The sequence below is a fragment of the Rhodothermales bacterium genome (assembly GCA_039944855.1).
GTDB lineage: Bacteria > Bacteroidota > Rhodothermia > Rhodothermales > JANQRZ01 > JBBSMX01.
This window is the reverse complement of sequence record JBDUXZ010000005.1, coordinates 57,383-170,285: the sequence shown is the minus strand read 5'-3', so window position 1 is coordinate 170,285 and position 112,903 is coordinate 57,383. Positions and strand designations below refer to the sequence as shown.

Annotated in this window: 107 protein-coding genes, 2 tRNA genes and 1 other RNA gene (2 of these 110 cut by a window edge); 58 read left to right on the top strand and 52 right to left on the bottom strand. The window is 68.7% G+C overall.

The window, feature by feature from the left end; translation table 11 throughout:
* From ABJF88_03310 to pyrF, 3 genes are all read right to left on the bottom strand, one after another.
* A protein-coding gene (locus ABJF88_03310) for an antibiotic biosynthesis monooxygenase family protein (GenBank protein MEP0545933.1) crosses the window boundary here: on the bottom strand, nt 1-282 show its 5' portion. 15 nt of this gene lie to the left of the window's left edge; the window shows 282 of its 297 coding nt (coding positions 1-282); it begins with the start codon at nt 280-282; the stop codon falls past the left edge of the window.
* 59 nt (nt 283-341) lie between these two features.
* On the bottom strand, nt 342-1,790 hold the full coding sequence (locus ABJF88_03305) for a DUF2851 family protein (protein ID MEP0545932.1): 1,449 nt from the start codon (nt 1,788-1,790) through the stop codon (nt 342-344).
* Between the two features lie 69 nt (nt 1,791-1,859).
* Nucleotides 1,860-2,672: an orotidine-5'-phosphate decarboxylase gene (gene pyrF, locus ABJF88_03300; protein ID MEP0545931.1), complete on the bottom strand. Its 813-nt coding sequence runs from the start codon at nt 2,670-2,672 to the stop codon at nt 1,860-1,862.
* 357 nt (nt 2,673-3,029) lie between these two features.
* Between pyrF and ABJF88_03295 the strand changes: the two genes are divergently transcribed.
* Entirely contained in the window at nt 3,030-5,093 is a 2,064-nt protein-coding gene (locus ABJF88_03295) for an acyl-CoA dehydrogenase family protein (protein MEP0545930.1), read from the top strand.
* A gap of 68 nt (nt 5,094-5,161) precedes the next feature.
* On the opposite strand, the gene ABJF88_03290 is transcribed toward ABJF88_03295, so the two are convergent.
* The 7 genes from ABJF88_03290 to ABJF88_03260 form a co-directional block, all read right to left on the bottom strand.
* Entirely contained in the window at nt 5,162-5,524 is a 363-nt protein-coding gene (locus tag ABJF88_03290) for a hypothetical protein (protein ID MEP0545929.1), read from the bottom strand.
* A gap of 8 nt (nt 5,525-5,532) precedes the next feature.
* Nucleotides 5,533-7,146, bottom strand: a complete 1,614-nt coding sequence (locus ABJF88_03285) for a DUF1501 domain-containing protein (protein MEP0545928.1) — start codon at nt 7,144-7,146, stop codon at nt 5,533-5,535.
* 24 nt (nt 7,147-7,170) lie between these two features.
* Complete coding sequence (locus tag ABJF88_03280; protein ID MEP0545927.1) at nt 7,171-8,805, bottom strand: DUF1800 domain-containing protein; 1,635 nt, start codon at nt 8,803-8,805, stop codon at nt 7,171-7,173.
* 233 nt (nt 8,806-9,038) lie between these two features.
* Complete coding sequence (locus ABJF88_03275; GenBank protein MEP0545926.1) at nt 9,039-10,100, bottom strand: WG repeat-containing protein; 1,062 nt, start codon at nt 10,098-10,100, stop codon at nt 9,039-9,041.
* Between the two features lie 40 nt (nt 10,101-10,140).
* Complete coding sequence (locus ABJF88_03270) at nt 10,141-11,136, bottom strand: WG repeat-containing protein (protein MEP0545925.1); 996 nt, start codon at nt 11,134-11,136, stop codon at nt 10,141-10,143.
* 38 nt (nt 11,137-11,174) lie between these two features.
* Nucleotides 11,175-12,830 carry a DUF1501 domain-containing protein gene (locus ABJF88_03265; GenBank protein ID MEP0545924.1) on the bottom strand — a complete coding sequence of 552 codons (1,656 nt, stop codon included), beginning with the start codon at nt 12,828-12,830 and terminating at the stop codon, nt 11,175-11,177.
* A gap of 50 nt (nt 12,831-12,880) precedes the next feature.
* Entirely contained in the window at nt 12,881-14,368 is a 1,488-nt protein-coding gene (locus ABJF88_03260) for a DUF1800 domain-containing protein (GenBank protein MEP0545923.1), read from the bottom strand.
* A 318-nt stretch (nt 14,369-14,686) separates the two neighbouring features.
* Here ABJF88_03260 and mscL point away from each other — a divergent pair, with 318 nt between their 5' ends.
* The 3 genes from mscL to ABJF88_03245 all read left to right on the top strand — a co-directional run bounded on the left by mscL (nt 14,687) and on the right by ABJF88_03245 (nt 17,290).
* A complete protein-coding gene (gene mscL / locus ABJF88_03255; protein MEP0545922.1) occupies nt 14,687-15,133 on the top strand; it encodes a large-conductance mechanosensitive channel protein MscL in 447 nt (148 codons plus the stop codon).
* Nucleotides 15,134-15,214: 81 nt separating this feature from the next.
* Nucleotides 15,215-16,303, top strand: coding sequence for a lysylphosphatidylglycerol synthase transmembrane domain-containing protein (locus tag ABJF88_03250; GenBank protein ID MEP0545921.1), 1,089 nt, complete (start codon nt 15,215-15,217; stop codon nt 16,301-16,303).
* Nucleotides 16,304-16,336: 33 nt separating this feature from the next.
* Nucleotides 16,337-17,290, top strand: a complete 954-nt coding sequence (locus ABJF88_03245) for a CDP-alcohol phosphatidyltransferase family protein (protein MEP0545920.1) — start codon at nt 16,337-16,339, stop codon at nt 17,288-17,290.
* Here the strand turns inward: ABJF88_03245 and serS are convergent.
* A complete protein-coding gene (gene serS, locus ABJF88_03240; protein ID MEP0545919.1) occupies nt 17,263-18,540 on the bottom strand; it encodes a serine--tRNA ligase in 1,278 nt (425 codons plus the stop codon). The two genes, ABJF88_03245 and serS, sit on opposite strands and share 28 nt — an antisense overlap.
* A gap of 304 nt (nt 18,541-18,844) precedes the next feature.
* On the opposite strand from serS, the gene ABJF88_03235 reads away from it, so the two are divergent.
* Nucleotides 18,845-19,279 carry an META domain-containing protein gene (locus ABJF88_03235; GenBank protein MEP0545918.1) on the top strand — a complete coding sequence of 145 codons (435 nt, stop codon included), beginning with the start codon at nt 18,845-18,847 and terminating at the stop codon, nt 19,277-19,279.
* Nucleotides 19,280-19,343: 64 nt separating this feature from the next.
* Here ABJF88_03235 and ABJF88_03230 read toward each other — a convergent pair whose 3' ends face one another.
* From ABJF88_03230 to ABJF88_03220, 3 genes are read right to left on the bottom strand one after another with little or no spacing between them, the layout of a single operon-like run.
* The gene (locus ABJF88_03230; GenBank protein ID MEP0545917.1) at nt 19,344-20,276 is read right to left on the bottom strand and encodes an NAD(P)-dependent oxidoreductase; all 933 of its coding nucleotides are present in this window, start codon (nt 20,274-20,276) and stop codon (nt 19,344-19,346) included.
* Between the two features lie 7 nt (nt 20,277-20,283).
* The gene (locus ABJF88_03225) at nt 20,284-20,691 is read right to left on the bottom strand and encodes a cobalamin B12-binding domain-containing protein (protein MEP0545916.1); all 408 of its coding nucleotides are present in this window, start codon (nt 20,689-20,691) and stop codon (nt 20,284-20,286) included.
* Nucleotides 20,692-20,704: 13 nt separating this feature from the next.
* Nucleotides 20,705-21,160 (bottom strand): outer membrane beta-barrel protein, encoded by a 456-nt coding sequence (locus ABJF88_03220; protein ID MEP0545915.1) that lies wholly within the window; start codon nt 21,158-21,160, stop codon nt 20,705-20,707.
* Between the two features lie 346 nt (nt 21,161-21,506).
* Between ABJF88_03220 and ABJF88_03215 the strand changes: the two genes are divergently transcribed.
* Nucleotides 21,507-22,001: a hypothetical protein gene (locus tag ABJF88_03215; protein ID MEP0545914.1), complete on the top strand. Its 495-nt coding sequence runs from the start codon at nt 21,507-21,509 to the stop codon at nt 21,999-22,001.
* Between the two features lie 28 nt (nt 22,002-22,029).
* Here ABJF88_03215 and ABJF88_03210 read toward each other — a convergent pair whose 3' ends face one another.
* Entirely contained in the window at nt 22,030-23,289 is a 1,260-nt protein-coding gene (locus tag ABJF88_03210) for an asparagine synthetase B (protein MEP0545913.1), read from the bottom strand.
* Between the two features lie 45 nt (nt 23,290-23,334).
* Entirely contained in the window at nt 23,335-25,218 is a 1,884-nt protein-coding gene (locus ABJF88_03205) for a tetratricopeptide repeat protein (protein ID MEP0545912.1), read from the bottom strand.
* 130 nt (nt 25,219-25,348) lie between these two features.
* Here ABJF88_03205 and ABJF88_03200 point away from each other — a divergent pair, with 130 nt between their 5' ends.
* Nucleotides 25,349-26,554: a 1-deoxy-D-xylulose-5-phosphate reductoisomerase gene (locus ABJF88_03200; GenBank protein ID MEP0545911.1), complete on the top strand. Its 1,206-nt coding sequence runs from the start codon at nt 25,349-25,351 to the stop codon at nt 26,552-26,554.
* 106 nt (nt 26,555-26,660) lie between these two features.
* Entirely contained in the window at nt 26,661-28,082 is a 1,422-nt protein-coding gene (gene rseP / locus ABJF88_03195; GenBank protein ID MEP0545910.1) for an RIP metalloprotease RseP, read from the top strand.
* A gap of 56 nt (nt 28,083-28,138) precedes the next feature.
* On the opposite strand, the gene ABJF88_03190 is transcribed toward rseP, so the two are convergent.
* Nucleotides 28,139-28,618, bottom strand: coding sequence for a hypothetical protein (locus ABJF88_03190; GenBank protein ID MEP0545909.1), 480 nt, complete (start codon nt 28,616-28,618; stop codon nt 28,139-28,141).
* A gap of 256 nt (nt 28,619-28,874) precedes the next feature.
* Between ABJF88_03190 and ABJF88_03185 the strand changes: the two genes are divergently transcribed.
* The 11 genes from ABJF88_03185 to ABJF88_03135 all read left to right on the top strand — a co-directional run bounded on the left by ABJF88_03185 (nt 28,875) and on the right by ABJF88_03135 (nt 40,649).
* Nucleotides 28,875-29,690, top strand: a complete 816-nt coding sequence (locus tag ABJF88_03185; protein ID MEP0545908.1) for an isoprenyl transferase — start codon at nt 28,875-28,877, stop codon at nt 29,688-29,690.
* Between the two features lie 131 nt (nt 29,691-29,821).
* The gene (bamA, locus tag ABJF88_03180; protein ID MEP0545907.1) at nt 29,822-32,344 is read left to right on the top strand and encodes an outer membrane protein assembly factor BamA; all 2,523 of its coding nucleotides are present in this window, start codon (nt 29,822-29,824) and stop codon (nt 32,342-32,344) included.
* A 47-nt stretch (nt 32,345-32,391) separates the two neighbouring features.
* On the top strand, nt 32,392-32,922 hold the full coding sequence (locus ABJF88_03175) for an OmpH family outer membrane protein (protein ID MEP0545906.1): 531 nt from the start codon (nt 32,392-32,394) through the stop codon (nt 32,920-32,922).
* An 82-nt stretch (nt 32,923-33,004) separates the two neighbouring features.
* On the top strand, nt 33,005-33,589 hold the full coding sequence (locus ABJF88_03170; GenBank protein MEP0545905.1) for an OmpH family outer membrane protein: 585 nt from the start codon (nt 33,005-33,007) through the stop codon (nt 33,587-33,589).
* A gap of 138 nt (nt 33,590-33,727) precedes the next feature.
* A complete protein-coding gene (gene panB, locus ABJF88_03165; protein ID MEP0545904.1) occupies nt 33,728-34,567 on the top strand; it encodes a 3-methyl-2-oxobutanoate hydroxymethyltransferase in 840 nt (279 codons plus the stop codon).
* Between the two features lie 90 nt (nt 34,568-34,657).
* Entirely contained in the window at nt 34,658-35,488 is an 831-nt protein-coding gene (gene surE, locus ABJF88_03160) for a 5'/3'-nucleotidase SurE (GenBank protein ID MEP0545903.1), read from the top strand.
* A 76-nt stretch (nt 35,489-35,564) separates the two neighbouring features.
* Entirely contained in the window at nt 35,565-36,383 is an 819-nt protein-coding gene (locus ABJF88_03155) for a DUF547 domain-containing protein (protein MEP0545902.1), read from the top strand.
* On the top strand, nt 36,380-36,865 hold the full coding sequence (gene bcp, locus ABJF88_03150; protein ID MEP0545901.1) for a thioredoxin-dependent thiol peroxidase: 486 nt from the start codon (nt 36,380-36,382) through the stop codon (nt 36,863-36,865). The genes ABJF88_03155 and bcp overlap by 4 nt, the downstream gene beginning before the upstream one ends.
* Before the next feature lie 84 nt (nt 36,866-36,949).
* Complete coding sequence (gatB, locus tag ABJF88_03145) at nt 36,950-38,419, top strand: Asp-tRNA(Asn)/Glu-tRNA(Gln) amidotransferase subunit GatB (GenBank protein ID MEP0545900.1); 1,470 nt, start codon at nt 36,950-36,952, stop codon at nt 38,417-38,419.
* A gap of 50 nt (nt 38,420-38,469) precedes the next feature.
* Nucleotides 38,470-39,225, top strand: coding sequence for a triose-phosphate isomerase (gene tpiA, locus ABJF88_03140; GenBank protein ID MEP0545899.1), 756 nt, complete (start codon nt 38,470-38,472; stop codon nt 39,223-39,225).
* Nucleotides 39,226-39,287: 62 nt separating this feature from the next.
* A complete protein-coding gene (locus ABJF88_03135) occupies nt 39,288-40,649 on the top strand; it encodes a GWxTD domain-containing protein (protein ID MEP0545898.1) in 1,362 nt (453 codons plus the stop codon).
* Nucleotides 40,650-40,710: 61 nt separating this feature from the next.
* On the opposite strand, the gene ABJF88_03130 is transcribed toward ABJF88_03135, so the two are convergent.
* The 11 genes from ABJF88_03130 to ABJF88_03080 form a co-directional block, all read right to left on the bottom strand.
* On the bottom strand, nt 40,711-41,058 hold the full coding sequence (locus ABJF88_03130; protein ID MEP0545897.1) for a zinc ribbon domain-containing protein: 348 nt from the start codon (nt 41,056-41,058) through the stop codon (nt 40,711-40,713).
* A gap of 186 nt (nt 41,059-41,244) precedes the next feature.
* Nucleotides 41,245-41,640, bottom strand: a complete 396-nt coding sequence (locus ABJF88_03125; GenBank protein ID MEP0545896.1) for a hypothetical protein — start codon at nt 41,638-41,640, stop codon at nt 41,245-41,247.
* Between the two features lie 80 nt (nt 41,641-41,720).
* Entirely contained in the window at nt 41,721-43,382 is a 1,662-nt protein-coding gene (locus tag ABJF88_03120) for an ATP-binding protein (GenBank protein MEP0545895.1), read from the bottom strand.
* Between the two features lie 64 nt (nt 43,383-43,446).
* Entirely contained in the window at nt 43,447-43,716 is a 270-nt protein-coding gene (locus tag ABJF88_03115; protein MEP0545894.1) for a hypothetical protein, read from the bottom strand.
* 130 nt (nt 43,717-43,846) lie between these two features.
* Nucleotides 43,847-44,923: a 23S rRNA (adenine(2503)-C(2))-methyltransferase RlmN gene (gene rlmN / locus ABJF88_03110; protein MEP0545893.1), complete on the bottom strand. Its 1,077-nt coding sequence runs from the start codon at nt 44,921-44,923 to the stop codon at nt 43,847-43,849.
* Nucleotides 44,924-45,021: 98 nt separating this feature from the next.
* Nucleotides 45,022-45,447: a YqaA family protein gene (locus ABJF88_03105; GenBank protein ID MEP0545892.1), complete on the bottom strand. Its 426-nt coding sequence runs from the start codon at nt 45,445-45,447 to the stop codon at nt 45,022-45,024.
* A gap of 10 nt (nt 45,448-45,457) precedes the next feature.
* Entirely contained in the window at nt 45,458-46,501 is a 1,044-nt protein-coding gene (locus tag ABJF88_03100; protein ID MEP0545891.1) for an AI-2E family transporter, read from the bottom strand.
* Between the two features lie 55 nt (nt 46,502-46,556).
* Nucleotides 46,557-47,069 carry a hypothetical protein gene (locus ABJF88_03095; protein MEP0545890.1) on the bottom strand — a complete coding sequence of 171 codons (513 nt, stop codon included), beginning with the start codon at nt 47,067-47,069 and terminating at the stop codon, nt 46,557-46,559.
* Between the two features lie 6 nt (nt 47,070-47,075).
* Nucleotides 47,076-47,687, bottom strand: a complete 612-nt coding sequence (locus tag ABJF88_03090; GenBank protein ID MEP0545889.1) for a hypothetical protein — start codon at nt 47,685-47,687, stop codon at nt 47,076-47,078.
* Nucleotides 47,688-47,740: 53 nt separating this feature from the next.
* Nucleotides 47,741-48,523, bottom strand: coding sequence for an ABC transporter permease (locus ABJF88_03085; protein ID MEP0545888.1), 783 nt, complete (start codon nt 48,521-48,523; stop codon nt 47,741-47,743).
* Nucleotides 48,520-49,515 carry an ABC transporter ATP-binding protein gene (locus tag ABJF88_03080; GenBank protein MEP0545887.1) on the bottom strand — a complete coding sequence of 332 codons (996 nt, stop codon included), beginning with the start codon at nt 49,513-49,515 and terminating at the stop codon, nt 48,520-48,522. Before ABJF88_03080 ends, ABJF88_03085 begins: the two co-directional genes overlap by 4 nt.
* Before the next feature lie 91 nt (nt 49,516-49,606).
* Between ABJF88_03080 and ABJF88_03075 the strand changes: the two genes are divergently transcribed.
* Entirely contained in the window at nt 49,607-50,203 is a 597-nt protein-coding gene (locus ABJF88_03075) for a hypothetical protein (GenBank protein ID MEP0545886.1), read from the top strand.
* A gap of 2 nt (nt 50,204-50,205) precedes the next feature.
* Here the strand turns inward: ABJF88_03075 and cyoE are convergent, their stop codons facing one another.
* On the bottom strand, nt 50,206-51,174 hold the full coding sequence (gene cyoE, locus ABJF88_03070; GenBank protein ID MEP0545885.1) for a heme o synthase: 969 nt from the start codon (nt 51,172-51,174) through the stop codon (nt 50,206-50,208).
* Nucleotides 51,175-51,383: 209 nt separating this feature from the next.
* On the opposite strand from cyoE, the gene glmM reads away from it, so the two are divergent.
* Nucleotides 51,384-52,754, top strand: coding sequence for a phosphoglucosamine mutase (glmM, locus tag ABJF88_03065; protein ID MEP0545884.1), 1,371 nt, complete (start codon nt 51,384-51,386; stop codon nt 52,752-52,754).
* Nucleotides 52,755-52,798: 44 nt separating this feature from the next.
* Here glmM and ABJF88_03060 read toward each other — a convergent pair whose 3' ends face one another.
* The 4 genes from ABJF88_03060 to groES form a co-directional block, all read right to left on the bottom strand.
* On the bottom strand, nt 52,799-54,526 hold the full coding sequence (locus ABJF88_03060) for a serine hydrolase (GenBank protein ID MEP0545883.1): 1,728 nt from the start codon (nt 54,524-54,526) through the stop codon (nt 52,799-52,801).
* Between the two features lie 122 nt (nt 54,527-54,648).
* Nucleotides 54,649-55,581 (bottom strand): COX15/CtaA family protein, encoded by a 933-nt coding sequence (locus tag ABJF88_03055; protein ID MEP0545882.1) that lies wholly within the window; start codon nt 55,579-55,581, stop codon nt 54,649-54,651.
* A 228-nt stretch (nt 55,582-55,809) separates the two neighbouring features.
* Nucleotides 55,810-57,456, bottom strand: a complete 1,647-nt coding sequence (gene groL, locus ABJF88_03050; GenBank protein MEP0545881.1) for a chaperonin GroEL — start codon at nt 57,454-57,456, stop codon at nt 55,810-55,812.
* A 55-nt stretch (nt 57,457-57,511) separates the two neighbouring features.
* Nucleotides 57,512-57,805 (bottom strand): co-chaperone GroES, encoded by a 294-nt coding sequence (gene groES / locus ABJF88_03045; protein MEP0545880.1) that lies wholly within the window; start codon nt 57,803-57,805, stop codon nt 57,512-57,514.
* A 118-nt stretch (nt 57,806-57,923) separates the two neighbouring features.
* On the opposite strand from groES, the gene ABJF88_03040 reads away from it, so the two are divergent.
* Both ABJF88_03040 and ABJF88_03035 read left to right on the top strand, forming a co-directional pair.
* Nucleotides 57,924-58,427, top strand: coding sequence for a DUF2085 domain-containing protein (locus tag ABJF88_03040; protein MEP0545879.1), 504 nt, complete (start codon nt 57,924-57,926; stop codon nt 58,425-58,427).
* A gap of 57 nt (nt 58,428-58,484) precedes the next feature.
* On the top strand, nt 58,485-58,976 hold the full coding sequence (locus ABJF88_03035) for a DUF4199 family protein (protein ID MEP0545878.1): 492 nt from the start codon (nt 58,485-58,487) through the stop codon (nt 58,974-58,976).
* A 17-nt stretch (nt 58,977-58,993) separates the two neighbouring features.
* Here the strand turns inward: ABJF88_03035 and ABJF88_03030 are convergent, their stop codons facing one another.
* The 4 genes from ABJF88_03030 to ABJF88_03015 all read right to left on the bottom strand — a co-directional run bounded on the left by ABJF88_03030 (nt 58,994) and on the right by ABJF88_03015 (nt 61,905).
* A complete protein-coding gene (locus ABJF88_03030; GenBank protein ID MEP0545877.1) occupies nt 58,994-59,566 on the bottom strand; it encodes a hypothetical protein in 573 nt (190 codons plus the stop codon).
* Between the two features lie 104 nt (nt 59,567-59,670).
* Nucleotides 59,671-60,792: an A/G-specific adenine glycosylase gene (mutY, locus tag ABJF88_03025; GenBank protein ID MEP0545876.1), complete on the bottom strand. Its 1,122-nt coding sequence runs from the start codon at nt 60,790-60,792 to the stop codon at nt 59,671-59,673.
* The gene (locus tag ABJF88_03020; protein ID MEP0545875.1) at nt 60,789-61,124 is read right to left on the bottom strand and encodes a hypothetical protein; all 336 of its coding nucleotides are present in this window, start codon (nt 61,122-61,124) and stop codon (nt 60,789-60,791) included. Before ABJF88_03020 ends, mutY begins: the two co-directional genes overlap by 4 nt.
* Nucleotides 61,125-61,182: 58 nt before the next feature.
* A complete protein-coding gene (locus ABJF88_03015; GenBank protein MEP0545874.1) occupies nt 61,183-61,905 on the bottom strand; it encodes an SIMPL domain-containing protein in 723 nt (240 codons plus the stop codon).
* A gap of 57 nt (nt 61,906-61,962) precedes the next feature.
* Here ABJF88_03015 and ABJF88_03010 point away from each other — a divergent pair, with 57 nt between their 5' ends.
* The 4 genes from ABJF88_03010 to secG all read left to right on the top strand — a co-directional run bounded on the left by ABJF88_03010 (nt 61,963) and on the right by secG (nt 65,682).
* On the top strand, nt 61,963-63,699 hold the full coding sequence (locus ABJF88_03010; protein MEP0545873.1) for a BamA/TamA family outer membrane protein: 1,737 nt from the start codon (nt 61,963-61,965) through the stop codon (nt 63,697-63,699).
* A 125-nt stretch (nt 63,700-63,824) separates the two neighbouring features.
* Complete coding sequence (locus ABJF88_03005; GenBank protein ID MEP0545872.1) at nt 63,825-64,547, top strand: RsmE family RNA methyltransferase; 723 nt, start codon at nt 63,825-63,827, stop codon at nt 64,545-64,547.
* Between the two features lie 88 nt (nt 64,548-64,635).
* Nucleotides 64,636-65,184 (top strand): NUDIX hydrolase, encoded by a 549-nt coding sequence (locus tag ABJF88_03000; protein ID MEP0545871.1) that lies wholly within the window; start codon nt 64,636-64,638, stop codon nt 65,182-65,184.
* A gap of 120 nt (nt 65,185-65,304) precedes the next feature.
* The gene (secG, locus tag ABJF88_02995; GenBank protein MEP0545870.1) at nt 65,305-65,682 is read left to right on the top strand and encodes a preprotein translocase subunit SecG; all 378 of its coding nucleotides are present in this window, start codon (nt 65,305-65,307) and stop codon (nt 65,680-65,682) included.
* A 70-nt stretch (nt 65,683-65,752) separates the two neighbouring features.
* On the opposite strand, the gene rnpB is transcribed toward secG, so the two are convergent.
* From rnpB to ABJF88_02975, 4 genes are all read right to left on the bottom strand, one after another.
* An RNA gene (rnpB, locus tag ABJF88_02990) (RNase P RNA component class A) lies at nt 65,753-66,194 on the bottom strand.
* Nucleotides 66,195-66,280: 86 nt separating this feature from the next.
* Nucleotides 66,281-67,045 carry a hypothetical protein gene (locus ABJF88_02985; GenBank protein ID MEP0545869.1) on the bottom strand — a complete coding sequence of 255 codons (765 nt, stop codon included), beginning with the start codon at nt 67,043-67,045 and terminating at the stop codon, nt 66,281-66,283.
* A gap of 131 nt (nt 67,046-67,176) precedes the next feature.
* Entirely contained in the window at nt 67,177-68,298 is a 1,122-nt protein-coding gene (locus tag ABJF88_02980; protein ID MEP0545868.1) for a Nif3-like dinuclear metal center hexameric protein, read from the bottom strand.
* A gap of 34 nt (nt 68,299-68,332) precedes the next feature.
* Nucleotides 68,333-69,640 (bottom strand): MFS transporter, encoded by a 1,308-nt coding sequence (locus ABJF88_02975; protein MEP0545867.1) that lies wholly within the window; start codon nt 69,638-69,640, stop codon nt 68,333-68,335.
* Nucleotides 69,641-69,754: 114 nt separating this feature from the next.
* Here ABJF88_02975 and ABJF88_02970 point away from each other — a divergent pair.
* Nucleotides 69,755-69,828: transfer RNA gene (locus ABJF88_02970), tRNA-Arg, on the top strand.
* A 22-nt stretch (nt 69,829-69,850) separates the two neighbouring features.
* Here the strand turns inward: ABJF88_02970 and ABJF88_02965 are convergent.
* Both ABJF88_02965 and ABJF88_02960 read right to left on the bottom strand, forming a co-directional pair.
* Nucleotides 69,851-70,504 carry a tetratricopeptide repeat protein gene (locus ABJF88_02965; protein ID MEP0545866.1) on the bottom strand — a complete coding sequence of 218 codons (654 nt, stop codon included), beginning with the start codon at nt 70,502-70,504 and terminating at the stop codon, nt 69,851-69,853.
* A 50-nt stretch (nt 70,505-70,554) separates the two neighbouring features.
* Nucleotides 70,555-70,956, bottom strand: coding sequence for a hypothetical protein (locus ABJF88_02960; protein ID MEP0545865.1), 402 nt, complete (start codon nt 70,954-70,956; stop codon nt 70,555-70,557).
* Between the two features lie 322 nt (nt 70,957-71,278).
* Between ABJF88_02960 and ABJF88_02955 the strand changes: the two genes are divergently transcribed.
* A complete protein-coding gene (locus tag ABJF88_02955; GenBank protein ID MEP0545864.1) occupies nt 71,279-71,698 on the top strand; it encodes a response regulator in 420 nt (139 codons plus the stop codon).
* Here ABJF88_02955 and ABJF88_02950 read toward each other — a convergent pair.
* The 3 genes from ABJF88_02950 to lnt all read right to left on the bottom strand — a co-directional run bounded on the left by ABJF88_02950 (nt 71,695) and on the right by lnt (nt 74,821).
* Nucleotides 71,695-72,438 (bottom strand): type 1 glutamine amidotransferase, encoded by a 744-nt coding sequence (locus tag ABJF88_02950; protein MEP0545863.1) that lies wholly within the window; start codon nt 72,436-72,438, stop codon nt 71,695-71,697. The two genes, ABJF88_02955 and ABJF88_02950, sit on opposite strands and share 4 nt — an antisense overlap.
* Nucleotides 72,439-72,443: 5 nt before the next feature.
* Complete coding sequence (locus ABJF88_02945) at nt 72,444-73,058, bottom strand: Maf family protein (protein ID MEP0545862.1); 615 nt, start codon at nt 73,056-73,058, stop codon at nt 72,444-72,446.
* A 95-nt stretch (nt 73,059-73,153) separates the two neighbouring features.
* A complete protein-coding gene (gene lnt, locus ABJF88_02940; GenBank protein MEP0545861.1) occupies nt 73,154-74,821 on the bottom strand; it encodes an apolipoprotein N-acyltransferase in 1,668 nt (555 codons plus the stop codon).
* Between the two features lie 259 nt (nt 74,822-75,080).
* Here lnt and ABJF88_02935 point away from each other — a divergent pair, with 259 nt between their 5' ends.
* Nucleotides 75,081-75,914, top strand: a complete 834-nt coding sequence (locus tag ABJF88_02935; protein ID MEP0545860.1) for a ParA family protein — start codon at nt 75,081-75,083, stop codon at nt 75,912-75,914.
* A gap of 120 nt (nt 75,915-76,034) precedes the next feature.
* Nucleotides 76,035-77,525 (top strand): sodium-dependent transporter, encoded by a 1,491-nt coding sequence (locus ABJF88_02930; protein MEP0545859.1) that lies wholly within the window; start codon nt 76,035-76,037, stop codon nt 77,523-77,525.
* Here the strand turns inward: ABJF88_02930 and ABJF88_02925 are convergent.
* Nucleotides 77,522-78,085, bottom strand: a complete 564-nt coding sequence (locus tag ABJF88_02925) for an isoprenylcysteine carboxylmethyltransferase family protein (GenBank protein ID MEP0545858.1) — start codon at nt 78,083-78,085, stop codon at nt 77,522-77,524. The two genes, ABJF88_02930 and ABJF88_02925, sit on opposite strands and share 4 nt — an antisense overlap.
* A 5-nt stretch (nt 78,086-78,090) precedes the next feature.
* On the bottom strand, nt 78,091-79,161 hold the full coding sequence (locus ABJF88_02920; GenBank protein MEP0545857.1) for a 3-oxoacyl-[acyl-carrier-protein] synthase III C-terminal domain-containing protein: 1,071 nt from the start codon (nt 79,159-79,161) through the stop codon (nt 78,091-78,093).
* Nucleotides 79,162-79,285: 124 nt separating this feature from the next.
* Here ABJF88_02920 and ABJF88_02915 point away from each other — a divergent pair, with 124 nt between their 5' ends.
* From ABJF88_02915 to ABJF88_02895, 5 genes are all read left to right on the top strand, one after another.
* Nucleotides 79,286-80,887, top strand: coding sequence for a M14 family metallopeptidase (locus ABJF88_02915; protein MEP0545856.1), 1,602 nt, complete (start codon nt 79,286-79,288; stop codon nt 80,885-80,887).
* 52 nt (nt 80,888-80,939) lie between these two features.
* Entirely contained in the window at nt 80,940-81,452 is a 513-nt protein-coding gene (locus tag ABJF88_02910; GenBank protein ID MEP0545855.1) for a TlpA disulfide reductase family protein, read from the top strand.
* A gap of 29 nt (nt 81,453-81,481) precedes the next feature.
* On the top strand, nt 81,482-82,105 hold the full coding sequence (locus ABJF88_02905; protein ID MEP0545854.1) for a thioredoxin family protein: 624 nt from the start codon (nt 81,482-81,484) through the stop codon (nt 82,103-82,105).
* A gap of 116 nt (nt 82,106-82,221) precedes the next feature.
* Nucleotides 82,222-83,409 (top strand): ribonuclease D, encoded by a 1,188-nt coding sequence (gene rnd / locus ABJF88_02900; protein ID MEP0545853.1) that lies wholly within the window; start codon nt 82,222-82,224, stop codon nt 83,407-83,409.
* Complete coding sequence (locus ABJF88_02895) at nt 83,406-84,455, top strand: hypothetical protein (protein MEP0545852.1); 1,050 nt, start codon at nt 83,406-83,408, stop codon at nt 84,453-84,455. The genes rnd and ABJF88_02895 overlap by 4 nt, the downstream gene beginning before the upstream one ends.
* A gap of 2 nt (nt 84,456-84,457) precedes the next feature.
* On the opposite strand, the gene ABJF88_02890 is transcribed toward ABJF88_02895, so the two are convergent.
* Nucleotides 84,458-84,730 (bottom strand): NifU N-terminal domain-containing protein, encoded by a 273-nt coding sequence (locus ABJF88_02890; GenBank protein ID MEP0545851.1) that lies wholly within the window; start codon nt 84,728-84,730, stop codon nt 84,458-84,460.
* 155 nt (nt 84,731-84,885) lie between these two features.
* Here ABJF88_02890 and ABJF88_02885 point away from each other — a divergent pair, with 155 nt between their 5' ends.
* The 8 genes from ABJF88_02885 (at nt 84,886) to ABJF88_02850 (ending at nt 91,654) form a co-directional block, all read left to right on the top strand.
* A complete protein-coding gene (locus ABJF88_02885) occupies nt 84,886-85,458 on the top strand; it encodes a phage holin family protein (GenBank protein MEP0545850.1) in 573 nt (190 codons plus the stop codon).
* 13 nt (nt 85,459-85,471) lie between these two features.
* Nucleotides 85,472-86,059 carry a hypothetical protein gene (locus ABJF88_02880; GenBank protein MEP0545849.1) on the top strand — a complete coding sequence of 196 codons (588 nt, stop codon included), beginning with the start codon at nt 85,472-85,474 and terminating at the stop codon, nt 86,057-86,059.
* Nucleotides 86,060-86,091: 32 nt separating this feature from the next.
* The gene (locus ABJF88_02875; GenBank protein MEP0545848.1) at nt 86,092-86,532 is read left to right on the top strand and encodes a hypothetical protein; all 441 of its coding nucleotides are present in this window, start codon (nt 86,092-86,094) and stop codon (nt 86,530-86,532) included.
* A gap of 114 nt (nt 86,533-86,646) precedes the next feature.
* A complete protein-coding gene (locus ABJF88_02870) occupies nt 86,647-87,294 on the top strand; it encodes an adenylate kinase (GenBank protein ID MEP0545847.1) in 648 nt (215 codons plus the stop codon).
* A gap of 45 nt (nt 87,295-87,339) precedes the next feature.
* Nucleotides 87,340-88,350: a polyprenyl synthetase family protein gene (locus ABJF88_02865; protein ID MEP0545846.1), complete on the top strand. Its 1,011-nt coding sequence runs from the start codon at nt 87,340-87,342 to the stop codon at nt 88,348-88,350.
* Nucleotides 88,351-88,395: 45 nt separating this feature from the next.
* Nucleotides 88,396-88,665, top strand: coding sequence for an HPr family phosphocarrier protein (locus tag ABJF88_02860; protein MEP0545845.1), 270 nt, complete (start codon nt 88,396-88,398; stop codon nt 88,663-88,665).
* Between the two features lie 43 nt (nt 88,666-88,708).
* Nucleotides 88,709-90,517 (top strand): phosphoenolpyruvate--protein phosphotransferase, encoded by a 1,809-nt coding sequence (gene ptsP, locus ABJF88_02855; protein MEP0545844.1) that lies wholly within the window; start codon nt 88,709-88,711, stop codon nt 90,515-90,517.
* Nucleotides 90,518-90,610: 93 nt separating this feature from the next.
* Nucleotides 90,611-91,654, top strand: a complete 1,044-nt coding sequence (locus ABJF88_02850; GenBank protein MEP0545843.1) for a bifunctional phosphoglucose/phosphomannose isomerase — start codon at nt 90,611-90,613, stop codon at nt 91,652-91,654.
* 4 nt (nt 91,655-91,658) lie between these two features.
* Here the strand turns inward: ABJF88_02850 and ABJF88_02845 are convergent, their stop codons facing one another.
* Nucleotides 91,659-92,405, bottom strand: coding sequence for a peptidoglycan recognition family protein (locus ABJF88_02845; GenBank protein ID MEP0545842.1), 747 nt, complete (start codon nt 92,403-92,405; stop codon nt 91,659-91,661).
* A 138-nt stretch (nt 92,406-92,543) separates the two neighbouring features.
* Between ABJF88_02845 and ABJF88_02840 the strand changes: the two genes are divergently transcribed.
* Nucleotides 92,544-93,152, top strand: a complete 609-nt coding sequence (locus ABJF88_02840; GenBank protein MEP0545841.1) for a MarC family protein — start codon at nt 92,544-92,546, stop codon at nt 93,150-93,152.
* A gap of 198 nt (nt 93,153-93,350) precedes the next feature.
* Here ABJF88_02840 and ABJF88_02835 read toward each other — a convergent pair whose 3' ends face one another.
* On the bottom strand, nt 93,351-93,932 hold the full coding sequence (locus ABJF88_02835; protein MEP0545840.1) for a sugar O-acetyltransferase: 582 nt from the start codon (nt 93,930-93,932) through the stop codon (nt 93,351-93,353).
* Between the two features lie 726 nt (nt 93,933-94,658).
* Between ABJF88_02835 and ABJF88_02830 the strand changes: the two genes are divergently transcribed.
* From ABJF88_02830 to ABJF88_02800, 7 genes are all read left to right on the top strand, one after another.
* Nucleotides 94,659-95,690 carry an integron integrase gene (locus ABJF88_02830; protein ID MEP0545839.1) on the top strand — a complete coding sequence of 344 codons (1,032 nt, stop codon included), beginning with the start codon at nt 94,659-94,661 and terminating at the stop codon, nt 95,688-95,690.
* A 129-nt stretch (nt 95,691-95,819) separates the two neighbouring features.
* Complete coding sequence (locus ABJF88_02825) at nt 95,820-98,801, top strand: BamA/TamA family outer membrane protein (protein ID MEP0545838.1); 2,982 nt, start codon at nt 95,820-95,822, stop codon at nt 98,799-98,801.
* Nucleotides 98,802-98,934: 133 nt separating this feature from the next.
* A complete protein-coding gene (locus tag ABJF88_02820) occupies nt 98,935-100,041 on the top strand; it encodes a PQQ-binding-like beta-propeller repeat protein (protein MEP0545837.1) in 1,107 nt (368 codons plus the stop codon).
* Between the two features lie 2 nt (nt 100,042-100,043).
* Entirely contained in the window at nt 100,044-100,865 is an 822-nt protein-coding gene (locus ABJF88_02815) for a PEGA domain-containing protein (GenBank protein MEP0545836.1), read from the top strand.
* Between the two features lie 75 nt (nt 100,866-100,940).
* Nucleotides 100,941-101,387, top strand: coding sequence for a GatB/YqeY domain-containing protein (locus ABJF88_02810; protein ID MEP0545835.1), 447 nt, complete (start codon nt 100,941-100,943; stop codon nt 101,385-101,387).
* 5 nt (nt 101,388-101,392) lie between these two features.
* Nucleotides 101,393-101,953, top strand: a complete 561-nt coding sequence (locus ABJF88_02805; protein MEP0545834.1) for a CvpA family protein — start codon at nt 101,393-101,395, stop codon at nt 101,951-101,953.
* Nucleotides 101,954-102,024: 71 nt separating this feature from the next.
* Nucleotides 102,025-105,084, top strand: coding sequence for an SMC family ATPase (locus ABJF88_02800; GenBank protein ID MEP0545833.1), 3,060 nt, complete (start codon nt 102,025-102,027; stop codon nt 105,082-105,084).
* Nucleotides 105,085-105,216: 132 nt separating this feature from the next.
* Here ABJF88_02800 and ABJF88_02795 read toward each other — a convergent pair whose 3' ends face one another.
* Nucleotides 105,217-106,140 carry a DMT family transporter gene (locus ABJF88_02795; GenBank protein ID MEP0545832.1) on the bottom strand — a complete coding sequence of 308 codons (924 nt, stop codon included), beginning with the start codon at nt 106,138-106,140 and terminating at the stop codon, nt 105,217-105,219.
* A gap of 94 nt (nt 106,141-106,234) precedes the next feature.
* Between ABJF88_02795 and ABJF88_02790 the strand changes: the two genes are divergently transcribed.
* From ABJF88_02790 to ABJF88_02765, 6 genes are all read left to right on the top strand, one after another.
* On the top strand, nt 106,235-106,558 hold the full coding sequence (locus ABJF88_02790) for a MerR family transcriptional regulator (GenBank protein MEP0545831.1): 324 nt from the start codon (nt 106,235-106,237) through the stop codon (nt 106,556-106,558).
* A gap of 27 nt (nt 106,559-106,585) precedes the next feature.
* Nucleotides 106,586-106,659: transfer RNA gene (locus ABJF88_02785), tRNA-Pro, on the top strand.
* Nucleotides 106,660-106,775: 116 nt separating this feature from the next.
* On the top strand, nt 106,776-107,900 hold the full coding sequence (locus tag ABJF88_02780) for a helix-turn-helix transcriptional regulator (protein MEP0545830.1): 1,125 nt from the start codon (nt 106,776-106,778) through the stop codon (nt 107,898-107,900).
* A gap of 1 nt (nt 107,901) precedes the next feature.
* Nucleotides 107,902-110,055: an NAD-dependent DNA ligase LigA gene (ligA, locus tag ABJF88_02775; protein ID MEP0545829.1), complete on the top strand. Its 2,154-nt coding sequence runs from the start codon at nt 107,902-107,904 to the stop codon at nt 110,053-110,055.
* A gap of 4 nt (nt 110,056-110,059) precedes the next feature.
* Nucleotides 110,060-110,623 carry a hypothetical protein gene (locus tag ABJF88_02770; protein ID MEP0545828.1) on the top strand — a complete coding sequence of 188 codons (564 nt, stop codon included), beginning with the start codon at nt 110,060-110,062 and terminating at the stop codon, nt 110,621-110,623.
* Nucleotides 110,624-110,819: 196 nt separating this feature from the next.
* A protein-coding gene (locus ABJF88_02765; GenBank protein ID MEP0545827.1) for an HDIG domain-containing metalloprotein crosses the window boundary here: on the top strand, nt 110,820-112,903 show its 5' portion. The gene runs 502 nt beyond the window's last position; only the first 2,084 of its 2,586 coding nucleotides appear in the window; the start codon lies at nt 110,820-110,822; its stop codon lies off the right edge, out of view.

Genomic DNA, 112,903 nt, shown 5'->3' with positions numbered 1-112,903 from the left:
GCGGACGCTCTGGCTGTGGGCGACGGTCGGGGCGGCGAACCACCGCTTCGTCTGCGCCCACGTCGTGCGGAAGAACTCGCTGTGGCGGTAGGCGTCGAGCGCGGCGTCGCTGTCCCAGTGGCTGTACGTGGTGAGGATGTTCGGGTAGCGCGCATCCTCCCACAGCTCCAGATGCCGACAGCCGTCGAAGTTGCGGATCGTGGGCGAGACGGCCTCGAACATCGCAAGGAAGTCAGCGAGGGCGTCGGGGCGGAAGGTCATGCGGACGGTGCGGATCAGCACGGCGGGGCGGAGTCGGACGGTTCGGGACAGGAACGCAGAAGGTAGCGCCTGTCCCGTCCTCACGCGACGCCGATCTCCGGCGGCCGGCGGCCGCCGAGAACGTGCTGGCCGGCGGGACACGCCAGACATCGGCCCTCGATGCACCGCGTCCGGTAGAGTTGGTGGAGGCCCTGCGCTTCGAGCCCGTTCGCAGGCACGGTGCCGTGGCGTTCGAAGCGGCGCGTAACCGTGTCGGTCGCGGCTGGTAGCTGCTCGAAGAGGTCGAGCACGCGCGTTTCTAGTGGCGTGTCGGCCGTTTGCTCTGCGTGCAGGAGGAGGCCGGGCAGCACGGCGTTGAGGAGGATGCCATCGGCGTGGCTCCGGCCGATGCGGGCCGAGCCCGGCTTGCACGGGCGGTCGAGCCGGAGGTGCGTCTCCCAGAATGGCGACGGCTCGGCTTCAGTGAACAGGGCCCGCAGCGCTGCCAACGGCTGCTCCGACATCGTCGCCTGCACGAGGGTCAACACGGCGTCGTGGTGGAGAACCCCGCCCCCAGCGACGAGTGCGGCGGCCTGCGCGATGCGGCGAACGGGTAAGCTGCTTGCGCGGAGCCGTGCCCGTTTCCACATCGTCGGACTCAGCGTGCGGATGGGCTCAATCGCGTTCAGTCGGTCGAACCGGTCGCGGAGATCGACGGCGTAGTCGGCGGTAGCGCGGTCGGCGCCGAGGAGGTCGCGTGGCGTCGCGAGGAGTCCGGCCGCGCCGAGCAACAGGGCTTCGACGTCGCGCCGGTCGGTGAGGCGCCGGAGGCGGTCGAGCCCGACGGCGCGGGCGAGGGCTTCCATCGGCTCGGCATTTTTGGCGTAGCCGAGGGCGCGGAGCACACGTTCGAAGAGCAGCGTGTCGAGGTCGGGCGCGGTGAGGAACGCGGCGGCGAGGGCGTCTCTCCGCTGACCGATCCGCTCACGCCCGAGCGATTGGATCAGGGCGCGGCGGAGGGTGTCGGGCACCTCGGCCCAGTGCGCCGCGCAGAAGAAATCCGGCTTCGGCGTCGCGTAAAACCGGTGGAGCAGCGTCCGGAGCCCATCGTGCAGGTGAGGGTAGAGCACGATCTCCGGCAGCACGGTGCCGTCGCTGCGGCGGAGTTCGCCCGTGTGGCGGTCGGCGACGAGCGTGACGTGGAGCACGACGCGGTCATAGCGCGGGTCTTCGTCGTGGCGGTGCTCGATCCACTCGCCCGAGGTCCGGTGGATCTCCACGTCGCCGGACCAGAAGAGCCCGTCGATGCAGATGCGGGCGTCGGCGAAGTCGGGGCCGGCGTCGGTGTTCAGCGCACCGGGGTGCCAGACCTCGACGGCCTCGCCGGTCGCCGTGGTGAGGGCGGCGTGGTTGAAGCGGAGGCAGCGCCAGATGTCCTGAATGACGGCCTCGGGGACGTGCTGGACGCGGGCGTCGGGTTCGTGGAGAGCGATGAGGAGGTCGTGGTCTTCGCGGACGTCGCGGTAACGCAGGGGCGGGCGAGTGGGCATACAGGAGGCGGGGTAAGTCCATGAGGCGCGACACCTATAGACACACACCCCTGCGCCGCGTAACTCCCGCTACCGATTCGGATCGCCGAGTGCCTCCCGAAGCGACTCCGTCGCGCGCCGCGCCGCCGCCGCGAAGTCGTCGCCGTCGGAAGCGTAGAGGATGCCGCGGCTGCTGTTGACGAGGAGCGGCCCGGACCCCGCCGCCGCGACGACGGCCGCCGCGTCGCCGCCCTGCGCGCCGACGCCGGGCACGAGGAAGGGCACATCGGGATGGGCTGCGCGAATCTCGGCCAGCAATTCCGGCCGCGTCGCGCCGACGACGAAGCCTGCCTCGCCCGGCCGCTCCGCTGCCGCTTCGACGGCGAGCCGCGCCGTGCGCCGATAGACCGGCTCGCCGTCAGCGACGAGGGCTTGCAGCTCCGGCCCGCTCGGGTTTGAGGTGGCAACGAGGACGAACGCGCACCGGCCTTCTGTTTCGAGGAACGGGGTGATCGCGTCCGAGCCCATATACGGTGAGACGGTGACGGCATCAGCATCCACGCCTTCGAAAAACGCCCGGGCATACATCCGCGCCGTGTTGCCGATGTCGCCCCTCTTGGCGTCGGCGATGACGAGGCGGCCGTCCGGTATCATGGCGACGGTCTCGGCGAACACGTGCCAACCGTCCGCGCCGAGGGCCTCGTAGAACGCGAGGTTCGGCTTGAACGCGCAGGCGATGTCGGCCGTCGCGTCGATGATGGCGCGGTTGAAAGCGAGGACGGCGTCGGCGGGGGGCAGATCGCGGAGCGAGCGCGGCAGCCGCGCCGGATCGGGGTCGAGGCCAACGCACACGCGGGAGCGGGTGGCGGCCTGGGCTGCGCGGAGTTTGTCGGTGAACGTCAAGGGTGAGGATGGGACGGTGGGACGAAGTCGCCGAAATTACGGTCGCCCCGATCGGGAATGGCAGGCCGACCGAGGCCGCCGTAGCGACGCAACACGTTGCGTCTCCGGGCATGGCACGTCGCCGAATCGTTGGCGGAGACGCAGCACGTTGCGTCGCTATGGTGTGGGTCGGCGGCACCCGCGGCCTTCGGGTAACATCGGGTGAAAAGGGGCGCTGCTCCCGTATATTTCTACGTTCGGATTGAACCTGACGCCCGCGTTCCCGTTCGAACGGAAGCGCTTTCGCTACCCGGCGTTGCACGTCGACGATTCGCACGCCCGACCGCTCCTCTGACTCTGCCACTTACCCAACTTGCTATGTCGATCCTCTCCAACATGAAAGGCGTCGCCGCCAAAGATCAGCAGATGATCCGCGAGGCCGAGACGATGATGGGGCCGGAGCCCGAAGAGATGGGCTTCATCAAGAACATGACGTGGGGCCGCATCCGCGAGGATCTCGTCTTCCCGTACCCCGAGGTTTCCGCCGCCGAGAAGGCCAAGGCCGACGCGCTCCTCCAGCGGCTCGACGACTACCTCAAGAACGAGCACCCCGCGATCCAGATCGACCAGGAAGAATTCATCCCCGAATGGGCCATCGACCGGCTCTTTGAGATCGGCGTGCTCGGCATGACGATCCCCGAGCAGTACGGCGGGCTCGGTCTCGGCGTGGCGAGCTACAACCGCGTCCTCGAACGGATCGGGCGGACGTGCGGCTCGACGGCCGTCGTGGTCTCGGCGCACCAGTCGATCGGCTGCAAGGCGCTGATGCTGTTCGGGACGGAGGAGCAGAAGAACGAGTACCTCCCCAAAGTCGCGCGCGAGTATCTCTCGGCGTTCTGCCTCTCCGAGCCTCAGGTCGGCTCCGACGCCGCCGGGCAGGAGACGACGTGCCGGCTCTCCGACGACGGCACGCACTACATCCTCAACGGCGAGAAGAAGTGGTCCACGTCTGGCGCGCTCGCCGGGCTCTTCACGGTGATGGCAAAGCACAAGATCACCGACCCGAAGACGGGGAAGACGAAGGAGGGCGTCACCGCGCTCATCGTCACGCCGGACATGGAAGGCGTCGACATCTTCCAGAAGAACCGCTCGAAGACGGGCATCCGCGGGACGTGGCAGGCCCGCGTCCGCTTCACCGATGTCAAGGTGCCCGCGAAGCAGCTCCTCCACAAAGAGGGGCAGGGGCTGAAGGTGGCGCTGACGTGCCTCAACTACGGTCGCTGCACGCTCTCGGCCGGCGTCACGGGCGCGGCGAAGCAGGCGCGCGACCAGGCCACGAAGTGGGTCCGCACCCGGCACCAGTTCAACCGCCCCCTCGCCGATTTCGAGCTCGTCCAGCAGCACGTTGCCCGGATGGCGGCCTACTGCTACGCGATGGACGCTATGCTCTACATGACGTGCGGCTTCCTCGACCGGCACGACAAGGACATCATGGTCGAGACCGCTGCCTGCAAGGTGTTCTGCTCCGACTACGGCTGGAAAGTCATCGACGACGGCATGCAGATCATGGGTGGCGAGGGCTACGTCACCGAAAACGAGTACGACCGGATCTGGCGCGACAACCGCATCCACCGGATCGTCGAGGGCTCGAACGAGGTGATGCAGTCGTTCGTCTTCGCCTACGGCGGGAAGCAGCTCGCCGAGTACATGCTCGGCGTGCTCAACGCCGTCGAGTGGGACGAGGAGACGGGCACGCTCGACAACCTCAAGCGGATCGCGCTCAGCGCCGTCAACCCCGAGATCGTAAAGAAGGGGACGCCGCTCGCCGCCGAGATCTTCCTCGGCAAGAAGCAGCGGAAGGCGGACGTGCAGCGGCTCCACCCCGCGCTCCAGGGCCAGGCCGACCTCCTCGCCAAGCATGTCCAGACCCACTCGCGCGAGTTTAAGCTGGCCTCGAAGCGGCTCGAAGAGACGATCGTGACGCGGCAGGTGATGCAGGCGCGGATCGCCGACAACGCGATCCTGATGTACGCGTGGTCGTGCGTCCTCTCGAAGCTCGACATGCAGCTCCGCAAGGGCGAGCGTGGCGCGGCCTTCGAGCGCGACAAGGCGGCGGCGCTCCACTTCCTCCGCCTCGCCGATCTCCAGATCCGCGAGAACAACCGCGGCCTCACACGCAACGCCGACCAGTCGATGGTCGAGGCCGCGCAGGCGCAGTACGCCCTCACCGATACGCAGGCGAACGACGAGTTCTACATCCACGAGTCCTCGCCGACGGACAAGGGCACGGGCAAGCCGATCCAGACGCAGTTCGTCAAGCAGTTCCCCGGCGACGCCTACATCCAGGAGGGTGGCAGCCTCGGCGACGGCGCTCCGGCGACGGAGCCCGCGAACGCCGGCGACGGCGCGCCCGAAGTGAAGAAGCCCGCGAAGAAGTCGTAAGCCGCAGGGTTCGATGAATGCGAGAGGGGCGACGCCATCCGGCGTCGCCCCTCTCTTCATAATACTGACTACGTTCCCACCTCGTACCGAGTCTCGCCGGCTTCGTCGAAGCGCCAGACTAGGACGGAGAGTTCGCCGACGGGATTGCCGAAGCTGTCGAACACGTCGAACGAGACCCGCCACTGCTCGGTCCATGGTGGTTTCTGAGGCGGCGGCGGGGGGGGATAGATCGGAAAACTATCCTGCCTGACAGGCAGTACTGAACCCCGGACTTGGTACGTCCCATTAATGGCCCCGGCCTCTAGTAGGTGTTCATATGCAACATTCATTACAACGTCTTCCTCTGACGTGACACCGGGAATGACTTCAACTCCGGCGCATCCCGGGGTGAACAGTAAGGTCCCAATCAAGATGAGAAAGCGCACGGTCATACGAAGGACTAACGGATGAGCGTCATCGTCCGCGAGCGGCGGCCCTCGGCGCTGTCGAGCACGCCGTGGTAACTCCCACTCGGGAGCCGCCCGGCGTCGAAGCGCACGGCATGCGATCCGGCGGGGAACGATCCCTCCGCGAGCGTGGCGACGAGGCGGCCGGCGGTGTCGTAGACGCGGAGCCGCACGTCGCCGGGGCGGCTGAGGTGGAAGGTCACGGTCGCGGCATCCCGGAAGGGATTGGGGTACGCGGCGTCGAGGCCAAACGCGAGAGGCGCCGCGCCATCGCCCGAGGCAACGGGGCTCGCTACGAACGGGACCGTCCCGAACGGGCCGCCGAGAATCCCCTCGACCGTGCCGGGCGCGAGCCCGAACCAGTCGGTGAGGAGCGTGGCGTAGACCGAGCGGAAGTCCGTCGTGTGGACGAGGTTGCCGTCGGCGTCGGTGGCGGCGAGGTCGGGGCCGTCGCCGTAGAGCCCGCCGGCGACGGGGGGGCCAAAGGTGAAGAGCGGGGCGGCGGTGCCGTGGTCCGTCCCGTTCGAGCCGTTCTGGGCGATACGACGGCCGAACTCGGAGAACGTCGTCGTGAGCACGCGGGCGTCGTCGTCGGAGGCGGCGAGGTCGTCGTAAAAAGCGCGGACGGAAGTGGCGAGCGTGCCGAGGAGGTTCGCGTGCTGGCCGGGCTGGTCGGCGTGCGTGTCGAACCCGCCGAGCGTGACGTGGTAGATCCTCGCGCCGAGACGGCCTTTGATGAGGCGGGCACAGGCGGCCAGGGACTGCGCGAGCGGGCCGCCGGGGTATTCAACTTCATTGTCGGCGGCGTCGGTGGCGGCCTGGATCGCGTCGAGGTAGCGAAACGAGTCGTTCGCGACGGTGCGGACGAAGGCGAGTTCGTCGCCATAGGGGAGGGGCGGGACGTCGGCGGGGTCGTAGGGCGTGCCGCCCTGCGCAATCTGGAGGAAGAGGTTGATGTCGACGAGCGACATTCCCAGGTTCACGCCCGATCCCTGGAACAGGAGGGGCGCCGACGTGCCGATCTGCACGGCGGGTGGAAACGTCGGCGGATCGGCTTCGAAGTCGGGGAATTTGCCGTCGAGGTAGCGCCCGCCCCAGCCCGTCAGCAGCGTCTCTTCGGAGTCGGAAGCCGTGAGCCAGATGTCGGTCGAGCGGAAGTGGGAGAGGTTCGGGTCGGGGTAGCCGACGGAGTGGACGACGGCCATCTGCCCCTCGCCCCACGTCGCTTCGAGCGGGCCGAGGGCGGGGTGGAGCCCGTAGTCGTCGCCCAGCGGCACGGTCTGAGAGCCGGGAATCGCGATCGTCGGGCGCTGCTGGTAGTAGAGGTCGTTCGTGACCGGAACGATGGTGTTGAGCCCGTCGTTGCCGCCGCCGAGTTGAAGGAGGACGAGCACGCGGTCCGTTTCGAGCCGGGCGAGGTGGTCGAGGAGGGGGGCGTGGCCGAGCGCGCGGACGGGCGTACTGCCGATGAGGACGGAGCCCCCGGCCACGGCGGCGCTGGACCGCAGGAGGAAGTCGCGGCGGGTCCAGGCGGCGTGATCGCGGTCGTGGTCCCGGCCGTGGTCGAGCGAGATCGCGCGAGGGCCGGAGTGGGCGTGGTCACACATGGGCTCAGGGGATCGGTGACGCGATCACGTCAGCTGGTACTCGGGGAGGCGGAGCAGGTGGGCGGCGAGGCCGAGCAACCGGGCCTCGGCCCCGGGGTCGTTCGGGTTCCACTCGTAGTCCGGGATCCCGTTGAGGAGGATCTCGACGTAGGATGCGAGGGTGTCGGGGCCGACGGGGACGGCGAAGAAGTGCGCCGCGAAGTCCGCCGTCAAGGCGTACGGGTCGAACGGGTTCGGGAGTTCGAGCGCGAGGGCCTGCAACGTCTGTTGCTGCGGCAGCATGGCGTCGCCGTAGAGCCACCGGAGCGGGAGCGTGTTCGCGTCGAGCCAGGCGCGATAGCCCGGCCACCCGGCGACGTTCGGCGGCTGGAACAACCGCTGGTTCGTGAGCGCCATCACGAAGCGGGTGATCTCGAAGAGTTCGATGTCCTCGGCGAGCCCGATCTCGTGATAGAGCCCGAGCGTGAGCCCCGCCGGGCTCTTAACGCGGGCACCGATCGTAGCGGCATCGAAGAAGTGCGCGCTCCGGAGGAGGGTGCGGACGGTCGGTTCAAGCTGGAAGTCGTTCGCCTCCAATTCAGCAGCGAGGTCGGCGACGACGTCGGGGTCGGGGACTTCGTAGACGAACTCGCGGTAGAGCACATCCGCGATGTGATACGCGATCTGGGGCGCGCGCTGTGCGAAGAGGAGCGGCACCACGTCGTCGTAGCCCCACGTCCCCGTCTGGCCGAAGATCGTCTTCGTCCCCGCATCGTGCCACGGCGGAATGAAGACGGACTCGAGCGTGCCATAGAGGTCGACGGTCCAGCCGGTGAGCGCGCGCGCCAACTCCTCGATGTCGTCCTGCGTGTAGTTCGGCGTGCCGTCCGGCCCGGTGATCCCCATCGTGAACAGCTCCAGGAGTTCGCGGGCGTAGTTCTCGTTCGGCTCGCCGACGCGGTTCTGGATGCCGTTGAGGTAGATCAGCATCGCCGGCGTTAACCCGATCTCGTAGACGAACTGTCGGAAGTCGCCGAGGGCGTGCGTGCGGAGGAGGGTCCAGTAGCGGTAGAGCCACGGAGCGAGGAAGTAGTCCTCGAGGCCTGTCACGAAGTGGTTGTGCCACATCAGGGCGAGCCGCTCGCGGAAGGCGGTTCCGGCGGCGCGGAGCACGAGCGCCTCGCGGTAGACCTCGTGCTCCGTGTCGTAGATCCACTGGATCGTCTGCTGGATGTAGGAGTCGAGCTCGCCGGGCGGCGCGTCGGGCGGCGGCGGCGGCTCGTCGATCCACGGCGGCACCGGCGGCAGCGAGGCCTCGAGCGTGGCGTCCACGAGGGCATCGACGGCGGCGGCGGGAGTGAGGGCGAGCACGACGTCGGCGTCCTCGGGGCGGGCGCCGAAGCCGGTGCGGCGGAGGAGGTGCAACGCCCGGCGGCGGTCCCACGGCGCGTCGGCGGAGGGGACGAAGGGTTCGAGCCCGGTCTGCGTGCGGAGCGGCTCGCCCGAGGGCGGCGCCGGTGCGGGGCGCTCGGCTTCGCTCGACGTCCAGCGGATCGGCAGGCGCGGGTCGCTGAAGCGGCCGGGCAGGTACTCGAACGGCGGGTCTGCAGGCAGGGCTGCCGTGGCGAGGGCTTCAGGCAGCAACGGCGTGGCAGAGCGGAGGAAAGAGCGACGGTCCATGAGGCGCCGGGGTCGGGAGGGGCGGGACACGAGCTACAGGATAGCGAGTCGATCGGCCGGCGCAAAGTGCAGTGCGCGCTGGCGTTGGGTCGAAGGGGGAGCCGCGAGTGCCGTGATCGAAGTCACACGCGCAGGCGCGATCCGGCACCGGAATACGACAGCGCCCCGGCTCGGCAGGCGTCGCGGGGGCGACGCTCGGACCGGGCCGGGGCGGCAAACGGGAGGCGCGGGGGTTACTGCGCGGGGATCCAGACGTACTGCCCGCCCGTGCCGATGTAGCCCATCAGCTCGCCGACCCACACGCGGGCGACGCCGCCTTCGAACGCGTCCACCTCGTCGAAGTCGGGCCCGCGGAGGACGTTGCCCGCCTCGTCGATGAAGCCCCAGCGGCCTTCGGTGCGGACGGCGGCGCGGCCCTCGCTGAACGCGCGGGCGTCGTCGAAAGCCGGGGCGATCACACGCTCGCCGCGCTCGTTCACGTACTCCCAGAGGTTCTCGGTGCGGACCGGCGCGCGGCCGTCGCCGAAGTCGCCGGCGCTGATGAAGCGGGGGTCGATGGCGAAGCGGCCGTCGGTGTCGATGTAGCCCCAGCGGTCGCCGACTTTGACGGCGGCGCGGCCGTCGGCGAACGAGCGGGCCTGATCGAACTGCGGCTCGATCGCCACCGCCCCGTCGCGGTCGAGGTAGCCGTACTTGTCGTCGTCGTCGTCGCGGAAGAGCGCGCGGCCGTCGGCGAAATTCTCGACCTCGTCGTAGTCGGGCTCGATCACGAACGCACCGCTCCGGTCGATGAAGCCGTAGTGCCCGTTCATCTGCACGCGCGCCACGCCCCCTTTGAAGTCGCCCGCCTGCCCGAAGACGGGGTTGATGACGTAGCGGCCCTCGGTGTTGACGTAGCCATACCGCCCACCGGCACGAACGCGCGCGACGCCGCCGGAGAAGGGGAAGGCTTCGTCGACGGGGAGGTCGAACGCGATCTCACCGTCGCGGGTGATGTAGCCCCAGAAGTTCTGGTTGTTGCGCCGGCCGCGCACGGGGCCGAAGTCGCCGTAGAACGGGCGGGCGCTGTAGTACTCGGGCTGGATCACGATCCCGCCGGCGTTGTCGATGTAGCCCCAGAGGTCGTTGCGCTCGACGGGGAAGAGCGTCGGGCGCTCGTCACCGGAGGAGCCGGGGCCCGTGCCGTCGTCGGAGGCCGTGTCGCACGCGGCCCAGAACGGGACGAGGAAGAGGAGGAGGAAGGCGTAGCGCATGGGTTCGATGCAGATGAAAGCGGGGTAGTAGAGACGCAGCATGCTGCGTCTGTACGAGGACGGAGGTAGCGCTCGGGTGGGATCAGTCGGTGGGGACCCAGACGTACTCGCCGGCGCGGTCGATGTAACCGACGCGGCTGTCGAGCTCGACTTTGGCGATGCCGTTGAAGGGGTAGGCGGCGGTGAAGCGCGGCGTCGTGATGACGAGGCCGTCGTCGCAGTCGATGTAGCTCCAGCGCGAGCCGAGGCGGACGGGTGCGCGGTTCTCGGAGCACGCCTTCGCCTCGTCGAACTGCGGGCGGATGACGACCTCGCCGGAGGCGTCGATGAAGCCCCAGCGGCCGTCGATCTGCACGGGCGCGGTGCCCTCGGAGAACAGCCCGGCGTTGCCGTAGCGCGGGTTCACGACGAGGCTGCCGCTCCGGTCGATGTAGCCCCAACGGTCGCCGATGCGGACGGGGGCGCGGCCGTCGTTGAACGCCTTCGCGTCGCCGTAGCTCGCCGGGATCGCGAGGGCGCCGCTGGCCTCGATGTAGCCCCAGCCCTCGACGGTCTCGACGGCGGCGAGCCCCTCGGAGAAGTCGCTGGCGAAGGCGAACTGCGGCTCGATCGCGACCGCGCCGCTGCCGTCGACGTAGCCCCAGCGAAGGCCGTCTTTCACCGCGCCCCGGTTGTCAGAGAGCGAGCGGGCGTTGTCGTAGGCGGGCGCCACGACGACCGTCCCGGCGGCGTCGATGTAGCCCCAGCCCTCGATCGTGCGGATTGGGGCGAGGCCGTCGCCGAAGCGTCCGGCGAAGTCGAACTGCGGCGCGATCACCTCGTTGCCGGCTTCGTCGACGAAGCCCCAGAACGGGCCCATCTGCACGGCGGCGCGGCCGTCGGCATAGTCATCGGCGAACGTGAAGCGGGGGGCGATGCGGAGGGAGCCGCGCGCGTCGGCGAAGCCCCACTGCTCGTCGACGACGACGGGGTAGCCGGGGGCGCTCCCGTTCGGGCCGGAGCCGGGCTCGTCGCCCGTGGCGTCGCAGCCGGTGACGGCGAGGGCGAGGAAGAAGAGGAAGAACAGCGTGGGTTTCATGGGTCGTCGGCGTGGTGGGGTGGAGCGGGGGGAGGGCGTTATCGGACGAGCGTCATCGGGCGGCTCTGGGCGCCGCGCCGCGTCTCGATCTGGTAGAGGTACGTGCCGCTCGGGAGGTCGAGCGCCTCGAACGACAGGCTGTGCGTGCCGGCGGCGAGCGGGCCGTCTACGAGCGTGCGCACCTCGCGGCCTTGCAGGTCGAACACGCGGACCTGCACCGGGCCGGCGTCGCCGAGGCGGAAGCGGATCGTGGTTCGGCTCGTGAAGGGGTTGGGGTAGTTGCCCTCGACGGCGAAATCGAGCGGGGCGGAGGGGCCGCCGTCGGCGGCGACGGGGTCGGCGATGAAGCCGAGCGGCTCGAAGCTGTCATAGAGAATGTTCTCCACGTCGGCCGTGGGCAGGCCAAACCATTGCGTGAGGACGGTGGCGTAGGCCTGCCGGAAGTCGATCGAGTGGCGGAGGTTGCCCGCGTTGTCGAGGTCGAGGAGGTCGGGCGCGTCGCCGTAAAGCCCGCCGTTGATCCCGCCGCCGAAGAGCATCATCGGCGCGGCCGTGCCGTGGTCGGTCCCGTTCGAGCCGTTTTCCTCGACGCGGCGGCCGAACTCGGAGAACGTCATCGCGAGCACGTCGTCTTGGGCGCCGCCCGCGGCGAGGTCGGCGAAGAACGCGCTCATCCCGTTCGCGAGGCGGCCGAGGATCTGCTGGTGCCGGCTCGCCTGGTTCGAGTGCGTGTCGAACCCGCCAATCTGGAGGACGTAGAGCCGGGCGCCGAGCCCGCCTTTGATCATCCGGGCGATGACGGCGAGCGTCTCGGCAAAGCCGTCAGCGGGGTACTCGACGCTGTTCTCGGCCGCAGCGGCGGCGTCGACGACGGAGTCGCGGTAGCGGAACGAGGCGTTGAAGATCGAGCGGACGAACGCGACCTCGTCGCCGTGGGCCGTCGGCGGCACGTCGGCCTCGTCGTAGATCGTCCCGTCTTCGGCGAGGTCTTGCAGCTGCCGCGGGCTGGAAAGGCTCATCCCCATCGTGAGATCGCCGCCGCGGAGCAGCGTCGACGTCGCGCCGCCGATGCGGATCGCGACGGGGAAGTCGGGCGGCGCCTGGCCGTAGTCGGGGAACTGGTTGTCGAAGTAGCGGCCGGTCCACCCGCTGCGGACGTAGTCGTCGGCCGGGCTGCCCGAGGCCCAGATGTCGGTCGAGCGGAAGTGCGAGAGGTTGTGCGACGGGTAGCCGACGGTCTGGAGCACGGCCATCTGCCCGTCGCCCCACATCGGTTCGAGCGCGTTCATCGCCGGGTGCATGCCGGTGTCGGCGTCGAGCGCGACGGCCTGGCTGCCGGGGATCGCGATCGTCGGGCGGACCTGGTAGTAGCGGTCGTTCGTGATCGGGATGATCGTGTTGAGCCCGTCGTTGCCGCCGGCCATCTGCACGATCACGAGCGAGCGGTTGCCGTCGAGCTGGGCGAGGCGCTGGAGGAGGGGCGCGTGGCCGAGCGCGCTGACCTGCCGGGTGCCGAGGAGGAACGACGCCGCGCCGGCGGCGACACTGGAGCGCGTGATGAAGTCGCGGCGGCTCCAGAGGGCGTGGTCGCGGTCGTGGTCGGCGCCGTGCTCGAGGGCGATCGCGCGGCCTTCAGCGGCGGTGACCTCGGGTTCGGCGGCGGCAGGCGCGTGGTGGTCGTGGTGATCACACATAGGGCTCGGGGGCTAGGGGGCGCAGACGGAGTGAGGGCGTCGCTATCGCATCACGTAAGCTGGAACTCGGGGAGCGTGACGAGGTGGTTCAGCAGGTTGCGAAGCCGTTCCTTCGCCGTCTCCGGGCTCGTCTGCACGAGGAGGGGCCACTCGTAGTAGGGCGCGCCGGCGAGGAGGATTTCGACGTGGAAGGCCCGCTCCTCTTCGTCGAAGGTGGCCGTGAGGAGGAAGTCGGCGAGGTCGCCGGCGACGGAGTAGACGTTCGTCGGGTCGGTGATCTGCTCGATGAGCGGGAGCGGGTCGTAAGCGTCGAACGGCCCGCCGCCGAAGAGGGCGGAGGCGGTGACGATCTGCCGCTCGGGCACGGAGCCCGTCGTGATCCACGTCCGGTAGCCGTCCCATCCCGCCACGTTCGGCGGGTTCAGCAGCTCCTGCCCGAGCGTGAAGCCGAGCTCGCGGTACGTCGACCACATCTCGGCCGAGGGCGTGAGTCCGAGCTCGCGCACGAGCCCGATGAGGAAGTCGGACGGGTCCTTGAGCTGGGCGCCGATGAACGCGTCGTCGAAGAAGTGCGCGCTCTTGAAGAGCTGGCGCAGTACGGGCGCGACGTTCCAGTCGTTCGCCACGAGGGTCGCCGCCATGCCCTGCACGACGGAGTCGTTCGGGACGCCGTAGACGAACCACTCGTAGAGCTTGCGGCAGAGGCGTTGCGCCGTGATCGCCCCGCGCTGCGCGAAGACGAGGTCGAGGACGTCGGCGTAGCCCCAGGCTCCGGTCTGGCCGAAAATCGTCTTCTGGCCGCCATCGTGGCGGGCGGGGTCGAAGGAGGACGAGAGCGTGCCGGCGTTGACGCGCCAGCCGGTGAGCGCGCGGGCTGTCTCCGAGACGTCCTCCTGCTCGTAGTTGCCGATCCCCATCGTGAACAGCTCGTACAGCTCGCGGGCGTAGTTCTCGTTCGGGTCGCCGGCCGTGTTCGAGTTGCCGTCGAGGTAGATCAGCATCGCCGGGAGCGTGCCGACGCCGCTCAGGAGGGTGCGGAAGTTGCCGAGCGCGTGCGTGCGGAGGTGCGTGAGGTACTGGTAGGCGTAGGGCGCGAGGCCGTAGACGTTTACCTCGGTGGCGAAGTGGTCGTGCCAGAAGAGCGTCATCTTCTCGCGAAGGCCGCCGGCGCGCATCTCGGCATACCAGCCTTCCTGCCAGGCATAGAGCCAGTCGATGTTCTGCTGGCCGCCGTTCGGGGTGGAGTTGTACCACGTCGGCGTATCGGGCAGCGGGCGCGCGAGGGCCTGGTCGACGAAGTAGTCGACGGCCTGCGACGGGGTGCGGAAGAGGGCCTCGGTGAGGTCCGGCACGGAGGCGCCGAAGGCGAGGCGGCGGACGAGGTGGGCCGCCCGGCGCTCGTCCCACGGCGCGCTCTCGGAGGGGGTGTACGGTTCGAGGCCGCCGCGCACCGCCGGGGGGGAGGCGATGGGTTGCGGAGGCGCGGGCGAACTCGGCGCGGCCGTGGGGCTGAGGGTGAGGAAGCGACGACGATTCATAAGCGACATGCCGTTGGAGAAACCGTGAACGTCCAGGATCGAGACCCGCTCTGAGTCCCGATGCGAAGCAAATTCCGTGCATTTGCCGCGAGGACGCTTCAGGCGACAGGAAATCCCTGGATTCGTGACGCATGGCAGGACTGAAAGGAGGCTCGGGTTACGCGATGGGTCGAGGGCCCTTCGAAACGGAAAGGGCGTGGGGAGGACCGACCCCCGGGCATGGCGCTCGCCCGGTTGGATAAGTCGGAGAGGGGTAATACTTTGGGGCGTCTCCGTGACTAGTGGTTTCCCCCATCACCCCTAAGCGCCCCTCCATCCATGTGGAATGAGTTCAAGGAGTTCGCCGTCAAAGGCAACGTGGTCGACATGGCCGTCGGCATCATCATTGGCGCGGCCTTCGGGACGATCGTCACGGCGTTCGTCAACGGCATCCTCATGCCCCCGCTCGGCCTCCTCATCGGCGATGTCGATTTCAGCGACATCTATTCGGTGCTGCAGCAGGGCGACCCCGTCGGGCCGTATGCCTCGCTCGCCGCTGCGCAGGAAGCGGGTGCCGTGGTGATGGCGTGGGGCGCATTCCTCAACACCGTCATCTCGTTCCTCATCGTCGCCTTCGCCGTGTTCATCTTCGTGAAGTGGATCAACGGGCTGAAGAAGGAAGCCGAGGCCGAGGTCGCCGAGGAGCCCTCCGCCCCCGAGCTGTCCGCCGATCAGCAGCTGCTCACCGAGATCCGCGACCTCCTGAAGCAATCGCGCGCCGTGTGATCGCTGGAGCACGGGGACGAGGCGGGCGAGCGGTATTATTCCGGCGCCCGTCCCGTCCCCACATCCTGCCGAGCGCGTCTCGTGGTTCCAGCACCTGATCCCAACGCGTCCCGTCCTGAGAGCGGGGAAGACCCCTCGGTTCCTGCCGTCGCGACCGAGTCTGCCGGGCGGGGCCGCATCAGTGCCCGCAGTATTGCGTGGCCGCTGCTCCTCAGCCTCGCCACGCTCGGCGCCGTCGGCTACTTCACGTTCGACCTCGACTCGTTCGCTGCGATCGCGCGCGGGTTCAACCCGTGGTTCCTCGCAGGGGCAGTCGGGACCGTCGTGGTGCGGGTGTATTTCGGCGGGTGGCGGCTGAGCTATTTCTCACGGGGCCGGCTGGACATGCGGGCGAGCGTGCGGAGCCAGATCGCGTGGGACTTCTTCGCCTACGTCACGCCGTCGACGGTCGGCGGCGGGCCGTTCGTGTCGGTGTTCATGGCGCGGGACCGGGGCCTCCCGCTCGGCGAGGCCACGTCGATCATCCTCTTCGCCATGCTCATCGACCAGCTCTGCCTCGCGCTGACAATCCCGGTGCTCGTCGTGTGCGCGGCGTACGTCGACGTCTTCCCGGCGTCGCTCGGGACGGTCGGGGCGTGGTCGCTGGCGCTCGTCTTCCTCGGGTACATGGCGTGGGTGCTTGTCTTCGCGTACGGCACGCTCGTGCGGCCCCAACTCCTGACGGGACTCGTCGGCGGCGTGCTGCGGATCCGGTGGCTGCGGCGGTTCCGAACGCGCGGGCTCCGCGTCCTCAGCGATCTGCAAACGCGCTCGGCCGTGTTGCGCGCGCAGCCGTTGTCCTTTTACGCCAAGGGCTTCGGGCTCACGCTCGTGCCGTGGATCAGCCGCTACCTCCTCGCGGTCTTCGTGATCCGAAGCGTATATTCGGCGACGGACGAACTGCTGATATTCCTCCGCTCGGCGGCGCTGCAACTGGGGGCGCTCGCGATGCCGACGCCGGGCGGCGCGGGCGGCGTCGAAGGGCTCTACGTGCTGTTCTTCGGCCCCGACCTCCTGCCGCCGTCGCTCGTGGCCCCGACCTTGCTGGTGTGGCGGCTGCTGAGCTACTACGTTTTTATCTTCGCCGGCCTTTTTATCACGATGCGCCACGTGCAACAGCGCGTCACGTAGCGCGTAATCGCGGCTTTCGACGCACGCACACGCTTGACGTTTTCGAACATGCTGGAACGGCCGCAGGTCAAAAGGACGAGCGAGATCGAGGAGACGACGAACGTCTACGTCGTCCACCCGATGAGCGCGGCCCTCGTGCCGCTCTTCGCCCGGTGGGGCGTGCGCCCGAACGCGGTCTCGGTGATGGGGATGGTCTTCGGCGGGCTCGCGGCCGTGGCCTACTACCAGTATTTCCTGTGGCCGTACGCCCTCGCCGGCTTCCTCTTCATGATCGGCTGGCACGTGATGGACGGCGCCGACGGCCAACTCGCGCGGCTCACGGGGCAGACGTCGGAGATCGGGAAGGTGCTCGATGGGCTGTGCGACCACGTTGCCTTTGCGCTCGTCTACGTCAGCCTCACGGTTGCGGCGGCGTCGGTGCTCGGCGCGTGGGTGTGGCTCGTCGCCGTGGCAGCAGGGCTGAGTCATCTCGTGCAGGCGAGCGCGTACGAGTTCAAGCGGCAGGCCTACGACTACTGGGTCCACGCGAAGCATTCGGCGCGGATCGAGCGGCCCGAGGCGTTCCACCGCAGCCTCGACGGCAAGCAGGGCGCGTCGCTGCTCTTCGGCAAGCTGTACCTCGCGTACCTCCGCATCCAGTACCGCCTCGCGGGGATCGACGCCGCCCTCATCGGCGAGATGGAGCACGCGCTCGGCGAGGGCGGAGAGCGAGAGGCCGAGGTCCGCGCGGCGTACCGGGCGACGAACCTCGACGCCGTCCGCCGCTGGTCGATCCTCTGCTCGAATTACCGGACGATCGCGATCTTCGTCGCGGCCCTGCTCGGCAGTCCGCTGTACTTCTTCCTCTTCGAGATCGTCGGATTGAACGCGGCGTTCGCCGGGCTCAGCGTGATGCAGGCGAGACGCAACGCGGTGTTCCGCGACTGGCTCGGTGAGTCCGAACACGCGCCCCCCCTCGCTCAGCCGATGGTGTCGAACCCGGTGTAGCGCCGGAGCGGCTCGGGAATCGAGATGCTGCCGTCGGCCTGCTGGTTGTTTTCGAGCAGGGCGGCGACGATCCGCGGGAGCGCGAGCCCGCTGCCGTTGAGGGTGTGGACGAACTGCGGCTTGCCGCCGTCGGCGGGCCGGAAGCGGATGTTCGCCCGCCGCGCCTGGTAGGCCTCGAAGTTGGAGATGGACGAGACTTCGAGCCAGCGATCCTGCCCGGCGCTCCACACTTCGAGGTCGTACTTCATGCTCTGCGTGAAGCCCATGTCGCCCGTGCACATCAGCAGGCGGCGGTACGGGAGGCCGAGGGCTTGCACGGCCCGCTCGGCGTTCTCGCGCAGCGATTCGAGCGCGTCGTAGCTCGCGTCGGGGTGGACGAACTGGACGAGCTCGACCTTGTCGAACTGGTGGAGCCGGTTGAGCCCGCGCACGTCTTTGCCGTACGAGCCGGCCTCGCGGCGGAAGCACGGCGTGTGCGCGGCGAACTTCGTCGGGAGGGCGTCGGCGGCGAGGATCTCGTCGCGGAAGAAGTTGGTGACGGGGACCTCGGCCGTGGGGATGAGGAAGAGCTCGTCGCGCTCGGCCTCGTACATCATCGCCTCCTTGTCCGGGATCTGCCCGGTCCCGATCCCCGATGCCTCGTTCACGACGAGCGGCGGTTGCATCTCGGTGTAGCCGGCCTCACCCGCGAGGTCGAGGAAGAACTGGACGAGGGCGCGTTGCAGCCGCGCGCCTTTCCCGATGTAGAACGGGAAGCCTGCGCCCGCCACCTTCGCGCCGCGCTCGAAGTCGACGAGCTCGTGCCGTTCGATGAGCTCCCAGTGCGGCAGCGGCTCGAAATCGAATGTCGGCGTGTCGCCCCACGTGAACGCGACCTCGTTGTCGGCCTCGGTGCGGCCGACGGGGACACTCGGATGAGCGAGGTTCGGGATCTCCAGTAGCAGGCGGCGCTGCTCTTCCTCAAGCCGCTTCGGCTCGTCCTCCAGCTCCTTCACGCGCTGCTTGAGGTCGGCCGTGCGCTGGATGAGCACCTGCGCCTCGTCGCGCTTGCCCTGTCCCATCAACTGCCCGATCTGCTTGGACGACGCATTCAGCTCGGTCTGTGCCTCCTGCAACTCCGAGACTGCGGCGCGCCGCTGCTCGTCGACTTCGAGCACGCGGTCGACGAGCGACGGGTCGTAATCGCCTTTGTCGCGCATGGCCTGGCGGACACGGTCGGGATCGTCGCGGAGCGTCTGGAGGTCGAGCATCGGAGTCGGGGGAGTCGAGGAGGGGAGCGTGCAAAATATCGCGGCGCGCATCGCGGCGGCAGCGAAACGGCGCGGCGGCGGCGATGTTCACGCTACCTTTGCCTCTGCTTTGTTGAGAAGCCCAACTGGATGTCATCCTGAGCGGAGGCCGCAGGCCATAGACGAAGGATCTCTCCGGGGAAGCACGCAGCGGACTGTTGAACCCGTGCCCGAAAAGATCCCTCGACTCCACGCTGTTCCGCTCGGGATGACAACGTAGAGAGCTTCCCAACAGAGCAACCCTCCCTCAGTTACCGCTCCCCCGATGATTCGTCTGTCTGGCCCCGTTCTCTTCTTCCTCCTCGCGCTCGGCCTCGGGTCGGGGTGCGACGCGAACCTCGAAAACGACCTGATCGGGACGACGTGGGTGCTCGATCACACCGCATTCCCGCCGGGCGATTCGACGGAGTCCACGCCGACGACGCTCCGATTCGCGAGCGAGACCGAGGTCGCCATCAACTCGTGCAACCAGTGCAGCGGCGGCTATCGGAGTGACGGCAACGTCCTCGCCTTCACCGGCCTCGGCTGCACCGAGATCGGCTGCGGCATCCGGCTCGACCTCGGCCCCCGCCTCGCTGACGCCGACCGCGTCGTCTACTCCCTCTCCGACGACGGGCTGATCCTCGTCGCCGAGCGCGACGGCCTGCTCAGCACGTTCACCTTCGTCGCCGAGAGCGGCGGCCCCGACGGCGACGGCTGAGGCGGACCCCCTGCCCCGACTTGTCGGGAGTGAGCGTGCGAGCGACCGCGAGCGCGGCGGGGGGTCAGCGCGTGGGGACGGGGAGGCCGAGGCGCTGGCCGAAGTGGTCGAGCGCGTCGTCGAGCGGGCGCGGCTTGTAGCCTAGCTCGGTTTCGGCCTTGAGGATGAGCAGGCCCGTGCGGAGCGGGCGCGGTGCGTCCGGGTGCAGCACGTCGGTCGTCGTCGGCGTGATGAGCGAGGCGTCGAGATCGAGGCGCTGCGCGAGGCGTCGGGCGAAGTCGTAGACCGAGAGGAGTTCGCGGCCGGCGAGGTGGTAGAGCCCGTTCTTGTTCAGCCGGACGGCGCGCGCGATGCCGTCGGCAAAATCGGGGATGTACGTCGGCGTGCGGATCTGGTCGGTGGCGACGGCCGTCGGCTCGCCGCGCTGGAGCCGCTCGACGAGCCAGAGCCCGAAGTTGGAGCGCGTGAGGGCATGGCCGGTGCCGTAGCCGAGGGCCGTGCGGACGATCGTCCACCGTCGCAGCCGGGCGGCGCGTACGGCGTTCTCGCTCGCCCACTTCGAGCGGCCGTAGAAGTTGATCGGGTCGGGCCGGTCGCGCTCGTCGTAGGGCCCGGCCGAGCCATCGAACACGAAGTCCGTCGAGAGCTGGACGAGGCGGACGCCCTGCGCCTTGCAGAGCCGGCCGAGCGCGGCGACGGCGTCGACGTTCACGGCCCAGCACGCCTCTTTGTTTTCCTCGCCCTGCTCCACCTTCGTGATCGCCGCGCAGTTGATGACCACGCTCGGCGCGAAGTCGACGAAGAGGCGGCGGACGGCTTCGGTGTCGGTGATGTCGAGCGGGGTGTAGCCGCACGAGCCCTCGGTGAAGCGGGGGCGGTCGTCGCGGCCCGTCGCGAGGAGGTCCACGCTCGCGTCGGCGCTCAGCCGCTCCACGAGCGCCTGTCCGACGAGGCCATTTGCGCCGGTGAGGAGGATGCGCTGGTAGAGGGGAGGCACGGGCGAGCTAGCTTCGGTCGAGGGCGGATACGGTCTCCCGAAGGTACGCAACGATCTCGGCCAGCGACGTGCCCGGCGTGAACACCTTGTCGACTCCGAGTTGCTCCAATGGCGCAATATCCTCGTTCGGAATCACCCCGCCGCCGAGGATGATCACGTCGTGCATGCCCTCAGCGGCGAGTCCGTCGCGGAGCTTTTTGAACACGGTGAGGTGCGCGCCGGAGAGGATCGACACGCCGATCACGTCGACATCCTCTTGCAGCGCGGCCGCGACGACCTGCTCGGCCGTCTTGCGGAGGCCGGTGTAGATCACTTCCATGCCGGCATCGCGGAGCGCGGCGGCGACGACTTTCGCGCCGCGGTCGTGCCCGTCGAGGCCGATCTTCGCCATCAGCACGCGAATGGGACGGTCCATCGGGGGAGGAGGTTTAGGGGTAAAAACGGATGCCGAGCCCGCCGCCGACGTCGAAGTCGGTATCGTCGATGAGGCGGAGGCGGGGCGTGAGCTGACCGAAGATCTCGATCTGCCCCGTATAGTACGCGAGCCCGGCGTTAAAGCTGATGCCGAAGGCCGTGCTGCCGTCGCGGTTGCCGTTGCCGTCGCGGACGCCGAGGAAGAGGCCGGGGCCATAAAAGTAACGGAAGTCGGAGGACGACCCCTGCAGACGGGCTTCGCGGAGCAGGAGGTGGCCCTGCACGAAGAGGTAGTCGTCGAGGTCCCACCCGGTGGCGAGGTCGAAGGCGTTGCGGCCGGAGTTGAACTTGAGCGCGAGGCCCGTGGGGTCGCCGATCTGGCCGCCGATGCCGAACGTGCCGCGCTGGGCGTGCGCATTGGGTGCGGCGAGTCCGACGGCGAGGAGGAGGAAGAGGAGACGGAAGGGCATGGGTGAGAGGCGTGGGTGGGAGGTGGTGGGACGGAGAACCTACGCACGGCCCCGAGGCACGGCCCGCGACGCCGTGCCAAGCGTCGGCAAAAAAGTACGCATCGTGCCACGAAGCGCTCGGGCTACGGGTCGGAACGCGCCACACGGGTCGCTTCGCAATTCGCTCCGAGGAGGGGTTCGCACGGTGTGATCGCCGACGATAACGAGCGAGACGATGGGGGCTGCACCTGTGATCGCGCCGAAGCCGGCGGCGGAAAGAGCCCGGGGCGCACGAGCACGTGCGCCCGAGGTGTGCGGGTACACATGCCCCCTGTCTCGTTCTTGTCCCAATTCAACCCGTGGACCCATGAGGCAAACCTGTCGGTGGATCGTACTCGGCGTGCTGCTCGGGGCCGTCAGCGTGGCGGCGACCGCACAGCACGCCACCCAGGGCGTCACGATCATCGTCGAGGAGGTCAACAACCTTTCCGTCGCGGCGGACGTGTCGATGGCGCTGTCTTCGGCCCCCGAGCATCCGGCTCCCGAGGCTGACGCCGTAGCGACCGCGACCTACGCCTTTAGCACGAACGGGTACGGCAAGAAGATCACCGGCCAACTCGGCGCGGGATTCACAGCCGACCTCGCCCTCGACGTCGCGCTCGCAGCGCCGACGGCGAGCGGATCGAGCACGGGCTCCCGCACCCTCGACAGCGCGAATGCTGTGGACCTCGTGACGGGCATCTCCCGCGTCACCCAGAGCGGACTCGGCGTCAATTACTCCGTCTCACCGACGGACGATGCTCGTTCGTCCTCGGAGCAGGGCGGGTCGCAAACCGTCACCTTCACCGTGACCGACCGCTGAGGGCGTCGGAACGGACCGGAGCGCTCGCTCACGTCTTCTGCTTCTGCTTCTTCGCGGCAGGGAAGAGCACGTTGTTGAGGATTAGCCGGTACCCCGGCGAGTGCTTGTGGAGCGCGAGGTCGGTCGGCGGGTCGCCGACGTAGTGCTGGTAGTCCTCGGGGTCGTGGCCGCCGTAGAAGGCGAAGAATCCCTGCCCGAGCGGGCCGTAGAGGTAGCGGACCTCGTCGCGCCCCGGCGCTTCGGCGAGGATGACGACGCCAGGTTTGACGAGGTCCTTGCGGAAGTTCGTCGTCTGCCCCATGAAGCCCTTCACCGTGGCTACGTGGTTCTGCGTCAGCATGGTCGGGACGGGGTCCCACTTCGCGGAGAAGTCGAAGAGGGTGAAGTAGTCGACGGCGGGGTTGCGGAGCTGGGGCGGCGGCGTCACGTCGATGTCGGCGTGCTCGTACTCCATCGGGTTGAAGCTCGGGCGGAAATTGTAGAAGGCGAGGGTCCGCGAGAAGTCGAGCGCGTCGATGGCGCCAGGGTCCACGGCGTCGCCGTCGAACTCGGCGGGCACGATGTCCGTCCCGGCGGCGGCGAGGGCGAGGTCGAACGTGTCGGTGCCGGAGCACATCGCGAAGAGGAAGCCGCCATTCGCGACGTAGCTGCGGATCGCCTCGGTGACGGCGAGCTTGAGGTGGCTCACTTTGGCGAAGCCGCGTCGCCGGGCCTCGGCCTCGGCCTCACGCTGCTGCTCCTGGTACCACGCGGCGGTGCGGTAGGCCGCGTAAAACTTGCCGTACTGCCCGCTGAAGTCCTCGTGGTGGAGGTGGAGCCAGTCGTACTCGCCGAGCTTGTCGTCGAGCACGTCGCCGTCGTAGACGAGGTCGTAGGGCACCTCGGCGTAGGTGAGCGCGAGCGTCACGGCGTCGTCCCACGGCAGGCTCTGCTTCGGCGCGTAGACGGCGATCTTCGGCGCTTTCTCCAGCCGGACCACGCTCGAATTCGAGCCGGGGCTCTCGACTTCGGCGATGATCTGCGCCGCGCCCCCGCCGCCGAGCGGCTCGAAGCTCACGCCGCGAATCCGCAGCTCTTGCTCCAGCTCCGGCGTCGCGGCGGCGAGGAACGACCCGCCCCGGTAATTCAGCAACCACTCGACGTCCATGCTCCGTTCGAGCGCCCAGTAGACCGCGCCGTACGCTTTGAGGTGGTCGCTCTGCCGCTCGCCCATCGGGATCAGCAGGTCCTGCGCCGACACCGGTAAGACGGTGAGTACGAATAAGAGGAGGGGAGCGAACCGATTCATGGCGCAGAGGTCGAGAGAGGCGGGTCTGTCGTGGTGCCGCGCGTGTCAGACCCCATCCCCACGCAAGCGGCGGATGCGGGCGCGGGCTTCGGGGGCTAGGAGCGAGCCGGGGTAGCGGGCGAGGAGGTCGGCGTAGGCCGCCTGGGCCGCCTGCGGGTCGGCGAGGTCGCGCTCCCACGTCTCGCCGACGGTGAACAGGCTGTAGTCGGCGAGGTGGCTGTCGGGGAACTGCTCGGGGAACGCGGCGAGGACGGCGAGGGCGTCGTCGAAGCGGCCGAGGGCGCGGAGCACGTCGGCGCGGAGGACGTGGGCGTCGTCGGCGAGGGCGTGCTGGGGGAACGCGGCGAGCAGGCTGTCGATGGACGCGAGGGCGAGGGCGGGGCGCTGCTGGCGCTGCAAGAGCTGGGCGCGGGCGAACGTCCGCAGCGCGGCATTCGTCGAGTCCGGGCCGGTGTTTTCGGAGAGGAGCAGCTTGAGGGCGATCGCGTCATTTGCGACATCGGTGGCGGTGTTCCGGTTCATCGCCTGCGCCCGCGTCTCGGCCATCTCGAACTGGCCCTCGTAAAACGCGAGCCGCGCGAGTTCGAGCCGTGCGAGTTCTGCTGCTTCGCCGATCCGCTCGCTCTCTTCAACTTGGGTGAACGCGGCGCGGGCGGCGCCGAGGTCGTCGCGGAGAAGGGCTACTTCGCCGAGGTCGAGCCGGGCGCGGGCGGCGACGGGGCCGTTTGGGAAGCGCGTCAGCACCTCGCGCAGCAGCGCCTCCGCCTGGCCGTAGTCGCGGAACACGTCTTTCTGCAGGCCGGCGAGCTGGCGGAGGGCGACGGGGTAGTTCGGGTGCGTCGGGTGCTGGCGGAGGAACGCCTCGAAGCGGTCGCGGGCGAGGTCGTAATCCGCCGCCGGAATCCGGTTGCCGTCGGCGTCGAAGGCGCGCTCGCCCCTTCGCTGGCCGCGCAGCTCGTAGAGCAGGCCCGTGCTAAGGAGCGCGAGCGGAGCCATCGGCCCGTCGGTGTGGCGGTCGAGGATGATCTCGTAGGCCTGCAGCGCCTCGTCGAAGGCGTCGGCGGTGAGGGCGGCGTCGGCGAAGGCGTAGAGGCTTTGGCCCTGCTCGTCGCGGAGCCGGTCGAGCGCGCGCGTCGCGTCGAGTGCGGCGGGGAAGTCCCCGGTCTCGGCGTAGAGCCACGCGGCGAGCTCGCGGTAGGCCATCACGAGCGGCTCGCGCCGGATGAGCCGCTCGACGGCCGTCGTAAACGCCTCAGCCGTTCCGCCGCTGTCGAGCATCCGCCCGATCCGGCTCTGCACGAGCCCGAGCTGGCCCGGCTCGTCGCTCAGCAGGGCGGCGTACTCGCCCATCGACTCTTCATGCTGCGCGGTGCGGCCGTAGAGCTCGGCGAGCTCGGCGCGGAAGAGGGCGGGCTCGCCGAGCCGCTCGCGGCCCTGCAACAGCACGGCAATGGCCTGCTCGAAAAGCCGGGCTTCGACTTCGGCGGCGTAGACGAGCCGATACGTCGAGGGGTTGTCGGGCGCGGCGTCGAGCGCTGCCTGCCACGTCTGCTCGGCCGTGTCGAGATCGCCGTTGAGGAAATGGAGCCGGCCCGCCTCGGCCAGCAGGTTCGGCGTCGCTGCCGTCTGCTCGATCCGGGCGTCGATGAGGGCGAGCGCGTCGTCGTAGCGCTTGACGGTGACGTAGGCCTCTTTCAGCTTGTCGTAGACGGCGAACGAGGTCGGGTCGGCGGCGTGGAGGTCCTCGAGGATTGCGAGCGCGCGGTCGGACTGGCCCGCGCGGAGGTAGGCGTCGGCGAGGCGGAACTTGGCCGTCTCGGGGTTGACGGGCGTGTCCGGCACGGGGCGCACGGGGCGCTGCGCCCACGCGGGGCTCGCCGCGAAGGGGAGGAGCAGGAGGACGACGGAGACGAGGCGACGGACGGGCATGAGCGGCCGGGCGAGCAGCGGCATTGTGGTATGGAACCCCAACGCGTAAGTTTCGCGGGTTGTTGTATCGGAGGCGAGGACCGAGCGCCCGATGGTACGACCGCTCCGGCCTCCCGCCTTCCCTTTTTCTATGCTCCCCCGCCTCGACCGACCGACCCGCCTCCACGCCGACGCCCCGCGCGGGCTCGCCATCCTCGGCTCGACGGGCTCGATCGGCACGCAGACGCTGGAGATCGTCCGGCTCTTTCCCGAGCGCTTCCGCATCGTCGCGCTCACGGCGCACGCGAACGCGGACCTGCTGGCCAAGCAGGCGCGGGCCTTCCGCCCCGATTTCGTCGTGATCGGGGACGAGGCACGGGCGGCGACGCTCCGCGATGCGCTCGACGGGCTCGGCGTCCTCGTGCTCGTCGGCCCCGAGGGGCTCGAAGCGGCGGCGACGGCGGAAGGCGTCGAGACCGTCGTGGCGGCCGTCGTCGGGTTCGCCGGGCTGCGGCCGACGGTCGCGGCGATCCGGGCGGGGAAGGAGATCGCGCTCGCCAACAAAGAGACGCTCGTCGTCGCAGGCGAACTCGTGCAGCGGCTCGTCGAGGCCCACGAAACGGCCGTGCTGCCCGTCGACAGCGAGCACTCGGCGCTCTTCCAGTGCCTCGTCGGCGAGCCGCCGGACAGCATCGAGTCGATCACGCTGACGGCGTCGGGCGGCCCGTTCCGCACACGGCCGGCCGCGACGTTCGGGCAGATCACGCGGGCCGAAGCCCTCGCGCATCCGAACTGGGAGATGGGCGCGAAGATCACGATCGACTCGGCGACGATGATGAACAAGGGGCTGGAGGTGATCGAGGCGCGGTGGATGTTCGACCTCGCGCCGGAGCAGATCGACGTGCTCGTCCACCCGCAGTCGGTGATCCACTCGCTCGTCCACTTCCGCGACGGCTCGGTGAAGGCGCAGCTCGGCGTGCCCGACATGCGCGTGCCGATCCAGTACGCCCTCTCATTCCCTGAGCGCTGGCCCGCCCCGCACCCCCGCCTCGACTGGTCGCAGATCGCGTGTCTCGACTTCGAGGAGCCGGACCTCGACCGCTTCCCCTGCCTCCGCCTCGCCTTCGACGCGCTGGCAGCGGGGGGGACGGCGCCGGCCGTTTTGAATGCCGCGAACGAGGCCGCCGTCGCCCTCTTTCTCGACGAGCAGATCGGGTTCGCCGACATCCCCCGCCTCGTCGAAGCCGCGCTCGAACGCGCCGACTCCGGCGTGCCGCACTCGCTCGACGCGCTCGAAGCCGTCGACGCCGAGGCGCGGGCACGCGTGCGCGAACTCCACGGAAGCCTCACCTTTTAGCCGGAGCCTCGGGCACGCTCGGGGGTTTGCCATCCGTTAGACGCCAAGCGACGGACCCCCGCTTCTGGACCTCCGCCTACGGACCACTGACCAAAGACCCCCACCGATGGACCTCGTCCTCACGATTCTCTCCTACATTTTCTGGGTCGGCCTCGCGCTCGGCATCCTCGTGTTCATCCACGAGCTCGGCCACTTCCTCGCGGCGAAGCTGTTCAAGATGCGCGTCGAGCAGTTCTCGATCGGCTTCCCGCCGCGCATCGTGAGCAAGACCGTCGGCGAGACGGAGTACCGGATCGGGGCGATCCCGCTCGGCGGCTACGTCAAAATCACGGGGATGATCGACGAGTCCCTCGACACCGAGCACCTCGACCAGGAGCCGCAGCCCTACGAGTTCCGCGCGAAGCCGGTGTGGCAGCGGATCGTCGTGATCACGGCCGGGGTGATCTTCAACTTCATCCTCGCCTTCGCCATCTTCATCGGGCTGAAGTGGGGCTACGGCGATACGTACATCCCCGCCGAGAACGTCCGCGCGGTCTACGTCGCCGACGGCTCGCTTGCCTCCGACATCGGCTTCCGCACCGGCGACCGCCTCCTCGCCGTCAACGGCGAGCCGCTCCGCGAGTTCGACCCGACCGGCGGCATCGCCGCGCTCTCGGCCGACCGCGCGACCTACACCGTCGAGCGCGGTGGGGAGGAGGTTACGCTCACCGCACCCGAGGACTTCGCCTCCCAGCTGAACCGCGCGAAAGGCGAGTTCGGCGTCGACCCCTGGCCGGCGCTCGTGGGGAACGTGATCGGCGGCGACCCCGCCGCCGAGGCAGGCATCCGTCCGGGGGACCGGATCGTCGCCGTCGACGGCGAGCCCGTCACGTTCTGGATCCAGATGTCGGAAGCGATTCAGGAGTCGGAGGGCCGGCCCATCACCGTGCGCTGGACCCGCGCCGACTCACTCCTGACCGAGGACGCGACGCTCGAACCCGTCGAGCGCACGGCCGACTACGCCGTGTTCGAAGCGGCCGTGACGCCGAAGAGCGGGACGGTCGGCGACGATGAGGAGCCGCGCTTTATGCTCGGGATCAACGCGCCGTCGGCGGAGATGCTGAAGCAGGAGTTTGGCGTCGAGCGACGGGAGTACGGGCTCGGAGAAGCCGTCGTGGCCGGGAGCGCCGAGACCGTGGGCTGGATCGGGCTCTACGGCCAGCTCATCGGCCGGCTCTTCACCGGGAAGGACGACGTGCGCGAGAGCGTCGGCGGCCCCGTGATGATCGCGCAGGCGACGAAGCAAGCGGCCGACGCCGGGATGCAGCAGTTCTGGTTCATGGTGGCGATGCTCTCGATCGCCCTCGCCGTGTTCAACATCCTCCCGATCCCGGTCCTCGACGGCGGCCACCTCGTGTTCCTGCTCTACGAGGGGATCACGCGGCGCGAGCCCTCGGTGCGGGTCCGCGTCGTCGTGCAGCAGGTCGGCTTCGTGCTGCTCCTCGCCTTCATGGCCTTCGTCATCTTCAACGACTTCACCCGGCTCTGAGATGAGTGGAAGACGGTAAAACAGTGTTCTGCCGCAAAACAGTGTTCTGCCGCGCTTCACCCCTGCACAGGGAATACCCACTCCATCCCTCGGGGGGCACGTATCGGGGCTACGTGATAAGGGTCGAAATAGAGCCGAAGGGTGTCACTCGTCCCAACAGGCGTGAGGAGGTACGAATCCACGATGACGACGCCTTCCGGCCTCGGGGGACCGTGAGGTGCAGGCTGTGCCGAGGCGGAGTCCGGGGCAACGGTGTACATCGATGTTCGCGTCACCACTTGCAGTGGCTTCCCGTCCTTCCTTAGGCGCGCGATCATCTCCGATGAGGCCTGTATTCCCTTGAAGGGGCCGTAGCGTCCGATCCGGATAGCGTCCTCGGGCGTGCGGCCGTAGGTCTCACTCTGCGCGACCTCTACCTCGGCGAAGAGTGCGTTGTACTCCGCAAGCGTAAGAGGCTCCCTCGGCCATTCGAACCCGCGATGCGGGGCTGAGCACGCCGCGAGAAGGAGGAAGACGAGGAGCAGGAGATGCTTCATGAAATTGATCGGGGCTGGAGGCGGCGGCAGAACCATTGGTTGGGTGGAAATGCCACCCTATAATTCCGACGTGGCAGCGTGGGCGGAAGGATGGAAGGTACAGTAGGTCGGCGTGCTGCCTGCCTCGACTTTGGCTGACTGGCTTCGGTCAGTACGGGACCTGGAGCACAAACATCGTAGCCCGCGTTTCGGTAGACTTTTCACGCGCGGCACACGAGGGCAGGAAGGGGCGCTCCGTACCTTTCCATGCTGAAGCATGACCCCATCCCGCCCCGTGCCCATCGTCTCCCTCACCAAAGAGCCGCAGACCGACGCCGACGCCGCCCGTCAGCGGGCGTTGCAGGCGCGCGGCGAGATCCCCGTCCACATCGCCGCCATCATGGACGGTAACGGGCGGTGGGCGAAGCAGCAGGGGCAGAGCCGCGTCGCCGGGCACCGCGAGGGCGTCGAGTCCGTCCGCGACATCACCGAGGCGTGCGCGCAGATCGGCGTGCAACACCTCACGCTCTACACGTTCTCGACCGAGAACTGGCAGCGCCCGCCGACCGAGGTCGTCGCGCTGATGGAACTCCTCGTCCGCACGATCCGCCGCGAGGTGAGCCGGCTGCAGGACAACAACATCCGCGTGCAGACCCTCGGCGAGCTCGACCGGCTGCCGAAGCGGGCCGCCGCCGAGATGCGCGAGGCCGAGGAGTTGACGAAGCACAACACGCGGATGACGCTCAACCTCGCCCTGTCGTACAGCGGGCGGTGGGAGCTCGCCCGCGCCGCCCGGCTCATCGCCGCAGAGGTGGCCGCTGGCCGGCTCGATCCCGCCGAGGTCGACGAAGAGGCCGTCGCGTCGCGCCTGACGACCGCCGGGATGCCCGACCCCGACCTCCTCATCCGCACGGGCGGCGACGTCCGCGTGTCGAACTTCCTGCTCTGGCAGCTCGCCTACACCGAGATCCACGTCACCGAGCGCTTCTGGCCGGCCTTCCGCCGCGAGCAGCTCTACACCGCCATCGAAGACTTCCAGAACCGCGAGCGCCGGTTCGGCCGCGTGCAGCCGGACGTTGCGCCGGCACACTGACAGGCACCGCAGCCGCGCAATAACCCCGCCGCAGCCAGCGTTCGTAAGCCGAACCGATGCCCTCTGCGGAGCGCCTGCCCCGCCGTTCCCCGCGTCGCCAGCGCCCGCCGACCCGCGCCCACCCTCCCGATATGACCTTCCCGCCGTTGACTCGACCGTTCCTATTTCTCTGCGCCCTCCTCGCCGTCGTCGCGGTCCCATCCGCCCACGCGCAGGGGATCGGGCAGCCGCTGGCGCAGGCCGGCCCCACCTCGTACGAGGTGCTCGGCGTGTCCGTCGAGGGCGTCACGGACGAAACGGCGCGGCAGTTCGTGCTCCAGTCCAGCGGCCTCCGCGTCGGGCAGTCGGTCACGCTCCCCGGCGACCAGGCCATCTCCGACGCCATCCGCCGGCTCTACGAACTCGGCAACTTCACCGACATCGACGTGATGGCCGACCGGTTCGTCGGCAACGGGGTGTTCCTCACCATCAAGGTGGAGGAGGTGCCCCGCCTCAGCGAGATCAAGTTCGAGGGCGTCAAAGGCGGCGACCGCGACGAGCTCCGCAAGCAGATCCCGCTCCTGCGCGGCCGGGCGCTCCGCCCCGCCGACATCGAGCGCGCCGAGCAGGTCATCCACGAGTACTTCTCCGACAAGGGCTTCCGCCTCGTCACGATCGACACGCAGCAGGAGGCGATGCCGGACGGGAATGTGACGGTGACGTTCGACGTCAGCCGTGGCCAGAAAGTGGAGATCGGCGACGTGGACTTCGAGGGCAACCAGGCGTTCAGCGACAAGAAGCTGCGGAAGCAGTTGGATAACACGCCCGAGGACCGGTGGTGGCGCTTCTGGGGTGCGTCGACCTTCGACAAGCAAGGGTTCGAAGAGGACAAGCAGAACCTCATCGCCTACTACAACGACCGCGGCTACTACAGCGCTCGCATCCTCCAGGACTCCGTCTACCTCGACACCAGCGGCGGGGAGCCGGAAGTCGTCGTCGCCATCGAGGTGGAGGAGGGGCCGCAGTACCACGTCCGCGACGTAGCGTTCGAGGGCAACGTCGAGTACACCGACGAGCAGCTCCGGCAGGCGCTCGCCCTCGCGCGCGGCGAGGTCTACAGCCGCAGCCGGCTCGAAAGCTCGCTCTACTACAACCCGCAGCACACCGACATCACCTCGCTCTACTCGGACCGCGGCTACCTCCGCTTCAACATCCAGCCGCAGATCACCGAAGTCGCCGGCGACTCGCTCGACATCACGTTCGAGATCGACGAGGGCGACGTGTACGAGTTCGGCGAGGTCACGGTGAAGGGGAATACGCGGACGAAGGAGCACGTCATTCGCCGCCAGATCCGCACGATCCCCGGCCAGACCTACAGCCGACAGGCCATCGAGCGCTCGATTCGCGAGCTGATTCAGCTCGGCTATTTCGACCAGGCCAAGCTCGCCGAGGGCCCGCGCGTGTCGATCGATGAGGAGGCGAAGGTGGTCAACCTCACGTACAACCTCGTCGAGACCGGGGGCGACCAGCTCGAGCTCTCGGGCGGCTGGGGCGGCGGCGGCTACGGGCTCATCCTCCAAGCCCGTGTCGCGTTCAACAACTTCTCGATCCAGAACCTCTTCAACGGCTCGGCCTGGCAGCCGGTGCCGTCGGGCGACGGACAGCAGCTCGCGCTCTCCGTGCAGACGAGCGGGCTCCGCTACCAGAGCTACTCCGTGACGTTCACCGAGCCGTGGTTCCGCGGGCGCAACACGCCCATCGGCGGCTCGCTCTCGTACACCTACCGCGACTTCACGAACAACACGAGTGTCATCGGGCTCGACGACCCGACGAGCAACAGCGACGACCTCAGCTTCTCGACCTTCGGCGCCCGGCTGTTCTATCGCCAGGGGCTGAAGTGGCCGGACGACTTCTTCCAGACCGGCACCGACCTCAGCTACCGGCTCTACAGCATCAACGGCGAGTCGCTGAGCCGGAGCTACCGGCTGCCCGAGGGGCGGAGCCAGGAGCTCACCGTCAAGCAGAGCCTGACGCGGAACTCGTTCGACTCGCCGCAATTCCCGACGGTCGGCTCCAGCCTCCTGCTCTCGGCCGAGGTCGCGGCGCCGCTGCCGGGCTTTATCCAGTACCACAAGGAGGAGTTCAAGACGCGGTGGGTCACGCCGATCGCCGGCCGCCTCGCGCTCGACTTCAGCGGGGACTTCGGCTACATCGGCTCGCTCAACGGCGACGACGTGGAGTTCCAACGCTACCTCGTCGGCGGCTCGCCGCTCGAGGCGCAGAGCACGTTCCAGGGCTACGGGAAGGACATCATCTTCATGCGCGGCTACCCGACGCTCGCGATCACGCCCCTGCAGAATGGGCAGCGTGTCGGCGGTCGGATCCTCAACAAGTACTCGATGGAGGCGCGCATCGTGGCGATCCAGACGCCGCAGTTCACCGCCGCGCCGTACGCGTTCATCGACGCGGCCAATACGTGGAACAGCTTCGACGACTACAACCCGTTCAAGCTCTACCGCTCGGCCGGCTTCGGCGCCAAGCTGTTCCTCCCGTTCCTCGGCCTGATCGACCTCAACTACGGCTACCAGATCGACTCGTTCTCGGACTTCCGCAACGGGGCGCCCCTCGAGGTGAAGCCGCAGTGGCGCTTCCAGTTCTCGCTCGGCGGCGGGTGAGCCGGCCCCGCGATCTACCTTCTCGCTTGTCCACCAAACAAGACGCCATGCGCCCCCTTCTGCTCTCGTTGCTGACGCTCCTCGCCGTCGCCCCGGCGGCGGCGCAGCAGCGCATCGCCTACATCGACTCGGAGGCCGTGCTCGACCAGATCACGGAATACCGCACCGTGCAGGCCAATCTGGACCGCCTCGCACAGCAGTGGCAGGCCGAGCTCAACCAGATCCAGCAGCAAGTAGACGCGCTCGTGCGTGACTTCGAGGCGCGGGAATTGCTCTTCACCGAAGCGGAGCGCGATCGCAAGCGCGCCGAGATCACGGCGAAGGAGCAAGAGCTCGACTCCAAGCGGACGCAGCGCTTCGGACCCGAGGGCGAGCTCTTCCGCGAGCAGCAGCGCCAGATGCGGCCCGTGCAGGAGCGCGTCCTCGCCGCCATCGAAGAGGTGGCCGAGGCGGAAGACTACGACTACGTCTTCGACAAGAGCGGTGACTTCCTCTTCCTCTTCGCCAAGCCCGACCTCAACATCTCCGACCTCGTGCTCGAAGAGCTCGGGATCGAAGCGGGCCGCGGCGGCAGCTGACGCCCCATTGGCAATACCTCGCACAGACGCCCCGGCGGGGCGTCTCTACCCTGAATTCGACCACCACCATCACAACGATTCCATGACCGTGTTTAACCGACTCGTTTTCACCGCGGCGCTCGCCGTGCTCTTCGCTTCCGCCTTCGCGGCTCCCGCCGCCCAGGCCCAGTCCACCCCGACGATCGGCTACACCGATTACGAGCTGATCATCGTGCAGATGCCGGAGTACCGCACGCTCCAGCAGACGCTGCAGGCGCAGGCACAGAAGGACCAGCAGGAACTCGCCGCGCAGGAGCAGGCGATCCAGCAGAAGTTCGCCGAGTACCAGGACCAGAGCGGCGTGCTCTCGCCCGAGGCCCGGCAGACGCGCGAGCAGGAGATCGTCCAGATGCAGACCGACCTCCAGCAGGACCAGCAGCGCCGCCTCCAGGGCCTCGACCGGCAGCAGAACGAACTGCTCCAGCCGCTCCTCGAGAAGCTGCAGGTCGCGATCGACGAGGTCGCCACGGCGCGCGGGCTCCAGCTCGTCCTCTCCAGCCGCGTCTCGACCGAGCCCGTGATCCTCTTCGCCGGGGCCAACACGGTCGACGTGACGGCCGAGGTGATGAGCAAGCTCGGCATCAGCATGACGCAGAGCGAGGGCGCCGCGCCCACCGGCGCCAACTAGGCCGGACCTGCTCCGCACGATTTCGAAGGCCTCCGTCGGTTCGGCGGGGGCCTTCGAGTGTTCTCCGTGCCCGGGCCGGTTGATAGCAGAGGATGCCGTCGTTAACCTTCCGACTTTCTGTCACCTTCCGCGCCGCCGATGAGCACCCAACTCGCCTCCGTCACCACGCTCGAAGACCGCACGAAGCGCGTCACCACGCAGACGCTGCAGGAGATGCGCCGCGCCGGTACGCCCATCGCTATGCTCACGGCGTACGACTTCACGAGCGCCCGCATCCTCGACGGCGCCGGGATCGACGTGCTCCTCGTCGGCGACTCCGCCTCGAACGTGATGGCGGGGAACGAGACGACGCTGCCGATCACGCTAGAGCACATGATCTACCACGCGCAGTGCGTCGTGCGCGGCGTGGCGCGGGCGCTCGTCGTCGTGGACCTCCCGTTTGGGACGTACCAGGGCAACTCGAAAGAGGCGCTTGTCTCGGCGATCCGCGTGATGAAGGAGACGGGGGCGCACGCCGTCAAGCTCGAGGGCGGCGCCGTCGCGCTCGAAGCCGTCGAGCGCATCCTCTCGGCGGGGATCCCGGTGATGGGCCACCTCGGGCTCACCCCGCAGAGCATCTACAAGTTCGGGACGTACCGCGTCCGCGCCCGCGAAGAGGACGAGGCCGAGCAGGTCCGGCAGGATGCGAAGCTGCTCGAAGAGGCCGGCTGCTTCGCGATCGTGCTCGAAAAGATTCCCGCCGCGCTCGCCGCCGACGTCACCGAGTCGATTTCGGTCCCCACGATCGGGATCGGCGCGGGGGCGGGGTGCAGCGGGCAGGTCCTCGTCACGCACGACATGCTCGGGCTGACGAAGGACTTCCACCCCCGCTTCGTCCGCCGCTACGCCGACCTCGCCGACGTCGCCCACGGGGCCGTCGAGGCGTACATCGAAGACGTGCGGAGCCGCGCCTTCCCGACGACCGACGAGAGCTACTGACCGGGATGCGGATTGCGTGATGCGTGAACTCTAGGGCGAGCGCGCGGTACCTCCCAAACTCACGCACCACGATCCACGCACCACCCGCCCATGCCCCGCTCGACCCCGCCGCTCCACACCTCGCCCGACCGCCCGCTCATCCTGCTCACGAACGACGACGGGATCGACGCGAACGGGCTCGCCGCGCTCGCCGCCGCGCTCGACGGGCTCGGCGACCTCGCCGTCGTCGCGCCCGCGCGGGAGCAGAGCGCCGTCGGCCACGCCATCACTGTCCGCGACCCCGTCCGCGCGCACGGGTGGCCGTTCGAGGTCCCGTCGGGCGAGGCGTGGGCCCGCGCCGTCACCGGTACGCCCGCCGACTGCGTCAAGCTCGCCTGCCAGAAATTGCTGCCGCGCCGCCCCGACCTCGTCGTGAGCGGGATCAACCACGGGCCGAACACGGCCGTCAACGTGATCTACTCCGGCACCGTCAGCGCCGCCACCGAGGCGACGATCCTCGGCATCCCCGCCGTCGCCGTCTCGCTCTGCTCGTGGGACCCCGAGGCCGACTTCGAGGCCGCCGGCCGTTTTGCCCGCCACCTCGCCGAGCGCGTACTCGCCGAGGGCCTCGCGCCCGGCACGCTCCTCAACGTGAACGTCCCGCCCGGCGACTACGACGCGATTCGCGGCATCGAGATCACCAGGCAGGCGCGGGCGCGGTGGGAGGAGGAGTTCCACGAACGCCGCGATCCGTTCGACCGGCCCTACTACTGGCTCGGCGGCGAGTTCATCGACCTCGACGAAGGCCACGACACGGACCTCGCTGCGATCAAAGCAGGCTACGTGTCGGTGACGCCGCTTCACCACGACATGACGGCTTACGACCAACTCGACGCGCTTGCCGGGTGGTCACGGAATGGCCGCGCGTCGGGCGAGGAGTGAGCGGAATGTGATGCCCTTGACCGGACCTGCGCGGGGGAGCAGGACGTTGGATGCCCACTCTCCATCTGAAACCCTCATGCCTGTGTTTCGCCTGCTCCTTCTCGCACCCGCTCTGCTCCTCGCAGCTTGCCTTTCGAACGCATCGGTGCAGTCCATCGAGCCGGATCGGCCCGTTTCTGCACCGACGTCCTTCGACCACAGCGCGTTCAGCGCCCTCCTCGCCGATGTTGTGGACGAGCGCGGGTTCGTCGATTACGCCGCGCTCGCGGCCGACCCCGCGCCGCTCGACGGCTACCTCGGTCGCCTCGCCGCCACCGATCCGTCGGCGCTCTCCGACGACGACCGGCTCGCGTTCTGGCTCAACGTGTACAACGCGTACACCCTCAAGCTCGTCGTCGATAACTACCCAATCGACAGCATCCACGACGTCGTCAGCGGGGCGTTCATCCCGCTCGTCAACACGCCGTTCAAGGTCGAGTTCGTCACGGTCGGCGGGGATGTGATGACGCTGGACGGCGTCGAGCACGGCACGATCCGCGAGGAGTTCGACGAGCCGCGGATCCACTTCGCGCTCGTCTGCGCAGCGATCAGCTGCCCGCCTCTCCGCGCCGAAGCCTACGTCGGCGACCGCCTCGACACGCAGCTCGAGGAACAGGGCCGCATCTTCCTATCGAACCCTGCGAAGAACCGTGTGCCGGCGGATGCGGAGACGATCCGCCTCTCCAAGATCTTCGACTGGTTCGGTGGCGACTTCGGCGATGACGACGCGGCGCTGCAAGCGTTCATCGCCCCCTACTTCGACGGCGACGTGCGCGACCGCCTCGCGCGCGGCGCCTACGACATCGAGTTCCTCAGCTACGACTGGTCCCTCAACGACACGAACGACGACCCATGAGCACCACAACGATGCCCGCCGCCGGCGATCCGGCCCCCGATTTTACCGCCACCACCGGCTCGGGCGACACCGTTCGCCTCGCCGACTACCGCGGCCGGTGGGTCCTCCTCTATTTCTATCCCAAGGACGACACGCCCGGCTGTACGAAGCAGGCCTGCAACCTCCGCGATAACATGGCCTCGCTCGAACGCGACGGCATCGCCGTCCTCGGCGTCTCCGGCGACGACGAGGCCTCGCACGAGCGGTTCGCCGAGAAGTACGACCTCCCGTTCCCGCTCCTCGCCGATCCGGAGCACGAGCTCATGGAGCGCTACGGCGTCTGGGGCGAGAAAAACTTCTACGGCAAAAAGACCATCGGGACAAAGCGCACGACGTTTCTGATCGACGGCGACGGCATCGTCCGCCACGTCTTCAAGCGGCCGAAGACGGGCGAGCACGCCGAAGAGGTGCGAGCGAAGCGCGACGAACTGATGGGCGGCTGACACCCGGCGGTGCCCGCCGTTATCTTGTCGCCGACCGCACGGTTGCCCGTTTTCTCCCGTCCCACCTCGCCGACGTTCTGCCCCGTGGTTGCCTCCGCTACCGAGTACGAGATCGTGATCGGGCTCGAAGTCCACGCCCAACTCCTGACTGCCACGAAGGCGTTCAGCCCGGAATCCGCCGCGTTCGGCGCCGAGGCGAACGACCACGTCGACCCCGTCTCGCTCGGCCATCCGGGCACGCTGCCCGTGCTCAACAGCGGCGTCGTGGCGGCGACGCTGCGGATGGGGCTCGCGACGCACGGCACGATCGCCGAGCGGTCGGTGTTCGCGCGCAAGCACTATTTCTATCCCGACCTGCCGAAGGGGTATCAGATCTCGCAGTTCGAAACACCGATCTGCGAGGGTGGTTACGTCGAGATCGAGACGGAGGACGGCGGCCACAAGCGGATCGGGCTCACGCGGATCCACATGGAAGAGGACGCCGGCAAGCTCGTCCACGACCGCGATCCATACGCTTCGCTTGTGGATCACAACCGCTGCGGCGTGCCGCTGATTGAGATTGTATCGGAGCCGGACCTCCGCAGCGCGGCCGACGCGGGGGCGTACGTCCGCGCGATTCGGCAGACCGTCCGCTACCTCGGGATCTGCGACGGGAATATGGAAGAGGGCTCGCTCCGCTGTGATGCGAACGTCTCGGTCCGCCCGCGCGGGCAGGCGGCGCTGGGGACGAAGGCCGAGATCAAAAACCTCAACTCGATCCGCAACGTCGAGCGGGCGATCGCCTTCGAAGCCGAGCGGCAGAGGCGGCTGATCGAGAGCGGGGGAGAGGTCGTGCAGGAAACGCGGCTGTGGGATGCCGATGCCCTCGTCACGCGGTCGATGCGCTCGAAGGAAGAGGCCCACGACTACCGCTACTTCCCCGACCCCGACCTCGCCCCCGTCGTCGTGTCGGAGGAAATGCTGGAGGCCGTGCGGGGCGCGATGCCGGAGCTGCCCGCCGCCCGCCGCCGCCGCTTCGCCGAAACGCTCGGCCTGCCGGAGTACGACGCCGCACTGCTCACCGAAGACCGCGCCACCGCCGACTATTTCGACGCCGCACTCGCCGCGCTTGCCGACGCGCCCTCGCACGACGAGGCCAAGGCCGTCTCCAACTTCGTCATGGGCGACGTGCTCCGCGTCGTGAACGAGCGCGGAACCGAGATCGCCGCGTTCCCCGTCGAGCCCGAACGGCTGGCCGCGCTCGTCCGCCTCCGCCTCGACGACCGGCTGAGCTCGACCTCGGCCACCGACGTGTTCGACGCGATGCTGGAAAGCCCGGACGCGCCGGACGCGATTGCCGAGGCGCGGAATCTCATGCAAGTCTCCGACGCGAGCGCGCTCGAACCCGCCGTCGACGCCGTGCTCGCCGAGCACCCGGACAATGTCGCCGCCTACCGCGCCGGCAAGCAGGCGCTGATCGGCTTCTTCATCGGTCAGGTGATGAAGTCCTTCCCCGGCTCCCCCGACCCCAAGCTCGTCCGCACCTTACTTAAAGAAAAGCTCGAAGTGGAATGATCGGCGCTCGACGCTACGCATTCCATCCTCACATTTCAACCCCTCGAACGATGCTGATCGCCGGAAATTGGAAGATGAACACCGACCTCGCCGAAGCCGTCCGGCTCGCCTCGGACGTGGCGCGCGCCGTCGACGGAGGCGGAGACGCCGTCACCGTGGCGATTTGCCCGCCCTTCGTCTCGCTCGAAGCAGCTGCCGAGATCACCCGCGATACGCCCGTCCGGCTCGGGGCACAGAACATGCACGAGGCCGAGAGCGGCGCGTTCACGGGCGAAATCTCCGCGCCGATGCTGGCGTCGGTCGGCTGCGACTACGTCATCCTCGGCCACTCCGAGCGGCGGCAGCTCTTCGGCGAGACCGACAAAGGCGTGAACCGCAAGCTGAACGCCGCGCTCCAGCACGGCCTCGTCCCGATCCTCTGCGTCGGCGAAACGCTGGAGCAGCGCGAGGCGGGGGACGAGGAGCGGGTCGTCGGCGAACAGCTTCGCGCTGCGCTCGACGGCGTGCGGATCGACGAGGCGTCGGACCTCGTCGTGGCGTACGAGCCGGTGTGGGCGATCGGGACGGGGAAGACGGCCTCGCCCGAGCAGGCGCAGGCGATGCACCGCTTCGTCCGCGAGCGCCTCGCCGACGCGCTCGGCGAGACCGGCCGCGCGGTCGAGCTCCTCTACGGCGGCAGCGTCAAGCCGGACAACGCGGCCGAGCTCTTCGCGCAGCCCGACATCGACGGCGGTCTGATCGGCGGGGCGAGCCTCGACGCGACGAGCTTTGCGGCGATTGTGAACGCCGCCCGCCAGCAAGGCTAAGGTCGACGAATTCGATGCGAGACGGAGCGAGGGGGGCGAAGGCGAGGCGCATCGGCGGCCCGGTGCTCGGGCTGCTATGCCTCGCGCTCTGGTCGGCCTGCTCCGGCCCCTCCGCGCTCGACGGCCCGAACGCTGGTCGTTCCGTCTCGTACGAGCCCGGCGTTCCGAGCTTCGACCTGGAGGCAATCCCGACCGTGCGCGACGGGCAACCGGGGGTCGACGTGTACACCAGCATTCCCCGCGCCTCGCTCGTCTTCACGACGACGGACTCGACATTCGTCGCGCGCTACGACCTCGCCCTGCGCATCCGCGACGAGCAGGGGCGCGAGACGGAGTGGTTCTCGTCGTTCCGCGACACCCTCTCTGCCCCCACGGCCGAGGCGGCGCGGTCGTTCGACCGGGTCTGGCAGGCGGAGCGCATCCCGCTCGCGCCCGGCACGTATGTCGTCGAAGGTGTGCTCGAAGACGGGGAGAGTGGCGAGGAGGCCGTGCGTCGTCAGCGCGTCGAGGTCTTTGCACGCGACGGCGTGCCCCGGCTGAGCCGCCCGCTCGTGCTCGCCGATGCGGTGTGGGGCGAGCCCGCGGCTCCGGTCGTCGCGCTGCATACGCCCGCGCGGCGCGATTCGCTACAGACGCAGGTCGAGGTCTACGACGCGCCGGCCGGGTCCGCGCTGGCGCTGCGCATCCTCCGGCTCCGGGCCGACACCACCGTCGCGCTGCCCCCATTCTGGCTCGCGCCTCCGCGCGGCTCACTCACGTATCGCGGCGTCGATGACGAGGCGGCCGACACCGTCGCGACCGAGCGCGTGCGGCTCGCTGGGATGGAGTCGGTGACGTTCGATCTCCCGGCCCTCCCGATGGGCCTCTACCGGCTCGACTTCCAACTTCTCGCGCCCGACGGGACGACGCTCGCTCGCCAACGCCGCGCGCTATCCGTGAAGGGGGCGGCCTTCCCCCAACTCGCCACGCTCGCGGAACTGGTGGACGCCCTCGACTACATCGCATACCCACGCGAGATGGAACTCATCGCCTCCGGCACCACGCCGAGCGAGCGTCGCCGCCGCTTCGATGCGTTCTGGGGCGGGCTCGTCTCCGACCGCCGCGTCGCATCGAACCTGCTCCGGCAGTATTACGAGCGCGTTGAGGAAGCGAACCTCCTGTTTACCTCGTACAAGCTGGGCTGGAAGACTGACCGTGGGATGCTCTACGTCATCTACGGCGCGCCCGACTACGTCGAGGTGACGTTCGAGGGCGAGGTGTGGCACTACGGCTACGACCCGGAAAACCCCGCGACGTCGTTCATTTTCGAGCGGGTCGACGAGGCGGGCGACGGGTTCGGTCACTACGTCCTCGTGCGCCAGCCGCTCTACGAGCAGGCGTGGACGCGGGCCATCGACCGCTGGCGGAGAGGGGAAGCACTCTGACGTAAAAAAGCGTGGGCGCACCGCTCGGCACGCCCACGCTAAAGCTCGCTGCAGCCGGCGCTCAGTCGCTTTTCGACTTCGGTGAACTCTCGGACGTTGCGCTGCTTTTCGCATCGGACTTCGGCGCGGCGGCCGTTTCAGAGGCAGACTCGGCCTTCGACTCGGACTTGGCCGACGAGCCTTCGGAGGAGCCTTCGGAGGAGCCTTCGCTGGAAGCCCCGCTCTGCCCCTTGCGCGCGTAGTCGGTCAGGTAGAAGCCGGTGCCTTTGAAGATCAGCCCGGCCCCGCCGCCGATCACGCGCTCGATGGGCTCTCCCGTCTCGGGGTCGACGGTGAGCGCGTCGTCGGAGATGCGTTGGGTCACTTCGAACGTGGTGCCGTCGGGGCGGCGATAGACGTACGTGGGCATAGTAAATCGGATCGGGGAGGATAAAACCGCGCCGGTGTACCGGAGCCCGGCTGCCAGGGTTCCAGCCTCGCGATCAGCGATGCGTTCCCTTATGGAAGATCCGACCGGCAACCGGGCGGGGCGATGGATCAAGAAAAAGGGCCCCCGCTTCGTGTGAAGCGAGGGCCCAGATGCTAATACGCAGGGCTACTGTCCGACAGAGATGGTTCGTGATCCGATGCCCAGCACGGCGTTGTTCGCGTCGAGGGCCTGCACGGTGATGCGCACGGTTCCCGAGCGGACGCCGGTCAACGCGAAGAGGCGGAGGGTCGGGTCGCTGGGCTCGCCGCTCACTTGACCCCGGTCGATGGAATCCTGGGACCAGTCGTATCGGACGACGCCCGGCACGGGCTCCGCGCGGTAATCTCCCGTCGCGCCGATAGCGAGCGCACCCGGCCCTTTGACGTAGATCGAGTTCTCCACCGGGGCCGGGGCCAGAGGCGGGACGTCCGGTTGGAATTGCTCGTCGACGAGCGCGTCGCGGCAGCCGGCGAAGGCGAACAACCCGAGGAGCAACAGCAGAGGAGCACGGCGAGCGGTCATGGCAATCTCGAAGGGTGGACGTGATTGTTAAGGATAGTAGAAGCGAAGGCCTGACGCAAGGGCCCTGCCGCATGGCGTCGTCAAAAGAGGTCGCCGAGCTGGGCTTGCATCTCCGACGCCGTGCCGGTCGGGCGGCCGTCGGCGAGGGCGGCGAAGAACGCCTCATCGTAGAGCCGGCTCTGGATCACGACCGGCATCGGGACAGCGTGGCCGAGGAGGAGGGCCTGCTGCTTCGAGTCGAGCGAGGCGAGGACCTGCCGCAGCGCGCTCGCCCCGCTCGTGCCGACGAGCGCGGCGTTGATGTCCTTCTCGTCGTTGAGCTGGGCGACGATCTTCGTCCCGATCTGGCTCAGCACCTCCTCGTCGATCCCGCTCGGGCGCTGGTCCACGATGAGGAGGCTGACGGAGAACTTCCGCATCTCGCGCGCGATCTTCCCGAACGGCGTCTCCTTCGCCGTCTGAGGACCGAGGAATTTGTGCGCCTCCTCGATCGTGATCATGAGTTGGCGCGGTTCGTCGGCGGGGTCCTGCGTGGCCTCGAACCGCTCGTACTTCTGTTCGTAGCGGGCGCGGAGCCGTCGTGTGATGACGTTCGCGACGAGGAGGTAGACGAGGAGGGAGTTGTGTTGCCCGAACTCCAGCACGACCGACTTCCCCGCTTCGATGCTTTCGAGGAGTTCGTCGAGCACGTCGCGGTGGCGCTCCGTCCGGTCGAGGTGGAAGAACGGGAGGCCGTCGAGCCGGTCGAGCTTCCGCTTGAGCGCGGAGAGCGAGCCGGGGTGCGCGCCCGTCCGCTCGGCCATCTCTTCGATCTCGGCGCCGTCGGCGCGGAGGAGGGCGGCGAGCCAGCCGTCGCCGTAGACTTTTTTCAAGCCGTACGTGCTCTCGGCGGCGGTCGGGTTGAGGTTGAGCGTGTCGCGGAGCGGGAGGATGTCCTCGGGCTCGACCTGATTCGCGTAGAGGTGGACCTCGACGTCGGGGCTCTGGCCGCGCCGCCGTGTCGAAGCGGGGTCGAGCGAGAAGACGTGGACGCGGCCGGGAAAGAGCTGCTTGAGGCCGGGGACGCGGCCCGAGCCTTCGCCGCCCGTCTCGGTCCGTGCCGTGAACCCGTACTCGTTGTGCATGTCGAAGACGAGGTTGACGGCGCGGCCGGTCTTGATCGTCCCGCAGAGGAGGAGCCGCGTGAGGAAGCTCTTGCCCGTACCCGTCTTACCGAAGACGGCGTTCGAGCGCTCGACGAGGCGCGCGAGGTCGAGGCAGACCGGCGTGTCCATGTCGAGCGGCGTGCCGACCTGGAAGTAGCGGTCGCCGCCGTCGAGGGCTTCGCTGCCGAAGACGCGGGCGACATCGTCCTCGTTCGCCTCGCCGACGATCGAGAAGTGGGCGGGGACGGTCTTGACCGGGAGCGGGGTGTCGTCGCCCAGCCCTTGCTCCATCATCAGCATCGGCTTGAGGCTAACGGTGGCGTACGTACCGGAGCCCTGCATCACGCGCCGGAGCAGTTCGTCCTCGGGGCCGGGCGGGTGGAGAAGGATGCCCTCGTTCGCCGCCTCGATGCGCACGTCCGTGATCATCGAGAAGAAGTCGTACGTCTCGCCCTCGACGACACAAAACTTCCCGGCGCGGACGGTTTCCACCGACCGGCCGGGATCGTGTTTCATCTCGACGCCGCCGTTGAGCGAGCCGTGCGTGAGCACGCCGAGGCGGCGCCGTTTTTCGTCGGGTCGGATGGGCGATTCCACAGGGGGCGAGGTAGGTGAGTGGGGGACCCCCCGAACCTACGACACCCCGCGCCCGGACGGAACCCTAGCGGTCCACGTCGGGCTTGAGCACGCCGTCCCCGCGGCGGCCTTTCTCGCCGAAGAGCTTGTCGAGCACGCCCTCCTTCGTAAGCAGCGTCGTGAGCCCGATGAGGGCCGATTCGACGAGGAGGCGGCGGACGACGCCGAGCCGGAAGACGGTCTTCACCGTGCCGATCACGATCTTGATCAAGAGGGGAAAGACGAGCAGCGCGGCGAGGAAAGCGACGACGGTTTCGAACGTAGCGTTACCGATGCCGGGTCGGGAGGAGGCCATGAGATGCGAAGCGAAGTGGGTGAGGGGAGGTGGGGGTCGTATACCGGTGAACCCGCCCGCGCGGTTCCATCGAAAGGGCGTGGGATAAAGGGAGAAAGGTGAAGGCGGAGCATCTCGTTCCCTCCGATCCTCACCCTTTGCTAGCAAGCTGTCCGCAGGCCGCGTCGATGTCCTGTCCCCGGCTGCGGCGAACGGTTACGCGCACACCTTCATCCACGAGCACGCCGATGAACCGGTTGAGCTGTGCCTCGTCGGTCGGGGCGAAGTCGGTGCCGGCGACGGGGTTGTACATGATGAGGTTGACCTTGCTCGGCGCCCACCGCGCAACCGCGGCGAGGTGGCGCGCGTCGGCCTCGCTGTCGTTGACGCCCGAGAACATACAGTACTCGTAGGTGACGCGCTTGGCGGTCCGGGTGTGGTAATGCTGGACGGCGTCTTTGAGCGCTCCGAGGTCGGTCTTCTCCGAGCGGTTGACGGGCATGATCGCGCTCCGCTGCGCGTCCGTCGGGGCGTGGAGCGAGATCGCGAGGTTGAACGGTGCGCCGTCGTCGGCGAGGGCGCGGATGCGGCGGGCGAGGCCGACGGTGGAGACGGTGACGCGCTTCGGGCTCAGGCCGAGCCCGTCGGGGTCGGAGAGGAGGGCGGCGCTCTTGAGCACGGCGGCGTAGTTCTGCAGCGGCTCGCCCATCCCCATGTAGACCACGTTCGTGATGCCGCGCCCGAAGCGCTCCTCGGCGACCTCGTTCATCCGGCGGACCTGGTCGAAGATCTCGCCCGCCGTGAGGTTCTGGTGGAAGCCCATCAGCCCCGTCGCGCAGAAGTGGCACCCCATCGCGCAGCCGACCTGGCTGGAGACGCAGACCGTCAGCCGCTTCGGCTTTCCCTCGGCGTCGAAGTCGGGGATCAGCACGCTCTCGACTTCGCGGCCGGAGGGGAGACGAAAGAGGGACTTCACGGTCTGATCCGTCGCCGTCTGCCGCTGCACCTCGTCGAGCCCGGAGATCGCGGCGACGGCTTCGAGCCGGTCGCGGAACGCCTGCGGGAGGTCCGTCATCGACGTGAAGTCGGCGGCGCCTTTGCCGTAGAGCCACTTGAAGAGCTGCCGCCCGCGGAACGCCGGCTGCCCGAGCGAGGCGGCGAACGCTTCGAGCTCGGCGCGGTCCATCGCCTTGAGGTCGGCGCGGCGGGCGGAGGGGGAGAGTTCCAAAACGGGAGCGGTTGGTCAGCCACGTACTATCCGCCGAGGCCGTGCGCGGTTCTGCGAGGATAGGCAAACGGGCGTGAATTTCCCCCGGCGGAGCCGCATCAGAACAGACCCGCAATGAGGAGGTAGCGGCCGACGCGGAGCGAGAACACGACGAGGGCGAAGAGCCCGAACGACACCCGCGCGATCCCCGCCACGACCGTCAGCGGGTCGCCGACGACGGGGGCCCACGAGAGGAGCAGGCTCGCCCAGCCGTAGCGGTCCATCCATCCCAGCGCCTTCCGCCCGCCGCGCGACGCCGTCATGCGCGCTTCGGTCTTCTCGCGGAAGAACCAGCCCAGCCCGTAGTTCACCGTGCAGGCGAGGCAGTTGCCGAGGGAGCACGCCGTCACGGCTTCGGCCGGCGGCACGCCCGCCGCGAGCCCCGCCACGAGCGCGACCTCCGACGAGAAAGGCACGAGCGTCGCCGCGAGGAAGGAGACGAGGAAGAGCCCGAGCGGCCCCGCCTCCGCCAGTGATTCGATCAAAAGGGCGTCCTCACGTCGTAAGCGAGTGTTCGTCCTCCTCGGCCCGCGTCAGCAGGCGCGCCACCCACTCGGTCTGCGGGATGTGTTTGAACACGAGGACGGCCGCCGCCGTAATGGGCACGGCGATGAACGCGCCGGGGATGCCCCACAGCCAGCCCCAGAACGTGATGGCGACGAGCACGACGAGCGCGGAGAGTTCGAGGTAGCGGCCCTGCAGCTTCGGGTCCACGTACGCGCCGAGGACGATCTCGATGAGTCCGAGCCCGGCGAGGAGCGCGGGCGCCTGCCACCCGATCCCGTATTGCAGGAGGGCGAAGAGCACCGGCGGGACGACGGCCACGAGCGAGCCGAGCGTGGGGATAAAGTTGAGCACAAACGCGAGGAGCCCCCACAGGAGGGCGAAGTCGATGCCCATCGCCCAGCACAGCAGGCCGGTCAATACGCCCGTCAAGAGGGCCGTGAACGATTGGACGAGGAGGAAGCGCTGGACCTGCGCGGCGATCTTCGCGGCCGTCCCGATGGCGTCCGCAGAGAACGGGTCGTCGAAGCGACGGCGGAGCTTCTGCTTCCAGCGGTCGACCTCGACGATGGCGAGGGTGAAGAGGGCGATGACGAGGACGAGGTAGCCGAGCACGCTCCACACGTTCGACGCGAGGCGCTCGGCGAAGCCGACGATCCGGTCCGAAGACAGGCTCGCGCTCTCGCCCGAGCCACCGTCGATCGCGCCGAAGAACGACGCGACCGAGGCCCGGAGCGAGGCGAATTCCTGCTCGTAGCGCCCAATCCCTTCGAGCACTTCGTCGACCGTGAACCAGATTGCGCCGACGAACGCGCCGAGCACGGCGAAGACGGCGAGGAGCGTGGCGACGAGGGCGACGCCCGTCGGGACGTGCTTGTCGAGCCGCTTGTAGAGCGGCCAGAACAGGATGACGGTGAAGAGTGCGAAGGCGAGCGGCATCGTCACCGGCTTCGTGGCCTTCAGCGCGGCGACGACGAAGATGACGACGAGGACGGCGACGAGCCGACGGAGCGTCCGGTTGGGGTCGGCGGGCATGGCAGAGGGGAAAGGGAGAGGAGCCTTCCCTTTACACCCCAGACCCGCCGCGGGTTCAGAAGTAGACCGTCGCCAGCACGGCCGCGCCCGTGTTGACGTTGATATTGCCCGGATTCCCGAACCGCGCCGACTCCTCGCCCGACAGCGTGAGGTTGAGTTGGCCCTCAACGCCGAGGCTGAATTTCGGCGCCAGGAACGCCTCGGCCCCGAACGCGCCGCCGACGAGAAAGTCGACCGTCGAGTCGAGGTCGGGGCCGTCCTCGGGCTGGGAGGGGGAGAAGAAGAGGACGCCGCCCCGGAGCGCGACGTACGGCGAGACCTCGGCCACGCGGCGGTAGAACCGGGCCGCGAGCCCAGCGCGGAGGTCGAGCCCGACATCCTGCCCGAAGGCGAGCCCGATGCTCGGGATGATCGCCGTGCTCGGCCCCGTCCACATCGGAATGAGGAGGTCGAACTGCCCGGCTTGCACCGAGGCGCTGAGGCCGGTGCCCGGCGCGGGTTCGGTCTGCGCGAGGGCGAGCGGGGCGAGGAGGAGCAGGAGGACGAGGAGAGGGAGCGAGCGCGTCATCGGGAGTCAGTTGTCGTAAGGGGAGTCGGGGGTGTAGAGCACATCCTGCCAGGCGATAGCGTAGGGCGTTTGGACGTAGATGCGATAGTAGCCGAAAGGAATCGCGCGACCGGTCGTCTCGGCCGGAGTCCACAAAACCTCATGCCGACCTGCCGTGCGGGGTCCGTCCGAGAGGACGACGATGGGGAGGCCGCCGGGGCGATACACCCACGCCCCCTGCTCGGAAGTGGCCAGCGGTTCCGTCGCTCCCGGTGGATTAGCGGCGACGACGAACACCGACACGTGATCCGCTCGCGGCAGATCGACCGAGAAAATGACGGTGCGCCAGAAGGGGTTCGGATAGGCGGGGCCGACCGAGAAGTCGAGCGGGAGGGCTCCGCCTTCACCGCCGCCGGTATCGCCCAACGGGGGGCGCCTCGTGCCGATCAGCCCGCTGCGGCCCGGCCCCGGACCGAGCACGCCGAGGAACGTATTGTTCTCGTCGCGGATCTCGATGGCGCCGGCAGTCGGGGTGAGGCCACCGGGGGCGCGGAGGACGGAGGTCTCGGAAGCGCTGTCGCAGCCGCCCGCAACGAGGGCGACTACGAGGGCGAGCAGCAGGAGCGGAGCAGGGCGCATCGGCAGAGGCATCGGGCGAAAGGGCGCGAAGCTAACGCATCGACCGAGGATCGTCAACGCGCCGATCCCTGAAATAAGGGGCGTCGCACCGTCCACACGGCGAGGGCGAGGACCAGGACCGCGAAGGCGAAGCTCACGCCGAGCGTCACCGTAAGCGGGAGGCCGACGCCAGGTGCCTCAGCGGGGAGATACAACCCCTGTCGGATCGCGGCGACGCCGTAGAACGCAGGGTTCGCGTACATCACCCAGCGCAGCACGGCGGGCACGCCCTCGACCGGGAAGAACGCGCCCGAGAGGAACCACATCGGGAGGAGGAACAGGTTCATCACGGCGTGGAAGCCCCGCGTCGTGTCCAGCCGCCACGCGATCGTGAAGCCGAGCGCGGTGAACGCGAGCGCCATCAGCACGACGGCGGCGACGATGACGAGCAGCCCCGCGAGCCCCGGCGTCAGCCCGACGAGCGGCGCGAGGAGGAGGAACAGCACGGCCTCGGCGACGGCGAGCGTCGTCCCGCCAGAGACGAGTCCGAGCACGATCGTCGTGCGCGGGACAGGGGCGACGAGCGCGGCTTGCAGGAACCCCTCCTGCCGCTCCTGCACGACGGAGATCGTCGAGAAAATCGCGGTGAAGAGGAGGATGAGCGCGATGATGCCGGGGTAGAGGTATTCGAGGTAGCCCACCTCGCCCGCGCCGGGCATCTGAAATGACCCGTAGAACCCGAGCCCGAGGAGGACCCAGAACCCGAGCGGCTGCACGAGCGCGCCGATGAGGCGGCTGCGGTCGCGGAGGAACTTGGTGATCTCGCGGTGCCAGAGCGCGTGGATGACGGCGATCATGTGGTCGAGGGTTGGGGTTCGAAGTCGGGGGCCTGCTCCGCGCCGGACGCTGAAGCCTCGGCCTCAAACCCTCGCCCGGTCCGCGCGGCGAACACATCGTCGAGCGTGGGACGGCGGACGGTGGCGGAGTCGATCTGTGTCGGGAACGCGGCGTAGACGCGGGCGAGCACGGCGGGCGCGTCGTCGGCCTCGACCATCACCGCAGCGCCGACGATCCGCGAGACGAGCCCGAACCGATCGCCGAGGGCATTGGCGAGGGCGTCGGCGTCTTTCGATTCCAGCCAGAGCGTCTCGTCGCCGAGTTCGGCCGTCAGCGTGTCCGGCTCGCCGAGGGCGACGAGGCGGCCCCGGTCGAGAATCGCGACGCGGTCGCAGCGGGCGGCCTCTTCCATGAGGTGCGTGGCGACGACGATCGTCGTGCCTTCGTCGCGGCGGAGGCGGGCGAGCGCGGCCCAGAGGTCGCGGCGGGCCGTCGGGTCGAGGCCCGTCGTCGGCTCGTCGAGGAGGAGGAGGGCGGGGCGGTGAAGGAGGCCGCGGGCGAGATCGGCGCGGCGCGTTAGACCGCCGGAGAGGGTCTTCACGCGGTCGCCCGCGCGGTCGGTGAGGCCGAAGACGTCGAGGAGCGCGCCGATGCGGGCGTCGAGCACGCTTCCGCCGAGGCCGACGAGGACACCGTGGAAGCGGAGGTTCTCACGGACCGTCAGCTCGGCGTCGAGCGCGGGCTGCTGGAAGACGACGCCGAGGCTGCGGCGGACGGCTTCAGGCTCGGCGGCGGTGTCGTGGCCGAGCACGGCGGCGGACCCGGCCGAGGGCGGCATGAGCGTCGTCACGATGCGGAACAGCGTCGTCTTCCCGCCGCCGTTGGGGCCGAGGAGGCCGAACAGCTCGCCGGATCCAACCTCAAACGTGAGGCCGGCCAGGGCGCGGTGCTCGCCGTAGGTGTGGGCGAGGTCGCGGACGGCGAGGGCGGGAGGAGATGATTCTGTAACCAAAGGACTTGTCGGTGGGCGAGACTTCATTATTCTTAGCAAGGTGAGGCGCTTCGTCTCCGGTACTCCCGTTCCACGAATTCCCCGCGACCCCATGGCTGACTTCCGCCCCGAACTCGACGACGTGCTCCGCGTGATGAGCGAGAAGAACCACCGAATCTACGCGCACCCCGGTGGCTTCGACCTCAACCTCGTCGGCATCCGCACCCGGTCGATGGTCCCGCACCGCTTCGACGACTGGGTGACGGTGTTCTACCGCTCGCACGGTCGCTGGATCTACATGGCCTTCCCGGCGACGACGGACCCCGGCGTCTACTGGCTCGGCAACCCGATGAACACGTTCGGGACCGCGGTGCTGAAGGAGGGGCAGTATCGGAGCGCGTACCGTATCGGCACGCACAAGGGGTACAAAGCGCTCGAACAGAACAGCCCCCTCACCGTCATCCGCGATTACAACCGCGACGGGGTGATCGACTACGCGTCGGGGCGGGAGGACACGGGCATGTTCAAACTCAACATCCACCGCGCCTCGCGCTTCAACGAAAGCGTGAACGTGGACCGGTGGTCGGCCGGGTGCCAGGTGCTGTGCGACCCGCTCCAGTTCAACTACTTCCTGAGCGTATGCGAGAAAGGCGCGGCGGCCTTCGGGAATACGTTCACCTACACGCTGCTGCACGAGCGGGACTTTTAGCGTCAGAGCAGGAAGTGGTCGGCGATGACGAGGGTGACGAAGGTCGGGACGTAGACGATCGAGGCGAGGAGGAGGCGGCGGGCCCGCTCGGGCGAGGGCTCGTTGTAGAACGAGAAGGCGGGGAGCGTGAACCACGTGCCGAGCGCGCCCATCCCGACGAGGTACAGCCAGCCCGCCGCGCCGAGCGCCGCCGGGACGACGCCGGCCACGAGGAGCGCGAGCGTCGCCCCGAGCGCAAGCAGCGCTGTCGAGCGCCCGTCAGGCTCGACGACGGGCAGCATCACGAAGCCCCCGCGCGCGTAGTCCTCGCGGTACATCCACGCGAGGGAGAAGAAGTGGGGGAGTTGCCAGAGGAAGAGGATCGCGAAGATGGCCCAGCCCGTCGCGCCGAGCGACCCCGTCGCCGCCGCGAAGCCGCCGAGGGCGGGGAGCGCGCCGGGCACCGCACCGACGAGGGTGTTGTACTTCGTGCGCCGCTTGAGCGGGGTATAGATGAGGAGGTAGCTGAACGCCGTAGCCACAGCGAGCCCCGTCGTCAGGGGGTTGACGAAGGCGAGGAGCAGGGCGAGGCCGAGCGCGATCGTAGCAAGGCCGTAGCCGAGCACGAAGCCGGGGGTGACGCGGCCGGTGGGGAGCGGTCGCTCCTGCGTCCGCTCCATCTTCGCGTCGTGCTCGCGCTCCCACCAGTGGTTGAGCGCGCCGCTGCCGCCCGCCGTCAGCGCCGTCCCAGCGAGGAGCGCCACGAGCCGGACGAGGTCGATGCCGGCCGTCGTGCCGAGGAGGTAGCCCGCCGCCGCCGTCGTGACGACGAAGAGGCTGATGCCGGGCTTGAGCAACTCCCGGAGGTCGGCAGCGCGCGTGGGCGCGGCGCGGAGCGTGACGGAACCGGTCGAGGGGGGCGGGGGCATCCGACGGACGGGGGCGGAGAGGACCCCGCGCGAGCGGGGCAGGCTGTGGGCGTCTGTGCTCATGCGCTCGCGAGGGTCGGGGAGGCGGGCCGCAGCAGCGCACGGGGCGCCGACCTGGCCGGAGCGTAATCAACCACAGGAGCGAGGGGCCGTTCCGTTAATTAATGAGGAGGATCGGGCGCATTAAACAGGCGTTAAGAGGCGTTGCGCGCGGGGATCGCCCGTAGTTTCCCGGCCGCTCCTCCGCTCCCTCTCTCCAGTCGGTCTCTCCCATGCCCCTCATCGTTTCCATCTCCGGCATTCGTGGCGTCTTCGGCGACGGCCTCAGCCCGTCCACGCTCGTCAACTACGCCTCGGCCTACGGAGCTTGGCTGCGCGACCGGACCCGCCGGCAGCCCACGGTCGTCGTCGGGCGCGATGGGCGCGTGACGGGCGAGGTGTGCAGCCGGATCGTCGCCGCCACGCTGCAGAGCGTCGGCTGCCACGTCATCGACGCGGGGCTCTCCACCACGCCGACAGTCGAGATGGGCGTGCTGAAGGAGGAGGCCGACGGCGGCATCATCCTCTCCGCCTCCCACAATCCCGCCGAGTGGAACGCGCTGAAGCTCCTCAACGAGCGCGGCGAATTCCTCTCCGCCGCCGACGGCCAGGCTGTGATCGACCGTGCCGAGAGCGGCGACGACTTCACCGTCGCTTACGACCAGATCGGCGCGTACCGCGAGGCGGACTTCCTGCCGTACCACATCGAACAGATCCTCGCCCTCCCGTACATCGACCCCGAGGCGATCGCGGCGCGCGACTTCCGCATCGTCGTCGACGGGATCAACTCGGTCGGCGGGATCGCGCTGCCGGCCCTCCTCGAAGCGCTCGGCGTGAGGCCGGAGAATATCCACGTCGTCAACGGCGAGCCGACGGGCCGCTTCGCGCACGCGGCCGAACCGCTGCCGGAACACCTCGAAGACACCACGCGGCTCGTCGCCGAGCGCGGCGCCGACCTCGGGCTCGTCGTGGACCCCGACGCCGACCGGCTCGCGCTCATCGCCGACGGCGGGACGTTCTTCGGCGAGGAGCGGACGCAGGTCGTCGCCGCCGATTTCCTGATGCGGAAGCAGCCCGGCCCGTTCGCCACGAACCTCTCGTCGTCGCGGCTGATCGAGGACGTGATGGCGCGGTTCGACCAGCCCGTGCACCGCTCGGCCGTCGGCGAAGTGAACGTCGTCGAGGCGATGCGGGCGAACGACGCCGTGCTCGGCGGCGAGGGCAACGGCGGCGTGATCCTCGCGGGGCTCCACTACGGCCGCGACGCGCTCGCCGGGTCCGCGCTCGTCCTCCAATTCCTGGCCGAGACGGGGCAGTCGCTCTCGGAGATCGGCGCGGGCTACCCGACGTACCACATCTCCAAAAACAAGCTCCCGCTCGACGGGCTCGACGCCGGCGCCCTCCTCGGCGCGCTCGCGGAGAAGTACGCCGACGAGCGGATCTCGACCGTCGACGGCGTGAAGATCGACTTCGACGAGGGCTGGGTCCACCTCCGCACGTCGAACACCGAGCCCATCGTGCGGATCTACACCGAGGCGCGGACGCGCGAGGAGGCCGAAGCCCTCGCCGAGCGGTTCAAAGGGGAACTCCAGCAGGCTGTCTGACGCGGCGCGGCAAGCCTCGAAGCCGGGCCGGTGCCGCCCGGTAGCTACTCGACCTTCGGGGCGGGCATGTGCTGGCCGTTCTGGTGCAGCGTCAGGCTCTCCACCTCGCCGTCGGCGTTCCGGTTGAACGTGATCTGCGCATCGACGACGGTGAGGTAGAACTCGTCCTCGGCCGACGGGAAGATCTCGAACCGGCCCTGCCCCGTCGCCTGCGCGTAGAGTTGGCTGCCGTTCTTCGTCACCTCGATGGCGAACGTCGGCTGTATCTCGTACCGGCCGACGTAGCGCTCAAGCACCTCGTTGGGCACGCGGACGACCTCGCGCTCGACCTCGACGCCGAGCCGCTCGAGCGCTTCGCGGGCGCTGAGCATGCCGGGGTTGAGGGCAAGGGCCTTCCGGTAGTTCTCGATAGCGAGGTCGTTCTCGCCCGCTTTCGCGTAGGCCTCGCCGAGGCTGTCGTAGGGGTTCGACGCTTCGGGATAGGCCTCGATGTTGAGCTGGAAGATGCGGATGGCCGTCTCCACCTCGTCGCGGCGGAGGTAGTCGTAGCCGAGCCGGTTGAGTTCTCCCTCCTGGAAATCGTAGTCGTCGGGCGCGTTCGCTTTGAGGTCCCGGTAGCGCGCCTCGGCCGCGTCGATCCCCTCGGCGTCGATCACGGCCGAGAGCACCGTCGAGATTGGCCATTTCGGACCCGAGGCGGGCTGATCGTAGAGGATGCGGGCGACGACGTCGGCGATGCGGCCGGAGTCGCCGTTGGTGTTGTCGAGCACGGCGATCGTGTAGTCCCCGTCGGGCATGTACCAGAGCTGGGATGAGAAGCCGTTGATCCCGCCGCTGTGGCGGATCGTGGGGACGGAGAGGTCGCCCACCGTGGCGGCCTGGATGCCCACGCCGTAGCCGTAGTCCGAGGCGTACGGCGTCGTCATCTTCGTTAGCGTCTCGGGCTTCGCGAAGACGGCGCCGCTGTGGAGTGCGCGGTTCCACGTCAGCAGGTCGCCCACCGTCGAGTACATCATCCCCGCCGCGTAGGGCAGGCTGGAGTCGAGGTAGGGCGCGTTCTCGTAGGCGCTCCCGACCCGGACGTACCCGGCTGCGCGGCGCTCGATGATCTCGCCGAAGTGGTCGTAGCCAGTGTTCGCGAGTCCGAACGGATCGAGGATGCGTGCTTGCAATACCTCGTCGTAGGACCGGCCGGTCACGACCTCGATGATCACGCCGAGCAGGAAGTAGCCCGAGTTGCTGTAGTTCCAACTCGTGCCGGGCTCGAACTCCAGGTCCAGTTCGGAGAACACCGAGAGGAAGTCGAGCGGCTCGTACGGCGTGCGACTGATCGACGCGAAGAAGTCGGGCAGGCTGGTGTAGCTCGGGATGCCGGACGTGTGCGTGAGGAGGTGGTGGATCGTGACCTTGTTGCCGGACTCGGCCGGATAGTCCGTGATGTGGTCGGAGATGTGCGCTTCGAGGTCGATCCGGCCTTCCTCGACGAGTTGGAGGATGAGCGCGGCCGTGAACTGCTTCGTCACCGAGCCGATGCGGAAGCGGGTGTCCGGCGTGTTCGGGATATCCCACTCCATGTTCGCGTCGCCGTAGCCCTTGGCGAAAACGATCTCGCCGCCCTGCGCCGCGAGCACGCTCCCGTTGAGCTGACCGAACTCGTGGTACCGCGTCAGCAGGGTATCCATCCGCTGGGCCTTCGTCTGCGCCGCTGCAGGCTGGACGAGGACGAGGACGAGAAGCAGGAGCGACAGCGGGCGGAGGCGAAAGCTCGGCATGGGACGTTCGGGTAGCGTGGGAACGGGACGGTGTCCGCTATTCGGAGAGAACGGGACGAGGTTGCACCCGTCGCGCCACACGCGAGCGGATCGGCCAAGCTAAGAACGCCGGGCGTAAGATTCTACGCCGAATGCAGCCGCCGCTCGGGCTCGCGCTCCGGCTCACCCAGCGCCGCCGCCGCGAAGAGCACGAGCCCGATCCAGATCAGGTCCGTCACGAGGAGGTGGAGGATCTGCACCTCTACCGGCGCCCGCAGCCACACGTTGACGAGCCCGATCGAGAGGTTGACGAGGTAGAGCCCGAGCACGCCGAACCCGAATACGCGGGCAAGCGGGTGCGCGCTGCGCCGCCCCATCACGGCCACGACTGCCACCCCGACGCCGACGAGGAGCGCGAGGAGCGGGTGATAGATCCGCAACCCGACGAGTGCCGCCACGATCGGGTCCGACGCCGGATCGATGCCGCCGCCGAGCGTGAGCGTGTCGCCGAGCGCGGTGACGGCCCCGCTGACGCCGAGGACGAGCACGCTGCCGAGCGTCACGCCGAGCGCAATGCCGAGCGGGCCGCTCCGCCGGAACCGGGGCAGGCTGCCGCCCGAGGCCGTCCACGCCGTCAGCGTGATCGCAGCGAGGAGCAGGAACGTGTTGAAGAGGTGCGCTGCCATCCAGTAGCCCCGCGCCACCGACACGTTGTACGCGACGTACTGCAACAGCACGAGGCCCGCGCCGATGAGCGCTTCGAGCACCATCAGCCCCATGCTGAACGCCGCCACAAGCCGGACCCGGTGCCCGCGCGGGTACAGCCGGTAAGCCCACACGATCAGCACCACGACGCTGAGGAGCGCGATCCCGCTCGTGATCCGGTGGGCGAACTCGATGATCGTCGCCGTCGCGGCCTCGCGTGGGATGACGTCGCCGTTGCACAGCGGCCAGTGGTCGCCGCATCCAGCGCCGGAGCCGGTGGCGCGGACGAACCCGCCCCACAGGATGACGAGGATATTATAAGCGAGCACGCCCCAGGCGTAGCGGCTGAAATAGCGGTGGCGGTCGTCCATCGGGCGGGTCGGTGGGTGGCAGGGGAGGTAACCCAGCGCGCGGTCTCGGTTCCGCCTCGCATCCGGTGTCACACAAAATTGCCGATCCGTCGCTCAGAGTCGACAGCCGGTAGGGGCGACCCCGTGTGGTCGACCTGGCCGGGAATGGCACCACGCCTGGTCCCCAAAAAAAGGGCGGCCTCCGCGAAGGAAGCCGCCCCGTAGGTCGTGCTGCGCGTTGGCGCGGGCTTAGAAGCCCATGCCGCCGCCCATGCCGCCCATGTCAGGCATGCCGGCACCGGCGCCGTTGCCCTCGGGCTCCGGCTTGTCCGAGATCACGGCCTCGGTCGTGAGCAGCAGGCCGGCCACCGAAGCGGCGTTCTCGAGCGCGGTGCGCGTGACCTTCGTCGGGTCGAGCACGCCCTGCTCGATGAGGTCACCGTACTCCTCGGTGCGGGCGTTGAAACCGTAGTTCCCCTTGCCCTCCTTCACCTTCTGGACGACGATGGAGCCTTCCATCCCGGCGTTGTTAGCGATCTGGCGAAGCGGCTCTTCGAGCGCACGCCGGATGATGTTCACGCCGATCTTCTGGTCCTCGTTCTCCACGTTGACGTTGTCAAGGGCGGAGAGCACGCGGATGAAGGCGACGCCGCCGCCGGGCACGATGCCCTCTTCGACGGCCGCGCGGGTCGCGTGGAGCGCGTCCTCGACGCGGGCCTTCTTCTCCTTCATCTCGATCTCGGAGGAAGCCCCGATCTTGAGGACGGCCACGCCGCCGGAGAGCTTGGCGAGCCGCTCCTGCAGCTTCTCGCGGTCGTAGTCCGACGTGGTGTTCTCGATCTGGCTGCGGATCTGGCTGATCCGGGCCTTGATTGTATCCTCGGTGCCGGCGCCGTCCACGACGGTCGTCGTGTCTTTGTCGATCACGATCCGCTTGGCGCGGCCGAGGTAGTCGAGCGTGGCGTTCTCGAGGCGGTAACCGCGCTCTTCCGAGACGACGGTACCGCCGGTGAGCGTCGCGATGTCTTCGAGCATGGCCTTGCGGCGGTCGCCGAAGCCGGGGGCCTTGACGGCGGCCACGCGGAGCGTGCCGCGGAGCTTGTTTACGACGAGCGTGGCGAGCGCCTCGCCGTCGATGTCCTCAGCGACGATGAGGAGGGGGGCTCCCATCTGCGCGACCTTCTCGAGGACGGGCAGAAGGTCCTTCATCGCGGAGATCTTCTTGTCGTGGATGAGGATCATCGCGTCCTCGAGCACGACCTCCATGTTGTCGGGGTCGGTCACGAAGTACGGCGAGAGGTAGCCGCGGTCGAACTGCATGCCCTCGACGGTGTCGAGCGAGGTCTCGGTGCCCTTGGCCTCCTCGACCGTGATCACGCCGTCCTTGCCGACCTTGTCCATCGCGTCGGCGATGAGGTCGCCGATCTCGGTGTCGTTGTTAGCCGAGATGGAGCCTACCTGGGCGATCTCGTTCTTGCCTTCGATGTCGCGGCTGAGGCCCTTGAGTTCCTCGACGACAACCTTCACGGCGGCGTCGATGCCGCGCTTGAGGTCCATCGGGTTGGCGCCGGAGGTGACGTTGCGGAGACCGGCGTTCATGATCGCCTGAGCGAGCACGGTGGCCGTCGTGGTGCCGTCGCCGGCCACGTCGGAGGTCCGGGATGCGACCTCCTTCACCATCTGCGCGCCGACGTTCTCGAGCCTGTTCTCGAGCTCGATTTCCTTGGCGACGGTGACGCCGTCCTTGGTGATGGTCGGGGCGCCGAACTTCTTCTCGATGATCACGTTGCGGCCCTTGGGACCGAGTGTGACCTTGACGGCGTTGGCGAGCTTGTCTACGCCGGTTTTAAGGCTGGTACGCGCCTCGGTGTCGAAAGTGATCTGCTTAGCCATGATGTATCTAGGGTTTCAGGTGCTAGGGTGCGTGGGTGGAGCGGGCAGCGCCTTCGGCTTATCCTTTGACGACGCCGAGGATGTCGCTCTCGCGCATGATCATAACGTCGTCGCCGTCGACGTTGATCTCGGTGCCGGCGTACTTGCCGTAGAGGACGGTGTCGCCCTCCTTGACCGTCATGTCGATCTTGGTGCCGTTCTCGACTTTGCCGGGACCGACGGCGAGGACGGTGCCTTTCTGCGGCTTCTCCTTCGCAGTATCGGGGATGATGAGACCGCCGGCGGTCTTCTCTTCGGCTGCTTGCGGCTGGACGACGACGCGGTCGGCGAGCGGCGTGATGCTGATGGCCATGGTGTGTTGGGGCTTGAAATGGATGGGGGACGAACAGGGGATTGCAAAATTTTAGCACTCGACGGTGCCGAGTGCCAGTGCTGATACCGAGCGTCCATCAGGAGGATTCGAGCGCAGAATGAAGAGTGCGTTAAGCGATACGAAATGGAGCGCCGCCGCATGGGCGCTCGCGCTCGCGGCGACGCTCACGCTGCTCGTCGGCGCTGTGCTCCCACCGTTCGTCGGCTCGGCAGCGGCCGTGCTTCGGGCGGGGTTCGCGCCGCTCTGCCATCAACTCGCGGAACGGTCGTTCGCGGTGGGCGGCGTGCCCTTCGCCGTCTGCCACCGCTGCACGGGGATCTACCTCGGCCTCGCGCTCGGCGTGCTCGCCCTCCCCGCGCTGCGCGACCGGGCGAATGCGTGGGCACGGTACGACCGCTGGCTGCTGCTGGCAGCGACGCTGCCGGCTGCCATCGACTGGACCGGCGACGTGCTCGGATTGTGGACGAACACGGTCGCCGTCCGCGTCGTCACGGGGGTGTGGTTCGGGGTCGCCGCGGGGTTCGTCTTCGCCCGGTCGGTCTCGGCTCGGACGACTGCGCCAGCGGGGATATCGGACGCGGCGCGTGGGGTTGGTCCGTAGCGGGGCCGACGTTTATGTTGCGGAGGTCAACACCCTCTCCTCGCACCCCCTCCGGCTATGAGCAGCAAGTGGACCTCCATCATGATCGGTGCGCTCACCGTAGGGGTTCTCTCTACGTCCTATCTCGGTCTCCTCAACATGCTCTGCTGTCTCGGTGTCATCATCGGGGCCGTCGTGGCAGTGTGGCACTACACGGACACTCATACGCTCACGATCACGGGGGGAACCGGGGCCGGAATTGGAGCCGCTGCCGGCGCCCTCGGAGCAGTACTATCGACGCTGCTCACCTTGCTGCTTCTTGGGCTGGGTCTAGAAGGCGGAGCGGTCGAAGACCTGATGATGGATTTCTTTAGCGGGATGATGACGGAGGAGCAACTCCGCGAGATCGAGGCGCAGCAGGAAGATGCTCGCACCGCGACGACGTTGATCACCAACACGCTGATCGGAGCAGTGATCTTCGCCATTTTCGGCGCGATCGGCGGTGCGATTGGGGCGGCCATCTTCAAAAAGGGCGGCCCCGATGCGACGATCTCCGAACCCGGCTACTGACCGTCGGAGGTCAGCGGTTAGCGTCCCCGGTGCATGCTGCGGGGCGGGTCGAGGATTTCTTTCATCACGAACGCCTCCCGCAGCCGCGCGTCGTCGGTGAGCATCCGGGCGAAGCTCGCGCCGCTCGCGGAGCCGCCCTTCGTCACTTCGATCGGTGTGCTGAGGTCGACTTTACCGAGCGCTTTCTGCTTGATGCGTTTCGTTGCCGGGGCCGGTGTGCGGCCACGCTCGAAGAGCTCTTCGGAGATGGGGTTGCTCTTTCCGAATCCGTGCTCGTCGTGATCGAACGACCCGAGGGCGCGGAACTCCGGCTCCCGCTTCGGCTTCGGGGCGAGCGGCTTCGGGCGGGCGGGGAGCGGCTTCGGCGGGGGACTCGCCGTGCTTGATGTCGCCTCAGGCTCGTTCAGCGCCTCGCGGATCTGCCGAAGGGCCTCGGCGAGCGGGTCCTGCTCGGGCCGCGATACGAGGGCCGGGTGCTCGTCCAGGAGTGTGCCTTGCGGACGGGCCGGGGGCTTCTGCTCCTTCCCGAACAACCGCTTCAGCAGCGGCGCGAGCAGGATGAGAAGGATGATGAGATCGCCGAAGTCCATAGGAGGCTCGTTGTACTCGCGGTGAGAGGTCCGGGGTTAGAGGTCCGAGGACGGGGAGGGGGCGTCCCACACTTCGCCCAGACTTTGACCCCACGACTCCAAACCTAAAATAGCGTCGGGTTGTGTGCGTGTTCGATTAACCGCTCGATCACGCGCCGGTTCGCGCGGGGGAACGCGAAGTCGCCGAGGTCTTCGACGGCGACCCACCGCAGGGGTTGCGCCGCGTGGTGCACGGGCTCGCCCGATGTGATCCGGCAGCGGAAGGCGTGGAGCGTGATCTTGAAGTGGGAATACGCGTGATCGACCCGCGCCACCGGTTCGCCGACCTCGACCTCGACGCCCAGCTCCTCACGCAGTTCACGCCGGCACGCCTCCGGCATCGACTCGCCGGGCTCGACCTTCCCGCCGGGAAACTCCCATAGCCCGCCGAGCATGGCGTCTTCCGGTCGCTTCGCGACGAGCAGGCGGCCGTCCGCGTCGAAGACGAGGCCGACGGCGATGTCGTAGTGGGGGACCGGCTTCTTCTTTTTCGCTACCGGGTAGTGCTCCGGTTCGCCCTCGGCGAAGGCGGCGCACACGTCGCGCAGCGGGCACGATGGGCAGGTAGGGTTCGCTGGGGTGCAAACCGTCGCGCCGAGCTCCATCATCGCCTCGTTGAAACGGGCGGGCTGCGCTGGGTCGAGGAGATCGTCGGCGAGGGCTTGGAGGTGGCGGCGGGTGCGGCTGGAGGTTACGTCGTCAGCAATGGCAAAGACGCGGGTGAGCACGCGCATCACGTTCCCGTCGAGCACGGCGAGCGGGCGGCCGTAGGCGATCGAGAGGACGGCGGCGGCGGTGTACGGCCCGACGCCGGGGAGTCGCCGAATATCCGCTTCCTTATCCGGCACGACGCCGTCAAACTCGTCCACGATGAGGCGGGCGGCGCGGTGGAGGTTCCGTGCCCGGCTGTAATACCCGAGCCCTTCCCACAGCCGCAGCACGTCGTCGAGGTCCGCGGCAGCGAGGGCATCGACGGTGGGGAAGGCCTCGGTGAACCGCTCGTAGTACGGCCACGCCTGCTCCACGCGCGTCTGCTGGAGCATGATCTCCGAAATCCAGATCCGGTAGGGATCGCGCGTCTCGCGCCACGGCATCGGCCGGCGCACGCGCTCGAACCAGTTCGCGAGCGCTCCGTGAAACGCCGCCCGGTGCCCGACCTCGACCCGGTCGCGGTAGCCGTCGCTCATGGCGTGCCGACGTCGATCACGAGCACGAGGGTGTCCTGCGGCACGCTCTGGTAGCGTCGCTCGATGAGGACGAACTCGCGCCCGCGCTCGCCGGGCAGCGTCTTCCAATAGAACGAGCGGCCGACGAGCCAGCTCAGCGCCGGCGCGCGGAGGGAGCGGAACGTCCACGCCGACTCGCCCGGCAGCGCCGCCACGAGCGGGTCGCCGGAGCGAACCGTGAGGCGGAGCGTGTCGGCCGAAGCGGGTTCGCCCGAAGACGGCGGCGGGGGAGCGGCAGCGGCGCTCAGCACGAGCAGGAGGGCGAAGAGGGGAACGATGAAACGCACGGGCACGGGTGGTGGATTGGACGGCGGAAGGTACGGCCGAAGTCGCCGGGCGATCCCGTGCGGGTCACTCCCCGGCGAGCGCGTAGGTCACTCGCACGCCCGCCTGCACGGCGAAGCGCTGCGCGAAGATCTGCACCTCGGGGACGACAGGACGCTCGCGCGTCATAAAGACCTCCTCGGTGATGCGCACCCCATCGACGTAGTAGTTCGCATTCGGGTTCTGACGAATCGTCGGCTGCTCCTCGACGCCGAGCACGGGGCCGAGTGCGAGGCCGAGCTGCGCGGCCATCGCCGCCGCCTTCGTCTCGGCATCCGAGAGGGCCTGTTCGCGGGACGAGCGGCGGAGCGCGTCGAGATCGCGGAGGGCGAAGCTCAGGTCGGCGATGCGCTCCACCGGGCTTTCGCTGAGCACGAGCACGACGGCTTCGAGCAGGTCGAGATTGTCGACGGTGACGGTGAGCGCAATGCTCGTCTTGTATTCGCGTTTAGCGAAGAGGAACGGCCGGCCTCCGCCGTACCCGGTGAAGCGCGAGGTGGTGAACGCCGTCTCGGGCAGCCCGACGCGCCGCAAGGGCTCGGTGATCTCCACTACCTTCCCCTGCGCGTCGGCGACGGCCTCGCGCAGCGACGAGCCCGAGCCTTCGAGCGCGATCGTCACCGTGGCTCGGTCGGCGTCACCCTCAACGTAACCGGCACCGTAGACGCTGATCGTTCGGGTGGCGTCCTGCGCCGTCGCTGGACTGGAGAGCAGAACGAACGCAAATACGAGCAGGAGGGAGCAGCGCATGAAGAACAGGACTCGGAGATGGAGAACACGGAACGGGCTCAAAGGTAGGCTGCGCGCATGATTTGCTTCCATCCCATTCTGGCTACCCTCGGCCTGCTGTTGGCCGCGTCCGCCGCCGCGCAACCGGCGGACTCGACGGCGACACGTTGGCACCTCGTCATCGACGGGCGTGACGCCGCGTGGCCGCTCGGCCGCGCGCTGCCGGCAGACAGCCTCGATACGGCCGCGACGGAGGTGCTGCACGAATTTCAGCGCGAGGGCTACTACTTCGCCACCGTCGACTCGGCCCGCGTCGGTGAACGGGCGGCGACGCTGTTCGTCCGCCGAGGCCCGGAGGTCGAAATCGGGTCGGTGGAGATCGACGGGGTGACGGTGTTCGATGCCGAGCGCGTGCGGGACCGGATGACGACGCGGCCCGGACGCCCCCTCGACCCCGACGCGCTCGGCCGCGACCTCGACGCCCTCGTCGCCGACTACGAGCGCGCAGGCTACCCACTCGCTGAGGCGACGCTCGCGGACGTGACGCTCGACGAACGGGACGGCGCGCCGCGTCTGCACCTCACGATTCGGGTGGCGGAGGGCGAGACGCTCGCGTTCGGCGGGCTCGAACTCGTGCCGGGCGGGCGGACGGCGCCGGGCTTTGCCTCGCGTACCGTCGGGCTTCGGCCGGGCGCGCCGCTCGCCACGTTCGCGCCCGAGCGGATCCGGCAGGATCTCGAAGAGACGGGACTGTTCGATGAAGTCGGGCAGCCGGAGCTCGCGCTCCGCGACGACGGCACGGCGGTCGTCCGCGTCCCCGCCCGCGAGGCCGCGCCGGGCACGTTCGACCTCGTCTTCGGCTACCTCCCGCCGAGCGGGCCGGGCGACAGCGGCTCCGTCGTGGGCAACGGGTCGCTCGTGCTGCGCAACCTGTTCGGGCACGGGCGGGCGCTCGCGCTCGCGCTCGTCCGCAACCCCGGCCTCGTATCGTCGCTCGACGTGGCGCTCGCCGACCCGTTCGTGCTCGGCCTGCCGCTCCGGCTCGAAGCGCAGTTCTCGGGCTACCAGCAGGACTCGACGTACCAGCAGCAGCGCTACGGGCTGGAGGCGGGCTACCGCTTCGCGCCGGGACTCGAAGCGCTTGTCACGGCGAGCCGGGAATACGTGCAGGCCGGGATCGCGGGCATCGTCCTCGTCGAGGGTCGGCAACGGATTCCCGAGGCCGATGCGTGGTTCGCGGGCGTCGGCGTCCGCTACCGCCGGGTCGACGAGCGGCTCAACCCCCGACGCGGGCTGTTCGTGCAGACGACACTGGAGCAGGGCGTCAAGCGCCGCGACCTCGCCCAGGACACGGCTGCCGTCGCCGCGCCCGTCAACATCAGCCAGCAGCGGCTCCTCGCCGAAGGCCGCCTGTTCCTCCCGACGCTGCGGCGGCAGGTGCTCGTCATCGGCGGCGATGCCGCGATCCTGCTCGGCGACGTGTATGACGAGAGCGATCTTTTCCGCTTCGGCGGGGCGACTTCGCTGCGCGGCTACGACGAGGAACGGTTCCGGGGCAACATCGTCGGCCGCGCGGTCGTCGAGTACCGCTATCAGATCGACCGGACCTCGTATGCGTTTCTCTTCACCGACATCGGCTACGTCGAGCGGCCCGCGACGCCCGGCGTCGCATCGGACCGCTCTGTGCGGCCGGGGTACGGGCTCGGCATCCAGTACCGCACCCCGCTCGGGCTCGTCGCCGTCAGCTACGCTCTCAATCCCGACGACGGCCCGACGCGCGGCAAAATCCACGTCGGCCTCTCCGTCGGATTGTAGCTTCCGCGGCTACTTCATCTCTCACCTTGTCATCCTGAGCGAGCGGAGCGAGTCGAAGGATCTCCGGCGATGCGCCCGTACAGATCTTGCGCTGCGCTCAGGATGACACGGAAAAGACCGGCTTAGTGACGACCACGTTTTACGCCCCGCCTTCCCACATCACGAACGGCCGCGTCGTGCTGCCCGACGACGAGGCGCGGCACGCCGTCCGCGTGCTCCGGCACGGGCCGGGCGACGAGATCGTGGTCGTGGACGGGGTGGGAGGGAGGCACCGCGTCCGACTCACCGAGACCGATAAGCGCGGCGCGGCGGGCGAGATTGTATCGACCGAGCGTGAGGTCGGCGAGCCGCCGTACCGGCTGACGGTCGCGCTCGGGACGCTCAAAAACGCGAGCCGGTTCGAGACCTTCGCTGAGAAAGCCGTCGAACTGGGCGTGGCCGAGATCGTGCCGCTTGTGACGGAGCGGACGGAGCGGATGAGTCTCAAGGCGACGCGAACCGAGAACATCCTCATCGCCGCGATGAAGCAGAGCGGCCGGAGCCGGCTCCCCGCCCTCACCGAGCCGCAGACGCTCGATGATCTGCTCGCCGACCGGACCGAAGGGCTGCGCCTTCTCTGTCACGAAGCCGCTGATCCCGACGCGCTCCTCCCGCGTGTGCTCGACCGGCTCGGCATCGGGGACGCGGTCACCGTGCTCGTCGGTCCCGAAGGCGGGTTCAGCGAGGCCGAAGTCGAAGCGGCGCAGGCGGCGGGGTGGACCGTCGTCTCGCTCGGACGCCGCCGCCTCCGCGCCGAAACCGCCGCGATTGTCGCTGCCGCCGCCGTGATGCTTCGCCGTGATGCGTGAAACGTGATGCGTGAGCCTCATTTTAGCGGTGCTGCTTGAGTTCGCTTGACACCTCCAACTCCCTACCTCCAACCCCAAACCTCCCCCGATGGACCTGACTGAAACGATGAAAGACCGCGAACTGCTCGTCGACGGCGTGTTGCTGAAGGCGTACCGCGACACCGTCACGCTGCCCGACGGCGAGGAGTCCGTGCGCGAGTGGGTGCAGCACCCCGGCGCTTCGGCCGTCGTCCCGCTCTTCGCCGACGGCACGACGATCCTGCTGCGGCAGTTCCGATACGCGCCGGGCCGCGAGTTCATCGAAGTGCCCGCCGGTAAGATCGACAAGCAGGGCGAGGACCCCGCCGAGGTCGCGGTCCGCGAGTTGGAGGAGGAGGCGGGCTATACCGCTGAGACACTCACTCCGCTCGGAAAGACCTATCCCTGCATCGGCTACAGCGACGAGGTGATTTACCTCTTCCTCGCCGAAGACCTGTCCGAAGCCTCGGCCGAGACCGAGCACGACGAGTTCGTCGAGCCCTTCCGGCTCCCGCTCGCCGAGGCCGTGGCGATGGCACGGCGCGGCGAGATCCTCGACGCCAAGAGCGCGCTCGCGCTCCTGCGGGCCGGGGCCGTCGTGGACGAGCGACAGGGATGAGATTTCACACGGGCTTGGGCCGGAGGTCGGGCGGGGTCGTTGCGCCCCGAACCCTAAAGAGGTAGTTTGCGTGCTGCTTTCTACCCACCCGGCCGTTCCCGAAGCCCGCATCCTGACACCATGTACATCTTCCTCATCATCGTCATCACGCTGATCGCCCTTATGATGGCGGTCGTGGTCCTCCTTCAGAGCGGCAAGGGGGGCGGGCTCGCTGGCATCGCCTCGGGCGGCCAGACGACGCAGATCCTCGGCGCGCGGCAGGCCCCGGACTTCCTGGAGAAAGCGACGTGGACGCTCGGCACGGCGTTCATCGTCCTCTGCATCCTCGCCAACTTCTTCACCGATCCGACCGAAGCGCAGCGTAGCATCATCCAAGACAGCGGCGCCGACGCGCCGATCGAGAACCCGCTTCCGCCCGGCCCCGGCACGATCAACGAGGGACCGGCAACGCCGGCCCCCGCTACGCCCGCGCCTGCCCCGCCCATCGAGCAGGAGTAGCCGGAACCGACGCCGATCAAATAGCGAAGCCCCGTCCCGAACGTATCGGGACGGGGCTTCGTGTATGTACGGCGCGTGTCGGTCTGTAAGCCGAATTCTGTGCACCCGAGCGGTGGCCGTACACCGCGTCGAGGCGACCGCCATTTATCTGGGACCGCCGTCACCGACGGCCTCGAGCGGCCTACCCGCGCTATCGGGCGGGTCACCCGTCCCCCGACCGCCGCGGACGGCCGTCGGAGGGAGCGCTGTTTAGCCTTGCACCCCGTGAGGTTTGCCTGGCCGCCCCCGTCGCCGGGGACGCCGGTGGGCTCTTACCCCACCGTTTCACCCATCACCTGTGATCGGTTACCCGACCCATCGGCTGGTCTGTTCTCTGTTGCACGTGCTGTCGCCCCGGCGGATCGAAACGATCCGAGCGGGACGCCTTCCTGTTAGGAAGCACGGTACCCTGCGGTGTTCGGACTTTCCTCCCCCGGCGCCGAAGCTCCGGAGGCGGCGGTCCGACCGGCACGCTAGCGGAGGGTACGAAAAACGGGGCCGAGGGTTCGAGTGAACGACCCCCGGCCCCGCGATTTCCCGAAATCCTACACGTCGGTGGCTACACGTCCATCGACTCGACGGTCTCGCTGTAGAGCTCGTCGTCGACGATCACGCGGCCGGTGTGCTCGCAGACCACGATCCGGTTGCGCTGCCGGACCTCGACCTGCCGCTGCGGCGGGACCATGAACGAGCCGGCGGCGCCGCGCTCGATCGGGACCACGGCGCGGCCGTCGCGGAGGCGGTTGCGCAGGCGTTCGTAGGCCTTGAGGTAGCGCGGCTCGATGGCCTCGGTCGCCTCTTCGCGGAGTGTCACATACGACTCCTGCTCCTTCTCGGTCTCCTCGACCACCTGGTCGAGCTCGCCGCGCTTCTCCTTCAGCAGATCCTCGAGTTCGGCGAGCCGCTCGTTCGCCTGCTCGACGATCGTCACATTCGAAGCGTCGCGCTCGGTGTGTGCCTCGATGTCGGCGAGGGCTTGGTTGATCCGCTGGCGCTGCGCTTCGATCTCTTTCGTGAGCGCGTCGTACTCGCGGTTGTTTCGCACGTTGAGCTGCTGCTCCTCATACTTCTTGATGAGGCCCTCGCTCTCGGTGATGTCCATCTGGAGCTTGCGGCGCTGCACTTCGGCCTGCTTCTCCTCGTCGTTCGCCTTCTCGATCCGCGTCTGGAGGCCGGCCTTCTCGTCCTCCAGGTCCCGGATTTCTTCCGGCAAGTCCCCGCGCAGCTTCTCGACCTGGTCGATCCGGCTGTCGATGTGCTGCAGGCGGATGAGCGCGCGGAGTTGGTCCGTGATGCTGCTGCTCGTGGTGTCCGTCGTCGGCATGTTCCCTCGGTAAAATGGTGGTTGCTTTTGCGCCAAACACGTAAACGACAGCGGGAGGCCGGAAGTTCGACCCCCAACATAGAATTTGGCGTTGAGGCGGGCGCTCGGTGCCAGCGCGTTCCGGCCCCGAGTTACGGCGCTACGAAGGTCTGCATCGGGCTCGTCCGCTGCGTCGTGGCGCGGACGGTGAGGCCGTCGAAGCGAGCGGCGAGCCAATCGGCCAACAGGCGCTCCGTGACCCATTCCGTCTCGTAGTGCCCGGCGTCGATGAGGGCGAGGCGAGGCGCGCCGTCGGGGGCGAGGGGCTCGAAGAAGGTGTGGTACGTCACGTCGGCAGTGATGAAGGCGTCGGCGCCGGCGGCGAGGGCGTGCGAAATGAGCGACGAGCCCGACCCGCCGCATACCGCGACGGTCTCGACGAGCGCGTCATCGTTGCCGACGTAGCGCAAGGACCCAGCGTCGAGTCGTTCCGCCACGCGGCGCAAGAAATCGTGCAGCGGCTCCGGCTCCGCGAGCGTCCCAACCGCGCCGAGACCGGCCCGCGTCGAGGGGCGTTCGGTGTGGTAGATGTCGTACGCGACCTCCTCGTACGGGTGCGCCTGCCGCAGCGCCCGCACGACGCGCGCCACGTCCCACCGCGCCACTTCGACTTCGAGCCGGACTTCATCAGCGGATTCCAGTTTGCCTGGCGTGCCAACGAAGGGATCGGTGGAATCGCCCGGGCGGAAGTGGCCGGTGCCCTCGGTTGTGAACGCGCAGGCCGAGTAGTCGCCGATCTGCCCGGCTCCGGCCTTGGCGAGCGCGGCGCGGACGGCGTCGGCATGGGAGGCGGGGACGAAGGTGACGAGCTTGGCGAGCGACTCCCGCATCCCATCGAGGAAGCGAACCTCTTCTAGCCCGAGGTGCTCAGCGAGGGCGAAGGACACGCCGCCGGGCGCGGCGTCGAGGTTCGTGTGGATGGCGTAGTACGCGATCCCCGACTGCGCGAGCCGATACGCGAGCCCACTCACGAAGTCCGTCGGGACGAGCCGCTTCAGCGGCTTGAAGAGGAGCGGGTGGTGCGTCACGATGAGATCCGCACCCATCGCCTCGGCTTCGCCCACGACGGCGGGCGTGAGGTCGAGCGCGACGAGCACGGAGGCGACGCTCCGGGTCGGGTCGCCGACTTGCAGGCCGACGGCGTCGTACGACAGCTTGGAGCCGGGGGGCGCCCACGATTCGAGGGCGACGGCGAGGTCTCGGACGGAAGGCATAGCGGCGAGCCGGTGGTTTCGGGAGGGCCGAAAGCTACGGCCCTGTGCGTCCCGGCGGGCGACCGGCGAGGGCGATCCCCTCGCGCTCGTCCACAGACGTGAGGACGAGTGCGCCGAGGAAAAAGAACACGAGCACGACGGCCACGCCCGCCCGCTGCGTCGCGAACGCGGTCGTCAGGATGCCGAAGAGGAGCGGGCCCATGAACGCCGTCAGCTTGCCCGAGAACGCGAAGAACCCGTAGAACTCCGTCTCCTTGTCGTCGGGGACAAAGCGGCCGAGGAGCGACCGGCTCGCCGACTGGTTCGGCCCGGCGGCGAGGCCGACGAGGAGGCCGGCCGCCCAAATCATCGCCTTTGTCTGCCCGAAGACCGCCACGAGCGTCGCGACGCAGAGGAGTACGAGCGACACGTAGATCGTCTTCTTCCCGCCCACCTTGTCGTCCACGAAGCCGAAGAGGAACGCGCCGAGACCGGCCGCCAGGTTCAGCGCCATCCCGAAGTAGATGATCTCCTCCGTTGTGAAGCCGAAGGTGCCGGCGGCGTAGATCCCGCCGAGCGAGAAGATGGTCACGAGGCCGTCGTTGTAAAACAGCCGCGCGACGAGGAGGCGGACGATCTGTCGGTACTGCCCCAGCGACCGGAACGTCCCCCCGATCTCGCGGGCCGTGGAGGTGAACAGGCTGAGCGAAGTCTGCCTTTTCTCCGGGCGGATCTCCCGGATGAACAGGAACGCTGGGATCGCGAATACGGCGAACCACGCGGCGACGAGGAGGTTCGTCGCGCGGATGTGTTCGCCCGTCGCCTTGTCAAGCCCGAACGGAGCGACCTCCGGGAGCACGAAGCCAAACAGCCCGACGGCCAGCGCGACGAGGCCGCCCGCGTACCCCAATCCCCACGCCGCGCCCGAGATCCGGCCGATGCGGTCGGGCGGCGCGAGGTCGGGGAGGAATGCGTTGTAGAAGACGAGCCCGATCTCGTAGGCGATGTTAGCGATGACGACCCACACGAGTGCCTGCACGACTTCGCCCGGCTCGGCGAAGAACGTCATCGTCGTCGCGCCCACGCAAATCGCGGTGGCGACGAGGAGGTAGCGCTTGCGGAGCCCGCCCCGGTCGGCCATCGCGCCGAGGAACGGGGAGAGGACAGCGACGGCGACGGCCGTAATCGTCACGCCGCGCGTCCACAGGGCCGTGCCGGAGATCTCGTCGGCCGCGATCGCCTGCGTGAAGTAGGTCGCGTAGACGAACGTGACGACGAGCGTCGTGAACGCGCTATTGGCGAAGTCGTAGAGCGCCCAACTCCAGACGGCGCGGCGGTCGTAGCGGGCGGGGGCAGGGGACATAAGAGGCGGCAGGCGGGTGCGCGCGCAAGGTAGGGCGCCGCGCGATACGGCGTGCATCCTCTCACGAACTGCATGTCATCCCGACGACACTGAACCCTATCTTTCGAGTCGACCGCCCTCGTAGCTCAGCAGGATAGAGCAACGGTTTCCTAAACCGTAGGTCGCCAGTTCGAATCTGGCCGAGGGCACGGAAGCCTCGTTCCGAGAGGGTTACGGCTGGATATCCGGCCGGGCCGCCCGAAGCGAATCGAGCTTCGCGCGGGCGAACGCCGTGTTCTCATTCGCGGTGGTGTCCATCGCGAGGAACCGTTCGAGGTCCGCCGCCGCGGCTTCCGGACGCTCGGCTGCGGCGTTGAGGAGGCCGCGCTCGAAGACGTAGTAGGCGAGGTCCGGCTGGAGTTCGATCGCCTCGCTGATGGCGTCGACGCCCTCGCCGTAGCGGTCGGTCGACATGTGGACGATGGCGCGCAGGCGGTGAGCCCGAGCACGGTCTTCGTCGGGTAACTCGGCGGCGGCGGCGGCGATTTGCAGGTCATCGAGCGCTCGGGTCAAGCTGTCGAGCGAGAGGTAGCTGGAGCCCCGGAAGAAGTAGCCCCACGCCAGGCTCGAGTCCAGGTCGAGCGCTCGGTTCAAATCGTCAACGGCCGATTCGTATTGCTGTCCCATCCAGCGGACCTGTCCGCGCATGAGGAAGGCCTGCGCAAGGGTCGAGTCGAGTTGGATCGCGGTGGAGTAGTCTCGGGCTGCCTGCGCGAACTGGAGCTGCTGGAACGCGGAGTCTCCTCGTGCGAGCGCGTCCGCCGCCGACTCGGTCGCCACAGTCCGGTCGGGACCGCAGGCGCTGAGGAGGACGAGAAGCGCCACGAACAGGCAGCGGGTGACGGGCAGTGGCGACGCTGACGAATATGGCATCGTTATACGCCGATGACGCGGCCGGTGACCTTCAACTCCTGCAAGCGGCGGATGGCGTCGGCCCGGGCCTCGGGGGGGACGGCCAGCCATATCTCGTTGGCCTCGGCCTCCTTTGCAAGCGCACAAAGACGCTGCGTCGCCCGCTCGCTGTCGAGCGACGACGTGGTTTCGACCGCAAAAAGCGAGAGCGTGTCCTGCCCCGAATGGGCGGTGACGTCGGGACGGTGGGGAGCGGTCGGATGCCGCGAGGCGCCGGCGTCGGTGCGGATGCTTCGGAAGCCGAGCCCGAAGAGCAGGTGGACGAGGGCGCTTACGAGGCGGGCGTGCGTGGGGTCCGACGATGTAGCGAGGGGGGGGGTGATCGGTGGGGGGGCTGCGTGGGGGAAGGGGGGAGGGCTGGTCATGAGGGCGTGCCGGTGGTGGGTGGGGGAAAACACTAGTGCACCCGCGCAGGGTACGAACGCAACGCGGAGTTTGGAAAGAGCCGTCAGGCGCATTGACGGTGCACCAATGGACCTCATCGCCCGCACCACGCACGAAGCAGTCGGGAAGCCGGCCTTGCGGGGCCGAACCACGCTCAGGGATACCACCGATCCTATACTCCATCTCGAAGCGAGCGGAAGCAACGTCGCTCCTTAACAACCGGCGGGTGCTGCCGATATACAGGAGTGAACCGGTGCCGCAGGATTGAGCCTGCTCTGTTGTTACATGACCATACCGAGCCACATGGATCAACCGTCCTCCACGTCTTCCCTACCCTCGGAGCCTTCCGACGCGCTCCGCGTGCTGGTGCTGGAAGACAACGCCGAGTCCCGCCTCCTCCTGCGCCACCTGCTTCGCCGCGACTTCGACGCCACGCTCGTGGGCGGGGTCGACGAGGCGCTGGCCGCGGCGCAGAGCCTATCGTTCGATATCGCCCTGCTCGATATCAACCTCGGTGAGAAGCGGACCGGTGTAGACGTGCTGCAACTCCTCCGCACGATGCCACAACACCGCGACCTCCCGGCCCTCGCATGCACGGCGTACGCCCTGCCCGGCGACCGTGAGCGCTTCCTCAACGCGGGCTTCGTTGACTACGTCAGCAAGCCGTTCGTCAAAGCGGAGTTGATGGCGGCCCTGTACAAAGCCGTCGGCGTTCAGGCTTAGCCGGGCGCGACGGCGAAGCGTTCGAGGAACGCCGCGAGCAGGCGGTCGACGTCCGGCGTGTCGCGCAACGTGGCGATCGTCTCTTCGAAGGCCGCTTCGTCCTGGGCCTCGATGTAGAACGAGCGGTAGGCGACGAGCCGCTGCCGCTCGCGCTCGGCGTCGAGTTCGCTGTGGAACTGGGTGCCGTAGATCGGGCGGTCCGCGATGCGGAAGGCCTGGTAGGGCGCTCGCGCCGTCCGCGCGAGTTCGACCGCGTCGGCGGGTAGCACGCTCACCCGGTCCTGGTGCCCCATCTGCGCGGGGAAACGGGGCGGGAAGTCGCCGAAGAGCGGATCGGCCCGGCCCTCATCTGTGAGCTCGACGTCGTGCGTGCCCATCTCGGATCGCTCGATGTCCTGAACGACGGTGCCGCCGAACGCGCGGGCGATGAATTGGTGGCCCCAGCACGAGCCGAAGAGCGGGACGTGGCGGTCGTAGCACGTCGTGACGAGGCCGATCAGGTCGTCAGTCCACGCGTAGGTATGCGTGACCGAGTAGGCCCCGGCCCCACCGATCATCACGGCGTCCACGTCGTCGAGTAGCCCGGCGTGCAGCGCGTCGGTGAGTGCGTTCGTCACGACGAGTTGATCGGGGCGGAGGCCGCACCGTTCGATGAACGTGTCCTGTTCCTCGCGAATCACGGCGGGGCGCTCGCGGATTTGAATGAGCCTGACGCGGAGTTGGTCGTAGGTGGGGGCCATACAGGTCAGTCGTTCGGAGCGCCGAGGGGGGCGAGGAGATCGGCGAAATGTGTGCGGAGGGTCTGGTAGAGCCGGTGGAGCGGGAGGCCGACCACGTTGTAATAATCACCTCGTACGCCTTCGACGAAGAGGGCGCCGGCGTCGTCCTGGATGCCGTACGAGCCGGCCTTATCACGCGGCGATCCGGTGCGGACGTACGCCTCGATCTCCTCCGGGCTGAGCGGGGCGAACGTGACCTCGGTGGCCTCGTGTGCCGTGACGCTGCGCCCCCGTGGCGGGTCGACGAGCGCGATGCCGGTGAACACGGTGTGCGAGCGCCCACTGAGCCGGGCGAGCATCTCGGCCGCGTGCGCGTCGTCGGTCGGCTTGCCGAGGACGTCGCCGTCGAGCACGACGATGGTGTCGGCCCCGAGCGTGAGCGCGGTGGGAAACGCGGCGGCTACGGTCTCGGCCTTGTCTCGGGCGAGCCGGTGGACGGTCTCGACGGGCGGCATGCCGGGTGGAACCGTCTCGTCGGCGTCGCTCGGGTGCACGGTGAACCGGACGCCGAGCCGCTCGAGGAGCTGGCGGCGGCGGGGCGACTGAGAAGCGAGGACGAGCGGGACGCGGAGGTCGAGCATAGCGGGCCGGGGGAAAGAGCCGAAGATACCGACCCATACACTCGACCCACGTCAGTTGCCCGACGAATCAGCGCGCGCTTCTCACTGCCTGTTTCTCACTGCCGGATCTTGACGAGGGTCGCGCCCCGCTGGATCCGTGCTCGCTGCGCCTCGGAATTCCGCCACCTCGGGAAGAAGAGGACGACGAAGCCCCACGCGAGGGCGAGGAGGAGCGAGAGGCCCAGCGCGCCCCGCCCAATCCAGTCGCCGTGGAGCGTGTAGTACGTCGGCTCGTGGAGGATGGGAACGGCGACCTGCTCCACGGTTCGCTCCATCCAGCCCGTCGTCTCAGGGGCGCTGCCGTCGGAATGGATGAGGCCGGAGCGGCCGGTGACCGTACTCATCAGCACGGCCCGCCGCGTCTCCACCGCGCGGAGCCGCGTGAGTGCGAAGTGCTGCTGGTAGCCGGCCGACTGCCCCCACCACCCGTCCTGCGCGAGCACGACGAGGAACTCGGCGCCCTGCCCGACGAGCTCGCGGACGTGGTCGCCGAAGAGGGATTCGTAACAGATCAGGGTGCCGAAGCGCGAGCCGCCGCGCTCGAGGAGCTGCCCCCGGCGGCCGAGGCCGTAGCCACCGACGCCGCCCGACGCCACGCCGAGCGCCGCGAGCGCCGGCCGCCACTCGACGAGCGGGACGCGCTCGGCGAATGGGATCATATAGATTTTATCGTACTGCTGCGGCCGGGCTGAGGCGTCGAAGAAGAGGGCGCTATTGTAGTATGGCGTGACTTCGGCGTACTTCTCAGCCACGACGGCTTCGACGGTGAGGGCCGGGGCGGAGTCATAGCGCGTGATGGCGCCGGTGAGGAGGGACACGCCGTGGAGGTCGGTCCAGCGGCCGAGGCGGGCGTAGAGGTCGCGCTGCCGGCGCGCGTCGGGGTAGACGGGGAGCGCCGTCTCCGGCCACACGATGAGGCTCGGACGCGCGCTGTCCGCCGGGATATCGCGCAGCAGCTCCGACGACAGCGAGGCCAGCAGGTCGACGCGGACGCCGCTCTGTACGTTCGCCCACTCCTGCGGCGTGACGGCCGGCTGCACGTACGCGACTTCTGTGGTCTCGCTCGCCACTTCAAGCTGCGGCAGGCGCCACTGCCCGTACACGATGGGTGCCACGAACAGCGCGATCCCGCACACCGCCATCGCGACGCGCGCGGGGAACGGTCGGGCCTCGAATGTCCAGAAAATCGCCCCGTTCACGAGCCAGATCCACAGCGACAGCCCGCCCACGCCGGCGATGTCGGCGAACTGGTTGAAGAGAGGCGCGTTCGCCTGCGTATTGCCGAGGAGCAGCCACGGCATCGCGCCGGGGCCGTGGGAGAGGCCGTATTCCACGGCGAGCCAGGACGAGACGAGCACGACAAAGCTGACTTTGAACCCGAACCGCCGCTTGACGACGGCCGCGGCGACGACGGGAAGCGTGAACGGCACGGGGATGAGTAGGAGGCCGAGTCCCGAGGTCAGTGCCGTCAGCGCGTTCTCGTGGAACAGCACCCAGTGCCCCGCGATCGCCGTCATCACGAGGAACGTCGAGTACGCCTCGCGCAGGAGCATCCACCCGAGCGGGAGCCGGCTCCAGCGAATGAGGAGCGGCACGAGCGCGACGTACGCCAGCATGTACGTCGGGAACGGCGGGAAGCTGAATCCCAGCAGGAGCCCCGACCCGAGGATCCAAAACGGGCTGTTGAAGTCGTCGATGGGGCGGCGCGGAGTGAGTGCAGTCACGGCGTGTGCGCAGGCGGAGGGGAGGAGAACGCCGGAGCCCCGGAGAAGAGGCTGGCCGAGTCAATCGTCGGGGGTATCGGTCACGAGGCGCGGCGACTAAAGCGCTGTTGATCTATCGGCGATCGGCGTCTAAGTTTGGGCCGGCTCACTCGGACTCCGAAGATAGCGGAGGAACACAGGCACCACCCCGCGCTCCGCTCCATCTGCGGGGTCGTGCCGGCTGCCGCACCCGATTCACTCATCCACCCCAGGCCCACGTATGCCCGTTCTCAGCATCTGCAACCACAAAGGAGGGACGGGCAAGACTACGACGGCCATCCACACGGCCGCCGCGTTCGGGCTCAGCGGGCGCCGCGTGCTCGCCATCGACCTCGACCCGCAGGGCTTCCTGACCAAGCTGCTCGGGGTCGACGAGCCGGAGGAAGCGCAGTCTTCCCTCGCCCTTTTCGACCACGAGAGCGACCTCCGCACGCTCGACATGGTGGCGCTCCACGGGTTCGACCTCCTCCCGGCGTCGTACAACATGACGAAGGCGGCGCGGAAGCTCGGCCGACCGACTGACGTGCTGTGGATCAAAGAGGCGCTGGAGCAAGGCCACGACTACGACCTCATCCTGCTCGACACGGCGGCGGCGATGACGGTGTTCAGCCTGAACGCTCTCGTCGCCTCCGACGCCGTGCTGATCCCGGTGACGCCGGAGTACCAGCCCGTCGTCGGCGCCGAGCAGACGTACGCGACGGCGCGGCTCGTGCAGGAGAAGCTGAACCCGACCCTGATCGAACCGCTCTTCCTGCTGACGCAGGTGGACGCTCGCAAGCGCGACCACGCCTCCTATTCCCAGTACATCCGCGAGGGGTACGGCGCGCGCGTGCTCACGAGCGAGATCCGTACGAGCGCCTCGCTCGCCGAGAGCGCCCGCGGCGGCGAGACCGTCTTCGACCGCGACATCACCTCCCGCGGCGCCCGTGATTACGCGAACGCCGCCGACGAGCTGAACGGCTACCTCTTCCCCCGAGCCGAGGAGGCACGGCCCGACGACCACGCGGCGGGCCCGCTCCCCAATGATCAGTGGGTCACGCTAAACCGGCTCTGAGTCGGGGGTCCAGAGTCGGGAGTCGAGGGGGCCATCGCACCCGGCTAGCGACGCCCGAACCTCGACGCTCGACCCTCGACGCTCGACCCCGGACGCTCGACACCCGACAACTGTATGCCCATGCCCCACGCCTCCGAGCAACGCTTCTCCTCCCGCTGGACGCTGCTGTTGAGCGTGCTCGGCATCGCGGTCGGGACGGGGAATATCTGGCGGTTTCCCCGAATCGCGGCGCAGAACGGCGGGGACGACGGCGCGGGCGCGTTCCTCTTCGCGTGGCTCGTGTTCCTCCTCGTGTGGAGCATCCCCCTCATCATCGCCGAGTACGCGCTTGGGCAGCGCGGGCGGCGCGGCGTCGTTGGGACCTTCACGAGGCTGGCCGGGGAGCGCTTCGCGTGGATGGGCGCGTTCGTCGGATTCGTGGCGACGGCGATCATGTTTTACTACGCCGTCGTGGCCGGGTGGTGTTTTTACTACACGACGGAATCGCTCTTCGCCGGGCTGCCGCTGACGACAGAATCGGCGCTCGGGACGTGGGACGCGTTCCAATCGAGCGGATGGCCGCTGTTCTTCCACGCCGCGGCGATGGGGCTCGGGGCCGTCGCGTGCTGGCAGGGTGTGCGCTCCATCGAGCGGGCCAACCGCGTGCTCGTCCCGACGCTGCTCGTGATCGTCGTGATCGCCGTCGTGCGGGCGATGACACTGCCGGGGGCCGGGGCCGGGCTCGCGTACCTCTTCACGCCCGAGTGGAGCCAACTCCGCGAGCCGAGGCTCTGGCTGGAGGCGCTGACGCAGAACGCGTGGGACACGGGCGCGGGCTGGGGCCTGATCCTCACGTACGCGGCCTACATGCGGAAGGAGCACGGCGTCGTCCGCAACGCCTTCCTCACCGGGATCGGCAACAACACCGTCTCGCTGCTTTCTGCGACGATGATCTTCGGGACCGTCTTCGCCATCCTCGGCACGGAGATGTCGCGGCCGGAGATGCTGGAGGTGATGCGGACGAGCGGGCCGGCCTCGACGGGCCTGACGTTCATCTGGATGCCGCAGCTCTTCGCGCAGATGGCGTTCGGCAAAGTGCTCGCGGTGCTGTTCTTCCTCGCGCTCTCGTTCGCCGCGCTTTCGTCGCTGATCTCGATGATCGAGCTCGCCTCGCGGGCGCTCGTCGACTTCGGGCTCCCGCGCCCTCGCGCCGTGGCGACCGTCGCAGGCGTCGGCTTCGTGCTCGGCGTGCCGAGCGCGCTGAACCTCACGTTCTTCGCCAACCAGGACTTCGTGTGGGGCGTGGCGCTGATGATCTCCGGCGCGTTCGTTGCCTTCGCCGTCATCCGCTACGGCGCGTCCCGCCTCCGTCACGACCTCGCGACGCCGTCGGATTGGCGGCTGCACCCGACGTGGGACCTGATGATCCGCTACCTCATCCCGCTCGAAGCCGTCGTCCTCCTCGTGTGGTGGCTCAGCCTCGCGACGACGGCGGACTTCACGGAAGCGTGGTACGATCCCTTCGAGCCGTACAGCGTGATGACGTGCCTCGTACAGTGGGGCCTCGCGCTCGGGCTTTTCTTCGCGCTCAACACGTGGATGGTGCGGCGCACACTGCGGGACCGGGTTTAGCTGGGGATAAAGCGGGGCCGCTCGCCGAGCGCGGCGTCGTAGTCGTTGGCCTCGCGGAGCGCGGCTTCCTCCGTCCTAATCCGCACGCGGAGCAGGAGCCCGTTGAGCACGGTGAAGGCGAGCGCCGTCAGCCACGCCGTATGGAGGAAGGGAACGAACGCAATCTCGAGGATCACGCCGACGTAGTTCGGGTGCCGGATGCGGCGGTAGAGCCCGCTCGCGACGGGCGGGGCGCCGGGGAGGATCATGATCGACGCCGTCCAGCGCGGCCCGAGCGTACGGATCGCCGCGTAGCGAAGCAACTGCCCGGCGAGAAGCCCGGCGAACGCGAGCACGGCGAGCCACGGGACGAATGGCCGGTCGAGCAGGAAGACCTCGGCGAGCATCGCGACGAACCACGCCGTGTGGAGGAGCCGCATCGCGCCCATGTGCCCGGCACCGACTTCGTAGCCGCCCTTTGCCCGGATCGCCGCCGCGTTGCGCGCGCTCAGCCGGAGTTCGAGCATGCGTTGCGCGGCGACGGCGAGGACGATGCCGAGGAAGAGGAACTGCGTCGTCATCGCGGTCACCACCGGAGCAGCACGAGTTCGGCGACGAAACCGGGGCCCATCGCGAGCATCAGCCCATACGTGCCGGGCGGCGGCGGGTCGTCGCGCAGCACGGCGTCGAGGATGAGGAGGACGGAGACGGACGAGACGTTGCCGACCTCGCGGAGGACGTCGCGGCTCCGCTGGAGCGTCGTCCCGTTGAGCCCGAGCCCTTCTTCGAGCGCCTCGATCACCTTCGGCCCGCCGGGGTGGCAGACCCACCGGCCGATGTCGGCGACGCCGATCCCGTGCTCGTCGAGGAACGCCTCGATGCGGGCGCTGAGGTCGGTCCGCGAGGCCTCGGGCACGTCGGCCGAGAGGACGATCTGCATCCCGGTCTCTTTGATGTCCCAGCCCATGAAGTGCTCGGAGTCGGGGAAGAAGACGGAGCGGGTAGCGACGATCTCGGGCATCGTGTGGCCGGCCTGCTGCGCGAGCGGGTGCTCGTCGCCGACCATCAGCACGGCCCCGGCCGCGTCGCCGAAGAGGCCGCACGCGATGAGGTTGGCGATCGAGATGTCGTGCTTTTGGATCGTCAGCGAGCAGAACTCCTCGGTGAGGAGCACGGCGGCCTCGGTCGGATGCCCGGCGAGGTAGTCGGCGAGGCGCGCGGTGCCGGCGGTGCCGGCGACGCAGCCGAGCCCGAAGAGCGGGAGCCGCTTCGTGTCGGGCGCGAACGGCAGCCGGTTCATCAGCCGCGCGTCGATCGTCGGGATCGCGATGCCCGTCGTGGAGGCGAAAATGAAGAGGCCGACATCGGAGGCGTCGAGCCCGGCCTCGGCGAACACCTTCTCCAGCACCTCCTGTCCCAGCTCGACGGCCACGCGGGCGTAGATCTCGTTCGGCTCCTCCCACCCGCGCAGCTCGTAATACTCCTCCTTCGGCACGGCGATGTAGCGCCCGCCGACGGTCGTGTTCTCGTGCAGCTTCGCGACGCGACCGGTGTTGATGCCGTACTCCGACCACAGCATCTGAAGGTCCCCGCTGATGACGTCCTGCGAGTAGTAGTGCGCCGGGAATCCGGTCGCGGTGGCGGCAATGAAGGGCATGAGAAGCGGGCCGGGTAAAGCGAAAGGGCGAGTGGTACGGCGAGGGGAGGGGTGGGTTCTTGCGGATCGCATGATCTCCCACAAGCGGCGTAGCTTGTCCGCCGATCCCGCCTTTCTCCCGCCGATGCCTCGCGCCGTCCTCTTCGCTCTCCTATTCGGCGTCTCGCCGCTCGCGGCCCAGCCCGCCGACACGCTCCGCACCCGCGCCGAGCAGACCGACTTCCGCGCGACTTCGACGTATGCCGACGTGATGGCCTTCGTCGAAGCGATCGGTACGATGCCAGGGTTCCACGGCACGACGTTCGGGACGACGGTCGAAGGCCGTCCCCTCCCGCTCATGGTGTGGGGCGCGGACGGCGCTTCGGCCGAGGCCGTGCGCGCGGCCGGGAAGCTGCGGGTGCTCGTCTTCGCCAACATCCACGCGGGCGAAGTCGCGGGTAAAGAGGCCGCGCTCATACTCCTGCGCGAACTCGCGGCCGGCAAGTACGCTGCATGGGCCGACTCGCTCGTCCTCCTCGTCGCCCCGATCTACAACGCTGACGGCAACGAGCGCGTCGACCCCGGCAATCGCCCCTACCAGCACGGCCCGGTCGACGGCATGGGGCAGCGGTCGAACGCGCAAGACCTCGACCTCAACCGGGACTTCGTCAAGCTCGACGCGCCGGAGTCTCGCGCCCTCGTCGCGCTCATGGACACGTACGACCCGCACGTCGTCATCGACCTGCACACGACGAACGGGACGGTCCACGCCTACGACCTCACGTACGCGCCGCCGCTCCACCCCAACACGCCCGCCGCCGTGGACGCGCTCCTGCGCGGCGCGTGGCTGCCGGCCGTAACGGAGGCATATAAAGAGCGGTACGGCGGGTGCCTCACGTACTACGGCAACGACAAGCCCGAGTGGGGCCAGCCGCGCGGATGGGCCACGTTCGACCCGCGTCCGCGCTTCGGTACGAACTACGCCGGGCTGCGGAACCGCGTCGGCATCCTCAGCGAGGCGTACAGCTACGCCACGTTCGAGGACCGCGTCCGCGCTACACTCGGGTTTGTGACGGAGACGCTGGACTGGGCGCACGACCACGCGGGGGAGATCCGCCGGACGGTTCAGCAAGCGGATGCCGAGTCCGTCGTCGGACAGCGGCTCGCGCTCCGGGCGGCGGGGGGCTGGCAGGCCTCGCCCGAGCCCGAGACGATCCTACTCGGCGAGGTCGTCGAGGAGCCGAACCCGCACACCGGCGAGCCGATGTTTCGCCGAACCGAGGCGGTGACGCCGACGGAGATGACAGTGTACGGCCGGTTCGCCGGCTCGGACTTCGAGACGGCGCCGCTCGCGTATCTCGTCCCCGATTCGCTCGCCGACGTGGTTAACCGGCTCGACGCGCACGGCATCCGCTATTACGCTGCGGGTGCGGGGTTGCAGAGTATCCCCATCGGGCAGGAGGTCTTTCGCATCGACAGCGTCCACGTCGCCGAGCGACCGTTTCAGGCTCGGCACGAACGCGAGGCGTTCGGTCGTTACGGAGAGGTTACGCAACCGATGGCAGCGGGCACGCTCGTCGTCCCGATCGATCAGCCGCTCGGGCGGATGGCCTTCACCCTCCTCGAACCCCGCTCCGACGACGGGTTGGTGAATTGGGGGCTCGTGCCGGTTGAGCCGGGCGACGACTACCCGATCCGCCGCTTGACGAACGCGGAAGACGTGCTCGTCCTCGAGCCGATGCGCTGACCCGACCTCGAATCACGAACCCGACACTGCCCCGCACGTACTACCGTCGACCATGCCAGAACCTCGCCTCCTCTACGCCTCATTGATACTCGCCGTGACGCTGTCGCTCGCGGCCTGTAGCGAGCGCGGCCCCGGCGAACTCGTGATCCAGCCCGTCACAGCCGAGGAACTGATCGACGAGATACGGGACGCGGACGCCGACCTCGTCGTCGTCAATTTCTGGGCTTCGTGGTGTATGCCGTGCCGCGAGGAGTTCCCCGAGTTCGTCCGCTTCAGCCGCGAGACCGACCCCGACGACGTGCAGGTCCGCTTCGTGACGGTGGACTTCGAGGAGGATCTCCCGTTCGCCGCCCAATTCCTGCGCGAGAACGGGGTGGGCGGCACGACGTTTGTTAAAAACGGGAAGGAAGGTCCGTTCATCAACGTGATCAACCCCGGCTGGTCCGGGGCGATTCCCGCGACGGCCATCTACGACCGCGACGGCAACCGGCTCGCGTTCTGGGAGGGGAAGGTCACCTACGACCAACTCCTCCGCCGCGTCAGCGAAGCACGGCAGGCCAGCTAGCACCGCTCCCTCCACCAACCCCTATCGCGATGACTCTACCCCGTACGATCCGATATGCGGCGCCTCTGATGCTAGCCGTGCTGTGGCTCGCCCAGCCCGCCGCCGCGCAGGACCGCAACGCCCTCGAGATCGGCGCCGCCCTCCCGACCGCCGACCGCTCGATGCAGAACGTCACCGGGTCGCCGACCTCGTTCGGGCAGGCAATGGGGGATCGGGGCCTCGCCGTGCTCTTTTGGAGCAACACGTGCCCGTGGGTGGCGAAGTACGAGGACCGCGTGCTCGCACTCGCCGAGGAGTATCAGGCGGCCGGCATCGGCTTCGTCGTCGTTAACTCGAACGATCCGAACGCGTACCCCGAGGAGGGCACGGCGGCGATCCAGCAGCACGCGAGCGCGAAGGGGTACCCGTTCGCCTACGTCGTGGACGAAGGTTCGGACGCGGCGGAGGCGTTCGGCGCCTCACGCACGCCGCAGGTGTTCCTCTTCAACACCGATCGCCGGCTCGTCTACGAAGGCACCGTCGACGACAGCCCGTCCGATGCGTCGCAGGTGGAGGAGGAGTACTTCCGCGATGCGATGAACCAGCTCATCGCCGGCACCGCGATCACGGTGCAGAAGACGAAGGCGTTCGGCTGCACGATTAAGTTCTACTAGCGCTTCGCGCGAGTGGCACCGGCGCAGAAGCCGAGCGCTCGGTGCCGCGCCGTCCTTCCGGCAGTGTCCGATGTGCGGGCGCTGCCGGAACCGTTATTGCAAAATGGGTGCACCCCGTGATTGATACCCCGCAGCAACTCGAAAACCTTATCGACCGCGCCCGCCAGGCCCGCCGCGTCGCCCTCGACACCGAGTTCGTCTGGGAGCGGACGTACTACGCCGGCCTCGGCCTCGTCCAACTCGGCCTCTCACGCGACGAGGTCTACCTCATCGACACCGTCGCGATCGACGATCTGAGCGCGCTCGGCGCGCTGATCGCGGACCCCGACGTGGTCAAGATTCTCCACGATGCGCAGCAGGACTTGATGATCCTCTATCGCGCGACGGGGGGCGCTCCGCGTTCGATCTTCGATACCCGCCTCGCCGGCGGCTTCGTCGGGCTCACGGCGACGACCTCGCTGCAAGCGCTCATCGGCGCGACGGTCGACGTCCACCTTCCAAAAGGGGAGTCGCGCTCCGATTGGCTGCGGCGCCCGCTCCGCGAGGCGCAACTTGAGTACGCCCGCGATGATGTCCGCTATCTCCCCGACGCGTTCGACGTGTTGTGGGCGCGGATCGACGCGCTCGACCGCCGGGCGTGGGTGGAGGAGGAGATGGCGCAGTACGACGACCTCTCGCTTTACACCGAAGACGACCCGTTCGAGCGCTACCGGAGCGTGAAGGGGCGCGGCAAGCGGGGCTTCTCGCCGCTCGACTACGCTGTGCTCCGCGAGCTGACGGCGTGGCGCGAGCAGGAGGCCCGCCACCGCGACCGCCCGCGCGGCCACATCGTGAAAGACGATGTCCTCGTCACCCTCGCCCAACGCAAGCCGACGAACGACGGCGCCCTGCGCGACGTGCAGGGCGTGAGCGACAACGCCGTGCGGAACTACGGCGACGCCATCGTCGAGGCCGTCAAGCGCGGGCTCGACGTGCCGAAGTCGGATCGGCCGAAGCCGACCCGCCGCCGTCGAAAGGACGACACCGAGATCGCCCGATTCGACCTCGCGCAGGCCCTCATCAAAGGGCGCAGCCTCAGCCACGAGATCGACCCCGGCCTCATTGGGAATCGGGCGTCCGTCGAACGCCTCGTCGCCGCCGGACCGGGCGCGGACCCCGCCGAGCACCCGGTGTTGCGCGGGTGGCGGCGCGAGTTCGTCGGCGAGGCCGTCCTCGACCTCCTGCGGGGCGAAGGCTCGGTCTCCGTCGATCCCGAGACCGATTTGCCTCGCCTCGTCCCCAACTCCGAACAGACGCCGTCATGACCGTGAGCGATTGGATTCGAGCGATATCGGACGCGGCGGCGGCGTGGCGCGACCCGGAGTATCCGGCGCGCGAGGCGGCGGTTCGAGCGACACTCGAAGCGCCCAACCGTTTTACCGAAGAAGGGCTGGCCTTCGCGCTGAACCACCTCACGCATCAGCTCAGGCCGACCGCGCTCCGCGAACGTGTCGCCCAGCACGCGGCTTCGGAGCCGCGCACCGTGGGCGTCGTCTGCTCGGGCGATGCGCCGCTCGACGGGTTGACCGATACGCTCGCGGCCCTGCTCGTCGGGCACCGCGTCATCGTGTGTCCAGCTCCTGAGTCTCCGGCGCTGCTGCCCGCGTTTCTCGATGCGGTAATGGAATTATCGGAGGCGGAGGACGAGGCTGTACGGTTCGCCGATCTCGCCGTCTTGTTCTCCGGTGCCGATGCGGTCGTCGCATCCGGCGACGAGGATGCGCTGGACGGCCTCACCAAGCGAGTGGACGCGGCAGACATCCCGTCCGAACGCCGATGGCTAAAGCGGAGCGGATTCGCCATCGCCGTGATCGACGGTGGGGAGGATGCCGAGACTCGGAGCGGGCTGGCCGAGGACCTGCTGCTGCACGAGGGCCTCGGTCCCCGCGCACCATCGGTCGTGTGGGCTCCCGCCGGGCTCGACCCCGACGGCCTCCTCGACACGCTCGCGGGCTTCCGCGAGCTGTACCCGCCGCATCCCGACACCGACGGCACACTCCGCATGGCGACGGCGTTTCTCGTCGCGGCGAAGCAGCCGCACGCGACGGGGCCGGGCTTTCTCCTCAGCAAAGGCGAACCTGAACCGCAGGCCGCCGCGCACGTCCGTTGGTCGGAGTACGCCTCGCTCAGCGACGTTGCGGACTGGCTCCAGACGCACCGCGACACCGTCGATTTCGTCGTGGCGAGGCCCGAGGTGAGTGCCGCGCTCGGTGCCGCACTCGATATCGACGTGCCGTTCGTGGAGCCCGGCGACGCGCACCGCCCCCGGCTGTTCGACGACGGGCTGCTCGCGTTTCTGGCAGCGGTGTAGCGTCAGCCTTCGAGGTGGGCGGTCAGAATGCGTTCGACGGCGGGCAGCACAGCGTTCCAATCAGCGTCCGGCCTTTTGGTGACGGTGACGAAGGGGGGGAGGACGAGCACGTTCATCACGCCCGGCACGGCGAAGAGCGGAGCGCCGATCGGGTCGCCCTCGGCCTCGGCGGCGCTCGCGAACGCGCCCATACCCTGCTCGATGAAGGGGCGGCCTGAGGTGGTGAACTTGAGGCTGTTAGGGTTCGGCGTGGGCTGAACGGTAAACGGCGGCATCGTTGGCGGGGTGGGTGAGCGGGTAAAGCTACGGGCAGCACGGAAACACGGAAAACATATCCCCGTCATGGAGAGTACCTTCTCTGTGGTGCCCCTGATCGCGCCCCGAACGTACTCATCTTCTCGCGCTGCCTCACCCCTCCGCACGTCCCTTCATGGCAACTCCTGATCCTCGTCCGGTCACGGCCCCTCCCGCCCCCGATCTCCCCGACGCTCCGCCCCCGATCTCCCCGCCCCCGCCCGTTCCCGTCCGTGCCGGCGCGCCGCCACCCGTGCTCGACGACGAGCACCTGCTCCCGGTTCACAAGGGGAAAGTGGGCCGCGTCACGGACCACGTGAAAGGCGCGGCGAACAGCCTCACCGACTGGTTCGAGCTGCGGATCGCCCTCCTGAAGCGCGAGGTGAAAGACGAAATCCAGACCGTCAAGGATCAGGCGGCGGAGATGGGGAAGGCCTACGGGGCCGTCGCCGTCCTCGCCCTCGTCTCGGCCGTCGTCGCCCTGTTTGTGGCCGGCTTCCTATTCAGCGCGTTGTGGGGACTCTTGCTCGGCGACGAAGCCGAACTGTGGTCGCTCACGCTCGGGTTCTTCACCCTCATGCTCCTCTTCGTGATCGGTACGCTCGTGGCACTCCGCCGAGCGAAGCGAATGCAGAAGAAGCTCCCCCTCTTCAGCGGCGACGAGCCCGCCCCCGTTACGGACCGCCACGCAGCGCCTTCCACACCCTGACTCTCTGCTCCACATGGACGACCTGAAGAAGAAAACGCTCACCCAGCACGAACTCCGGGCCGAGTTAGACACGCGTAAGACCCTGCTCGACTATCACCTCTCCGGGATTAAGAGCGAGATGACTGTGGCCGATGTAAACGTCGGTGGTCGGCCGGTGCTGGATTACGTACGCGAAAAGCCGCTCGTGGCAGCGGGCGTCGCCGTCGGCGTCGGCGTGGTGGCGGGGCTCGTGACCGGGTTGCTCGGCCGCGAAGCGCCGGAGGAGCCGAGCGACTACGACCTGCTGATGGGGGCGTACCTCAACGACCTTATGGACGACGCCGGTTCGCGCGTTCGGCGCGGTCAGAACAGCGAGGCGGCGCTCCGCCAAGCGCTACAGCGGCGCGCTCCGGTCGTCGTGATGGAAGCGCCGGAAGAGCCGGTGAAAGAGCGGGCAAGCTCTATATTTAGCGTGCTGATCAATACGGCACTGGGCTTCGGCGTTAAGCTGGCGATGGACCGGATGGCGCAGCAGTTGACGGGTGAGGACGAGATCGTCGACGCCATGAAGCACGCCTCCGAAGCGGCACACGACCATCCGCCGGCCGTCGCTACGTACTGAGCCTTAACTATTCCACCCCTTTCGCCTCCACCATGCCTGCCGTCGCGCTCGTCTTCCTCCTCGTCCTCATCGTCGCCGGCGGCGTGTTGATGTGGGAGGCGCGCACGGGGCAGTTCACGGCCGCGACCCCGCGCCGTGAGGCGTGGCGCGGCGCGTTCTTCTTCCTCGCGACCGTGGCGGGCGGCGCGCTGCTCGTGCGGTCGATGGGGGGGACGGTGCTGCTCGCGCTGGCGTTCATCCCGGTGACGGTGCTGAGCCTGATGCGCTTCGTCGCCCTCACGCGGCGTCGGTGGGTGGGCGCGGTGCCGGTGATCGCGATGGCCGTGGCGCTCTTCCTCGGGCTCTCGCTCAGCCTCCGTGCCCTCCCCGAGCCCATCAACGAGGGGTATTTCCTGGAGCACATCTTCCACCTCGACAGCGGGACGTCCCCCGAGAGCATCGACCCGGACGCGCGCCGGTCCGTGCGGATGTGATCGCGGCGCACGGGCTCGGGATTCGGGTTGAGTGCCGGGCTGCGGAGGGCTATCTTCACCGGCCCACGCCGGCCGAAGGTCGGCCTCTACCTCGACGATCAACTTCCACGTCCCATGCGCCTTGTTCTGTTCGGGCCGCCGGGAGCCGGTAAGGGCACCCAGGCCCGGCGGCTGACCGAGCGGTTCACCCTCCGGCAGATCTCCACCGGCGACCTCTTCCGCACCGCGCTCCGCGAGGAGACGCCCGTCGGCCTCGAAGCGAAGCGCTACCTCGACGCGGGCAAGCTCGTGCCCGACGCCGTCGTGAACCGCATGGTGGAGGGCGCCCTCGATGCGCTCGGCCACGACGGGTTCATCCTCGACGGCTTCCCGCGCACCGTCGAGCAGGCCGAGTGGCTCCTCCGCTTCCTCGACGCGCATGACGCACCGCTCGACGCCGTGTTGAGTCTGAAGGTCGATCCCGAGCGCATCGTGCAGCGCCTCTCGCGCCGCCGCACCGACCGCGAGACCGGCGAGATCTACCACCTCGACTTCAACCCGCCCCCGCCGCACATTCCCGCCGACCGCCTCCTGCACCGCTCCGACGACCAGCCCGACGCCATCCGCACGCGGCTCGGCGTCTACGAGGACGAGACGCGGCCCGTCGAGCAGGTCTTCCGCGGCCGCGTCCCGTTCTTCGAGATCGACGGCATCGGCGAGATCGACGAGGTGCAGCAGCGCGTCGAACACGCCCTCGGCGAAGCCGAAGTGCGCGGCGTGTAGCCTCTCCCGATCTCCCTGCCTGCATTCCCTCACCCGCGCCGCTCCGTGTCCTCCTCTTCCTCCACCACGCTCGCCGCTCCCGACGCGTCGGAGCACATCGGCCGGCTCACCGACACGGTGAACCGCGGGCTCGCCGCCCTCGCGCTGCCCGCTGAGCCCGCGCGGCTGTACGAGCCTGTGCGCTACGTGCTCGACGGCGGCGGGAAGCGGCTCCGGCCCGCGCTCCTCCTCCTCGCCGCCGAGGTCTTCGACGTGCCCACCGAGCGGGCGCTCCCCGCCGCCCTCGCCGTCGAGGTGTTCCACAACTTCACGCTCGTCCACGACGACATCATGGACCACGCCGAGGAGCGGCGCGGCCGCCCCTCCGTTCACATCCTCTGGGACGAGAGCACGGCGATCCTCGCCGGCGACCTCATGATGGGGATGGCGTACGACCTCCTCGCGCAGACCGAGACCGACCGGCTCGCCGACCTCATCCGCGTCTTCCACCGCATGGTGGCGCGGCTCTGCGAGGGGCAGGCGCTCGACGAGCAGTTCGAGACCGAGGGCGAGGTGACGGTCCCGCGCTACCTCGACATGATCGACCGGAAGACGGGGGCGCTCCTCGAAGCCGTGCTCGAACTCGGCGGGCTGATCGGCGGGGCAGACGCGGAGGAGCGCGCGAAGCTCGCCGAAGCCGGCCACGCTTTCGGCCGGGCCTTCCAGATTCAGGACGACTTGCTGGACTTGACGGCCGACGACGAGCAGTGGGGCAAGACGATCGGCGGCGATTTGATGGAGGGGAAGAAGACCTTCCTGCTCCTCCGCGCCCTCGAACGCGCCGGAGGCGATGAGCGCGCGTGGTTCCGCCGCATCGTCACCGATGGTGGGTTGCCCGAAGCCGACATCGCCGAGGCGCGGCGCCGGATGGACGCGCTCGGTGTGCTCGATGAGGCCCGCACCGAAGTGCTCCGACATTACGACATCGGCGAGCGGGCCGTGCGTGCGCTCCCGGCAGGGTCCGGCCGCGACGGGCTGCTCTGGATCGCAGGTCGCATGGCCCGGCGCGTGCGGTGATCCCTCTTCTTATCTCGACTTTTTGCCCGGCCCGTGTGGCCTGCTATGATCGAACGTGACGTCACCGTCCGCAACAAAGCGGGCATCCACACCCGCCCGGCCTCGATGGTCGTGCGGACCGCATCGAAGTTCAAATCCGAGTTCTACATCCGCACCGACGGGTACGAGATCAACGGCAAGAGCATCATCGGCGTGATGACGCTCGCGGCCGAGCAGGGCGCCGTCCTCACGCTCATCTTCGATGGGGACGACGAGGCCGCCGCCGTCGAAGCGATGACCGAGCTGTTCAACAACGGCTTCGGCGAGCCGATCTGATCCGCCGCCCGCCCGCTCCACTCCCCGCAACCCGTATCCACTCGTGCCCGAAGACCCTGCACATTCCATCTCAGAACTGTCCGACGAACGCGCTGCCGCGGGCGAGCGCATGGTCGAGGGCGTCGGCGTCGCGCCGGGCATCGCGATCGGGACGGCGATGGTCTTCGCCGGGGAGTCGTTCCGGGCGTCGAAGCGGCGCGTGGATGGGGACGAGGCCGAGGAAGAGCTCGCTCGGTTCGAGCGGGCCGTGCAGCGCGCCGAGCGCGAGTTGAACAAGATCGCGACGTTCGCCCGCGAGAAACTCGGCGAGAGCAGCGCAGAGATCTTCCACGCGCAGACGCTGATCCTCCGCGACCCCGAGCTGCACGACGACGTGGCGGCGCTCATCCGCGACGAGAACTACGGCGCCGATTTCGCCGCGCAGACCGTCTTCGACCACATCCGGCAGCGGATGGCGGGGAGCCAGAGCGAGTACCTCCGCGAGCGCGCGAATGACCTCGTGGACGTGCAGAACCGGCTCCTCCGCAATCTCCAGCAGAGCAAGGCCTTCGCCCGCATCGAGCACGAGCGGATCGTCGTGGCCGAGAACCTCACGGCGGCGGACATCCTTCTCTTCAGCCGCCGCAACATCCTCGGCTGCGCCCTCGACTTCGGCGGGCCGACGTCCCACGTATCGATCATGGCCCGCGCCCTCGGCGTGCCGGCCGTCGTCAGCCTCCACGGCTTCTCGCAGACCGTCGAGGGCGGCGAGACGATCATCCTCGACGGCTTCTCCGGCCGCGTCACGCTCAACCCGACCGAGGAGACGCTCGCGGCCTATCGCGAGCGCGACGCCGTGTACCGGCGTGGGCTCGAAGCGCGGCAGGAGCTCGTCCCGCTCCCGGCCGAGACGAAGGACGGCCACCGCATTGCGCTCCGTGCGAACGTCGAGCTCGAAGAGGAGCTCCCGCTGCTCCAGCGCTACGGCGCCGAAGGCATCGGCCTCTTCCGCACCGAGATGCTGCTGCTCGCGAAGGGCCGGCCCATCGACGAAGAGGAGCAGCTCGCCGTCTACCAGTCCGCGCTCCGCGCCACGCGCCCGCACCCGACGACGTTTCGCCTCATCGACCTCGGCGGAGACAAGCTGCTCCCGATGGCGCACCGCGAGCACAACCCGTTCCTCGGCTGGCGCGGCATCCGCATCCTCCTCGACAAGCCCGACCTCCTCCGCCCGCAGCTCCGCGCGATCCTCCGCGCCGCCGCCGAAGGCCCCGCCCGCATCCTCCTCCCGATGGTGTCGGCGCTCGACGAGGTCAAGCGCTTCCGCGCGCTGATGGACGACGCCGTGGCCTCGCTCGAGCGCGACGGGCTCGCGTACGAGGCAGACGTCGACGTGGGGATCATGGTCGAGGTGCCGTCGGTGGCGCTCACGCTCGACCGGTTCGCGTCGGAGGTGGACTTCTTCTCGATCGGCTCGAACGACCTCACGCAGTTCACGCTCGCCGTGGATCGCGGCAACGACCTCGTCGCCAACCGCTACGCCGAGCTGCACCCGGCCGTGCTCAGCCTCATCGAGCTGACGGCGAAGGCGGGCGCGCGGCACGGCATCTCGGTGAGCCTCTGCGGCGAGATGGCGAGTAACCCCCGCGTCGCCCCGCTCCTCATCGGGCTCGGGCTGACGGAGCTGAGCGTGTCGCCGGCATTCCTGCTCGACGTGAAGCGCGCCATCCGCTCGTGCTCCAAGAAGAAGATGACCGCGCTCGCCGAGGTCGCCCTGGAGCAACCCGACGCGCAGTCCGTCATCACGCTCCTCAACACGTGGCTGCGCGAGCACGTCCCCGAACTCGCCGCCTTCTTCGACGGCGACTCGTAAGGCGTGAGGCACATTGCGCGGCGTCGCGCACGTCCCCGTAGAGACGCAGCATGCTGCGTCTCTACCTCCAATTCGAATCCTGATGCCAACGCTATGCAAGACCTGATTGACCGGCTCGACCCTGCCGACATGTTCGGTGCCGTCCGCGCCTTTCCCGACCACGTCCGCGAAGGTTGGACCCGCGCCGCTGACTTCATCGCCGCCCACCGCGCCGCCGACCTCCGGCAGGTCGTGATCGTGGGGATGGGCGGCTCTGCGATCGGCGGGGACCTCGTGCGGACGTACTGCCGCGACACGTCGCCCGTCCCCATCTCCGTCGTCCGCGACTACACGCTCCCGGCGTCGGTGGGCGAGGGGACGCTCGTGATCGCGTCGAGCTATTCGGGCGGGACGGAAGAGACGCTCTCGGCGTTCGATGCAGCGAGGGAGCGCGGCGCGGATATCTACGTCATCACGTCCGGCGGCGAGTTACAAGACCGCGCCGAGCGCGATGGGCTCCCGCACGTCGTCATCCCCGGCGGGCTCCAGCCCCGCGCCGCCCTCGGCTACTCGCTCGGCGCGCTCCTCCGCATGGCGAACAAGCTCGGCCTCTGCGACGTGTCCGACGCCGAGTACACCGAAGCCCTCGACGTCGTCGACGCCGGCGCTGCCGAGTACGCCGACACCGACGGGAACGAGGCGCTCGACCTCGCCCGCGCGCTCGAAGGCACGATCCCCGTCGTGTACACGGGGCCGGGGCTGATGCAGGCCGTCGGCGTGCGGTGGATGAACCAGATCCACGAGAACGCCAAGCAGCTCGCCTTCGGGAACGTCTTCGCCGAGTTAAACCACAACGAGGTGATGGGGTGGGAGTCCGCCCCCGACGACCTCCGCGGCCGGCTCCACGTCCTCGTCCTCCGCGACGCCGCCGACCACCCGCAGATCCAGCGGCGGATGGACGTGACGCGCGACCTCCTCGCGGGCGATGCGGCGGGCTGGACCGAGATCTCGTCGCGCGGCGAGAGCAAGCTGGCGCGGATGCTCTCGATGATTCAGCACGGCGACTTCGTGTCGTACTACCTCGCCATGCTCGTCGGCGTGGACCCGACGCCGGTCGAGACGATCCAGCAACTCAAGCGGACTCTCGCCGAGGCGTGAGGGCTCAGTCAGCGGCGCGCAGCCGGTCGAGTTCAGCGGCGATGCGCTGGAGGCCTTCGCCGCGGGTGCCGCGTTGGCGGGTCGGTCCCCGGAACCAGTCGTAGAAGCGCTGGCCGGGGCAGTCGGTGAAGACGGCGACCTCGCGGTGGAAGTAGACGTCGTCGGTGGAGAGGCCGTGCTCGTAGAGCTTCGCCGCGGCGAGCCGGACGATGGCGTCCCGCGCCTCGGGCGTCGGCAGCCGCTCGCTGTAGTCGCCGAGGACGGAGATCAGGAGGTGGCCCGCCGAAGCGCCGGGGCGGGTCACCTCCTGCCCGTCGGGGCCGAGCGGGATCGCGGCCGTCGTCTGCCCGAGGTCGTTCTGCGGCGCGGCCGACCACTGCGCGGGTGTGAGGTACACCGTCCCGCTCGACGGGGCGAAGCGCTCGGCGCGGCCCTCGTAGATCGCGCCCGACGGGCCGATGAGGTAGTGGTACGCGATGTCGCCCCATGCGTGATCGACCTCCTGGTGCCCGCGCTGGATGCTGCGCAGGTGCGTCGCCTCCTCGATGGAATCCGGCGTGGCCGTGTGGTGGATCGTCACAAAGCGGACCGCGCCCGTCGGGGTCATCCGCTCGGCGATGTCCGGCTGGGCGCCCCACGCGGTACGCGGCACGATCACCGGTGCGTTGTCCGAGGTCGGAGACGCGATCTCGGGACGGCAGGACCCGAGCGCGAGCGTGAGGAGGCAGAGCGTGCCGAGGGCGATGCGCATCAGAGCGGCGGCGGAAAGGGGAGGGCAGGCAGCGGAAGCTACGGATGCGCGTCGTGTCGGCGCCGCGCGGTACTTTGCCTTCGCCCTTCGACGGCGGCCCCGCCCGCCGCTCGGTCCCTCCACGTTTCGCCCGCCCGCATGTTCGAGCAAGGCGTATCGGTGCTCTCGGCAGCCATCGTCCTCCTCTTCGTGATGGACCCGCTCGGCAACACGCCGCTCTTCCTCACGCTGCTGAAGGACATCGAGCGGCGGCGGCGGCGCTACATCATCGTCCGCGAGTTGCTCATCGCGCTCGCGATCCTGCTCGCGTTCCTCTTCTTCGGGCAGGGTTTGTTGAACCTCCTCGAACTGGAGCAGGAGTCCGTCACGATCGCGGGCGGCATCGTGCTCATGATCATCGGCATGCGGATGATCTTCCCGACGAAGGAAGGCGTGATGGGGGATCAGGGCGGCGGCGAGCCGTTCATCGTCCCGCTCGCGATCCCGCTCATCGCCGGGCCGTCGGCACTGGCGACGCTCATCCTCATGGTCCGCAGCGACCCCAGCGCGATGGGGAAGTGGCTGCTCGCGCTGCTGCTGGCGTGGGGGGCGTCGGCGGCGGTCATCCTCGCCGCACCGTTCCTCTACGGGCTGCTCAAAGACCGGGGGCTCTCGGCGCTAGAGCGGCTGATGGGGATGCTCCTCGTGATGATCGCTGTGCAAATGCTCGTCACCGGGATCAAGACGGCGTTCGAATTGGGAGGGTGAAGCGGAGGGCAAAGGATCTCTTGAGGCGAAACGCCTGCTCAGCAGAGTTCCCTCGGCAAACTCGGGATGACAGGGAGGTCGGACTTGGTGAGCTTCTCACCAGAGCAGGGGCCGCTCAACCGCGAAGCAGCAGCGCCGACATCCGGACGAGCAAGGACGCTGACGCCCCTCATAGGCTTGACGCGGCAGGTAACGCGGTCAGAGGTGCCGAATGACCCGGGCCGGGCTACCTACTGCGACGACGTTCGCCGGCAGGTCACGGACGACGACCGCGCCCGCGCCTACCACCGTGTTCTCGCCGATGGTGACCCCGGGGCATACGATAACGCCGCCGCCAAGCCACACGTTGTCCCCGATGGCGACCGGCTCCGAGCCCTCCCACTTCGCCCGCCTCGGCCCCGCCTCCAGCGGGTGCGTCGCAGTAAGGAGTTGAACGTTCGGGCCGATCTGGACATCGTCGCCGATCGTAATCCGGCCCACGTCGAGGGCGACGAGCCCCCAGTTAGCGAACGTGCGGGCCCCGATGTGCGTCCGGTAGCCGTAGTCGCAGCGGAAGGGCGGGCGGATGACCGTGTCGGTACCGACGGAGCCGAGCAATTCGCGGAGGAGTCGGCCGCGCCCCTCGTGGTCGTCGCCGGCGGTAGCGTTGTACTGCGCCGTCAGCACGGAGGCCCGATCGCTCTCCCGCTTGAGGTCGGGGTCGTCGGCGATGTACTGGTCCCCGGCGAGCATGCGGTCGCGGTTGGATCGGCCGTCCGGCTGGAAGCGTGGGTCCTTCATCTCGGCAGGTTGAGTAGGAGCATCTAGCCAGGAACCGGCTGAATGCCTCCTTCGCCGCATAACAGTGTGGGCGTTCAGCCGCGCACCGCGGCGCGACCGTGAACGGAAGCAAGGTAGGCTCGGCGCCGTTAGCGGGCAAAACCGTGACGCGGTGCGTCGGCCTGCGACGCCGGGTTCTGCCGCCCACGAGCATAGTGCTGGCGCGGGTTTACTCATTGAGCCAGCTCACGCCTTTGGCACTCACTTCGAGGTACGGAGTCCGTCGAACCTGACGCCACGGACGCGAGGAGTCGTCGTACTCAACGATCACATAACGACGACCGCACGTCCGCCAACTCGTACACGGGCACTGGTTCGGTTCTTGGTCCCACGGCACGGCAGCCCGGCGTTCGAGTTCGGACCGAGCTTCCGCTAGCGAAGCGTACTCGCCCTGGTGCTCGGCATGGAACTCGTCATCGATTACGAATAAGCGAGACATGAGCGCGTGGCCGATTCGGTCGAAGGCCGCAGAACTAGTATTAGAGGGTCCCGGGGCGTGATGTAAAGCGCCCACGGGCCGCATAATACGAACGGGGTTACAAACGGGAGCGGCCCGGCGTCTATGGAGTATCTGGCTTCCAGCACCCTACGGGCCTCCCCGCGCCCGCCGTTCGTGTCCCGAGCTGAAGGGTCTGCCGCGAGGATCACGCCTCCGGGCCGCATAAAACCATAACGCTCCGGCACGCTATGGACTCCGCCCCGCTCCCCGACGCCGCCGCGCCCCGGCTCCTCGACCTCGTCCGCCTCGCCTGTCGGCTCCGACACTACAGCTACCGGACGGAGCAGGCGTATACCGGCTGGGTCCGCCGCTTCTGCCGCTACCACCGCGACGGCCGCGGCCGCCCGCGCCATCCAGCGACGATGCGCGAGCCCGAGGTCACCGCCTTTCTCACACACCTCGCCGTAGACCGTCACGTTGCCGCCTCGACGCAGAACCAGGCCCTTGCGGCGCTCCTCTTCCTCTACGACGCGGTGCTCGGTGCCCCGCTCGGCCCCCTCGGCGACGAGGCCGCCGACGGCCCCCGGGCGCTCGTCCGGGCCAAACGTCCGCGCCGGCTCCCCGTCGTGCTCACCCGGGAGGAGGTGGAGCGCGTGCTGACTCACCTGCGCGGGACGCACCGGCTCATCGCCATGCTCCTCTACGGCTCCGGCCTTCGGCTCACCGAGGCGCTCCGCCTCCGGGTCAAAGACCTCGACTCCGGCTATGCCCACCTCGTCGTCCGCGACGGGAAGGGGGGGAAGGACCGCATCACGGTCTTCCCCGAGGCAGTGCACGAGCCGGTGGAGCGGCACCTCGGCCGTGAGCGACTCCGCTACGAGGCCGAACTCGACGAGGGCACCGCGACGGTCTCGCTCCCCGGTGCGCTGGAGCGGAAGTATCCGAACGCAGCGACCGAATGGGGCTGGCGCTACGTGTTCCCGGCCGCGCAGCCCTCCGTGGACCCGAGAAGCGGGCGGGAGCTGCGCCACCACCTCGGGCCGAGCGCGGTGCAACGGGCCGTACGGCGGGCCGCACGCCGAGCGGAGATCGCGAAGCCCGTCTCGCCGCACGTCTTCCGGCACTCCTTCGCCACGCACCTCCTCGCGCGAGGGGCCGACATCCGCACGGTGCAGGAGCTGCTCGGCCACGCCAGCGTCAACACGACGATGGTCTACACCCACGTCCTCAACCGGGGCGGGCTCGGCGTCGTGAGCCCGCTCGACGCGCTGCGGCTCTGAACGCGCCGACAGGGGGCCCGCGCCGGAACGGTAGCCCCGGCGCGGCGTGGCATCTAGAGGGCGGAAACGAATGGCCTTGACGCGAGCCGTCGGCTGCCCTATCGTCTGCGTGCCCTCGCCCCCGATCCGATGCCCCGACGCCTCCGACACGCGCTCTCCCGCCTCGCGCTCGCCCTCGCGCTGCTGCTCCCGGCCGCGTGGCTCGCCACGGCGCCCGCCCTCGCGCAGTACCACTTCTACTACGGCCGCAATAAGATCCAGTACGAGGGGTTCGACTGGCACGTCCTCCGCACGGACCACTTCGACATCTACTACTACCCCGAGATGCAGGCGCTCGCCGAGCACGGCGCGCACTTCGCCGAGGAGGCCTATGGCGAGCTGGAGAACAAGTTCGACTTCTCCCTCAACCACCGCGTCCCCCTCATCTTCTACTCGTCGAACCTCCACTTCAAGCAGACGAACATCACGCCGGGCTTCATCCCCGACGGCGTCGGCGGGTTCTTCGAGTTCCTCAAAGGGCGCGTCGTGATCCCGGCGAACGGCAACATCCACCGCTTCCGCCGCGTGATCCGGCACGAGCTCGTCCACGTGTTCACCTACTCCAAGCTCACGCGGGTGATGCGCGACCACCGCCGCCCGCTCGACGGCGTCCCGCCGCTGTGGTTCACCGAGGGGCTGGCCGAATACTGGAGCGGCGAGCCGGACTTCCAGCACGAGATGGTCCTCCGCGACGCCGTCGCGAGCAACTACTTCGTCCCGCTCGAAAACCTCGACCGCATCTACGGCACGTACCTCATGTACAAGGAGGGCGAGGCCGCCTGCCGCTTCATCGCTGAGACCTACGGCGAGGAGAAGCTCCTCCGCCTCCTCGAAGAGTTCTGGCGCGACCCCGATTTCCGCAAGGTGATGGAGACGGTGCTCCGCGTGGACTACCGCGACCTCTCGGATCAGTGGACGGCGTGGGTGCAGGAGCAGTACTTCCCCAAGCTCGACGAGGCCACGCCGCCGACGCTCGTCTCCGAGGCCGTCACCGCGCGCGGCTTCAGCGGCAAGCCCGCGTTCTACCAGCACGCCGACGGCCGCCGCGAGATCGTCTTCGTCGGCAACCGCGACGGGTACATGAACCTCTTCGCCGTCGAGGTGGACGCCGAGGGCGAGCCGCTCGACGAGCCGCGCGTGCTCGTCGAGGGCGAGCGGAGCGGGCGGTTCGAGGCATTCCACTTCTTCGAGAGCCGGATGGACGTCAGCCCCGACGGCAAGCTCGCCTTCGTCACGCAGAGCGGCGAGGCCGACGTGATCCACGTCTACGACCTCGCCCGCGACGCATTCGAGACGACCTACCGCTTCGACGACCTCATCGCAGTCTACTCGCCGTCGTGGGACCCCACGGGCACCCGCCTTGCCTTCACGTCGATCGACATGAGCGGCTTCGCCGACCTCTACACCTACGACACTACGACCGACGCCCTCCGCAAGCTGACCAACGACGCCTACGACGACCGCGACCCCGCGTGGAGCCCCGACGGCGAGCGGCTCGCGTTCTCCTCCGACCGCACCGACTTCGGCGAGGACGGGGCGTACAACATCTTCTCGCTCACGCTCGCTACGGGCGCGGTGGACTACGTCACGTACGGCGAGCAGGTCGACCTCTCGCCCGCGTGGAGCCCCGACGGCGAGCGGCTCGTCTACATCTCGTCGCGGCGCGGCGAGGACGGGAAGTTCAGCGGGCAGGACCTCTGGGTGGCCGACATGCGCCGCCCGCCCGGCGAGCCGGCCGAGATCGCGCTCGTGGATGCCGGCGACCCGGTCGCGTTGCCCGAGACGGCGCGGGAGGAGACGCAGCTCACCGCGTTCACGGGGGCCGCCTTCGACCCCGTGTGGACCGACGACGACGACCTCCTCTTTGCCACGATCGAGGACTCGCGCTTCACGATCCGCCGCGCCCCCGCCGACTCGCTCATCCTCGCGCCGCGCCGCCGCGCTGTCGTCGGGCTCGCGGACCGCGCCGACGCCGAGCCGTGGGCGTACGGCCGCCTCCGGGTGCAAGACGAGGAACGCCGCCAGCCCTACCGCAAGTCGTACACGCTCGACGCCGCGCAGGGCGCGCTCTCCACGAACCCGGTGTGGGGCACGAGCGGCGGCGCCGTGCTCGCCTTCTCTGACCTCCTCGGCAACGACCAGATCTACGTCTCGGCCTACAGCACGCGCGTCCCCGGCCGCTCGTTCGTCGACGGGCTCAACGCCTCCGTCACCCGGATCCACCTCGGCCGCCGCGCCAACTACGGCTACGGCGTCTACCGCTACAGCGGCCAGCGCTACGACCTCACCGACCCCGACGCCGCCGATGTCTACCCCGTGTTCTTCGAGCAGCTCGTCGGCGTGGTCGGGCTCGTGAGCTACCCGATCTCGAAGTTCCAGCGCGTCGACGTCCAGTCCTCGTTCAACTACGACCGGAAAGAGATCTTCATCAGCGACATCGACCGCGAGGCGTTCCTCCTCTCGAACGCGATCGGCGTCACGCACGACAACGCGCTCTACGACTACAACGGCCCCATCGACGGGTGGAAGGCGAACGTGACGGCGGCCTATACCACCGACGTCCGCTTCTCGAACGTGAGCTACTACACCCTCACCGCCGACGCTCGCCACTACCTCCGCATCGTGCCCGGCGTGACCTTCGCCTCATGGGGGCTCGTGCGGACGAACGTCGGGCGGGAGGCGCGGCTGTCGCTACTCGGCGGGAGCTGGGACCTCCGCGGCTTCCCGCTCTTCCGCGTCCGCGGGCGCAACATGTGGTTCACCTCGCAGGAGCTCCGCTTCCCGATTCTCGAACGCCCGAGCGCGTACATCCCGCTCCTCGCGCCGTTCGGCATCGTGAACCTCCGCGGCGCCCTCTTCGCCGACGCCGCCCACGTCTGGAACGATGACTACGACCAGCGCCAGCCGCAACTCTACGCGGGGAGCGACCTCGGCGCGGTCGGTGTCGGCCTGCGGATGAACCTCTTTGGCGGCTTCATCCTCCGCTACGACACCGGCTACCGCTTCCTCGACGGCCTCCAGTGGTCCGAGCGCGACCGGTTCTCGTCCTTCTTCTTCGGCTACAACTTTTAATGCGATGAGCGGACGAGCGGACGAGCGGAAGAGCGGAAGAGCGACGGCGTTTCGCCACGTCTCGGCGTTGGGTCGCCCCCTTTCTTTCCTCGTTTCCTTCTTCCTCACTTCCGCTCTTATAACTGGCTGCAGCGTGCTCCAACTCAGCGCGCCCCTCCGCGTGCAAGACGGCGATTGGACGACGGAGGGCGGCTCGAACGCCCGCGCGAACGCGACCGAGCAGACGCTCGCGCTTCCGCTCGACGAGGTCTGGGACTACGATGCCGACGGCGCGTTCGGCCCGGCCGCCGCCGTCGTCGCCGACGATGTGGTGATCGTGGTGACGCGGAAGGGAGAGGTTCGCGTCCTCGGCCTCGAAGACGGACGGAAGCGCGGCAGCGTGGACCTCCGCGAGCCCATCGAGGGCGCGCCCGTCGTGACGAACCGGATGCTCTACGCGCCCGTCGCGGCGGGCAAGCGGACGATCGTCGCGCTCGACTTCGTGGACGGACGGCGGGTGTGGTCGCTCCGCGTCGGACCGCACGACGCCGGCCTCCTGCTCGATAACAACACGCTCGTCGCCGCCGGGCGCGACGGCACCGTCCGCGGCATCGACCCGGCCGACGGGACCGCCCGCTGGCAGACGACGCCGGATTCGCTCGCGAGCTTTTTCGCCACACCCGTCGCGCTGCACGACGCCGTCATTGTCGCTGACGACCGGGGTCGCGTGACGACGCTCGACCTCGCCACCGGCGCCGTTCGGTGGACGCGCGAGCTCGGCATCCCTGTCTATGCGTCGCCCGCCGTGCACGGGGGCCGGCTATTCGTCCCGACGACGCGGGGCCGCTTCGTCACGCTCGACGCGGCGACGGGCGAGCCGGGCTGGAGCGCCGAGGCCGAGAGCGACGAGGTGCGGTTCAGCGCCCCGGCCGTCGACGACGCGCTCGTCGTCGTGGGCGCGAGCGACGGGCGGCTGCGGGCGTTTGACCCCGCCACGGGCCGCGCGGTGTGGACCTTCCTCGCCGACGGCAACTTCGCCGCCGCCCCGCTCCTCGCCGGCGATGTCGTCTTCGCCGGATCGCTCGACGAGCACGTCTACGCCTTCGACCGCGCTACCGGCGACGTGCTCTGGCAGCACGAACTCGACGGCCGTGTCAAGTCGACGCCGATCGTGCACGGCGACCGGCTGATCGTCCTCGCCGAGCCGCGCCACGTCCACGTCTTCGCGCCGGCCTCGCCGGTCGCCGCAAGCAACGAGTAGCCATGCGCAGACTCCTCCCGTTCCTCACCCTCTTCGCCTTCGCGGTGACTGCGCCAGCTTCGGCGCAAGAAGCGGTCGCCGAGTCGGACTCTGCGACCGTCGCGCCGCTGCCGCTCGGCACCGTCGTCGTCGAGACGAACCTGCCGGACGGGATGATCTACGCCGGGGAGACGCCCCTCGGCCCGGCCGAGGCCGCCCTGTTCGAGCTCGCGCCGGGCGCGCACGTCCTCACGCTCCGCGAAGCCGCGCCCGAGGCGTGGCAGCGGCGGACCGCCGAGGCATCGGTGGAGGTCCGTGCCGGGGAGACGGTGACGGTACGACTCGACGTGCCGTACCGCTACCGCGTCGAGAGCTTCCCCTACGGCGCGACCGTGACCCTCGAAAGGGAGGAGGAAGCACAGGTTCTAGGCGAGACGCCGCTCGACCTCTCCGTGGAGCGCCCGCTCGACGGCGTGCTCGTCGTCCGCAAGCCCGGTTACGCGACGGCCGAGCAGACGCCGGGCGAGGCCGCCGACAACCGCTACAGCCTCGTGCTCCGGCCCCTCGATTTCGCGGCGGAAACGACGGGCGAGGTGGGGCTGCAAGAGAGGCGGAAGCCGAACACGTGGATCGACGTCGCCGCCGTCAGCCTCGCGCTCGGCGCGGGCGCCGTCGCCGTCTACTACAAGTTCAAAGGCGACGACGAGTACGACGCCTACGCCCGCTCCGGTGGCGACCCCGCGCTGCGGAACGACTTCGAACGCTACGACACGTACTCCGCGATCGCGCTCGGAGCGATGCAGGTCGGCATCGGCGTCTTCGCCATCCGCCTCGTGCTGCGATAACGGGCGGGGAACGCGCGGCGGCGCGGGATCGGGCGTAGTTTCGGGGGTACGTTCCTATTCCGAACCGCCCCCATTATGGACTTGAAAGAACAGCTCGAACGCGACCTCAAAGACGCGATGCGGGCGAAGGACCAGACCCGGCTCCTCACGATCCGCTCGATCCGCTCCGCCATCATCGAGAAGGAGAAGGAGGGCACCGGGCCCGTCAGCGATGACGATCTCGCCGCGATCGTGCAGAAGCAGGCCAAGCAGCGCCGCGACGCCATGCAGCAGTACGACGACGCGGGCCGCGACGACCTCGCGCAGAAAGAGCGCGACGAGCTCGCCATCCTCGCCCACTACCTCCCGAAGCAGCTCTCCGACGCCGATATTCACCGCACCGTACAGGACATCGTCACGCGCACGGGCGCGACGTCGATGAAGGACATGGGCCGCGTGATGGGCGAGGTGATGAGTGAGCTCAAAGGGCAGGCGGACGGCAACCGGGTCCGCGTCGTCGTGCAGAACCTGCTCAAAGCCTGAGCGTGATGGGCGATCTACCGTGGCTCGACGTGGGGATCGGGCTCGTCGTCGGGCTCGGCGTCTGGCGCGGGCTGCGGACGGGCGCGCTCCGCCAACTCGTCGGGACGGTCGGGCTCGTGGTGGCACTCTTCGCTGGGGCGCTGCTGATGCGGCCCGTCGGGGACCTCGTCGTGGGGAGCCTCGGGCTCGCGGACCGGCTCGCGCCGCTACTTGGCTTCGTCGTCACGTTCGCGGCCGTGCTCGGCGCGGCGGCGGTCGTGGCGCAGCTCCTCAAGAAAACGCTGGTCGCGCTCCGGCTCGGCGCGCTCGACCGGGTCGCGGGCGCGGGCGTGGGCGGGCTCCGCGCGGCGCTGGGGCTCAGCGTGCTGCTCCTGCTCACCGGGCCCCTCGTGGTGCCAGGGCGGGGCGGGCTCCTCTTCGGGACCGAGACGCGCGAGAAGTCGGTGCTGTACGAGCCCGTGCGGGCGCTCGCTCCGCTCACGTGGGACGCCTTCCGCTTCGTCCTCCCCGGGCTCCAGACTCATCTCGCCGACGCTTTCGCAGCGGGCGGCGGCGCCGAACAATAGCTTGCGCCGAGCGCCCGGCGTGCCATGCCGTTGACAGGCCCGATAGATAGACTTCACGCTGTACGCGAACTATGATCCCCGTCTCCCTCAAGCTCCAGAACTTCCTCTCGTACGGGTCGCCGGCCGAGGCGCTCGACTTCGAGCAGTTCCACGTGGCCTGCCTCTCCGGCGGGAACGGGCAGGGCAAGTCGGCCCTGCTCGACGCGATCACGTGGGCCATCTGGGGCGAGGCGCGGAAGGCCTCCGACGCCCGGAAGCCCGATGAGGACCTCCTCCGCATCGGCACGCGCGAGATGCAGGTCGAACTCGTGTTCGACCTCGAAGGCGAGCGCTACCGCGTTGTCCGCTCGTTCTACCGCACGGCGTCGGGGAAGACCTCGAAACCGGGGCTCGAATTCCAGACGTGGGACGCCGAGGCCGCCACGTTCCGCCCGCTCACCGCCGGCTCGATCAGCGACACTCAGGCGGTGATCGACACGACGCTCCGGCTCGACTACGACACGTTCATCAACTCGGCCTTCCTCCTCCAGGGACGCTCCGACGAGTTCACGAAGAAGAAGCCCGGCGACCGGAAGGAGATCCTCGCCCGCATCCTCGGGCTCGACCGCTACGAGCGGCTCGCCGCCGTCGCCCGCGCCCGGCTCACGACGGCGAACGAGCGGGGGAAGGACGCCGAGCGCGAGATCGAGCGGCTCGTTGCCGCGCTCGAACACGAGGACCAGTGGAAGACGGAGCGCGCCGAGCTGGAGAAGATCATCGCCGACCTCGAAAAGGAGCGGGCCGAGGCGCAGCGCGAGGAGCAGACCCTGACGGAGCGCGTCGCTGAGCTCGACGCGCTCGCGCAGTCGGTCGGGCAGCAGCGGGCGCGGTGCGAGCGGATCGACGCCCGCAAGCGTGAACTCGAAACCGAGCGCGAAGGGCTCCGCGCCCGCATCGCCGACGCCGAGGCGCTCATCGCCCAGAGCGAGGCTATCCGCCGCAATCACGCTCGCTACGAAACGCTCCTCGCCGAGCGCCAGACGTGGGACGACAAAGCCGACCTCCAGCGCGGGCTCGACTCCCAGCTCGGCGAGAAGAGGATCGAGCTCCAGCGCCAGCGGATGCAGGCCGAAGCCCGCCTCACAAAAGTCGAGACCGAACTGCAATCGAACCGGCGCGCGCGCGACGAGGCCGAGCGGCGACTCGTGGAGCGCCCGGCCGCGCAACGCGGGCTCGACAAGGCGCTCGCGGCGCAGCGCGAGGTCGAGGGGTTGCGCGACCGGCGCGACGAACGGCTCCGGATCGAGGCCCGCCTCACGGCGCTCGACAAGCAACTCGCGAGCGAGCGCGGCGCCCTTCAAGCCACAGTCGTCCAGGTCCAGCAGCAGGTGCGCGAGGCGCAGGCCCTCGCCGAGGCGCTGCCGCGACTGCGCGAGCGGGCGGGAGGACTGCGCGAGCGCGTGGCCGCGGTGAAGGCGCTGGAGGGCGAGCAGAGCGACATCCGCGAGCAGGGGAGCGGGGTGAAGGCCGAGCTCGAAGGATTCGAGCGCGAGCGCGAGCGGCTCCAGCGCGAGGTCGCTGCCGTCGACGCGAAGGTGGCCGGGCTCCGCGAACTCGAAACGGAGACGTGCCCGACGTGCGGCACGGCGCTCACGCCCGAGCACCGGCGGACCGTCGAGCAGACCTACGCCGACGAACGCGCCGCCATCGTCGCCGCGATTGCCGACGTCGACCGGCGCCGCGACGAGAAGCAGCAGCACCGCGAGCAATTGCTCGCGCGCTACCGCGACCTCGCAGGGCAGATCGGGCAGGCGAACGGCGTCGCCGATGCGTTCGCCGCCGTGCAGGCCGAGCTCGCCACCGCCGAGAAAGCCGACGCCACCGTCGCCGAGCAGCGCCGCCGCGCCGACGACCTCGACCGCCAGCTTCGCGCCGACGCCTTCCGGCCCGACCTCCGCGCCGAGCGCACCGAGCTTTCCGACCGCCTCGCCGAGCTCCCGTTCGACTCCGAGCGATTCGAGCAGGTGCAGGCCGAGGCCGCGCAGCGCGCCCGCTTCGAAGACCAGCTCCGGGCGCTCGACGAGCTGCACGGACGGATGGAGACGCTCGGCCGGCAGATCGAGCAGCAGGAGCGCGAGGCCGCCGACCTCCGCCAAGGGCTCAGCGCCGGCACCGTGTTCGCCCCGATCCAGTCGCAGATCGACACGCTCCAGCGCCAGCTCGCCACGGTTGGGTACGACGGCGCGCGGCACGAGGCCGTCCGCCGCGAGATCGACGGGTTGAAGGAGGCGCCGGAGCGGTTCATGCGCCTCGCGAACGCCGAGCGCAACCTCACCGATTGGACCGCCCGCCGCACCGCGCTCGCCGATGAAATCAAGCAGGGCGACGAGGAATCCGCGGGGCTCCGCACGGCGATTGATGCGGCTGAGGCGAAGCTCGCCCAGCGCGCTGGCCTCGCCGAGCGGCAGCGCACGCACGCCGAGCGGCGAAGCACGATCGCCGCCTCGCTCAGCGAGGCGCAGGCCCGCTACGGCGGCCTCGTCGAGCGGCTCGAACGGTGCACCCGCGACCGCGAACAGCTGCGGTCGGTCCGCGCCGACCACCGCGAGGCGAAAAAGGCGAAGACGCTCTACCGCCACCTCCGCGATGCCTTCGGGAAGAACGGAATCCCCGCACTCATCATCGAAGAGACGCTCCCCGAGATCGAAGAGCGCGCGAATGCCCTGCTCGAACGGCTCTCGAAGGGCCGCACCCGCGTCCACCTCGAAACACTCAAGGAGAAGAAGGCCGGCGGGACGAAAGAGACGCTCGACATCAAGATCACCGACGAGGGCGGCGTGCCGCGGCCCTACGAGACCTTCTCCGGCGGCGAGGCATTTCGGGTCAACTTTGCCCTCCGCATCGCCCTCGCGCAGCTGCTCGCCGAGCGCAGCGGCGTCCGCATCCGCACGCTCGTCGTGGACGAGGGCTTCGGGACGCAGGACAAGCAGGGGATCGAGAGCATCGTCGAGGCCATCCAAGTCATCCGCGAGGACTTCGACAAAATCGTCGTCATCACGCACCTCGACGAGCTGAAGGAGGCGTTCCCCGTCCGCATCGAAGTGACGAAGCACCCCGTCGAGGGCTCGAGCTACGACGTGATCGGGGTCTGAGGTATGGGGTAGCGTAGTAGGCGAGCACAACCGCTCACATTACCGAGGCCGTCGCGCCGAGATCGTAGGGGCGATCCCATGTGGTCGCCCTCGTGAGGCCGAGCGCTCCGCTTCGCCTTGGCCGGTACCGGTTCAGACGAGGGCGACGCGGCGGCGAGCGCGGCGCATCAGGAACAGCCCGCCGAGGATGAGCGCGCCGCCGAGGAGCTGGTACACCGTCACCGGCTCGCCGATGAGCACGACGCCACTCGAGAGCGCCACGACCGGCACGAGGTTGTTGTAGATCGCCGTCTGCGAGGGGCCGACGCGCTGCACGGCCGTGTTCCAGAGCGCGTACGCAAGGCCCGTCGAGAGGCCGCCGGAGAAGAGCAGCGCGAGCCACACCGTGCCGTCCACCGCGGCCCAATCCACGAGTCCGATCTCGCTCAGGCCGAGGCCCCAGAGGACGGGGAGGGAGACGAGGATGCCGAAGAAGGCCAGGCCCGTCGCCGAAACGCCGGCTTTGAGAACGGGCCGACTGAACACGGTGTACGCGGCCCAGAGGATCGCGCCGAGCAGCATGAGCCCGTTCCCGAAGAGCGTGTCATTCGCGAAGTCCGGCGAGGCGTGGCCGGCGAGGATAACGAGCGCCGTGCCGGCGAGCGAGAGCGCGAGCCCGCCCCACGCGCCGAAGGGGAGGCGCTCCATCCCGATCGCGCGTGCGATCACGGCCGTCCACACCGGCGACGACGAGATGATGAGCGCGCCGCTCCCCGCGCTCGTCGCGTCGATGCCGACGATGAAGCACCACTGGTAGCAGACGTACCCGAGCATCCCGAGGCCCACGACGGTCCTGCCATGCTCGCGGATCGGGGCGAGGAAGCCGCCCGGCTCGTGCCGCGTCCGCCAGCCGTGGATGCTGCCGAGCACGACGGCCGAGACGGCGAACCGGAACGCGTTCACCACGTACGGTGGCATCGGCTCCAGCGCGAGCTTGATGATGGGGAAGTTGATCCCCCAGATGAAGACGACCAGCAGCAGGGCAAGGTCGGAACGCTGGGAACGGGAGAACGGCATGCGGCGGGGGGCAAAGACAGCGAACTACGGCGCGAGCCGGTCGCGCGTTTCTAGTTCGCGTCGTACTTTAAGTGAATAGCACGCGCCCACCCCTATGAAGCAAGAAGGCATCCGCAAGCTCTACCACTCGATCAGCGAGGTCGCCGCCCTCGCCGAGCTCGAACCGCACGTCCTCCGCTACTGGGAGACGGAGTTCGAGGAACTCCACCCGAAGAAAAACCGGGCCGGCAACCGCGTCTACACCGAGCGCGACATCGCCACCGTGATGCGGATCCGCCACCTCCTGCGCGACGACAAGTTCACGATCGAGGGCGCGCGGCAGGTCCTCGCACGCGAGCGGGACGAGGGGGGCACTCCTTCGCGGGAGACGCTCCAGGAGCTCCGTGCATTCCTAGAGAAGCTATTGCACTCGCTCTGAGCGACGGGCTATATTGGCGTCCCCCCTCGGGAAGTAGCTCAGTCCGGTAGAGCACTCGGCTGGGGGTCGAGCGGTCGCAGGTTCGAATCCTGTCTTCCCGACTAGAAGCCCGGTCTCCACACGAGGCCGGGCTTCTTCCGTTCGGGGCCTTTCCTGTTCGCAGGGTTGCGCTACCGTTCGTACTTTGAAGCTCCCATCTGCCCCCTAAGCTTCCGTTATGGCCGACCAGGACCCCGCCGCCGGCACGCCCGGCCCTCGCTCGACCGGACCCCGTCTCGCGCACGACCTCCGCGCCATTCGGGAGGCGCGCAACGTCTCCCTCGACGACGTGCAGCGGGAGACCCGCATGCCGGGCGACATCCTCCGCCGGTTCGAGGACGGGGAACTCGTCAACGACCCGCATTACAACGAGGTCTACCTCCGCAACCTCCTCAAGTCCTATGCGCAGGCGCTCGGTCTCTCGCCGCAGGAGGTGAGTGCCGCGTACGAGAAAGCGAAGACGGGCGCGTACGACGGCGAGCTCCGCCGCCGACACATCGGAGGGAAGGAGGAGCCGGCCGCGCCAGAGCGACCCGCTCCCGCCGAGCCCCGGTCCGAGCCGGCGCCTGCGTCGGCCGAGAAAAAGCCGGCGCCGCCGGACAGGAAAGCGGCGCCACCCCCGAAGAAGCCCACGCCGACAGCCGGGGGAACGGCGCCCGCCGTGGCGGCCCTCTCGTCGCCGCCTAAGCCCCAGGCCGAGAAGAAGCCCGCTGCCAAGCCCAGCGAGCCGATGCCGAAGCGCCGCGTGCAGTCGGCGACCGCCGCGTCGCAGCCGATCGAGAAATCGTGGGGGCTCATCATCGGCGGGACGGTCGTGGCGCTCGCGGTGATCGGTGGCATTCTCTGGTTCCTGTTCCGCGGTACCGGCCCGGAGCCGGAAGTCGTGGAGGCCCCGCCGGCGGCGGTGGACACATCGGCCGTAGCGGCGGTGGATACGGCCGCGGCGCCGACCCCGCAGCCGATCGCTTCGACCGCTCCCCCGTTCCAGACCCCGATCACGCTCACCGTCGTCGCCGGCGGCGAGCCACTCGAGGAGTTCCGCGTCAAGGTGGACGACGACGCGCGCACGCCGTACTGGATCGAGCCGGGGAACCAGCAGACGTTCACCGCCCAGGACCGGATCACCGTCTGGGGCGAGCTGAGCGTCGACGAATCTGGCGGTGGAGAGTATGATGGGGCGCGGCTCCAACTGCAAGGGATCGAGTGGACCCCGCCCGACGGGCAGGTCTTCCGCATCGACGCCGCGCGCGGGCAAGCCGTGCTCGATTCGCTCGCACGCGTGGCAGGCGGCACGGCGGGTTGACATGAACCTGGTCGCGGATACGGAGGAGATGCAGCGCCGACTCGACGGGACGGCGCTGGACGAGATCGCAGAGCACGACGCCCGCCCGCTGGCCGAGCGGCTCGCCGCGATTCTGCGCGCGCACGGCCACCGCTACTACGCCCTCGACGCCCCCGTCATCGCTGACGCGGAGTACGACCGGCTCTTCCGCGCGCTTCAGACGATCGAGGAGCGGTTCCCCGACCTCGCCGCCCCCGACTCTCCGACGCGCCGCGTGGGCGGGGTCGCACTCGACGCGTTCCGCAAGGTCAAGCACCCGGTCCCGCTCCTCTCCCTCGGGAACGCCTTTGACGGCGACGAACTGCGGGCGTGGTACGACCGGGCACGCCGCGGCCTCGCCGAGCGCTTCGGGGAGGTCGAGCCCGCCCTCGTCGTCGAGCCGAAAATCGACGGGCTCGCGCTCGCGCTGACGTACGCCGACGGCGCGCTCGTGCTCGGAGCGACGCGCGGCAACGGGCGCGTGGGGGAGGACGTGACGGAGCACGTGAAGACGATCCGCTCGATCCCGCTCCGCATCCTCCCATCCGACGCGAACGTGCCGCGGCCGGCTCCAGCGACCCTGTTCGATGCGCCTCCCGAAGCGACCCCGGCCCCGACTCGCATCGAAGTGCGCGGTGAGGCCTACTTGCCGAAATCGACGTTCGAGCGGCTCAACGAGGCGCTCGCGAAAGCGGAGGGGAAGATGTTTGCGAACCCCCGGAACGCCGCCGCCGGGAGCCTCCGCCAGCTCGACCCGCAGGTCACAGCGGGGCGAGGGCTGCGGTTCTTCGCCTACGGCGTCGGGCCGGTCGAGGGCGCAGAGCCCGACGCGCAGCACGAGACGCTGGCGTGGCTGGGCCGCCTCGGCTTCCCCGTCAACGAGCACGTCCGCCGCTTCGACACCATCGACGACGTGGTCCGCTATTGCACCGTGTGGGAGGACCGCCGCGACGACCTCGACTACGAGATCGACGGCGTCGTGGTGAAGATCGACCGCCGCGACTTCCAAGACGACCTCGGTGCCGTCGCGAACGCGCCGCGCTGGGCGATCGCGTACAAGTTCGCCGCCCGCGAAGCAACGACGCGCCTCCTCGACATCGAGCGGAACGTCGGGCGCACGGGCGCCATCAAGCCCCTCGCCATCCTCGACGCCGTCAGCATCGGCGGCGTCACCGTCCGCAAAGCCACCCTCCACAACGCCGACTACATCACCGAGCGCGACATCCGCATCGGCGACCGGGTCGTGGTGAAGCGCGCGGGCGACGTCATCCCCCAAGTCGTCGGGCCGGTCGAGGCGGCGCGAACGGGGGAGGAGACGCCGTGGGCGATGCCGCCGGATTGCCCCGCCTGCGGCGAGCCCATCGTCAGGCTCGAAGGCGACGCCGACTACTACTGCGTGAGCGCTGCCTGCCCCGCACAGACGATCCGCCTCGTCGAGCATTACGCCTCGCGTGGGGCTATGGACGTCGTCGGGCTCGGGGAGAAAGTGGCCGTTCAACTCGTCGAGGCTGGGCTCGTGCACACGCTCGACGATCTCTACCGGCTGCAAACGGAGGACCTGCTCGGGCTCGAAGGCTTCAAGGAGAAGAAGGTCGAGAACTTGCTGCGCGGCCTCGCAGCGTCAAAACGCCGTCCATTGCGCGCGCTCCTGTTCGGGCTCGGGATCCGGTTCGTCGGCGCGACGGTGGCGGCGCTCCTCGTGGAGCATCACGCTTCGCTCGACGCGCTCGCGAGTGCCACACAAGAGGAACTCGAAGGGATCGACGGGATCGGGCCGGAGACCGCGCGCGGCGTCGTCGAGTGGTTCGCCCACGCGCCCAACCGCGCGACGGTCGACGCGCTCCGCGCGCTCGGCGTCAGCACGGAGCGGCTGCCCGAGGAGCCCGTCGCCACAGCGAAGGCCGAGGGGCCGCTGAGCGGGAAGACGCTCGTGCTCACCGGGACGCTGCCGACGCTGACGCGAGAGGAGGCGAAGGGCCGGATCCTCGCGGCGGGCGGGAAGGTGGCGGGCAGCGTGAGCAAAAAGACCGACTTCGTCGTGGCCGGCGAGAGCGCGGGGTCGAAGCTGCAAAAAGCTGAAGACCTCGGCGTTTCCGTCCTCACCGAAGCCGACCTCCTCGCCCTCCTCGCCGCGTAACGCCATGTTCGACGCGCTCAAATACCGGCTCGCTCGTCGGCGTGCGCTCAAGCGAGTGCGGGCGCGGACGGTGCGGCCGTGGAGCCCGAGCCCCGTCGCCCGGCACGTGCTCGTGGTGATGCCGGTGGGGGAGGAGGCAGCGCGGGAGGCGTGGCGCTTCGTGAAGTCGCTCGGGCTGCCCCCGAAGCAGGTCACCCCCGTTGTGCTTTCGGGCGAGGTGACGTACGTGCCGGCCGAATACGTGCGGTTCCTGCAGCGGCTCGATGGGGAGGACGTAGGCAAGCTCGGTCTGCCGAGAGCGGAGTTCGCCGAGAAGGTGTGGGGCGAGCACCCCGGCGTCGCCTTCTGCCTCGTCCCGGAGTTCGACCTGGGGGCGGCGTACCTCGTCGGTGCATCCCCGGCTCAGCTTCGAGTCGGGCTCTACAGCGAGGAGGCGGAGCCGTTCTTCGACCTGATGATCGCCCCCGGCGCGTCGTTCGCGTCAGCCTTCGCCTCGCTGCGCGACACGCTCCGGCGAATGGACCCGCCAGCGTTGGCCCTCGGGTCGCTCGGCGGAGAGGCGAATTGAGCGAGCGAGGAGCGGCGTGAAGCCCGGTCGCAAGCCGTTATTGCAATGAGATTTCCTGCTGCCCTTCCGCCGCTGTCAGCCGAACGAGCCCGATCGCAACCCCCGGGGTTCGCTATTTCCTGTCCGAGCAACCGGGCGGCCTGTCGTAAGTTCACCGCTCTTCACCCCGACGCCGTACCACCCACCCCCGAGCCGCATGGGCCTCCTGGAGCGACTAGGCCTTAATCGTAAGCAAGGCCGCCGCCCACGCCGCGTCGGGCTTCAGATCGCGAAGAAGAAGCCGAAGCAGGGGCGCCGGATGACGCGCGACGAGATCCTCGCGCGCGTCGGGATCTTCGGAGCGCTCCTCGTTCTGACGATCCTGATGTTCCCGAACCTCGAGCTCTACGACTACGGCTCGCAGGTGAAGCCGGGCGACGTGTGGCAGCGGCAGGACGTGATCGCCCCCTTCCGCTTCCCTGTCTACAAAAGCGACGAGCAGGTCGCTGCCGAACGCGACTCGATCCGGTACTACGAGCCGCCGATCTTCGCCCGCGTCCCCGACGCCGTCGCGCAGACGGAGACGGCCGCTGACAGTCTCGCGCAGCAGTTCGCCGGGGTCTTTGAAGCCTACGTGGCCTGGCAGCAAAACCGGAGCGCCGGGGCCAGCGCGGACGCCGCCCGCGACTCCGCAACGTATCTCCAACGGCTGGATGCGCTGCCGTTCGACCTCTCCGGCACGCAGACGGAGAAGCTGCTCGCCTCCTACGCCGCGCCATCCGGCCTCGCCACGCCCACGCGCTCGGCGCCCTCCGGACCTCCGCTCGACGATGTCCTGCTGCGCGAGGTCCGCCGCGTCGCTAACCGGATCCTCCCCTTCGGCGTCCTCGACGTGGCGAAGGACAGCGTGCTCACGCCGCAGATCACCGTCGTGAATCGCGACGAGCGGACGGAAGTGCTCATCCCGAAACAAGACCTCTACGGGATCAACGACGCGATCACGGTCGCCCGGAACGAGCTCAACGTCCGGTTCCCGAACCGGCCGGACACGGTCGCAATCGGGGTCGCGATGTTCCAGAACGTGCTCAAGCCGTCGCTGCGATTTTTGGAGGAGGAGTCGCTCGCGCGGTGGGAGGAGGAGGAGGAGAGCATCTCGCGGACGACGGGCGTGGTGCAGCAGGGCCAGGCGATCGTCCGCCGCGGCGACAGCGTGACCGAAGAGGTCCAGCGCCAGCTCTATTCGCTCTCGCGCATCCGCGCTGAGCAGCAGGGGAACGTCGGCCCGCTGCGGATCCTGCTCGGCGAGGTGCTCCTCTCCGTCGCCGCGTTCCTCATCTTCTTCCTCTACCTCTACCTCATGCGGCGGCAGGTCTTCTTCGAGACCCGCTACCTCATGCTGATCGGGCTGCTGTTCGCCGTCATCATCGTGTTCTTCGGCGTGGCGGTCCGGCTGCCCGAGGCGGCGGCGCTCGCCGTGCCCGTCAGCCTCGCGTCGATCCTGCTGACGGTGATCTTCGACTCCCGCGTCGGGATGTTCGGGACGATCACGCTCGCCTGCATCGGCGGGCTCGTCTTCGGCTACGACTTCGAGTTCACATTCGCGACGATCTTCGCCGGGATGCTCGCCGTCTTCAGCGTGCGCGACATCAAGAACCGGAGCCAGATCATCCTCTCGGCGGGCCTCGTGTTCGGCTCGTACGTCGTGATGGCGAGCGCGTACCTCTTGCTCAACGCCGGGGAGATGGACGACTACCTCTCCGACATCGCGCTCATCGGGATCAACAGCGTGCTGCTGCTCCTCGCCTACCCGCTCCTCTGGATTTTCGAGCGGACCTTCGGCGTGACGACGGACCTCACCCTGCTCGAGCTCTCGGACACGAACCGGCCGCTCCTCAAGGAGCTATCGCTCCGCGCGCCGGGCACGTTCAACCACGTGCTGCAGGTCGCGAATCTCGCCGAGGCTGCCGCCGACGCGATTGGGGCGAACGCGCTGCAGGCCCGCATCGGCGCGCTCTACCACGACATCGGCAAGATGCTGAAGCCGGAGTATTACATCGAGAACCAGCAGCCCGGCGACAACCCGCACGACCGCGTCACGCCGTACATGAGCGCGCTCATCATCGCCAGCCACGTGAAGGACGGGCTCGAACTCGGCCGCGAGTACAACCTCCCCGAGGTCGTCCTCAACTTCATCCCGACGCACCACGGCTCGACGCTGATGGAGTTCTTCTACCGGAAGGCGAAGGAGCTGCGCGGCCCCGAGGACCCGCCCGTGGACGAGATGGAGTTCCGCTACCCCGG

Excerpts from the sequence above, each read along its gene's own strand:
- ABJF88_03305 (MEP0545932.1), bottom strand. The coding sequence starts at position 1,790 with ATGCCCACTCGCCCGCCCCTGCGTTACCGCGACGTCCGCGAAGACCAC.
- ABJF88_03295 (MEP0545930.1), top strand. The coding sequence starts at position 3,030 with ATGTCGATCCTCTCCAACATGAAAGGCGTCGCCGCCAAAGATCAGCAG.
- ABJF88_03290 (MEP0545929.1), bottom strand. The coding sequence starts at position 5,524 with ATGACCGTGCGCTTTCTCATCTTGATTGGGACCTTACTGTTCACCCCG.
- ABJF88_03285 (MEP0545928.1), bottom strand. The coding sequence starts at position 7,146 with ATGTGTGACCACGCCCACTCCGGCCCTCGCGCGATCTCGCTCGACCAC.
- ABJF88_03280 (MEP0545927.1), bottom strand. The coding sequence starts at position 8,805 with ATGGACCGTCGCTCTTTCCTCCGCTCTGCCACGCCGTTGCTGCCTGAA.
- ABJF88_03275 (MEP0545926.1), bottom strand. The coding sequence starts at position 10,100 with ATGCTGCGTCTCTACTACCCCGCTTTCATCTGCATCGAACCCATGCGC.
- ABJF88_03270 (MEP0545925.1), bottom strand. The coding sequence starts at position 11,136 with ATGAAACCCACGCTGTTCTTCCTCTTCTTCCTCGCCCTCGCCGTCACC.
- ABJF88_03265 (MEP0545924.1), bottom strand. The coding sequence starts at position 12,830 with ATGTGTGATCACCACGACCACCACGCGCCTGCCGCCGCCGAACCCGAG.
- ABJF88_03260 (MEP0545923.1), bottom strand. The coding sequence starts at position 14,368 with ATGAATCGTCGTCGCTTCCTCACCCTCAGCCCCACGGCCGCGCCGAGT.
- mscL (MEP0545922.1), top strand. The coding sequence starts at position 14,687 with ATGTGGAATGAGTTCAAGGAGTTCGCCGTCAAAGGCAACGTGGTCGAC.
- serS (MEP0545919.1), bottom strand. The coding sequence starts at position 18,540 with ATGCTCGACCTCCAGACGCTCCGCGACGATCCCGACCGTGTCCGCCAG.
- ABJF88_03235 (MEP0545918.1), top strand. The coding sequence starts at position 18,845 with ATGATTCGTCTGTCTGGCCCCGTTCTCTTCTTCCTCCTCGCGCTCGGC.
- ABJF88_03225 (MEP0545916.1), bottom strand. The coding sequence starts at position 20,691 with ATGGACCGTCCCATTCGCGTGCTGATGGCGAAGATCGGCCTCGACGGG.
- ABJF88_03220 (MEP0545915.1), bottom strand. The coding sequence starts at position 21,160 with ATGCCCTTCCGTCTCCTCTTCCTCCTCCTCGCCGTCGGACTCGCCGCA.
- ABJF88_03215 (MEP0545914.1), top strand. The coding sequence starts at position 21,507 with ATGAGGCAAACCTGTCGGTGGATCGTACTCGGCGTGCTGCTCGGGGCC.
- ABJF88_03210 (MEP0545913.1), bottom strand. The coding sequence starts at position 23,289 with ATGAATCGGTTCGCTCCCCTCCTCTTATTCGTACTCACCGTCTTACCG.
- ABJF88_03205 (MEP0545912.1), bottom strand. The coding sequence starts at position 25,218 with ATGCCCGTCCGTCGCCTCGTCTCCGTCGTCCTCCTGCTCCTCCCCTTC.
- ABJF88_03200 (MEP0545911.1), top strand. The coding sequence starts at position 25,349 with ATGCTCCCCCGCCTCGACCGACCGACCCGCCTCCACGCCGACGCCCCG.
- rseP (MEP0545910.1), top strand. The coding sequence starts at position 26,661 with ATGGACCTCGTCCTCACGATTCTCTCCTACATTTTCTGGGTCGGCCTC.
- ABJF88_03190 (MEP0545909.1), bottom strand. The coding sequence starts at position 28,618 with ATGAAGCATCTCCTGCTCCTCGTCTTCCTCCTTCTCGCGGCGTGCTCA.
- ABJF88_03185 (MEP0545908.1), top strand. The coding sequence starts at position 28,875 with ATGACCCCATCCCGCCCCGTGCCCATCGTCTCCCTCACCAAAGAGCCG.
- bamA (MEP0545907.1), top strand. The coding sequence starts at position 29,822 with ATGACCTTCCCGCCGTTGACTCGACCGTTCCTATTTCTCTGCGCCCTC.
- ABJF88_03175 (MEP0545906.1), top strand. The coding sequence starts at position 32,392 with ATGCGCCCCCTTCTGCTCTCGTTGCTGACGCTCCTCGCCGTCGCCCCG.
- ABJF88_03170 (MEP0545905.1), top strand. The coding sequence starts at position 33,005 with ATGACCGTGTTTAACCGACTCGTTTTCACCGCGGCGCTCGCCGTGCTC.
- panB (MEP0545904.1), top strand. The coding sequence starts at position 33,728 with ATGAGCACCCAACTCGCCTCCGTCACCACGCTCGAAGACCGCACGAAG.
- surE (MEP0545903.1), top strand. The coding sequence starts at position 34,658 with ATGCCCCGCTCGACCCCGCCGCTCCACACCTCGCCCGACCGCCCGCTC.
- ABJF88_03155 (MEP0545902.1), top strand. The coding sequence starts at position 35,565 with ATGCCTGTGTTTCGCCTGCTCCTTCTCGCACCCGCTCTGCTCCTCGCA.
- bcp (MEP0545901.1), top strand. The coding sequence starts at position 36,380 with ATGAGCACCACAACGATGCCCGCCGCCGGCGATCCGGCCCCCGATTTT.
- tpiA (MEP0545899.1), top strand. The coding sequence starts at position 38,470 with ATGCTGATCGCCGGAAATTGGAAGATGAACACCGACCTCGCCGAAGCC.
- ABJF88_03130 (MEP0545897.1), bottom strand. The coding sequence starts at position 41,058 with ATGCCCACGTACGTCTATCGCCGCCCCGACGGCACCACGTTCGAAGTG.
- ABJF88_03125 (MEP0545896.1), bottom strand. The coding sequence starts at position 41,640 with ATGACCGCTCGCCGTGCTCCTCTGCTGTTGCTCCTCGGGTTGTTCGCC.
- ABJF88_03115 (MEP0545894.1), bottom strand. The coding sequence starts at position 43,716 with ATGGCCTCCTCCCGACCCGGCATCGGTAACGCTACGTTCGAAACCGTC.
- ABJF88_03100 (MEP0545891.1), bottom strand. The coding sequence starts at position 46,501 with ATGCCCGCCGACCCCAACCGGACGCTCCGTCGGCTCGTCGCCGTCCTC.
- ABJF88_03095 (MEP0545890.1), bottom strand. The coding sequence starts at position 47,069 with ATGACGCGCTCGCTCCCTCTCCTCGTCCTCCTGCTCCTCCTCGCCCCG.
- ABJF88_03090 (MEP0545889.1), bottom strand. The coding sequence starts at position 47,687 with ATGCGCCCTGCTCCGCTCCTGCTGCTCGCCCTCGTAGTCGCCCTCGTT.
- ABJF88_03085 (MEP0545888.1), bottom strand. The coding sequence starts at position 48,523 with ATGATCGCCGTCATCCACGCGCTCTGGCACCGCGAGATCACCAAGTTC.
- ABJF88_03075 (MEP0545886.1), top strand. The coding sequence starts at position 49,607 with ATGGCTGACTTCCGCCCCGAACTCGACGACGTGCTCCGCGTGATGAGC.
- cyoE (MEP0545885.1), bottom strand. The coding sequence starts at position 51,174 with ATGAGCACAGACGCCCACAGCCTGCCCCGCTCGCGCGGGGTCCTCTCC.
- glmM (MEP0545884.1), top strand. The coding sequence starts at position 51,384 with ATGCCCCTCATCGTTTCCATCTCCGGCATTCGTGGCGTCTTCGGCGAC.
- ABJF88_03060 (MEP0545883.1), bottom strand. The coding sequence starts at position 54,526 with ATGCCGAGCTTTCGCCTCCGCCCGCTGTCGCTCCTGCTTCTCGTCCTC.
- ABJF88_03055 (MEP0545882.1), bottom strand. The coding sequence starts at position 55,581 with ATGGACGACCGCCACCGCTATTTCAGCCGCTACGCCTGGGGCGTGCTC.
- groES (MEP0545880.1), bottom strand. The coding sequence starts at position 57,805 with ATGGCCATCAGCATCACGCCGCTCGCCGACCGCGTCGTCGTCCAGCCG.
- ABJF88_03040 (MEP0545879.1), top strand. The coding sequence starts at position 57,924 with ATGAAGAGTGCGTTAAGCGATACGAAATGGAGCGCCGCCGCATGGGCG.
- ABJF88_03035 (MEP0545878.1), top strand. The coding sequence starts at position 58,485 with ATGAGCAGCAAGTGGACCTCCATCATGATCGGTGCGCTCACCGTAGGG.
- ABJF88_03030 (MEP0545877.1), bottom strand. The coding sequence starts at position 59,566 with ATGGACTTCGGCGATCTCATCATCCTTCTCATCCTGCTCGCGCCGCTG.
- mutY (MEP0545876.1), bottom strand. The coding sequence starts at position 60,792 with ATGAGCGACGGCTACCGCGACCGGGTCGAGGTCGGGCACCGGGCGGCG.
- ABJF88_03015 (MEP0545874.1), bottom strand. The coding sequence starts at position 61,905 with ATGCGCTGCTCCCTCCTGCTCGTATTTGCGTTCGTTCTGCTCTCCAGT.
- ABJF88_03010 (MEP0545873.1), top strand. The coding sequence starts at position 61,963 with ATGATTTGCTTCCATCCCATTCTGGCTACCCTCGGCCTGCTGTTGGCC.
- ABJF88_03000 (MEP0545871.1), top strand. The coding sequence starts at position 64,636 with ATGGACCTGACTGAAACGATGAAAGACCGCGAACTGCTCGTCGACGGC.
- secG (MEP0545870.1), top strand. The coding sequence starts at position 65,305 with ATGTACATCTTCCTCATCATCGTCATCACGCTGATCGCCCTTATGATG.
- ABJF88_02985 (MEP0545869.1), bottom strand. The coding sequence starts at position 67,045 with ATGCCGACGACGGACACCACGAGCAGCAGCATCACGGACCAACTCCGC.
- ABJF88_02980 (MEP0545868.1), bottom strand. The coding sequence starts at position 68,298 with ATGCCTTCCGTCCGAGACCTCGCCGTCGCCCTCGAATCGTGGGCGCCC.
- ABJF88_02975 (MEP0545867.1), bottom strand. The coding sequence starts at position 69,640 with ATGTCCCCTGCCCCCGCCCGCTACGACCGCCGCGCCGTCTGGAGTTGG.
- ABJF88_02960 (MEP0545865.1), bottom strand. The coding sequence starts at position 70,956 with ATGACCAGCCCTCCCCCCTTCCCCCACGCAGCCCCCCCACCGATCACC.
- ABJF88_02955 (MEP0545864.1), top strand. The coding sequence starts at position 71,279 with ATGGATCAACCGTCCTCCACGTCTTCCCTACCCTCGGAGCCTTCCGAC.
- ABJF88_02950 (MEP0545863.1), bottom strand. The coding sequence starts at position 72,438 with ATGGCCCCCACCTACGACCAACTCCGCGTCAGGCTCATTCAAATCCGC.
- ABJF88_02945 (MEP0545862.1), bottom strand. The coding sequence starts at position 73,058 with ATGCTCGACCTCCGCGTCCCGCTCGTCCTCGCTTCTCAGTCGCCCCGC.
- ABJF88_02935 (MEP0545860.1), top strand. The coding sequence starts at position 75,081 with ATGCCCGTTCTCAGCATCTGCAACCACAAAGGAGGGACGGGCAAGACT.
- ABJF88_02930 (MEP0545859.1), top strand. The coding sequence starts at position 76,035 with ATGCCCCACGCCTCCGAGCAACGCTTCTCCTCCCGCTGGACGCTGCTG.
- ABJF88_02925 (MEP0545858.1), bottom strand. The coding sequence starts at position 78,085 with ATGACGACGCAGTTCCTCTTCCTCGGCATCGTCCTCGCCGTCGCCGCG.
- ABJF88_02920 (MEP0545857.1), bottom strand. The coding sequence starts at position 79,161 with ATGCCCTTCATTGCCGCCACCGCGACCGGATTCCCGGCGCACTACTAC.
- ABJF88_02915 (MEP0545856.1), top strand. The coding sequence starts at position 79,286 with ATGCCTCGCGCCGTCCTCTTCGCTCTCCTATTCGGCGTCTCGCCGCTC.
- ABJF88_02910 (MEP0545855.1), top strand. The coding sequence starts at position 80,940 with ATGCCAGAACCTCGCCTCCTCTACGCCTCATTGATACTCGCCGTGACG.
- ABJF88_02905 (MEP0545854.1), top strand. The coding sequence starts at position 81,482 with ATGACTCTACCCCGTACGATCCGATATGCGGCGCCTCTGATGCTAGCC.
- ABJF88_02895 (MEP0545852.1), top strand. The coding sequence starts at position 83,406 with ATGACCGTGAGCGATTGGATTCGAGCGATATCGGACGCGGCGGCGGCG.
- ABJF88_02890 (MEP0545851.1), bottom strand. The coding sequence starts at position 84,730 with ATGCCGCCGTTTACCGTTCAGCCCACGCCGAACCCTAACAGCCTCAAG.
- ABJF88_02885 (MEP0545850.1), top strand. The coding sequence starts at position 84,886 with ATGGCAACTCCTGATCCTCGTCCGGTCACGGCCCCTCCCGCCCCCGAT.
- ABJF88_02880 (MEP0545849.1), top strand. The coding sequence starts at position 85,472 with ATGGACGACCTGAAGAAGAAAACGCTCACCCAGCACGAACTCCGGGCC.
- ABJF88_02875 (MEP0545848.1), top strand. The coding sequence starts at position 86,092 with ATGCCTGCCGTCGCGCTCGTCTTCCTCCTCGTCCTCATCGTCGCCGGC.
- ABJF88_02870 (MEP0545847.1), top strand. The coding sequence starts at position 86,647 with ATGCGCCTTGTTCTGTTCGGGCCGCCGGGAGCCGGTAAGGGCACCCAG.
- ABJF88_02860 (MEP0545845.1), top strand. The coding sequence starts at position 88,396 with ATGATCGAACGTGACGTCACCGTCCGCAACAAAGCGGGCATCCACACC.
- ABJF88_02850 (MEP0545843.1), top strand. The coding sequence starts at position 90,611 with ATGCAAGACCTGATTGACCGGCTCGACCCTGCCGACATGTTCGGTGCC.
- ABJF88_02845 (MEP0545842.1), bottom strand. The coding sequence starts at position 92,405 with ATGCGCATCGCCCTCGGCACGCTCTGCCTCCTCACGCTCGCGCTCGGG.
- ABJF88_02840 (MEP0545841.1), top strand. The coding sequence starts at position 92,544 with ATGTTCGAGCAAGGCGTATCGGTGCTCTCGGCAGCCATCGTCCTCCTC.
- ABJF88_02835 (MEP0545840.1), bottom strand. The coding sequence starts at position 93,932 with ATGAAGGACCCACGCTTCCAGCCGGACGGCCGATCCAACCGCGACCGC.
- ABJF88_02830 (MEP0545839.1), top strand. The coding sequence starts at position 94,659 with ATGGACTCCGCCCCGCTCCCCGACGCCGCCGCGCCCCGGCTCCTCGAC.
- ABJF88_02825 (MEP0545838.1), top strand. The coding sequence starts at position 95,820 with ATGCCCCGACGCCTCCGACACGCGCTCTCCCGCCTCGCGCTCGCCCTC.
- ABJF88_02815 (MEP0545836.1), top strand. The coding sequence starts at position 100,044 with ATGCGCAGACTCCTCCCGTTCCTCACCCTCTTCGCCTTCGCGGTGACT.
- ABJF88_02810 (MEP0545835.1), top strand. The coding sequence starts at position 100,941 with ATGGACTTGAAAGAACAGCTCGAACGCGACCTCAAAGACGCGATGCGG.
- ABJF88_02805 (MEP0545834.1), top strand. The coding sequence starts at position 101,393 with ATGGGCGATCTACCGTGGCTCGACGTGGGGATCGGGCTCGTCGTCGGG.
- ABJF88_02800 (MEP0545833.1), top strand. The coding sequence starts at position 102,025 with ATGATCCCCGTCTCCCTCAAGCTCCAGAACTTCCTCTCGTACGGGTCG.
- ABJF88_02795 (MEP0545832.1), bottom strand. The coding sequence starts at position 106,140 with ATGCCGTTCTCCCGTTCCCAGCGTTCCGACCTTGCCCTGCTGCTGGTC.
- ABJF88_02790 (MEP0545831.1), top strand. The coding sequence starts at position 106,235 with ATGAAGCAAGAAGGCATCCGCAAGCTCTACCACTCGATCAGCGAGGTC.
- ABJF88_02780 (MEP0545830.1), top strand. The coding sequence starts at position 106,776 with ATGGCCGACCAGGACCCCGCCGCCGGCACGCCCGGCCCTCGCTCGACC.
- ligA (MEP0545829.1), top strand. The coding sequence starts at position 107,902 with ATGAACCTGGTCGCGGATACGGAGGAGATGCAGCGCCGACTCGACGGG.
- ABJF88_02770 (MEP0545828.1), top strand. The coding sequence starts at position 110,060 with ATGTTCGACGCGCTCAAATACCGGCTCGCTCGTCGGCGTGCGCTCAAG.